Source organism: Citrobacter sp. Cpo090, from assembly GCF_030332665.1.
GTDB lineage: Bacteria > Pseudomonadota > Gammaproteobacteria > Enterobacterales > Enterobacteriaceae > Citrobacter > Citrobacter portucalensis.
In genome coordinates, this window is record NZ_JAOWHK010000013.1 from 1 (window position 1) to 114,664 (window position 114,664).

At 49.8% G+C, this 114,664-nt stretch carries 114 protein-coding genes, 2 tRNA genes and 1 pseudogene (1 of these 117 cut by a window edge); 78 read left to right on the forward strand and 39 right to left on the reverse strand.

The annotated features are described in order from the left end of the window. The first annotated feature begins 237 nt into the window (after positions 1–237). A complete protein-coding gene (dkgB, locus tag OGY83_RS00055; RefSeq protein ID WP_191234151.1) occupies positions 238–1,041 on the forward strand; it encodes a 2,5-didehydrogluconate reductase DkgB in 804 nt (267 codons plus the stop codon). 21 nt (positions 1,042–1,062) lie between these two features. Here the strand turns inward: dkgB and yafC are convergent, their stop codons facing one another. After that, positions 1,063–1,977 (reverse strand): DNA-binding transcriptional regulator YafC, encoded by a 915-nt coding sequence (yafC, locus tag OGY83_RS00060; protein ID WP_286634823.1) that lies wholly within the window; start codon positions 1,975–1,977, stop codon positions 1,063–1,065. 104 nt (positions 1,978–2,081) lie between these two features. Between yafC and OGY83_RS00065 the strand changes: the two genes are divergently transcribed. The 3 genes from OGY83_RS00065 (at position 2,082) to OGY83_RS00075 (ending at position 5,036) form a co-directional block, all read left to right on the forward strand. After that, on the forward strand, positions 2,082–3,257 hold the full coding sequence (locus tag OGY83_RS00065; RefSeq protein WP_003830796.1) for an MFS transporter: 1,176 nt from the start codon (positions 2,082–2,084) through the stop codon (positions 3,255–3,257). A gap of 131 nt (positions 3,258–3,388) precedes the next feature. Next, complete coding sequence (locus tag OGY83_RS00070) at positions 3,389–4,186, forward strand: endonuclease/exonuclease/phosphatase family protein (RefSeq protein WP_079940156.1); 798 nt, start codon at positions 3,389–3,391, stop codon at positions 4,184–4,186. Positions 4,187–4,265: 79 nt separating this feature from the next. Further along, positions 4,266–5,036 carry a class I SAM-dependent methyltransferase gene (locus OGY83_RS00075; protein ID WP_079940157.1) on the forward strand — a complete coding sequence of 257 codons (771 nt, stop codon included), beginning with the start codon at positions 4,266–4,268 and terminating at the stop codon, positions 5,034–5,036. 49 nt (positions 5,037–5,085) lie between these two features. Here the strand turns inward: OGY83_RS00075 and mltD are convergent, their stop codons facing one another. Both mltD and gloB read right to left on the reverse strand, forming a co-directional pair. Beyond that, positions 5,086–6,444, reverse strand: a complete 1,359-nt coding sequence (gene mltD, locus OGY83_RS00080; RefSeq protein ID WP_079940158.1) for a murein transglycosylase D — start codon at positions 6,442–6,444, stop codon at positions 5,086–5,088. A 71-nt stretch (positions 6,445–6,515) separates the two neighbouring features. Beyond that, entirely contained in the window at positions 6,516–7,271 is a 756-nt protein-coding gene (gene gloB, locus OGY83_RS00085) for a hydroxyacylglutathione hydrolase (RefSeq protein WP_123269002.1), read from the reverse strand. A gap of 33 nt (positions 7,272–7,304) precedes the next feature. Between gloB and OGY83_RS00090 the strand changes: the two genes are divergently transcribed. Next, positions 7,305–8,027, forward strand: coding sequence for a class I SAM-dependent methyltransferase (locus tag OGY83_RS00090; RefSeq protein ID WP_286634824.1), 723 nt, complete (start codon positions 7,305–7,307; stop codon positions 8,025–8,027). Here the strand turns inward: OGY83_RS00090 and rnhA are convergent. Then, positions 8,024–8,491, reverse strand: coding sequence for a ribonuclease HI (gene rnhA, locus OGY83_RS00095; protein ID WP_003838896.1), 468 nt, complete (start codon positions 8,489–8,491; stop codon positions 8,024–8,026). The two genes, OGY83_RS00090 and rnhA, sit on opposite strands and share 4 nt — an antisense overlap. A 64-nt stretch (positions 8,492–8,555) precedes the next feature. Here rnhA and dnaQ point away from each other — a divergent pair, with 64 nt between their 5' ends. Both dnaQ and OGY83_RS00105 read left to right on the forward strand, forming a co-directional pair. Beyond that, positions 8,556–9,284, forward strand: a complete 729-nt coding sequence (gene dnaQ, locus OGY83_RS00100; RefSeq protein WP_095533177.1) for a DNA polymerase III subunit epsilon — start codon at positions 8,556–8,558, stop codon at positions 9,282–9,284. A 133-nt stretch (positions 9,285–9,417) separates the two neighbouring features. Further along, a tRNA-Asp gene (locus OGY83_RS00105) sits at positions 9,418–9,494 on the forward strand. Positions 9,495–9,650: 156 nt separating this feature from the next. Here OGY83_RS00105 and OGY83_RS00110 read toward each other — a convergent pair. Together OGY83_RS00110 and OGY83_RS00115 are read right to left on the reverse strand one after the other, a co-directional pair. Then, a complete protein-coding gene (locus tag OGY83_RS00110) occupies positions 9,651–10,169 on the reverse strand; it encodes a hypothetical protein (protein ID WP_286634825.1) in 519 nt (172 codons plus the stop codon). A gap of 1 nt (position 10,170) precedes the next feature. Then, positions 10,171–10,854: a winged helix-turn-helix domain-containing protein gene (locus tag OGY83_RS00115; RefSeq protein WP_286634827.1), complete on the reverse strand. Its 684-nt coding sequence runs from the start codon at positions 10,852–10,854 to the stop codon at positions 10,171–10,173. Between the two features lie 750 nt (positions 10,855–11,604). Between OGY83_RS00115 and OGY83_RS00120 the strand changes: the two genes are divergently transcribed. The 9 genes from OGY83_RS00120 to OGY83_RS00160 all read left to right on the forward strand — a co-directional run bounded on the left by OGY83_RS00120 (position 11,605) and on the right by OGY83_RS00160 (position 20,708). Further along, complete coding sequence (locus OGY83_RS00120) at positions 11,605–12,153, forward strand: fimbrial protein (protein ID WP_003830808.1); 549 nt, start codon at positions 11,605–11,607, stop codon at positions 12,151–12,153. A gap of 69 nt (positions 12,154–12,222) precedes the next feature. Further along, a complete protein-coding gene (locus OGY83_RS00125) occupies positions 12,223–12,771 on the forward strand; it encodes a fimbrial protein (RefSeq protein WP_079940092.1) in 549 nt (182 codons plus the stop codon). A 41-nt stretch (positions 12,772–12,812) separates the two neighbouring features. Continuing rightward, the gene (locus OGY83_RS00130; protein WP_286634829.1) at positions 12,813–15,284 is read left to right on the forward strand and encodes a fimbria/pilus outer membrane usher protein; all 2,472 of its coding nucleotides are present in this window, start codon (positions 12,813–12,815) and stop codon (positions 15,282–15,284) included. Between the two features lie 26 nt (positions 15,285–15,310). Beyond that, entirely contained in the window at positions 15,311–16,087 is a 777-nt protein-coding gene (locus OGY83_RS00135; RefSeq protein WP_139762673.1) for a fimbrial biogenesis chaperone, read from the forward strand. Between the two features lie 12 nt (positions 16,088–16,099). Beyond that, positions 16,100–16,705 (forward strand): fimbrial protein, encoded by a 606-nt coding sequence (locus tag OGY83_RS00140; protein WP_079940089.1) that lies wholly within the window; start codon positions 16,100–16,102, stop codon positions 16,703–16,705. Next, entirely contained in the window at positions 16,702–17,766 is a 1,065-nt protein-coding gene (locus OGY83_RS00145; RefSeq protein ID WP_079940088.1) for a fimbrial protein, read from the forward strand. Before OGY83_RS00140 ends, OGY83_RS00145 begins: the two co-directional genes overlap by 4 nt. 9 nt (positions 17,767–17,775) lie before the next feature. After that, entirely contained in the window at positions 17,776–18,318 is a 543-nt protein-coding gene (locus tag OGY83_RS00150) for a fimbrial protein (protein WP_286634832.1), read from the forward strand. 1 nt (position 18,319) lies between these two features. Beyond that, a complete protein-coding gene (locus OGY83_RS00155) occupies positions 18,320–19,987 on the forward strand; it encodes an O-antigen ligase family protein (RefSeq protein WP_286634833.1) in 1,668 nt (555 codons plus the stop codon). Position 19,988: 1 nt separating this feature from the next. Continuing rightward, positions 19,989–20,708, forward strand: a complete 720-nt coding sequence (locus tag OGY83_RS00160) for an EAL domain-containing protein (RefSeq protein ID WP_286634834.1) — start codon at positions 19,989–19,991, stop codon at positions 20,706–20,708. Positions 20,709–20,723: 15 nt separating this feature from the next. Here the strand turns inward: OGY83_RS00160 and OGY83_RS00165 are convergent, their stop codons facing one another. The 3 genes from OGY83_RS00165 to fadE all read right to left on the reverse strand — a co-directional run bounded on the left by OGY83_RS00165 (position 20,724) and on the right by fadE (position 24,636). Beyond that, positions 20,724–21,134, reverse strand: a complete 411-nt coding sequence (locus OGY83_RS00165; protein ID WP_005133610.1) for a Spy/CpxP family protein refolding chaperone — start codon at positions 21,132–21,134, stop codon at positions 20,724–20,726. A gap of 179 nt (positions 21,135–21,313) precedes the next feature. Further along, entirely contained in the window at positions 21,314–22,081 is a 768-nt protein-coding gene (locus tag OGY83_RS00170; protein ID WP_286634835.1) for an amidohydrolase, read from the reverse strand. 110 nt (positions 22,082–22,191) lie between these two features. After that, complete coding sequence (gene fadE / locus OGY83_RS00175) at positions 22,192–24,636, reverse strand: acyl-CoA dehydrogenase FadE (protein WP_079940084.1); 2,445 nt, start codon at positions 24,634–24,636, stop codon at positions 22,192–22,194. A 239-nt stretch (positions 24,637–24,875) separates the two neighbouring features. On the opposite strand from fadE, the gene lpcA reads away from it, so the two are divergent. Next, positions 24,876–25,454 carry a D-sedoheptulose 7-phosphate isomerase gene (lpcA, locus tag OGY83_RS00180; protein ID WP_016151815.1) on the forward strand — a complete coding sequence of 193 codons (579 nt, stop codon included), beginning with the start codon at positions 24,876–24,878 and terminating at the stop codon, positions 25,452–25,454. Positions 25,455–25,666: 212 nt separating this feature from the next. Further along, on the forward strand, positions 25,667–26,434 hold the full coding sequence (locus OGY83_RS00185) for a class II glutamine amidotransferase (RefSeq protein WP_071696381.1): 768 nt from the start codon (positions 25,667–25,669) through the stop codon (positions 26,432–26,434). On the opposite strand, the gene dpaA is transcribed toward OGY83_RS00185, so the two are convergent. Next, positions 26,405–27,145 carry a peptidoglycan meso-diaminopimelic acid protein amidase gene (gene dpaA, locus OGY83_RS00190; protein ID WP_071696382.1) on the reverse strand — a complete coding sequence of 247 codons (741 nt, stop codon included), beginning with the start codon at positions 27,143–27,145 and terminating at the stop codon, positions 26,405–26,407. The two genes, OGY83_RS00185 and dpaA, sit on opposite strands and share 30 nt — an antisense overlap. A gap of 348 nt (positions 27,146–27,493) precedes the next feature. On the opposite strand from dpaA, the gene OGY83_RS00195 reads away from it, so the two are divergent. Then, positions 27,494–28,255, forward strand: a complete 762-nt coding sequence (locus tag OGY83_RS00195; RefSeq protein ID WP_191213360.1) for a C40 family peptidase — start codon at positions 27,494–27,496, stop codon at positions 28,253–28,255. 38 nt (positions 28,256–28,293) lie between these two features. Here OGY83_RS00195 and OGY83_RS00200 read toward each other — a convergent pair whose 3' ends face one another. The 7 genes from OGY83_RS00200 to OGY83_RS00230 are packed head-to-tail and all read right to left on the reverse strand — an operon-like array spanning position 28,294 to position 34,551. Continuing rightward, complete coding sequence (locus OGY83_RS00200; protein ID WP_286634838.1) at positions 28,294–30,387, reverse strand: flagellar biosynthesis protein FlhA; 2,094 nt, start codon at positions 30,385–30,387, stop codon at positions 28,294–28,296. Beyond that, positions 30,371–31,510 (reverse strand): flagellar biosynthesis protein FlhB, encoded by a 1,140-nt coding sequence (gene flhB / locus OGY83_RS00205; RefSeq protein WP_079940081.1) that lies wholly within the window; start codon positions 31,508–31,510, stop codon positions 30,371–30,373. Before flhB ends, OGY83_RS00200 begins: the two co-directional genes overlap by 17 nt. Continuing rightward, positions 31,500–32,282, reverse strand: a complete 783-nt coding sequence (gene fliR / locus OGY83_RS00210) for a flagellar biosynthetic protein FliR (RefSeq protein WP_079940080.1) — start codon at positions 32,280–32,282, stop codon at positions 31,500–31,502. The genes flhB and fliR overlap by 11 nt, the downstream gene beginning before the upstream one ends. A gap of 1 nt (position 32,283) precedes the next feature. After that, positions 32,284–32,556, reverse strand: coding sequence for a flagellar biosynthetic protein FliQ (locus tag OGY83_RS00215; RefSeq protein WP_003838859.1), 273 nt, complete (start codon positions 32,554–32,556; stop codon positions 32,284–32,286). A gap of 12 nt (positions 32,557–32,568) precedes the next feature. Next, a complete protein-coding gene (gene fliP / locus OGY83_RS00220) occupies positions 32,569–33,327 on the reverse strand; it encodes a flagellar type III secretion system pore protein FliP (protein ID WP_079940079.1) in 759 nt (252 codons plus the stop codon). Further along, entirely contained in the window at positions 33,324–33,695 is a 372-nt protein-coding gene (locus OGY83_RS00225; protein WP_286634840.1) for a FliM/FliN family flagellar motor switch protein, read from the reverse strand. The genes fliP and OGY83_RS00225 overlap by 4 nt, the downstream gene beginning before the upstream one ends. Then, a complete protein-coding gene (locus OGY83_RS00230) occupies positions 33,688–34,551 on the reverse strand; it encodes a FliM/FliN family flagellar motor switch protein (RefSeq protein WP_079940077.1) in 864 nt (287 codons plus the stop codon). Before OGY83_RS00230 ends, OGY83_RS00225 begins: the two co-directional genes overlap by 8 nt. Before the next feature lie 604 nt (positions 34,552–35,155). Here OGY83_RS00230 and OGY83_RS00235 point away from each other — a divergent pair. Genes OGY83_RS00235 through OGY83_RS00275 form a run of 9 tightly spaced genes read left to right on the forward strand, consistent with a single transcriptional unit; the run spans position 35,156 to position 43,307 of the window. Then, entirely contained in the window at positions 35,156–36,142 is a 987-nt protein-coding gene (locus OGY83_RS00235) for a sigma-54 interaction domain-containing protein (RefSeq protein ID WP_079940076.1), read from the forward strand. Between the two features lie 47 nt (positions 36,143–36,189). Then, positions 36,190–36,543 (forward strand): flagellar hook-basal body complex protein FliE, encoded by a 354-nt coding sequence (gene fliE, locus OGY83_RS00240; protein WP_079940075.1) that lies wholly within the window; start codon positions 36,190–36,192, stop codon positions 36,541–36,543. Between the two features lie 4 nt (positions 36,544–36,547). Continuing rightward, on the forward strand, positions 36,548–38,227 hold the full coding sequence (gene fliF, locus OGY83_RS00245) for a flagellar basal-body MS-ring/collar protein FliF (RefSeq protein ID WP_123268990.1): 1,680 nt from the start codon (positions 36,548–36,550) through the stop codon (positions 38,225–38,227). Next, complete coding sequence (locus tag OGY83_RS00250) at positions 38,205–39,221, forward strand: flagellar motor switch protein FliG (protein ID WP_079940073.1); 1,017 nt, start codon at positions 38,205–38,207, stop codon at positions 39,219–39,221. The genes fliF and OGY83_RS00250 overlap by 23 nt, the downstream gene beginning before the upstream one ends. A 3-nt stretch (positions 39,222–39,224) precedes the next feature. Further along, positions 39,225–39,935 carry a flagellar assembly protein FliH gene (gene fliH, locus OGY83_RS00255; RefSeq protein ID WP_079940072.1) on the forward strand — a complete coding sequence of 237 codons (711 nt, stop codon included), beginning with the start codon at positions 39,225–39,227 and terminating at the stop codon, positions 39,933–39,935. Beyond that, positions 39,928–41,268, forward strand: coding sequence for a flagellar protein export ATPase FliI (fliI, locus tag OGY83_RS00260; RefSeq protein WP_123268988.1), 1,341 nt, complete (start codon positions 39,928–39,930; stop codon positions 41,266–41,268). Before fliH ends, fliI begins: the two co-directional genes overlap by 8 nt. 2 nt (positions 41,269–41,270) lie before the next feature. After that, positions 41,271–41,714, forward strand: a complete 444-nt coding sequence (gene fliJ / locus OGY83_RS00265) for a flagellar export protein FliJ (protein ID WP_079940070.1) — start codon at positions 41,271–41,273, stop codon at positions 41,712–41,714. Then, positions 41,711–42,106 carry an FAD synthase family protein gene (locus OGY83_RS00270; protein WP_286634842.1) on the forward strand — a complete coding sequence of 132 codons (396 nt, stop codon included), beginning with the start codon at positions 41,711–41,713 and terminating at the stop codon, positions 42,104–42,106. Before fliJ ends, OGY83_RS00270 begins: the two co-directional genes overlap by 4 nt. A gap of 34 nt (positions 42,107–42,140) precedes the next feature. Further along, positions 42,141–43,307 carry a polysialyltransferase family glycosyltransferase gene (locus OGY83_RS00275; protein ID WP_191213358.1) on the forward strand — a complete coding sequence of 389 codons (1,167 nt, stop codon included), beginning with the start codon at positions 42,141–42,143 and terminating at the stop codon, positions 43,305–43,307. A 425-nt stretch (positions 43,308–43,732) separates the two neighbouring features. Here OGY83_RS00275 and OGY83_RS00280 read toward each other — a convergent pair whose 3' ends face one another. From OGY83_RS00280 to flgA, 5 genes are all read right to left on the reverse strand, one after another. Then, a complete protein-coding gene (locus OGY83_RS00280) occupies positions 43,733–46,303 on the reverse strand; it encodes a glycosyltransferase (RefSeq protein WP_286634843.1) in 2,571 nt (856 codons plus the stop codon). A 54-nt stretch (positions 46,304–46,357) separates the two neighbouring features. After that, complete coding sequence (locus tag OGY83_RS00285) at positions 46,358–47,302, reverse strand: lysine-N-methylase (RefSeq protein WP_286634844.1); 945 nt, start codon at positions 47,300–47,302, stop codon at positions 46,358–46,360. Between the two features lie 134 nt (positions 47,303–47,436). Next, on the reverse strand, positions 47,437–47,865 hold the full coding sequence (gene flgN, locus OGY83_RS00290; RefSeq protein ID WP_079939452.1) for a flagellar protein FlgN: 429 nt from the start codon (positions 47,863–47,865) through the stop codon (positions 47,437–47,439). A gap of 12 nt (positions 47,866–47,877) precedes the next feature. Beyond that, positions 47,878–48,165 (reverse strand): flagellar biosynthesis anti-sigma factor FlgM, encoded by a 288-nt coding sequence (flgM, locus tag OGY83_RS00295; RefSeq protein WP_079939461.1) that lies wholly within the window; start codon positions 48,163–48,165, stop codon positions 47,878–47,880. Positions 48,166–48,261: 96 nt separating this feature from the next. Next, positions 48,262–49,032 (reverse strand): flagellar basal body P-ring formation chaperone FlgA, encoded by a 771-nt coding sequence (flgA, locus tag OGY83_RS00300; RefSeq protein ID WP_286634846.1) that lies wholly within the window; start codon positions 49,030–49,032, stop codon positions 48,262–48,264. 82 nt (positions 49,033–49,114) lie between these two features. Here flgA and flgB point away from each other — a divergent pair, with 82 nt between their 5' ends. The 12 genes from flgB (at position 49,115) to OGY83_RS00360 (ending at position 59,223) form a co-directional block, all read left to right on the forward strand. Continuing rightward, complete coding sequence (gene flgB, locus OGY83_RS00305; protein WP_016151840.1) at positions 49,115–49,462, forward strand: flagellar basal body rod protein FlgB; 348 nt, start codon at positions 49,115–49,117, stop codon at positions 49,460–49,462. 2 nt (positions 49,463–49,464) lie between these two features. Then, on the forward strand, positions 49,465–49,896 hold the full coding sequence (gene flgC / locus OGY83_RS00310; RefSeq protein WP_079939450.1) for a flagellar basal body rod protein FlgC: 432 nt from the start codon (positions 49,465–49,467) through the stop codon (positions 49,894–49,896). Further along, positions 49,896–50,783: a flagellar hook capping FlgD N-terminal domain-containing protein gene (locus OGY83_RS00315; RefSeq protein WP_079939449.1), complete on the forward strand. Its 888-nt coding sequence runs from the start codon at positions 49,896–49,898 to the stop codon at positions 50,781–50,783. The genes flgC and OGY83_RS00315 overlap by 1 nt, the downstream gene beginning before the upstream one ends. Positions 50,784–50,809: 26 nt before the next feature. Further along, positions 50,810–52,042: a flagellar hook protein FlgE gene (flgE, locus tag OGY83_RS00320; protein WP_079939448.1), complete on the forward strand. Its 1,233-nt coding sequence runs from the start codon at positions 50,810–50,812 to the stop codon at positions 52,040–52,042. A gap of 9 nt (positions 52,043–52,051) precedes the next feature. Next, on the forward strand, positions 52,052–52,789 hold the full coding sequence (locus OGY83_RS00325; protein WP_123268980.1) for a flagellar basal body rod protein FlgF: 738 nt from the start codon (positions 52,052–52,054) through the stop codon (positions 52,787–52,789). 30 nt (positions 52,790–52,819) lie between these two features. Continuing rightward, positions 52,820–53,605 (forward strand): flagellar basal-body rod protein FlgG, encoded by a 786-nt coding sequence (gene flgG / locus OGY83_RS00330; protein ID WP_079939446.1) that lies wholly within the window; start codon positions 52,820–52,822, stop codon positions 53,603–53,605. A gap of 56 nt (positions 53,606–53,661) precedes the next feature. Then, entirely contained in the window at positions 53,662–54,327 is a 666-nt protein-coding gene (gene flgH / locus OGY83_RS00335) for a flagellar basal body L-ring protein FlgH (protein ID WP_139762640.1), read from the forward strand. A gap of 14 nt (positions 54,328–54,341) precedes the next feature. Next, positions 54,342–55,463 carry a flagellar basal body P-ring protein FlgI gene (locus OGY83_RS00340; protein WP_286634848.1) on the forward strand — a complete coding sequence of 374 codons (1,122 nt, stop codon included), beginning with the start codon at positions 54,342–54,344 and terminating at the stop codon, positions 55,461–55,463. Positions 55,464–55,471: 8 nt separating this feature from the next. Further along, positions 55,472–55,774 carry a rod-binding protein gene (locus tag OGY83_RS00345; protein ID WP_172313262.1) on the forward strand — a complete coding sequence of 101 codons (303 nt, stop codon included), beginning with the start codon at positions 55,472–55,474 and terminating at the stop codon, positions 55,772–55,774. A gap of 98 nt (positions 55,775–55,872) precedes the next feature. After that, entirely contained in the window at positions 55,873–57,249 is a 1,377-nt protein-coding gene (gene flgK, locus OGY83_RS00350; RefSeq protein WP_286634849.1) for a flagellar hook-associated protein FlgK, read from the forward strand. 17 nt (positions 57,250–57,266) lie between these two features. Beyond that, the gene (flgL, locus tag OGY83_RS00355) at positions 57,267–58,196 is read left to right on the forward strand and encodes a flagellar hook-associated protein FlgL (RefSeq protein ID WP_079939441.1); all 930 of its coding nucleotides are present in this window, start codon (positions 57,267–57,269) and stop codon (positions 58,194–58,196) included. Positions 58,197–58,221: 25 nt separating this feature from the next. Next, positions 58,222–59,223 carry a flagellar hook-associated protein gene (locus tag OGY83_RS00360; RefSeq protein WP_286634850.1) on the forward strand — a complete coding sequence of 334 codons (1,002 nt, stop codon included), beginning with the start codon at positions 58,222–58,224 and terminating at the stop codon, positions 59,221–59,223. On the opposite strand, the gene OGY83_RS00365 is transcribed toward OGY83_RS00360, so the two are convergent. Continuing rightward, positions 59,220–59,699: a hypothetical protein gene (locus OGY83_RS00365; RefSeq protein ID WP_123268975.1), complete on the reverse strand. Its 480-nt coding sequence runs from the start codon at positions 59,697–59,699 to the stop codon at positions 59,220–59,222. The genes OGY83_RS00360 and OGY83_RS00365 overlap by 4 nt on opposite strands. Next, entirely contained in the window at positions 59,677–60,627 is a 951-nt protein-coding gene (locus tag OGY83_RS00370) for a transcriptional regulator (protein WP_286634852.1), read from the reverse strand. The genes OGY83_RS00365 and OGY83_RS00370 overlap by 23 nt, the downstream gene beginning before the upstream one ends. A 554-nt stretch (positions 60,628–61,181) precedes the next feature. Here OGY83_RS00370 and lafA point away from each other — a divergent pair. The 11 genes from lafA (at position 61,182) to dinB (ending at position 70,486) form a co-directional block, all read left to right on the forward strand. Further along, on the forward strand, positions 61,182–62,099 hold the full coding sequence (gene lafA, locus OGY83_RS00375) for a lateral flagellin LafA (protein WP_079939438.1): 918 nt from the start codon (positions 61,182–61,184) through the stop codon (positions 62,097–62,099). 205 nt (positions 62,100–62,304) lie between these two features. Beyond that, positions 62,305–63,639, forward strand: a complete 1,335-nt coding sequence (fliD, locus tag OGY83_RS00380; RefSeq protein ID WP_286634854.1) for a flagellar filament capping protein FliD — start codon at positions 62,305–62,307, stop codon at positions 63,637–63,639. Positions 63,640–63,671: 32 nt separating this feature from the next. Next, positions 63,672–64,064: a flagellar export chaperone FliS gene (fliS, locus tag OGY83_RS00385; protein ID WP_061383070.1), complete on the forward strand. Its 393-nt coding sequence runs from the start codon at positions 63,672–63,674 to the stop codon at positions 64,062–64,064. Between the two features lie 4 nt (positions 64,065–64,068). After that, entirely contained in the window at positions 64,069–64,386 is a 318-nt protein-coding gene (locus OGY83_RS00390; RefSeq protein WP_079939436.1) for a flagellar protein FliT, read from the forward strand. Then, positions 64,383–65,555: a flagellar hook-length control protein FliK gene (locus OGY83_RS00395; RefSeq protein ID WP_286634856.1), complete on the forward strand. Its 1,173-nt coding sequence runs from the start codon at positions 64,383–64,385 to the stop codon at positions 65,553–65,555. The genes OGY83_RS00390 and OGY83_RS00395 overlap by 4 nt, the downstream gene beginning before the upstream one ends. 7 nt (positions 65,556–65,562) lie before the next feature. Then, positions 65,563–66,033 carry a flagellar basal body-associated FliL family protein gene (locus tag OGY83_RS00400; RefSeq protein WP_079939434.1) on the forward strand — a complete coding sequence of 157 codons (471 nt, stop codon included), beginning with the start codon at positions 65,563–65,565 and terminating at the stop codon, positions 66,031–66,033. A 20-nt stretch (positions 66,034–66,053) separates the two neighbouring features. Continuing rightward, positions 66,054–66,770, forward strand: a complete 717-nt coding sequence (locus OGY83_RS00405; protein WP_079939433.1) for a FliA/WhiG family RNA polymerase sigma factor — start codon at positions 66,054–66,056, stop codon at positions 66,768–66,770. A gap of 29 nt (positions 66,771–66,799) precedes the next feature. After that, positions 66,800–67,663 carry a flagellar motor stator protein MotA gene (gene motA, locus OGY83_RS00410; protein WP_079939432.1) on the forward strand — a complete coding sequence of 288 codons (864 nt, stop codon included), beginning with the start codon at positions 66,800–66,802 and terminating at the stop codon, positions 67,661–67,663. 2 nt (positions 67,664–67,665) lie between these two features. Beyond that, complete coding sequence (lafU, locus tag OGY83_RS00415; RefSeq protein ID WP_079939431.1) at positions 67,666–68,664, forward strand: putative lateral flagellar export/assembly protein LafU; 999 nt, start codon at positions 67,666–67,668, stop codon at positions 68,662–68,664. A 58-nt stretch (positions 68,665–68,722) separates the two neighbouring features. Beyond that, complete coding sequence (locus OGY83_RS00420) at positions 68,723–69,364, forward strand: DNA primase (protein ID WP_286634858.1); 642 nt, start codon at positions 68,723–68,725, stop codon at positions 69,362–69,364. 66 nt (positions 69,365–69,430) lie between these two features. Continuing rightward, on the forward strand, positions 69,431–70,486 hold the full coding sequence (gene dinB, locus OGY83_RS00425; protein WP_003830824.1) for a DNA polymerase IV: 1,056 nt from the start codon (positions 69,431–69,433) through the stop codon (positions 70,484–70,486). A gap of 200 nt (positions 70,487–70,686) precedes the next feature. Here the strand turns inward: dinB and pepD are convergent, their stop codons facing one another. Next, entirely contained in the window at positions 70,687–72,144 is a 1,458-nt protein-coding gene (gene pepD / locus OGY83_RS00430; protein ID WP_071444638.1) for a cytosol nonspecific dipeptidase, read from the reverse strand. Positions 72,145–72,405: 261 nt separating this feature from the next. Between pepD and gpt the strand changes: the two genes are divergently transcribed. From gpt to crl, 3 genes are all read left to right on the forward strand, one after another. Next, positions 72,406–72,864 (forward strand): xanthine phosphoribosyltransferase, encoded by a 459-nt coding sequence (gene gpt, locus OGY83_RS00435; RefSeq protein WP_003031380.1) that lies wholly within the window; start codon positions 72,406–72,408, stop codon positions 72,862–72,864. A 100-nt stretch (positions 72,865–72,964) separates the two neighbouring features. Continuing rightward, positions 72,965–74,209 carry an esterase FrsA gene (frsA, locus tag OGY83_RS00440; protein ID WP_286634861.1) on the forward strand — a complete coding sequence of 415 codons (1,245 nt, stop codon included), beginning with the start codon at positions 72,965–72,967 and terminating at the stop codon, positions 74,207–74,209. Between the two features lie 57 nt (positions 74,210–74,266). Then, complete coding sequence (gene crl, locus OGY83_RS00445; protein ID WP_191213345.1) at positions 74,267–74,668, forward strand: sigma factor-binding protein Crl; 402 nt, start codon at positions 74,267–74,269, stop codon at positions 74,666–74,668. A gap of 56 nt (positions 74,669–74,724) precedes the next feature. Here the strand turns inward: crl and phoE are convergent, their stop codons facing one another. Next, positions 74,725–75,780 (reverse strand): phosphoporin PhoE, encoded by a 1,056-nt coding sequence (phoE, locus tag OGY83_RS00450; RefSeq protein WP_079939429.1) that lies wholly within the window; start codon positions 75,778–75,780, stop codon positions 74,725–74,727. A 289-nt stretch (positions 75,781–76,069) separates the two neighbouring features. Between phoE and proB the strand changes: the two genes are divergently transcribed. From proB to OGY83_RS00515, 13 genes are all read left to right on the forward strand, one after another. Then, entirely contained in the window at positions 76,070–77,173 is a 1,104-nt protein-coding gene (proB, locus tag OGY83_RS00455) for a glutamate 5-kinase (RefSeq protein ID WP_003031373.1), read from the forward strand. 11 nt (positions 77,174–77,184) lie between these two features. Further along, positions 77,185–78,435, forward strand: a complete 1,251-nt coding sequence (gene proA, locus OGY83_RS00460; RefSeq protein WP_079939428.1) for a glutamate-5-semialdehyde dehydrogenase — start codon at positions 77,185–77,187, stop codon at positions 78,433–78,435. 280 nt (positions 78,436–78,715) lie between these two features. Continuing rightward, complete coding sequence (locus tag OGY83_RS00465; RefSeq protein ID WP_079939427.1) at positions 78,716–79,435, forward strand: Crp/Fnr family transcriptional regulator; 720 nt, start codon at positions 78,716–78,718, stop codon at positions 79,433–79,435. Between the two features lie 597 nt (positions 79,436–80,032). Next, positions 80,033–80,620, forward strand: coding sequence for a common pilus major fimbrillin subunit EcpA (ecpA, locus tag OGY83_RS00470; RefSeq protein WP_079939425.1), 588 nt, complete (start codon positions 80,033–80,035; stop codon positions 80,618–80,620). 51 nt (positions 80,621–80,671) lie between these two features. Then, positions 80,672–81,349: an EcpB family pilus assembly chaperone gene (locus tag OGY83_RS00475; protein ID WP_286634865.1), complete on the forward strand. Its 678-nt coding sequence runs from the start codon at positions 80,672–80,674 to the stop codon at positions 81,347–81,349. 58 nt (positions 81,350–81,407) lie between these two features. After that, positions 81,408–83,900, forward strand: coding sequence for a CS1-pili formation C-terminal domain-containing protein (locus tag OGY83_RS00480; RefSeq protein ID WP_286634867.1), 2,493 nt, complete (start codon positions 81,408–81,410; stop codon positions 83,898–83,900). A 10-nt stretch (positions 83,901–83,910) separates the two neighbouring features. Then, entirely contained in the window at positions 83,911–85,518 is a 1,608-nt protein-coding gene (locus OGY83_RS00485) for a fimbrial adhesin EcpD family protein (protein ID WP_079939423.1), read from the forward strand. Continuing rightward, the gene (locus OGY83_RS00490) at positions 85,515–86,210 is read left to right on the forward strand and encodes a fimbrial biogenesis chaperone (RefSeq protein WP_191213339.1); all 696 of its coding nucleotides are present in this window, start codon (positions 85,515–85,517) and stop codon (positions 86,208–86,210) included. The genes OGY83_RS00485 and OGY83_RS00490 overlap by 4 nt, the downstream gene beginning before the upstream one ends. A 516-nt stretch (positions 86,211–86,726) precedes the next feature. Beyond that, the gene (locus OGY83_RS00495) at positions 86,727–88,175 is read left to right on the forward strand and encodes an EAL domain-containing protein (protein WP_286634869.1); all 1,449 of its coding nucleotides are present in this window, start codon (positions 86,727–86,729) and stop codon (positions 88,173–88,175) included. 264 nt (positions 88,176–88,439) lie between these two features. Beyond that, entirely contained in the window at positions 88,440–88,904 is a 465-nt protein-coding gene (locus OGY83_RS00500) for a methyltransferase family protein (RefSeq protein ID WP_286634870.1), read from the forward strand. A gap of 165 nt (positions 88,905–89,069) precedes the next feature. Then, a tRNA-Thr gene (locus OGY83_RS00505) sits at positions 89,070–89,145 on the forward strand. A 164-nt stretch (positions 89,146–89,309) separates the two neighbouring features. Then, a complete protein-coding gene (locus OGY83_RS00510) occupies positions 89,310–90,500 on the forward strand; it encodes a tyrosine-type recombinase/integrase (protein WP_023225882.1) in 1,191 nt (396 codons plus the stop codon). Continuing rightward, positions 90,497–91,321 carry a hypothetical protein gene (locus tag OGY83_RS00515; protein WP_286634871.1) on the forward strand — a complete coding sequence of 275 codons (825 nt, stop codon included), beginning with the start codon at positions 90,497–90,499 and terminating at the stop codon, positions 91,319–91,321. The genes OGY83_RS00510 and OGY83_RS00515 overlap by 4 nt, the downstream gene beginning before the upstream one ends. 452 nt (positions 91,322–91,773) lie before the next feature. Here the strand turns inward: OGY83_RS00515 and OGY83_RS00520 are convergent, their stop codons facing one another. Then, positions 91,774–91,947 (reverse strand): hypothetical protein, encoded by a 174-nt coding sequence (locus tag OGY83_RS00520; RefSeq protein WP_164519984.1) that lies wholly within the window; start codon positions 91,945–91,947, stop codon positions 91,774–91,776. A gap of 130 nt (positions 91,948–92,077) precedes the next feature. Here OGY83_RS00520 and OGY83_RS00525 point away from each other — a divergent pair, with 130 nt between their 5' ends. The 9 genes and pseudogenes from OGY83_RS00525 (at position 92,078) to OGY83_RS00565 (ending at position 101,197) form a co-directional block, all read left to right on the forward strand. Then, positions 92,078–92,254, forward strand: a complete 177-nt coding sequence (locus OGY83_RS00525; protein ID WP_020437332.1) for a host cell division inhibitor Icd-like protein — start codon at positions 92,078–92,080, stop codon at positions 92,252–92,254. Then, positions 92,247–92,606 carry a hypothetical protein gene (locus tag OGY83_RS00530; RefSeq protein ID WP_181219018.1) on the forward strand — a complete coding sequence of 120 codons (360 nt, stop codon included), beginning with the start codon at positions 92,247–92,249 and terminating at the stop codon, positions 92,604–92,606. Before OGY83_RS00525 ends, OGY83_RS00530 begins: the two co-directional genes overlap by 8 nt. Positions 92,607–92,637: 31 nt before the next feature. After that, on the forward strand, positions 92,638–92,922 hold the full coding sequence (locus tag OGY83_RS00535; RefSeq protein ID WP_141238304.1) for a hypothetical protein: 285 nt from the start codon (positions 92,638–92,640) through the stop codon (positions 92,920–92,922). Next, positions 92,919–93,302, forward strand: coding sequence for a DUF5375 family protein (locus OGY83_RS00540; RefSeq protein WP_181219019.1), 384 nt, complete (start codon positions 92,919–92,921; stop codon positions 93,300–93,302). Before OGY83_RS00535 ends, OGY83_RS00540 begins: the two co-directional genes overlap by 4 nt. Beyond that, positions 93,299–95,970 (forward strand): annotated as a pseudogene (locus tag OGY83_RS00545) (DUF927 domain-containing protein). The gene OGY83_RS00540 and the pseudogene OGY83_RS00545 overlap by 4 nt, the downstream one beginning before the upstream one ends. Positions 95,971–96,370: 400 nt before the next feature. Further along, positions 96,371–97,132, forward strand: coding sequence for a phage polarity suppression protein (locus tag OGY83_RS00550; protein ID WP_286634873.1), 762 nt, complete (start codon positions 96,371–96,373; stop codon positions 97,130–97,132). Beyond that, positions 97,132–97,404: an ogr/Delta-like zinc finger family protein gene (locus OGY83_RS00555; RefSeq protein WP_023225877.1), complete on the forward strand. Its 273-nt coding sequence runs from the start codon at positions 97,132–97,134 to the stop codon at positions 97,402–97,404. Before OGY83_RS00550 ends, OGY83_RS00555 begins: the two co-directional genes overlap by 1 nt. Positions 97,405–97,750: 346 nt before the next feature. Further along, complete coding sequence (locus OGY83_RS00560) at positions 97,751–98,734, forward strand: AAA family ATPase (protein ID WP_023246052.1); 984 nt, start codon at positions 97,751–97,753, stop codon at positions 98,732–98,734. Positions 98,735–98,752: 18 nt separating this feature from the next. Beyond that, entirely contained in the window at positions 98,753–101,197 is a 2,445-nt protein-coding gene (locus OGY83_RS00565; protein ID WP_023225875.1) for a S8 family peptidase, read from the forward strand. A 427-nt stretch (positions 101,198–101,624) separates the two neighbouring features. Here OGY83_RS00565 and OGY83_RS00570 read toward each other — a convergent pair whose 3' ends face one another. The 4 genes from OGY83_RS00570 to OGY83_RS00585 form a co-directional block, all read right to left on the reverse strand. Beyond that, positions 101,625–102,806 (reverse strand): MalY/PatB family protein, encoded by a 1,182-nt coding sequence (locus OGY83_RS00570; protein WP_286634876.1) that lies wholly within the window; start codon positions 102,804–102,806, stop codon positions 101,625–101,627. Between the two features lie 12 nt (positions 102,807–102,818). Beyond that, entirely contained in the window at positions 102,819–104,270 is a 1,452-nt protein-coding gene (gene nhaC, locus OGY83_RS00575; RefSeq protein WP_008783827.1) for a Na+/H+ antiporter NhaC, read from the reverse strand. A 140-nt stretch (positions 104,271–104,410) separates the two neighbouring features. Further along, positions 104,411–105,427: a LacI family DNA-binding transcriptional regulator gene (locus OGY83_RS00580; RefSeq protein WP_286634877.1), complete on the reverse strand. Its 1,017-nt coding sequence runs from the start codon at positions 105,425–105,427 to the stop codon at positions 104,411–104,413. A 167-nt stretch (positions 105,428–105,594) separates the two neighbouring features. Beyond that, positions 105,595–106,044: a GNAT family N-acetyltransferase gene (locus tag OGY83_RS00585; RefSeq protein ID WP_286634879.1), complete on the reverse strand. Its 450-nt coding sequence runs from the start codon at positions 106,042–106,044 to the stop codon at positions 105,595–105,597. Positions 106,045–106,168: 124 nt separating this feature from the next. On the opposite strand from OGY83_RS00585, the gene pdxR reads away from it, so the two are divergent. Together pdxR and OGY83_RS00595 are read left to right on the forward strand one after the other, a co-directional pair. After that, positions 106,169–107,638, forward strand: a complete 1,470-nt coding sequence (pdxR, locus tag OGY83_RS00590; RefSeq protein ID WP_286634880.1) for a MocR-like pyridoxine biosynthesis transcription factor PdxR — start codon at positions 106,169–106,171, stop codon at positions 107,636–107,638. 192 nt (positions 107,639–107,830) lie between these two features. Next, positions 107,831–108,544, forward strand: coding sequence for a GNAT family N-acetyltransferase (locus OGY83_RS00595; protein WP_286634881.1), 714 nt, complete (start codon positions 107,831–107,833; stop codon positions 108,542–108,544). Positions 108,545–108,596: 52 nt separating this feature from the next. Here OGY83_RS00595 and cbdX read toward each other — a convergent pair whose 3' ends face one another. The 8 genes from cbdX to hyaB form a co-directional block, all read right to left on the reverse strand. Continuing rightward, complete coding sequence (gene cbdX / locus OGY83_RS00600; RefSeq protein WP_016151902.1) at positions 108,597–108,686, reverse strand: cytochrome bd-II oxidase subunit CbdX; 90 nt, start codon at positions 108,684–108,686, stop codon at positions 108,597–108,599. A gap of 13 nt (positions 108,687–108,699) precedes the next feature. Further along, positions 108,700–109,836 (reverse strand): cytochrome d ubiquinol oxidase subunit II, encoded by a 1,137-nt coding sequence (gene appB, locus OGY83_RS00605; RefSeq protein WP_286634885.1) that lies wholly within the window; start codon positions 109,834–109,836, stop codon positions 108,700–108,702. An 11-nt stretch (positions 109,837–109,847) separates the two neighbouring features. Further along, positions 109,848–111,392: a cytochrome bd-II oxidase subunit 1 gene (gene appC, locus OGY83_RS00610; protein ID WP_286634887.1), complete on the reverse strand. Its 1,545-nt coding sequence runs from the start codon at positions 111,390–111,392 to the stop codon at positions 109,848–109,850. 89 nt (positions 111,393–111,481) lie between these two features. Then, positions 111,482–112,339, reverse strand: a complete 858-nt coding sequence (locus OGY83_RS00615) for a hydrogenase expression/formation protein (RefSeq protein WP_286634916.1) — start codon at positions 112,337–112,339, stop codon at positions 111,482–111,484. Beyond that, positions 112,339–112,740 (reverse strand): hydrogenase-1 operon protein HyaE, encoded by a 402-nt coding sequence (hyaE, locus tag OGY83_RS00620; protein WP_286634888.1) that lies wholly within the window; start codon positions 112,738–112,740, stop codon positions 112,339–112,341. Before hyaE ends, OGY83_RS00615 begins: the two co-directional genes overlap by 1 nt. A gap of 5 nt (positions 112,741–112,745) precedes the next feature. Next, positions 112,746–113,327, reverse strand: a complete 582-nt coding sequence (gene hyaD, locus OGY83_RS00625) for a hydrogenase 1 maturation protease (RefSeq protein WP_286634890.1) — start codon at positions 113,325–113,327, stop codon at positions 112,746–112,748. Beyond that, entirely contained in the window at positions 113,324–114,058 is a 735-nt protein-coding gene (gene hyaC, locus OGY83_RS00630) for a Ni/Fe-hydrogenase b-type cytochrome subunit (RefSeq protein WP_213753002.1), read from the reverse strand. Before hyaC ends, hyaD begins: the two co-directional genes overlap by 4 nt. A gap of 18 nt (positions 114,059–114,076) precedes the next feature. Further along, positions 114,077–114,664: the 3' portion of a Ni/Fe-hydrogenase large subunit gene (gene hyaB / locus OGY83_RS00635; protein ID WP_123268927.1), read on the reverse strand. The gene runs 1,206 nt beyond the window's last position; 588 of the gene's 1,794 nt are visible here — the last part of the coding sequence; its start codon lies beyond the right edge, outside the window — the gene reads right to left on this strand; its stop codon occupies positions 114,077–114,079.

A 114,664-nucleotide genomic window follows, 5' to 3' on the forward strand; every position in this document is an offset into this window, starting at 1 on the left:
CGGTAGTTCAGTTGGTTAGAATACCTGCCTGTCACGCAGGGGGTCGCGGGTTCGAGTCCCGTCCGTTCCGCCACTTATTAAGAGCCCTGAGCTAACGCTCAGGGCTTTTTCTTTGTTTACGATTTAATTATTGCTGAATCCGCAAAAATCCTCTGCATTTTTCACTCTTTTTCTATAAAGAGCTGAAGCTCATAATCCTCTCAGTTAACGAACATAGTGATTAAAAAGAGGAATTCTATGACTATCCCTGCATTCGGTTTAGGTACTTTTCGCCTGAAAGACGACGTGGTTATCGCTTCTGTTAAAACTGCGCTTGAGCTAGGCTACCGTGCTGTCGACACTGCGCAAATCTATGATAATGAAGCGGCTGTTGGTCAGGCGATTGCCGAAAGCGGCGTACCGCGTAACGAGCTGTATATCACCACCAAGATTTGGATTGAAAATCTTAGCAAAGAAAAACTGATCCCAAGTCTGAAAGAAAGCCTGAAGAAGCTGCGTACAGATTATGTCGATCTGACGCTGATCCACTGGCCATCTCCAGGTGATGCGGTATCTGTTGAGGAATTTATGCAGGCACTGCTTGAAGCTAAAAAGCAGGGATTGACTCGCGAAATTGGTATCTCAAACTTCACCATTCCGCTGATGGAAAAAGCCATTGCCGCAGTAGGTGCAGAGAATATTGCGACCAACCAGATTGAGCTTTCTCCGTATCTGCAGAGCCGTAAGGTGGTTGACTGGGCGAAAGCACACGGTATTCACATCACTTCTTACATGACGCTGGCTTATGGTAAAGCACTGAAAGATGAAGTGATTGCGCACATTGCCGCTAAACATAATGCGACCCCGGCGCAGGTTATTCTGGCATGGGCAATGGGGGAAGGTTACTCCGTAATTCCTTCTTCTACCAAACGTGAAAACCTGGCAAGCAACCTGCTGGCGCTGGAACTGCATCTGGATGCCGAAGATAAAAAAGCGATCGCGGCACTGGACTGCAACGATCGTCTGGTCAGTCCGGAAGGCCTGGCCCCTGATTGGGATTAATTGCCTGACCCTCTGTACCCTTTAACCCTCTTTCACAGCTCCTTCGGGAGCTGTTCTTATATATTCACTTAAAAAGTCGATAAATGCCCTGATGCGCGTACTGACGGCACGATCGCTGTAATAAACTGCGCTAAAAGGCATCTCTACCGGTAGACGTTTATCTGCCAATAACTCCACCAATTCACCCCGCGCGATCTCTTTATCTATCATATAATCTGAAAGACATGCGATGCCGTTGCCATTCAGGCAAAGCTGTTTTAGCGTTTCCCCACTGTTGGAAGAAATTGCACACTCGACCTCATGCAGCTGCCCGTCGCTACAGGCAATCGGCCAGGTATTGAGTGAAACCGGTTCGGAAAACCCCAGACACAGATGCTGTTTTAGCTCCTCGACGGTCTCTGGTCTACTAAAACGGGCAATATAGTCCGGTGAGGCAATAATCTTACGGTAGCTGGTGAATAATGGACGCGCACGTAGACTCGAGTCAGTCAGCGTACCCGCTCGTATAGCAACATCCACTTTTCGTTCAATAAGATTGATGAACGTTTCCGAGGAGACGAGAGACAACGTCATCTCGGGGTACCGCTCCCGGAACGGCTTGATTAGCGGCATCAGGAAATGCAACATCACCGGTGTTGCTGCGTCGATGCGCAGCAGGCCGCGCGGAGTATTACGCGACTCCATGATTTCCGTTTCTGCTGCAGCCATCTCTTGCAGTATCTGCTGCACCCGCCTGAAGTAGCGCTCTCCTTCCTCTGTGAGGCTTAGCTGTCGGGTCGTTCGATTAAGCAAACTGACGCCCAGCTTCATCTCCAGCTTTTTTACTGCCCGGCTGACCGCGGAATTGGCTTGTCCAAGCTGTTCTGCCGCCCGGCTAAAGCTGCCGCTTTCCACTACCGCTACAAAAATCGCAAGTTCTTCAGAGGTTGCTTTCATTTTTGCACCTGACGCAAAATTATATTGAGATTTTGAATGTTTTTGTCATTAAAACATCCAGGCATACTGCGTGTCATCTGATTACTGATGTTACGGAGTTATTTATGCCTCTCGCTTTATTTGCACTAACAATAAGTGCCTTCGCTATAGGCACTACTGAGTTTGTGATTGTTGGTCTGGTGCCGACCATCGCTCAACAGCTGGCGATCTCGTTACCTTCCGCCGGGATGCTGGTTTCAATCTATGCGCTGGGGGTGGCGATTGGCGCACCGGTACTGACCGCTCTGACCGGACGCCTGCCACGTAAACAGTTACTGGTTGCGCTGATGGTTCTGTTTACGGCGGGGAATTTGCTGGCATGGCAGGCACCCGGGTATATGACACTCATTGTCGCTCGTCTGCTGACTGGGCTGGCACATGGCGTATTCTTCTCGATTGGTTCTACCATCGCGACAAGTCTGGTGCCAAAAGAGAAAGCGGCTTCCGCTATCGCCATTATGTTCGGTGGCTTAACGGTGGCGCTGGTCACCGGCGTGCCGCTGGGCACATTTATCGGTCAGCACTTTGGCTGGCGTGAGACTTTCCTCGCGGTATCAATGTTAGGCGTGATTGCACTGATCAGTAGCCAGTTACTAATCCCTGCCAACATTCCCGGTCGTGCAGCTGCCAGCATTCGCGACCAGGTGAAGGTGCTGACTCATCCTCGTCTGTTGCTGATTTACGCCGTTACGGCACTGGGCTACGGCGGTGTATTCACGGCATTCACCTTCCTGGCACCGATGATGCAGGATCTGGCGGGATTCTCCCCGGCAGCAGTAAGCTGGATCTTACTGGGGTACGGTGTTTCAGTGGCTATCGGTAATATCTGGGGGGGTAAGCTGGCGGATAAACATGGTGCGGTTCCTGCGCTGAAATTTATTTTCGCCGCGTTGTTTGTCCTGCTGATGGTCTTCCAACTGACGGCATCCACGCAGTACGCCGCGCTGGCTACCATTCTGGTGATGGGGATCTTTGCCTTTGGTAACGTACCGGGGTTGCAGGTCTACGTGGTACAGAAAGCGGAGCAATTTACGCCTAATGCTGTTGATGTGGCGTCAGGGCTGAACATTGCAGCGTTTAACATTGGGATTGCGTTGGGGTCAGTGATTGGTGGGCAAACGGTCGAGCATTATGGCTTAGCGCAGACGCCGTGGATTGGCGCCCTCATTGTTCTGGTGGCTTTCCTGCTGATGGGTGTCAGCGGTCGTCTTGATAAACCCGTGCGTGTTGCTCTGGGGTAAATCATTGATGTAAGCGCCCACTTACAAAACAAACTGCAATTGTTCGTTGAAAGTGAGTGCTAAAATCCCTATAACAGAAGAACCAGTCCGGCTGCGGACTGGTTGACGTTACAGAGGTTTGAAAGTCTAAAGTGCGAAAAAACACCTATGCCATGCGTTATGTTGCCGGACAACCCGCCGAGCGGATTTTACCGCCGGGGTCGTTTGCGCATATTGGCCAGGCATTACCCGCAGGCGTTCCGTTAAGCAGTGAAGACCGCATTCGCGTGCTGGTATGGAATATTTTTAAACAGCAGCGCGCAGAATGGCAGTCAGTGCTGAAGAATTTTGGCAAAGATGCGCATCTGGTGTTATTACAGGAAGCGCAAACCACGCCAGAACTGGTGCAGTTTGCGACCGCTAACTACCTTGCAGCCGATCAGGTACCTGCCTTTGTGCTGCCTCAACATCCCTCTGGCGTCATGACGCTCTCTGCTGCTCATCCTGTTTACTGCTGTCCATTGCGCGAGCGTGAGCCTATTTTACGGTTGGCGAAATCGGCTCTGGTAACGGTGTATCCGCTGCCTGACTCTCGATTATTAATGGTGGTGAATATCCACGCGGTTAACTTTAGCCTCGGCGTCGATGTTTATAGTAAGCAGTTACTTCCCATTGGCGATCAGATTGCTCATCACAGCGGTCCGGTTATTATGGCTGGCGATTTCAATGCCTGGAGCCGTCGACGGATGAATGCGCTGTACCGCTTTGCGCGTGAAATGTCGCTGCGCCAGGTACGTTTTACTGACGATCAGCGCCGACGCGCGTTTGGTCGCCCTCTCGACTTTGTGTTCTATCGTGGTCTGAACGTGAGTGAAGCCTCTGTGCTGGTCACCCGTGCATCCGATCACAACCCGCTACTCGTTGAATTCAGTCCCGGCAAACCTGAATAATAACGGTGTGTCAGGTCTGCCGTAGGGCAGGCCTGTGATGGTTGCCCTTCATATTTCACAACAACCGAAGGACAACATAATGACAACACGCTCTCACCATGACAACGTCGAAAAACAGTTTGGCTCTCAGGCTAATGCCTATTTAACCAGTACGGTGCACGCCTCTGGCCGTGACTTGCAACGTCTGGGGGAAAGGTTGTCGGCATTTTCGCAGGCCCACGTGTTAGATATGGGATGCGGAGCGGGGCACGCCAGCTTTGTAGCCGCGCAACATGTAAAGCAGGTTGTGGCTTATGATTTATCGTCGCAGATGCTTGAGGTGGTCGCAGAGGCGGCAAAAGACAGAGGCCTGGAGAATGTCGCCACACGACAGGGCTATGCCGAAAGCCTGCCATTTGAAGATAACGAATTTGATGTGGTGATTAGCCGCTATTCTGCGCATCACTGGCATGATGTCGGATGCGCGCTGCGGGAAGTGAACCGCGTTCTGAAGCCCGGCGGTGTATTGATTGTGATGGATGTGATGTCGCCTGGCCACCCAGTACGTGATATCTGGTTGCAAACCGTGGAGGCGTTACGCGACACCTCACACGTACGCAATTATTCCAGCGGAGAGTGGCTGTCGTTAATCAATGACGCCAATCTGATTGCTGATACCTTGTTAACCGATCGTCTGCCACTGGAGTTCAGTTCGTGGGTGGCGCGGATGCGCACGCCTGCAGAGTTGATCGACGCGATTCGAGCATACCAACAAAGTGCTTCTGCACAAGTGAAAGACTACTTTGCGTTACAGGAAGATGGCTCGTTTACGAGCGACACGATAATGGTTGAGGCACATAAGGCGGGATAAATAAAAAAGGCACTGGGGGGAAACCAGTGCCTTCATTTCTACGATGCTATCAGGAGTCCGGCATGCCGTTGTTTTTTACAAACAACGTTAGCTGATCGCCTGGCTGTAGATTGTTCGTATCGCTGTTCCAGCGCATCACATCCTTGATATTAACCCCGTGGCGTTTGGCAATGCTCGACAGCGAGTCGCCTTTACGTACACGATAAGTGATGCTATCGCTGTTGTTCGCCAGACGCTGTGCGCTGGTACCTGCGCCCACGGTCAGATTCTGGCCCACTTTCAGCGACGACCCGCGCAGATTATTCCACTGCTTAAGGTCATTGATGCTCACGCCAAGACGTGAAGCGACGCCAGAAAGCGTATCGCCAGAGCGAACTTTGTAGCTACGGCTGTTCAGCGGCGTGTTATCCGCGACCAGCGTTGACTGCACGGCTGCAATTTCGCCTGAAGCCAGAGACTCACGCAGCTTCTCTGCATGCTTCTTTGGCACCATCACATATTGCGGGCCACTGGCACCCAACGTGGAGCCTTTCACGCCTGCATTGAAGGTCTTCAGCTTGCTGACGGAAATACCCGCCATATCGGCAACCTGAGCCATCTCAACCGGGCTACTCAGGCGAACACGTGCCAATGCGCGGCTTTCGTCTGTTGTTGGCAGACGCACGCCATAGCGTTTGCTGTTTTTGAGTATATCGCTCAATGCCAGCATTTTGGGCACGTATAGCTTTGTTTCCTGAGGCAATGGCAACGACCAGAAGTCAGTGGGTTTACCACGAGCTTTGTTCGTTTTGATTGCCTTCATGACACGACCTTCACCGCTATTATAAGCAGCAACGGTCAGCAGCCAGTCGCCATCAAACATCTTGTTCAGACGCTGCATCATGTCCAGCGCGGCGGTGGTGGAAGCCACAACGTCGCGACGTGCATCATAACTGCGGGTCTGTTTTAAACCATAATTGCGCCCCGTGCTCGGAATGATCTGCCAAATACCTGCGGCATTGGCGCCAGACGTTGCGTGAGGATCAAAAGCGCTCTCCACTATGGGTAGTAGTACCAGTTCCATAGGCATGTTACGTTTCTTAACCTGCCCGGCTATCCAGTACATATACGGCTCTGCCCGTAAAGTTACATCGTGGAGATAGCTCTTATTGCGTAAATACTTCTGTTTCTGTTCGCGAATCCGGTTGTTTTCCGGAATTCCCATCTTTAGCTCGTCACCAATGAAAGCCCACAAGTCTTGATCAGCAGCGATAGATGTTCCGTCGTCCATCCATCGCGCCTGACTTGTAAACTTTCCTGCTTCCCCTTGACCAGCTGCAGAAAGGCTCTGTGCGTGTTGTTGGACGTTACCAGTATTCTGGCACCCAACAAGCAGGACAGAGGCGAGTAATATCGCTTTTGCCTTCATGTGTGTGTCAATAGTTGCTTAAAAGACGACCGATCATAACGGCGAAGTTTTCAAAAGGCAACCCGGAATTGTCAGAACGTATCTTTCTTTGACCTTAACCAGGCAAAACGCTCTTCAGGTTGTTGCAATATTGTTTCTTTGTTGATTTCATTAATTAAATCAATATCTTCCGTTCTCAAAAAAAGATTATTTCGTCGCTCATTTTTCAGAATTACGGGTAGTGTCATTTGTTTTTTTACGCGTAACTCATTAACTTTACGATAATATTCATTTATGAACGAATCGTGCGGGAGAATGCTTAAGGCAAACTTCATGTTTGCTAATGTGTACTCATGTGCGCAACAAATTAATGTATCGTCAGGAAGGGCGTTAATTTTTTTAAGTGATTGATACATTTGGGTTGCTGTGCCTTCGAAAAGTCGACCGCAACCGCCAGAAAAGAGCGTGTCACCACAGAATAAGTAAGGGTGGCTAAAGTAACAGATATGTCCTAAAGTGTGACCCGGAGTAGCAATTACCCTAAATTCATGCCCCAAAACGAGTGCAATATCGCCATCTTCGACTACGTGTGTCGTTCCCTTATCTTGCGTTTCAGCCGGTCCGTATACCACTATTTGTGGGAAATGTTGCAGAAGCTCTTTCACACCGCCCACGTGATCCTGATGATGATGGGTTAGCAGAATGGCTTCCGGCACCCAGTTATGCTCTGCAATGGCTTTCAGAACAGGAGCCGCTTCACCCGGGTCCACAATCAGACAATGTTTGTCATTATTCGACAGGACCCAGATGTAATTGTCCTGAAATGCAGGAATACTGTTAAGATTCATATATTACCTCTTAATGCGTAACGGAAGGTTGTGATGAAACCGGCAAGGATCCCTCAAACTGTCGTAGCGCCCGTTAGCTGGGATGATTTGCCCTGGGGCGAATACTATCGTGAGGCGCTGGAGCATCAGCTTAACCCGTGGTTCGCAAAAATGTACGGTTTTCATCTGCTTAAGATTGGTAATTTAAGCGCAGAAATCGATTCTGAAGCGTGCGCGGTTTCTCATCAGGTAAATGTTTCTTTGCAGGGTTCTCCCATGCAGGTGACGGCCGATCCTTTGCATCTTCCCTTTGCCGATAAGTCCGTGGATGTTTGTTTATTGGCCCATACGTTACCGTGGTGCTCTGATCCGCATCGCCTACTGCGTGAAGCCGATCGCGTGTTGATTGATGACGGCTGGTTGATTCTGAGCGGCTTTAACCCGGTAAGCCTGATGGGATTGCGTAAACTGGTGCCCGTATTGCGTAAAACATCGCCCTATAACAGTCGGATGTTTACCCTCATGCGTCAACTGGACTGGCTATCATTACTGAATTTTGAAGTGCTGCACTATAGCCGTTTTCATGTTCTGCCCTGGAACAAGAAGGGCGGGAAAATGTTAAGCGCCCATATCCCCGCGCTGGGCTGTTTACAGCTGGTGGTTGCGCGCAAGCGAACCATTCCGCTTACGCTCAACCCGATGAAACAAAATAAAAGCAAAACACCTATCCGTCATGCCGTTGGCGCGACCCGGCAATACCGTAAACCGGACGCTTAAGCCTCAGTCTGATACCCAATATCATCCTGAGTCGGGCTCATGGCCGCGGTGCGCGCAAGCTCATCGCAGCGTTCGTTTTCCGGATGGCCCGCATGGCCTTTAACCCATTCCCATTTGATTTGATGCGGCCCCAGCGCGGCATCGAGACGTTTCCACAGATCGACGTTCTTCACCGGTTTTTTATCTGCTGTTTTCCAGCCGCGCTTTTTCCAGTTGTGGATCCACTGCGTTATGCCCTGGCGCACATACTGGCTGTCCGTGCTGAGTATCACTTCACACTGTTCTTTCAGGGCTTCCAGCGCAACGATTGCGGCCATTAGCTCCATGCGATTATTAGTTGTAAGGTTGTAGCCTTCGCTAAAGGTTTTTTCGCGCCCGCGATAGCGTAAAATTGCCCCGTAACCACCTGGCCCAGGATTACCCAGGCAAGAACCATCGGTGAAAATTTCTACCTGTTTAAGCATCTCTGGTAGACTTCCTGTTTTAGCAAATCGAAATCAAACGATAAGTCTGACATAAATGACCGTTATGAGCACTGGAATTACACGACAGATCGTCCTCGATACCGAAACCACCGGTATGAACCAGATTGGCGCCCACTATGAAGGCCACAAGATCATTGAGATCGGTGCGGTTGAAGTGGTGAACCGCCGCCTGACCGGCAATAACTTCCACGTTTACCTGAAGCCGGATCGGCTGGTGGACCCGGAAGCGTTCGGCGTACACGGAATCGCAGACGAATTCCTGCTCGATAAACCTACGTTTGCCGATGTAGCCGACGAGTTTCTCGACTACATTCGCGGCGCGGAGCTGGTTATTCATAACGCATCGTTTGATATCGGCTTTATGGATTACGAATTCGCGAAGCTCAAGCGTGATATTCCGAAGACGAATGAATTTTGCAAAATAACCGATAGCCTGGCGCTGGCGAGGAAAATGTTTCCTGGCAAGCGAAACAGCCTTGATGCGTTATGCTCGCGCTATGAGATAGACAACAGTAAACGAACCCTGCACGGCGCATTGCTCGATGCCCAAATTCTGGCCGACGTTTATCTGATGATGACCGGCGGGCAGACCACGATGGCGTTCTCAATGGAAGGCGACAGCCAGCAGCAGAATGACACGGGGATCCAGCGTATTGTGCGACAGTCCAGCAAACTACGCGTTGTTTTCGCCACTGATGAAGAGTTAGCGGCCCATGAGTCACGCCTTGACCTGGTGCAGAAGAAAGGCGGAAGTTGCCTCTGGCGGGCATAGTTTGTACGTTTACCGTATGAAAATGGCCATTCGGGTGATTTTTGCAGCAAACGATTAAAAACGTGAGAAAAAGCGTTGACGAGGCGCGAGGCAATCCGTAATATTCGCTTCGTTCCCAAGCGGAACACAACGCGGAGTGGTAGTTCAGTTGGTTAGAATACCTGCCTGTCACGCAGGGGGTCGCGGGTTCGAGTCCCGTCCATTCCGCCACTATTCAGAAAGCCTGAATCAGAAATGATTCAGGCTTTCGTCGTTTTAGCCCACCAAAAATAATAATCTCATTATCACGCTTTATCGACCGCGCCCGAGCTTTCGGGTGGGCAACACATCAGGTCATCCTTAACCCGACGCATATCCAGAAGGTGATTAATTCGCGAAGTGATTCATCACGCAGGCGTAGCGGGGGGAAAAGTTATCGCCAATAAGTACCGTTTCCTCATTCAGGTGCTTTAGCATATACAGTTTGTCGGCACGTTCGTAAGCATCGAAGAAGAGATAGTCGACAGCGTCCGTTGCATCATCATCGGGGGATTTTTCTCGCCCATCGGGAGTGAGCATAAAAACGCCTGCGGTATGGCCGAGTGGACGGATATAGCGAAAGAACAGTTTTCGGTTAACAGCGAAATCGCCGTCGTCACTTTTGAGTTTCCCCTGGACTGACAATGTAAGGTGTCCGGAGTTGTAGCTGGTTATCAGCATTATTCCGTGGAGTTCCTTTTTTGTATTCTGGATGTCGAGTATCGACGTGAATTCCGAGGAGCAGGAAAAACTGATTTCTTGTTTTTTCTCATTCCCGGCGATAATAAAAAAAGCGATAGCCGCCAGCCCAAAAATGGCAATCACGACTGACCATAGTAAAGGAGAGTGATCGCTTTCCTGATTCATATCATTCCTCATGATGGCGATACTGGCTGATGCAGTGGTAATAGCCGAGGTTTAGCCCGCATTCAGCGGCAAACGACCACTCAACCAGATTATGGTTGCTCGCCCAGGTATTGAGATACAGATTTTTTGGATACGAACAGTTGGGGTTAATACCCACGGACTTGAAAATATCCAGCGCTTTTTTTTCGGTTATGGTGTCGGTGAGGGCGTTTCCTAATATATGTACACGGCATTGCTCGTAGTCGATAGTCCGCAGGATCGCCGCGTCCGTCATGGCGATTTCATTGGGTATCCATGTTAACCACGCTGTCGCCAGCACGGCGATGCCGGTAATTAACGTTGTTATCGTGACAGGCCACAGGTTTCGTTTCTTTTTCCTGGGCGTCAATGCAACATTGGCTATTCTGGTGGGCGCTTGCGATTCCTCCATTTGCTGAATATTGATACTGGCGTCGCCCATCCGAAATCCTATTCGCGGAATGGTGACGATCAGTTCTGCAGGATGGCCCGTAGACGTTATTGCTTTGCGCAGAAATGAAATGTGCTGATTGAGATTAGCATCCGTCGCTCTGGCGCCATTATGCTGGAAAACATTCCGCAGAATTTCATCGCGCGAGGATATCTCTTTACCATTTTGCAACAGATAGAGCAGTAATTGTGTTGCCACATTATTCAATGTGGCCATTTCACCAGACGCCAGGTCTTTTAGGGTATTTTTATGTGGTCTGAAAACTAAGCCATCACCAATAATTACGGATTTAATTTTGTTTATTGGTATATGAGAAATCACTGATGTCTCCTTTAAAGCAGGATATCTCGCATTCGAGTGGGGGAAGCAATAGCATAACATAATTCATTTATAAAAAATGATTGTGCCATAGATCGCTTTATTAATATTTATATAACAAACTCTTAATATATCTAATAGAATCCTCCAATCTCCTTCGTCTCTTTCACTATCTTATTGTCATTACTCGATTTTGATACCAAATTTCATTTTTACAAAACTTTCATAAATACATTTTGCCCGTTCTTTTGGCTAAATAAAAAAATAGTTGATAGATAAAAACTCTATAAAAACTATAAATAATAGCCATTAACACTGTGGTTTGCGTGTTTTTTGGCTATTTTTTAGGTAAACGATCGCTCGACAGACAGTGTTACAACACGATTCCCTGAGTTTGATTAATACCGGATTTTTGCATTGTGTCATTTTTTCGTCGACTTAATATAAGCCCAGAAACAGCGTAAACAACTGTGGACGGTATTTCGGATGGAATACCAATGAAGTTCAAAATACGGGGTGGCTTGAGATGGATTGTTTGCAAGGAAATGCACTACCGCCACCTGCAGATCAGGGTTTCCCTTGCATAAATTGTCTGTGGAAATAGATCGTCGGAATAACCAAAAAACAGATATAAGGTTAAGTAGTAATATGAAAATGAAAAACGTGGCTGTGGCTTGTGCGCTGATGGCGGGAATGACTTTTACTGCATCTTCTGCTTTCGCTGCAAAAAATGTTGAACCGACTAACGGTAAAATTCACTTCACTGGTTCTCTGGTTAATTCCGCATGCGGTCTGGCCCCAGAATCCAGCCCGGTGCAGGTTAATTTTGGTGAGATCCCAACTTCTCAGTTAAAAGACAACCAACGTGCTGGTGTTAAGCATGCCAAAATCGTTCTGCAGGGCTGCGATACAACTGTTGCGAAAACCGCCACAGTAACCTACACCCCGGCAACGATTGATACCGACAACAATGCGCTGGCTGCATTTACCTCAGGTACAGCAAAGGGCGCGGGCATCGGTATGATTGATAGTGGTAACCAGGATGTGAAATGGGGCGAAGCCGCATCTCAGGTCAACATTACCGATGGCGAAACCGACATTGATTTCGTTGCTTACCTCCAGGCCAACAACGCATCCGCAGCCGTAACCCCAGGTGACTTCGAATCTACCGTTAATTTCCAGATCGACTATCAGTAACGATCTGCTGCGGGCGCAACTATGCGCCTGCTTAACCCTTCCTGCGAATAACTGAAAGGAAATGCGGTGATGCCTGGATGGCGTATTTTACTGCTTTTTATCTTCATATCGCCTGCATGGGTTTTGGCTGACACCAACCGTCTTGTCAGTACGCCCGGCAAAATGCGCATGCGGGGAAATATTATTGAGGCTGCCTGTTATGTCGATCCACACGATCGGTCGCTGCTGGTTGAATTTGATGACCTCTCAGCCAGAGATATTTCCGGAAAACCTGAAAAAGTATCTGCGCATGATTTCAGCATTCATTTGCTGGGATGCTCATTAGGGGATTCTCAACACCCCGGGAATCTGTTTCAACGCGCCAATATTACCTTTTCCGGCGCACCGGATAGTGACAATCCTGATTATCTGAGCGTGCAATCGGAAACTGAAAATTTAGCGATAGAAATATATGACGGCAAAGGAAAGCAAATTCATCTGGGTGAGCCATCACCGGATTATGCGCTCAACCCAGGGAAAAACACGCTCAATTTTACGGCTTATTTGATCTCCCGCGATGGAAGAATGACGTCTGGTGAATTTACTGCAGTCACGCATTTTGTTGTGAATTATCTCTGAGCTGCACGGCAATTCGGGTATCTGAAGGTTTGCGAACGAAAATGATCACGCTGAAAACAGATAAAAAACGTCTGGCGCTTTTAATTGCTCTGGTCTGTGCCTCTTCATGGGCTGAAGCGGATGAGTCTATTGAATTTAATACTGACGTCCTGGATGCCAGTGACAGACAAAATGTCGATTTACAGCGTTTTTCCGAAGGCAACTTTGTGACTCCAGGAGAATATCTTCTGGATGTTCGTATTAACAGCCAGGAGATCCCTCAGCAGTCGATCCGTTATATCGTTGATCCTACCAACTCGCATAAATCCATGGCGTGTCTGACGCCGCAACAGCTCGAATTACTGGCGCTCAAAGAAGAGGCGCTGTCCTATATTCATCCGATTAGCGCGACCTGCTATGACATTTCCCGTCTGCCGGGTGTGGCACTGAATAATAGCGCAGGCGTGCTGGACATTACCGTGCCTCAGGCATGGATGAAATATACCGATCCAGACTGGACGCCACCGGAGCGCTGGGATAACGGCGTCGCGGGACTGATTTTCGACTACAGCGTCTCGGGCCAGGCCACACATTACGAACAAGGTGGCGATCATTACCGCTCTCTGTCTGGTTATGGACAAACGGGCTTTAACCTCGGCGCGTGGCGCTTTCGTGGTCAGTATCAGGCCAATTATGCTTCGGATGAAAATCGTGGGCGTATCGACTGGGATCAGATCTATGCCTATCGCCCGCTACCGATGCAGGCTGCAAAACTGACGGTCGGCGAAATCTACCTGAATTCTCAGGTGTTTGATTCAGTGCGATTTACCGGGGCTAACCTCGCCAGCGACGAGCGCATGCTACCACCGAATTTGCAGGGCTACGCGCCCGAAGTGCACGGCATCGCCCGCAGTAATGCGAAGGTCACCGTTAGTCAGCAGGGGCGTGTTATCTATCAAACCACCGTTCCAGCGGGGCCATTTAATATTCAGGATTTACACGGCTCGGTACGTGGCACGTTGGATGTTCGCGTCGAAGAGCAGGATGGCAGCGTACAAACCTTTCAGGTCAATACGGCCGATATTCCTTACCTGACGCGCCCGGGCTATGTTCGCTACAACGCCGCGGTCGGAAAGCCATCGCGTTATAACCACGACGTCCAGGGACCTGCATTTTATAGCGGTGATTTTTCATGGGGGGGCAGCAATGCGTGGTCACTGTACGGCGGCGCATTGCTGACTGGCGATCGCTATAACGCCTGGTCGATGGGGATTGGGCGGGATTTGAGCTGGCTGGGCGCGCTGTCGGCTGACGCGACGCAATCCGTGAGCCGGGTGAAGCATCAGACTGAACAAAAAGGGATGTCCTTTAAGCTCAGCTATGCCAAAACCTTTGATGAATACAACAGCGCCATCACCTTTGCCGGTTACCGCTTTTCACAGCGTAACTTCCGCACCTTCTCGCAGTTCCTCGACGAGCAGTATGAAAATAACAACAGCGCCGGCAACGAAAAAGAGATGTACACCATCACCGGTAACAAGACCTTTTTTGCTGACGACCCGCAATTAGCGACCACGCTGTACCTGACCTATACCCACCAGAATTACTGGGATCGTGGCTCTCAGGATCGTTACGGGTTGTCGATGGGACACAGCTTTTCGTTCGCAGGCATTCAGGGGATCAGCGCCAACCTTGCCGCTTACCGCTCTGAGTATCAGGGCAAACGGGACGACAGCCTTTCGCTGTCCATTTCGGTGCCATGGAGCGATGGCCGCTCAATGGATTATGAAGTGCAAAACAGCGGCAGCCAGACCAGTCAGATGGTTTCGTATTCCGATAACCGCGATCGTAACAATCCATGGCGACTGCGCGCAGGGGTTTCCGGTGAAGGGCACACCGCGTTTGATGGCTACTACAAGCATCGCAGCATGATGGCGGAACTGGAATCTAACGTCAGCTGGCAGCAATCACGGTATTTCTCCGTAGGCGGCACGATGCGTGGCGGCTTTACCGCAACGCGTCACGGTGCGGCGTTACATAACAGCCAAGCGTCAATGAATACCGCCAGGGTGATGGTTGATACCGATGGTGTGGCGAATGTACCGCTGAACGGCGAACAGGCGCACTCAAATCGCTTCGGTATTGCCGTCGTACCGGACGTCGTCAGCTATCACAGCTTTGATACCCGTATTGATGTGGATGCAATGGACGAGGACATTTCCGCGACCAAAGCCATCGTCACCAACACCCTGACGGAAGGCGCGATTGGTTATCAGCGCTTCGCCGTGGCGCAGGGGCAAAAAATGATGGCGCTGCTGCGCCTGAAGGATGGCTCGGTACCGCCGTTTGGTGCCGAAGTGTTTAACGCCAACGGTGTCAGCGTCGCCATGGTGATGGAAAACGGCATGGCCTGGATTGCGGGTGTGAATCCAGCTGAGCGTCTTTCTGTTGCCTGGGGCGGTCGCGCGCAGTGTCACTTACAGGTGCCGCAACAAATCAACCCGGAAGGTAACGTGCTGTTGCCTTGTGAATAATATCAATAACCTGAATGAATTTTGTCATGAAAAATCAAGCTTTTTACTCCGTGCAGCGTTGGCTCAAACCCGTGGCCTGCGGTCTGCTTTTTATTGCAGAAATCAACGCCTCATGGGCGGGCATTGCACTTGACCGTACCCGTCTGATCATCACCGGTGATGCGCGATCTGTCAGCGCGAACTTAACCAACACCAGTCCGAGTATTCCGTTTCTGGCTCAGTCGTGGGTGGAAGACGCCAATGGAACAAAAATTACCTCGCCGTTGATGGTTTTACCGCCGCTACAACGGATTAACGGCGGGCAAAAGGGCATTGCGCGTGTGACGAAAACCAGCGGTATTAACGCTCTGCCGCAGGATCGCGAGAGTCTGTTCTACCTGAACGTGCGTGAAATTCCGCCCAAGCCGGATAAGCCGAACGTGCTGCAGCTGGCGATGCAGTCGCGCATCAAACTGTTCTACCGTCCGACCACCATCGTGCCGGAAACACCGGGTGCCGTGTGGCAAAACCAACTGGTCTTTCATAAGCAGGGCCTGCGCTGGAGTGTGGATAACCCAACGCCGTACTTCGTCACCTTGATCGGCTTAAGCCGCAAACCTGAAGCCCAGGGCGGCGACAGGCTGACTGATTTCCCAGGGATTATGGTTTCACCAAAATCCTCTCTCGATTTCAGCGTGACCGACGGTAGCGTTAGCCAGTTCAGCATGATGTACGTGAACGATTTTGGCGGTCATCCCGAATTGAAATTCAGCTGCACAGGCAATGTGTGTAAAGCATTGCCGATGGAGCAACAGCCCCGGTAACAGGATTCGTAAATGAAAAAGATGCTTTGCGCTTTGCTGATGGCGGGTATGGCCTGCTCGGTTCAGGCCACAAGCGGTCGCCAGGATATGAGCAACGTGTCCGGCGAGTATGGCAACGTCCGCTTTCATGGTCGGGTGTTCGTTTCGCCGTGCGTGCTGGATATGGCCTCCCGCGATCAGACTATCGATCTTGGTGATATTTCCGCCAGCCGATTTCGCCAGGGCGGCGATCGCAGCGATCCGGTATCGGTCACGCTGTATCTGAACGGCTGCTTAAAGGGCTCCGGTCATACCTTAAGGGATTTCCCCGGGCAGACCAGTGAGATGCCTGAACTTGCGCACAGCACGGTGGAACGTGGTGTTTCGATGACGCTAATGGCTGAAGGCGCACCGGAAAACAGCGATTTGGGGCGCATACGTGGCGATGTTCGCGGCGCGGGCATCCGGCTACTGACTGAACATAACCAGTTAATCCACCTGAACCAACCGCAACGCATGTGGATCCTCAAACCGGGTGATAACGCCATTCATTTTCTTGCCGCGCTGGAATCTTTTGGGCGAGAGGTGACCGCAGGAGAATTTAACGGCCTGGTCAGACTTAAGCTGGAGTATCTATGAGCGTATTACGTAAAACGCTGTTGTGGGTGGTGCTGGCAGGCTGTCCGTTGGCCGGGCAGGCATTTACACAGGGAGAAGGTGAGCCGGAAGGTGGCTCTCCGCATCAGTACGATATTGAACTTAGCTCGCTGGATGTCAGCAAAAACCACGTGGGTGGCAGAACGGAGCCGTTCCCATGGAATCTGGGCGGCTGGTATGTGGTGAATTTCTATTGCGAACAGGCTGACATCTCCCGAGCACCGATTTACTACACCACTACAACCACTATGCCGCCTTCAAATCAGGGGGCGAACCGTTTTCGGCTAAACGAGTATCTGGATGTAGAAGTTCAGGTGTGGGTTGCCGGGGGCTATAAAAAATATGTGCAGGCACCTTTCACCAATGTTTCAAACCGCAACAGCAACAACAGCTGTAAAAAGCGTAAGGGCTACACGCGAGCGACTAACGTTGAAAGTGGTTCAAAAGGGAAAGTGACGTTTATTGTCACTAAACCCATTATCAATGGCATCAATATCACATCCCAGTCGCTGGTGGAGGTGGCCGGGCGCATGGGGAGCGCGGGACCTACGCCAACCACGGCGATTTCTCGCGTGGTGATTAAATCCGGGCTGATTACCGTCCCGGACAAATGCACCTTCAACCGGGGAGACAAAATCAGCATTGAGTTTGGCGATCTGCCTGGATCCGCTGCCCGGCTCAACGGCACTAACTACAGCAAGTCAGTCCCTATACATGTGGTCTGTGAAGGTGGGAGTTTCGATCAGGGCGCGCTGAACATTAATCTTGGTGTACAAACGACCACGGCGTCAGGCACGGCGGGGTTTAACGGTAATCTCCTTGGCACGCTAAGCGGCGGACAAAAGCGCGATGATCTCGGCATTATGCTTAAAGACGAGAGTGGTGGCACCGTCGTGCCCAATCAATTCTACAACGTGAAGGGGTTTTACCAGAATCAGGGCGACTGGAATCTCACCGCCGCGCCGGTGGCAAAACCGGGCGTGGGAAGCGTGAAGGAGGGTGAATTTGAAGCCTCTGCCACCGTTGTCGCGCAGTTTCAGTAGGGGGATGTCATGAGATTCTCGGCGTTATTCGCGACCAGTATGTTACTGCTTGCTGGCATGGCGCAGGCCGACACCAAATTGGTCGGCGGCGATATGTATTTTCACGGCACCATCAGAGCGCTGGCCTGTAGCCTTGCACCGGGAGGCGACAAAATCGAGGTCGATTTCAAGCAAATCGCGACACAGGATCTCTATCTCTCGGGGCGCAGTAAGCCGGAAAAATTCAGCATCCAGTTACGTGACTGCAACCCTGAGGTTTTCCGTGGGATCTCGGTTACCTTCAGCGGCCGAGAGGATGCGGAGCTGACCGATCATCTGGCGCTGGATAGCAGTGAACAAGGCCGCGCGTCAGGGATCGGGATTGGGATGAGCGAAGAGGACGGCACGGCAATCCGCCTTGATGAGAGCACGTCAGTCAAAGAGATAACCGAAGGCTCGATGACGCTGAATTTCTTGGCGTGGGTCGCAGCGGAGCCATCGGCAATAAAAAATCAGTCTCTCGAATACGGTCCGTTCAGCGCCAGCGGGACCTGGACGTTGAACTATCAGTAGCATGATGAACGTACTGAATCGCATTGCGCCGCTGCCTGCGCAGAAATTATTGCTCGGTATTAGTCTGTTTTTCTGGTGTGGGGCCATGCATCTCTACTGGCCGAACAACGGCGGCAGTGGTCTGTCGTTGCCGCTTAATATTACGAGCTGGATCTACGCTGTTGTACTGGCTGCAAGTGCATTGATGCTGGTGCCTCGTCAACGCTGGCGCATCACAGTGCCAGCTGCGGGTTTTATGGTCGGGGCGTTCATCCTGGCGTTGCTTTGCCTTCAAACGCCTGTTGTCTGGCAGGCCGAGGCACTGCTGGTGGCGGGGGCGTTACTGGGCGGTGTGAGCGTCTATCTGGTCACATTGCAAATTCCGCTCACGGCAAACACCCTGACGGCACTGCTGGCTCTGTTATGGGGAGCGTGCGTCATTGAATGTCTGGCGTTTGTCTATCAATACTGGCATTTGCCGGGCGTTGATTACTGGGAGTTTGCCTGGCGGCGCGGTACGCGGCCCTACGGGATATTTCAGCAGGTCAACCTGATGTCCAGCTTCACGGCATGCGGTGTGCTGCTGTCAGCGCCGCTCTTTTTACGTCTGCACGGCGGGTATCGAATTGCCATTGGGATAGGCCTGGTAATGATGGGATTTGTGCTGCATGAATCTCAGTCGCAAACCGGTTACCTGTCTCTGGTTGTCGGTGAAGCGCTGCTGCTGGCGGTTTTTCCGGCGCAACGGCGCATGCTACTGCTGCTTCTACTGCCGCTGGCGTTAGGCGTGGCGATAGGGGCTACGGCCCGCCATTTTTTGTCTGTGGTAACTGTCGATCATCTGACGACTTCTCAAGTGCGCTGGACGGTGTTGAAAACGTCGCTGGCATTATTTGCCGAACGTCCGTGGATGGGTTGGGGCGTGGGCAGTTTTGCTGCTGTGTTTCTCGAAAGCGCGGGGCCATTGGGGCTGGGCAGCATTTCGCATCCGCACAACGAACTGGTGCTGTGGTTGGTGGAGGGCGGCCTGGTTGGTCTCGTGGGGGCATTCTGTTTTATAGCGGGTGGTTTCTGGCTCTGGCTGCACGGTAATTGCTGGCGTCGCGCCTGCCTGGTGGCGGCACTGCCGGTGGTTATTCATATGTTGACGGAATACCCCGTCAGGCAGTCAACGCCACACTGGCTGCTTCTGATCCTGTTGCTTCGATGTGCAGACAGCGCGCGAACGGGAATACGCCTGGCGCGTATGTCGACGTCGCTGATTCGCGCGCTAGGGTTTATCTCGTTACTGACCGTCGCGCCATTGTTGCTGCTCACGCTGCAAATGCAACAGCGACTGACGATGGCGGAGAGGCAGTCAACGCAGTGGCATCTTGCCGAATCGCTCCCTGTAGGAGGCTGGTTCCTTACCAGTCGCTATCGGTTTGATGTCCAGATGGGGTATCTGCAACGGTATCAGCGTACCCGGGACGCACGCTGGCTGGAGGCGGTTCGCCGCTGGGCGCCTGAGTATGTGCGCGTTCACCCAGATCCTAATGTCTCCTTTACGCAAATCTTGCTGGCGTTGCAACAGCGCGACCTGGTCGAGGCGCATCGTCTGGTGACGCGTTTTTGCCTGATTTACCCGAACGATCGCCGTCTCCCGTGGCTGCAGGATGCACGACGTCCTTTTAATCAAAAAATGGAATGATATGAACAGATTCAGCGAACAGGCCCGTTATGTGCCAGAACTTCCCCGCAACGCCGAACTGCTGCGGATCACCGGGATCCGTTTGCAGCGCATTCATTTTTTTGATGACGCATCGCTGGATGTCTGTGAAGTGTTAAGTCAGGTACGCACTCCGCTCCCACTGGATCTTTTTTTCAAGCACCTTTCCATCGCGGCAAAACAGCAGCTTTTTCTATGGCAAATGCAGCGGGTGCTGGCGGTCTCTGGAAGCTACTCGCTGAATTTATCCGTCAGGATGCTGACCAGTCTGTCGTGGATCACGCGTCTCACAAAGCAGGTGCATCAGGGGCGGATTGTTATTGAAATTCAGGATCCGGGCTCCATGATGCGCCTGGAGAAGGCAGAGCAGCAGGCCGTATGCATTGCCGTAAAAACGCTGGTGCGTCACGGGTTTCGCGTGTGGCTGGATGATGTTTCGCCTGAGCTATTTTTTGTCTGGCGGCTGTCGGGCATCCGTTTCGATGCCATCAAAATTGAAAGCGGGATGTTTCATCAGTTCAGAACATCGGAGTGGCAGCTGAGGGTTCTGGTCAATCAATTTCGTGGGCTGGGTGAACGGGTGGTCATTGAGGGGGTAGAAACGCCACAGGATTATGCCATTTGCCGTATGAGCGGCGCAGATGCTGTACAGGGCTTTCTGTTTGAGCAGGAAATTTTACCGAAAAGCCTGAATCATTGCTGATTCAGGCTCTGGCCATTACTCGCTCAGCGTCTGTGCGATATCTTTTTGCACCTGCTGGCGCTGTTCAGGGGTCAGCACTTTGTTCAGGTCAAAATAGTATTTCACGCGATAATAACGCGCCTGCTGTTCGATGTTGCTGAACGCGGAAAGCTGTTTTTTGACGGCAGCTTCATCCCATTTCCCTGACTTGATGACGTCAATCAACGCGCCGTCTTTTACATCTTTCACTGAAATCTGGCCGACGTTGGTTTCAAGCTGTTGGTGCAGTTTTTTAATCTGCGCCACCTGGTCAGTGCTCAACTTAAGATGTTGTACTATCGGATCCTGGGCTGGAGCCGGAACATTAGATGTCGTTGCTGCAAGCGTACTAAAAGAAGCGCCAGCCACGGTAACTGCCAGCAAAGTCATGCGTACGAAGTTCTTCATTATTGAAATCCTGATAAGGAAATTATCGACATTGTCTGCCACTCGCTGGTTACGAGTGATTATCCTTTGCAGAATACGATGCCCGCAGCATGTCGCCACGCGAATTTGTTTTGCGGTTGGTTACGGAGTGAAACAATCCCGCCACGAAAAACGTTGTGCAGCGGGAGGGAAGGCGATAGTTATAGCGTGAACGGGTCAGCGTCCTGCCAGGCGGGAAACTTCTCGCGATACTCGCGCAGCGCTGAGAGAGACAGCTCGGCGTCAATGCGTGTGGCTTGATGCGGCTCGGCGGTGGCAATAATCTCACCCTGCGGATTAATCACCCGGCTGTCACCGCGATAATGATGCCCGTTACCGTCAGTGCCCACGCGGTTACATCCTGCTACATAAGCCTGGTTCTCAATTGCCCGTGCGGCAAGCAGAAGCTGCCAGTGCAGCGAACGCGGCGCAGGCCAATTGGCAACATACAACGCCAGGTCGTAATCATTGCGATTGCGCGACCATACCGGGAAACGCAGGTCATAACAGACCAACGGCAGAATACGCCAGCCGCGCCATTCAACAATAACGCGCGCGTCACCTGCCTGGTAATGCTGATGCTCATCCGCCATGCGGAACAGATGGCGCTTGTCGTAGAAATGCACATTACCTTCGGGCTTAACCAAAAAAAAGCGGTTTACCGGGCCGCGTTCAGGCTGGATAGCAGCGCTGCCCGCGATCAGGGCGTTGGTCTGTTGCGCCTTGACGCGCATCCAACTGACGACCTCTTCCTGCGGTAACGATTTATTTGCCGCTTCCATGGCAAATCCGCTGGTAAACATCTCGGGCAACACGATGACATCACGTCCGGCGACGGTTTCCAGTTGTCGGTCAAAATGGCGCAGGTTGGCCGGGCCATCCATCCAGATCAAGGGTTGTTGCAGCAGAGTAATTTTCAAACCAGGCACGATCGAGGCTCCTCGTTGAACAACATTTTGACACTGTAGCATGAGCTTTAACGAAAATGTGGCAATAAAAAGCCCCGCATTAAGCGGGGCTAAACGTTGTGCGTATATCGTTATGCGGCTTCGACTTTACGCACTTTCTCTGGCAGCTTTACCGGCTGAGTCGCCAGCTCCTCGGGTTCAAAGTCATCCACGTTGATACTGCGCAGGCGGCTCGCTTCGGCTTTCACCAGAATTGCGGCTTCATCTTTATCAATCAGCCCTTTCGCCAGCGCATTGTGCGCCAGTTCGTCGAGACGGGTAAATGGCAGGTTTTTACCCAACTCTTTACAGATCCGCTGGTGGATAGGGTCGGCTGCAATCACGTCCTGCAGCGCCTCTTCCAGCAAACCAACCGGGTTATGCTCGCTTGGCGTCAGATATTGACCGCGACCAATACGAGAACGAGTCGCGCTCGGAACCTGCAAAATCTTCGCGACTTTATGGTCCAGCTTGTCAGACGGAGCGTCATAGTGGCGACCGGTCGGGAAGATAACCACGTTCAGCAAGCCCGCGACCAGACGGTTCGGGAAGTTTTTCAGCAGATCGTCCATCGCCTGTTCCGCTTTGTACAACGCATCCTGAACGCCCCAGTGAACCAACGGCAGGTCTGCTTCATTACGGCCTTCATCGTCATAACGTTTCAGTACCGCGGAGGCCAGATACAGCTGACTTAACACATCGCCCAGACGCGCGGAGATACGTTCACGACGCTTCAGACTGCCACCCAGTACGGCCATGGACACATCTGAAAGCAATGCCAGGTTGGCGCTCAAACGGTTCAGGTGCTGGTAGTAACGTTTGGTCGCATCGCCGGTTGGCGTGCTGCTGGTTAAGCCACGTGTCAGACCAAGCCAGAAGCTGCGTACTTTGTTACTGCCAACGTGACCGATGTGTTTGAACAGCAGCTTGTCGAACGCATTCACATCGTTACTCTGTGCCGCAGCCATCTCTTCCAGAACGTACGGATGGCAGCGAATCGCACCCTGACCGAAGATCATCATGCTACGGGTCAGAATGTTGGCACCTTCAACGGTAATGGCGATTGGCGCACCTTGATAAGCGCGGGCGAGGAAGTTGCTTTCGCCAAGCATAATGCCTTTACCGCCAGTGATATCCATCGCATCAATGATTGACTGCTGCCCGCGGTGGGTACAATGATATTTCACGATAGCCGACAGCACCGCCGGTTTTTCACCCAGCATAATGCCGTAGGTAATCAGTGATGCCGCAGCGTCCATCACGTAGGCGTTACCGGCAATACGTGCCAACGGCTCTTCAATACCTTCCATCTTGCCGATGGAAATTTTGAACTGGCGACGAATGTGCGCATACGCGCCGGTGGCCATCGCGACCGATTTCACGCCGCCCGTCGAGTTAGACGGCAGGGTAATACCGCGTCCTACAGACAGGCATTCCACCAGCATGCGCCAGCCCTGACCGGCCATTTTCGGACCACCGATGATGTAATCAATCGGTACAAACACATCTTTGCCCAGCGTCGGACCGTTCTGGAACGGCACGTTCAGCGGGAAGTGACGACGACCAATTTGTACACCCGGCGTTGAGGTTGGGATCAGTGCACAGGTAATACCGAGATCTTCTTCACCACCCAGCAGTTTTTCCGGGTCGGAGAGTTTAAACGCCAGACCCAGTACGGTAGCGATAGGGGCCAGCGTGATATAACGTTTGTTCCAGGTCAGGCGCATACCCAGCACCTGCTGACCCTGCCAGTCGCCCATACAAACCACGCCGGTATCAGGGATGGCGCCTGCGTCGGAGCCTGCTTCTGGGCTGGTCAGAGCAAAGCATGGGATCTCCTGACCGCGAGCCAGGCGCGGCAGGTAATGATTTTTCTGCTCTTCGGTGCCGTAATGTTGCAGCAGTTCGCCTGGACCTAATGAGTTAGGTACGCCAACGGTGATCGCCAGGATCCCGGAAACGCCGGAGAGTTTCTGCAAAACACGAGCCTGAGCATATGCTGAGAATTCCAGCCCGCCGTACTCTTTCTTAATGATCATCGCGAAGAAGCGGTGTTCTTTCAGATATGCCCACAGTTCCGGCGGCAGATCCGCGAGTTCGTGAGTGATCTGGAAGTCGTTCGCCATGCGGCACGCTTCTTCCACTGGACCGTCAATAAACGCTTGTTCTTCAGCGGTCAGATGCGGTTGAGGATAGTTATGCAGTTTTTTCCAGTCAGGCTTGCCCTGGAACAGGTCACCTTCCCACCAGGTTGTACCCGCATCAATCGCTTCTTTCTCAGTACGCGACATCGGCGGCATGACCTTACGGAAACCGCGGAACACCGGTGCAGAGATCATGGATTTGCGCATCGGCGTAAAGTTAAACGGCACGAGGATAATGGCCAGAGGAACCAGCAGCCAGACTGACCACAGGCCAGCCACGCCAAGCGCAGCTGTCCAGGCGAGCAAAATTAAGCTGCTGAGGAATAAGCTCACGCGGTGATAAAACAGAACGCTGAGCAGAACAACCGTAGCGATAATACTCAAAATCATCATAACGAAAAGCTCCCTTGCTTGTAGGAGGTCTGACCACTTGTGATGATATGGTTGTAGTGGATGTAAATTCTTTTAGCAATGTGTTTACAAAATAATTACAACAAAGCTCACATTGTTGCTGTTTTAACCGGCACAAAAAATCAAAAGCCGTAGCCATTCCTGTGGCTTGTACTTCTCGCTGGTAGCGCTATCCGGTACACTGCGTTTTGTCATTTACATTCATGCTGAAGGATATCCTCATGTACCAGGATCTTATTCGTAACGAACTGAGCGAAGCGGCGGAAACGCTGGCTAATTTTCTTAAAGATGACGCCAATATTCACGCCATTCAGCGCGCGGCGGTTCTGTTGGCAGACAGCTTTAAAGCGGGCGGTAAGGTGCTTTCTTGCGGTAACGGCGGTTCCCATTGCGACGCGATGCACTTTGCCGAAGAGTTGACCGGACGCTATCGCGAGAACCGTCCTGGTTATCCGGCGATCGCTATCTCTGACGTCAGCCATATCTCCTGCGTCAGCAACGATTTCGGTTACGATTATGTGTTCTCTCGCTACGTAGAAGCCGTGGGTCGTGAAGGTGATGTTCTGTTAGGCATCTCGACTTCGGGTAATTCCGGTAACGTAATTAAAGCGATTGCCGCAGCGCGTGAGAAAGGGATGAAAGTGATCACCCTGACCGGTAAAGATGGTGGCAAAATGGCGGGCAGCGCGGATATCGAAATTCGCGTGCCGCACTTTGGCTACGCTGACCGTATTCAGGAAATTCATATCAAAGTGATCCATATCCTGATTCAACTGATCGAAAAAGAGATGGTTAAATAACTATACCCGTCATACTTCAAGCTGCAGGTGCGTTGGTTGCGCTCAGAAACCCCAGTCACATAGTTATCTATGCTCCTGGGGATTTCCTCCCTTACCGCCTTCCTGCAACTCGAATTATTTAGGGTATAGCATATTGTTTTCTCTGATATTTTGAGTTTTGATTGGCTGTAACAATTACGCCTTCCCGCTTAAGGCGTTTGTGGAGGTGATGTATGTGCGAACTGCTCGGGATGAGCGCCAATGTGCCAACCGATATCTGCTTTAGCTTCACCGGGCTGGTTCAGCGCGGCGGAGGGACCGGGCCGCACAAAGACGGCTGGGGTATTACGTTTTATGAAGGTAAGGGCTGCCGTACGTTTAAAGATCCGCAACCCAGCTTTAATTCGCCTATCGCCAAACTGGTACAAGACTACCCCATTAAATCCTGTTCCGTGATTGCCCATATTCGTCAGGCGAACCGTGGCGAAGTGGCGTTGGAAAATACCCATCCCTTTACCCGCGAACTGTGGGGACGCAACTGGACCTATGCTCATAATGGACAGCTCAATGGCTATAAATCGCTGGAAACCGGAAATTTCCGCCCGGTCGGAGAAACCGACAGCGAAAAAGCGTTCTGCTGGCTGCTCCACAAGCTGACGGAGCGTTATCCGCGCACGCCTGGCAATATGACGGCAGTGTTTAAATATATCGCGATGCTGGCAGGAGAACTGCGGGAGAAGGGCGTCTTCAACATGCTGTTGTCTGACGGGCGCTATGTGATGGCCTTCTGTTCGACCAACCTGTTTTGGATCACGCGTCGTGCGCCGTTTGGCGTGGCGACATTGCTGGATCAGGATGTGGAAATCGATTTTAGCTCAGAGACCACACCCAATGATGTGGTCACCGTGATTGCCACTCAACCGTTAACCGGCAATGAAACCTGGCAAAAGATTATGCCAGGCGAGTGGGCATTATTTTGTCTCGGGGAGCGTGTAGTTTGATGCCAGTTGCGGCTGAACCACTTCGTGACTCAACGGCTTGCTGACGACGTAACGACCATCGACGACTGAAACGGTCGGTGGCTTACGCGTTTGTTCAAAGTAATCGTATCCCGGCTTTAACTGGGTCCAGAAATCTTTGTAATACGAGAACTTATGGCGCTGCATGTTGGCATCGGTCATGCGGAACGGGTAAATGCTAACCTGTACGCTGGACTGCCCAAACACCAGAGCACCGGTCACAAACTGGAAAATCTCATCAATGCCGTTGTCGGTCATTGCGTAGCAGCCGACGGAAACGCAGGCGCCGTGGATCATCAGGTATTTACCTTCATAACCGTGTGCGCGGTCGTAGGCATTAGGGAAACCAATGTTAATCGCTTTATAGAAGCGGCTATCTGGTTTCAGCTGTCCACGCTGAACGCTGTAAAACCCTTCCGGACTTTTGAAATCACCCTGACGCTGTTTCGGCCCTAAGCCACCGGAATAATTACAGATCTTATAACTGTCGAGCAATTGATACTGTTCGCCCATCTTGACGTACAGATCCAGGGTTCGCTCTTCTTTGAAGATCTGGATATAAACGGGGGAGCCCATTAATTGCTGCTTATATTCTTTGCTGACAGGCGTAGTCGGGCTGCTGCTACTCAGCAAACCGGCAAATGAAACGCACGGCAATAAAAGCATCGCAAGAAAAAATGCGATTTTACGCATACTGCTTATTCCTTGATAAAACGATCACACACGCCAGGACGGCAAAAGAGTCCCCAAATCGGATAAATCTGGATCTGGAGCGCTCACATTATCACCCAGAGAGTTTTTCGCAAGTCTCTCGTGCGGCGTTTACACTTTAGATTTTCTTTATACGGAAAATTGTGCGTAAAGGCAGTCAGACACTGGCGTATTTTGCGCTTGAGCGCACTTCATTTAGTCTTATGAATGCAGAATTCCTAATGTATTGAATTTAAAAAATTAATAATTTAATAATCGAATATTAAAATGGAATACCCGGCAATAGCGGTAGACTGCGGCGAACGTGTTTGATTAGGTATTTTTGTTTTCATGTCTTTTGTCTCTGCACCCCGACGCTTTTTGCCGGGTCTGCTGTCTTTGTGTGTTGTGTTGTCCTCACCGTCTGTCGCCAAAGTTCAGCCTCTCTTATCTGACGCCCATTTAAGCTATGCGGCGCAAATGCGCATGCGTAACCGCGCCCGACTGTTGAAGCAGTACCATGCACAGGTAAAAAAGCAGGCAAGTTATGTGGTGGAAGGAAATGCGCAAAGTAAAAGCGCGCTGCGCCAGCAGAACAGGACGCTGATTAAACAGCACCCGGAGTGGTTCCCGGGACCGCTGAAAGCGAGCGATCATCGCTGGCAGGAGTTGGCTGAAAATGACCATTTTCTCAGTAGCGATCATCTGCATAACATGACTGAAGTGGCAATCCACCGCCTTGAGCAGCAGCTAGGTAAACCTTATTTGTGGGGTGGGACCAGCCCGGATCAAGGCTTTGACTGCAGCGGGCTGATTTTTTATGCCTACAACAAAATCCTGGCGGCAAAATTGCCGCGTACGGCGAATGAAATGTATCACTATCGGCGGGCGACCATCGTCGCCAATCGCGACCTCCGTCGTGGTGATTTATTGTTCTTTCATATTCACAGTCGGGATATTGCCGATCATATGGGCGTCTATTTGGGGCAGGGACAATTTATAGAATCGCCGCGTACGGGAGAAACAATTCGGGTGAGTCATTTATCCGATGATTTCTGGCAGGATCATTATCTTGGCGCCCGTCGTATTCTTACGGAAAATACCATTCTGTAATCTAGAAGGCGGTGCGAATGACACCGCCTCGTCAAGGGTTAACTCAACGCCCCCATGATCTTTAATTCCAGCTCATCCGGAACTTCGTTATAAGACAACACCTGCAAACCCGGTGCGAACAGGCGCGCATAGCGCGCGAGCAGAGGACGTAGCTGCGGTGCGACCAGCAGTATCGGTTCTTTACCCGCGGCTTTCATCTGTTCTTTAATCTGCGGCATATTGGTCTGGAACTGATTGAGCATATTCGGATCGACCGGTACGCTATCGAGCACCACTTTGCCGCTTTGCTGAGCCTGATTCACCACATTTGCCAGCAGATTCTCCAGCTCATTGTTGAGGGTGTACACCGCCAACTCATCTTTGCGTACAAACGGATGGGTAATGCTGCGACGGAGGGCCAGACGCACATCTGCCGTTAACAGAATATGATCTTTGGTGACGGCGCTGCTGGCGACCAGAACGGTAGCTATCGTGACGATATCGCGCAACGGCACGCCTTCGATCAGCAACGCCCGGTAAACCTTCAGGAGCTGGCTGTAATTCAGCGCCGCGCTCAGATCTTCCGCCAGACGAGGGGCCATCGAAGAGAGGCGGTTATGCAGTTGGGTAATATCGTCGTAGTTAAACAGGTCGGGAATATAGTTGCGAATGATTTTATTCACATGCGTCGCGATGACGCTGGCGCTATCAATCACCTGATATCCCATATTTAGCGCTTTGGCTTTTTGCGCCGGGACAATCCACGTGACCGGCATGCCGTAGGCCGGATCGTGGCCCAAAACACCATCGATCTCGCCGTAGGTTTCACTGGAAGGCAGCGCCATCAGCTTATCTGAGGGAATATCGGCCTCATCAGCCTTGATCCCATTGATAAAAATGGCGTACTGGGTCGGTTTTAGACGGAAGTTTTCGCGAATGCGAATTTCCGGCAGCAACACGCCGTTTGTGTCTGAAATAACCTGCCGCACACCGCGAATACGTTGGGTGAGCGGATTCCCTTTGGATTTGTCCACCAGCGACACTAGCTTGTACCCCAGACTCAGGCTGATTGGCTCAATTAAGGGGATCGTTTCCCAACTAACCTGTTGCTCGGCGGTTTCAACGATGGTTTTGGTCAGCGTTTCAAGATTTTTCTCTTCAGTTTCTGCTACCTTCGGGCGCTTGCTCATACGCCAGGCAGTGAACCCTAGCAGGGCGCTGAACACCAGGAATGGGAAATGCGGCATTCCCGGCACCACTGCCAGCACAAACATAATGCTGGTGGCGGTGTAGAGCACGGAAGGGCTGGCTAGCAGCTGGCTACGTACGTCTGTGGCGATATCGCCGCTGTCGCTCACGCGAGTAACAATAATTGCCGCTGCCGTCGACAGCAGCAGAGACGGGATCTGGGCGACCAGACCGTCACCGATGGTCATCAGTACATATTGCTGGAATGCGGCTTCGGCGCTTAAATCGTATTTGAAAATACCGATACACACGCCGCCGATCAGGTTGATGGCCAGGATCATCATCCCGGCGATGGCATCACCGCGCACGAACTTCGACGCACCGTCCATTGCGCCATAGAAATCCGCTTCACCCGCCACGTCTTTACGTCGCGCCTGCGCCTGGGCCTGATTAATCAGGCCCGCGTTCAGATCGGCGTCGATCGCCATCTGCTTCCCGGGCATGGCGTCGAGCGTAAAGCGGGCCGAAACTTCGGAGATACGCTCGGCACCCTTGGTAACCACGATAAAGTTGATGATCATCAGGATGATGAACACCACAAAACCGACGACAAAGTTGCCGCCGATCACCACTTGACCGAAGGATTCAATCACCTTACCGGCAGCACCTGCGCCCATATGACCGTGCAGCAATACCACGCGTGTTGACGCCACGTTCAGCGTCAAGCGCATTAAGGTGGTGATCAGCAAAATGGTTGGGAACAGGCTGAATTCGAGCGGACGTTTCGCGGAAACGGCCACCAACAGCACCATCACCGCCAGCACGATGTTAAAGGTGAACAGAATATCCAGCAGGGCTGGTGGTAATGGCAGGATAACCATCGCCAGGATACACAGTATTACCAGCGGAATACCGATGTTACCGTTACGCAGCAGCGCGAGGAGTTGTTTAGTTGTTTTCGGCATCCAGCTTAAGAACCTCTTTGGGAATGGAAATATGTCTGTTCAGCGAAGGGCGAGCTTGCGAACCGTCACGCCAGTGCTTCATTTGCAGTACATAGGTCAGGACGTGTGCAATCGCCCGATAAAGTTGAAATGGGATCTGTTGATTGACCTGGGTGGTGTAATAAACGGAGCGCGCCAGCTTAGGAAATTCAACTATCTCAATGTTGCTTTCCGCCGCAACCTGACGGATATACAGCGCGATTTCATCGGTACCTTTAGCGACAACAAAAGGCGCGGCGGCTCGTGACTGGTCGTACTGCAGCGCCACGGCATAGTGGGTTGGGTTGGTGATCACCACATCGGCTTTTGGCACAACTTTGCGAATTTGCCCCATTGCCATTTGCCGTTGCAGACGACGGATCCTGGCCTTAACTTCTGGCTTACCTTCCTGATTTTTATACTCTTCTTTGATCTCCTGTTTGGTCATTTTAAGCCCTTTTATAAACATTTTTTTCGCCAGAGGGACATCGACCAACGCAAAGAAAATAAACAGGATGATAAAGTTGCGCATAATACCGCTGTACAGCGCCAGACCATCGCTGACGGCTTGTTTGAAATACAGCTCCTGCAATCCCAGAAAAGCAGCAACGTTATTGCGTACGCTAATCCACAGCATCACCAGCAGGACAATCGCTTTGATCGTCATCTTGCCGGTGTCCACCAGGTGGTCGGTAGAAAATAAGCGGCCAATCCCTTTGAGCGGACTTAATTTGCTAAAGTCCGGCAAAATTTTCTTCGGCAGGAATAACCAGCCTCCGGGAATCAGCGAGGCAAACAGCGCGGCGACCGGCATGGGTAACAGCGTCAGGATGAACTTGGCTAGAATCAGCAGATGGTGTTCAAGGAACTGACCGATGATGTCCGGGTCATTAATGTTCTGCGCATATTGATGCACGCTGGTAAAGCTTTCGCGGACAAAATCTTCATACCAGGGGAAGCTGCTGGAAATCACCATAAACGCGGCAAACAGACTGGCGGCAAGCCCCATATCTTTTGAGCGCGGAATTTGTCCCTCTTGCCTGGCTTTGCGAAGTTTTTGCGCCGAGGGTTTTTCTGTTTTTTCTTCGCTGCTGCTATCCGCCATAGTGTCCCTTGAGCGCGTCAAGCTGCTGCAAGACGAAGTTTGCCAGGTGCAGATAGTGGTCGGGCAGGTTGTAAAGCAGCGTCGCAAAGCAGATAAGACCTGCCAGCATGTTGATCGGAAAACCTAAAGAGTACAGGTTGAGCGGAGGCGCAATACGGTTAAGCAGGCCAAAGCAGCCCTGGACAATCAGCATGATAAAGGTTGTTGGCAGCGCCAGCAGCGTGGCTGCGGCAAATACCCAGCCCAGCGCAAGGGAAATGGTGCGCAGAGATTGCGGATGTAGCGCATTGCCAATCGGCCAGTAGGTAAAGCCTTTGAATAAAATGCTCACCAGCAGCAAATGTCCATCCATCGCAAAAAACAGTATCACTGCGTAGATGTTGATTATCTCCGCCAGTACCGTCGTTGACGCGCCGCTGCTGGGATCGTTCATCACCGCCATGCTCATCCCCATATTAAATGAGAGGATCTGGCCCGCCAGCTGCAGCGCTAAAAATAAAAACTGCAGCATCAGGCCAAAAAGCATGCCCCACAGAAACTGCTCTGCGGTCAAAATAATGCTGTTGATCGACAGTAGGCTGTCAGGAACGGGATGGGGGATAAGCGGCGTAATGATAAAGGCCAGCGCCAGGGACAAAATAATGCGTATCCGCACCGTGAGCGCCGCGTTATCCAGCACCGGCGCGTAGTGAATAAACGCCATAATGCGCACGAACGGAAACCACATGCCCAGTATCAGGTTACTTAACTGTGTAATGTCTGTTTCGCGCATGTCAGTGCACCAGAATGGCGGCCTGAGTGAAAAGATGCACGCAGAGATCGCTCAGTTGGACGATCATCCATTTTCCGCAAATTCCCAATACTGCGAGGGTGACGATAAGCCTGGGCAAAAAGCTGAGGGTTTGTTCGTTAATCTGCGTCACAGCCTGAAAAATGCTGACCAGCATACCCACCAGCAAGCTGGGAACGACCAACACGCAGACTAAAATGATCACGACTTTTATGCCGCTGGCGACGATATCGGCGGCTACATCAATGGTTAACATATCCGAACTCCGTTAGCCTAATCCCAGACCGCGAATACTGGAGGTCAGCGTACCGACGGTCAGCGCCCAGCCATCAATAAGTACAAACAGCATCAGCTTAAAGGGCAGAGAAACGATCAGCGGCGACAGCATCATCATCCCCATCGCCATCAGCACGCTGGCGACGATCAGGTCGATTACCAGGAACGGGATGTAAATCATGAAGCCTATCTGGAAGGCAGTTTTAAGTTCGCTCAGTACATACGCCGGTACGATAATGGAGAGATCCTGATCGGCTGCATTACCTTTCGCGTTGGCGATCGTCATTATCTGCGCAATCGCTTTTTTGTTGGTCTGCGCCAGCATAAAGCGCTTCAATGGTGAGGCGGCGGTGCTCAGGGCGTCAGGGAGCGTGATTTGATCGTTTTCGAAAGGCACAACCGCGTGGTCGTAAATGTTGATCCAGATCGGACGCATCACCAGCATGGTTAACGACAGCGCAATGCCAATCAGTATGCGGTTGGGCGGCGTTTGCTGCAGCCCCAACGCCTGACGCAGCAGGGAAAGAACAATAATAAATCGGGTAAAACAGGTCATCATCAGCACCAGAGTAGGCAGAATACCCACCAGGGTCATCAGGAGCAGAACCTGAATTTTTACGCTGTATTCCTGGCTATTGCCGTGCGAAATCACATTCAGCAACGGGATATCTCCCCCTTGCGCACAGGCAAAGGGAGAGAGGATGAGTAATGAGATACCCAGGATGAGCGTGAGTGTTGGTGCGCGTTTCATGGTGCCAGGTCGTTGATTTCATGTGTGTTGAATTCAAGGACGCGCAGGCCATACTTTTCATTGACCACCACCACTTCAGCCTTACCTAACAGGATATTGTTGACCTTAATATCCAGTGGTTCACCGGCGAGCTTGTCCATCTCAATGACGGTGTCGTCATCAATGTTCAGCAGATCGGCCAGCATCACTTCCACGGAGGACACTTCCAGTGTGAGTGTGACTGGAATTCGTTTGAGTAACGACATCGACTCGGAAAAGCGATCTTCTAAACGTGATACCAGCGATTCTGCTACGGACGGCGTGGGCGGTGTGGTCGTTTCGGGCGCTAACTCGAAACCTTGCTCTAAAATATCTTCTGGCTTACTCATAGGATTTCTCCGTCTTGCTCGTTAATTCGGACAAAAATAGTTTGTCTTTGTCCTCTACGATAAGGGCATTAAATAGTTCGGATTTCCCGATATAAACAGGGAAAGTATCAGGCATTGCGATAGGCAAAATATCCCCGGGCTTGATTGTTGTCAGGTCGGCAACATTGAGAGGGATTTCCGCAATCTTGACGTTCATGGTTAGCGGCAACGTATGAATGATTTCTTTGATCAGCGTTTTTTTACGCGTCTCAGCGCTGACTTTATCAATCTGCTTTTTCTTCTCACCGTGCTCGCTACGACGGATTAAATTCAGTATGTAATCGGTATGGGAGTCATCCAGTAAGATGCGGAAACTGCAATTCTCCTCATCACCTAAAATAAACGTAAGTTGATAAGCCCAGTGGGTTTGTACGGTGCTACTGTCGGGTTTAAGCGTCAGTGGAATACCGGATATATTTTTATTAAAAATGATATTGCAAATATCCAGTGCCAGTCTGCTTCTCAGCCGGATTTCTGTTTTGGTCGGTAAACCATCCTGCGACTTCTCGTCTGCGAGAGAAGAGGCCAGACCATAAAAGTTACCTAATAACATTAACAATAATGCGCGATCGATATCAAAGGCCAGATGCCCAACCTGAGAAACTAATAATTCCGCACTTTTATTGATAACATCCATCTCACAGTGTATTTTCTTGAGTGTTATATTTGTGCGGTGTTTTTTCAGGAAATAGTTTCCAAGATGTGATTCAATTGTATCAAAACTCCCTGTAAACATAGTCGGCAGACGATGATATGGACGTCCAAGCCGGTTTCCTTCAAGTTTAAAGATTCCGGGTGTTTGACTATATTTCAGCATGGTACGCTTTCTCAGCTGTAATTTCTGGGGCGGTTGAATTGATATCAAATCCCGCGGTTATCAAAAAAAATACAAATTCGTTTAATTTATTGTTCATCCTTGACGCTATTCTCATCGTGTTGAAGTCCATTAGATACGAAATGCAGTACCTACTCACGTCTATGGAGTAGGGCTGGATATTAGATATTTTACCCCTCTCATCTGCAAGTTATTAATGGCGCTAGGTTATAATTAAAAAATAATTAATTACATATACGTGATGCTTCCCGCTAATCATCCTGCCTTCTTAAGGCATATCTCACATGGCTGGATTGGCTAATTATCGTACCAATTCATAGCTAACTAATTGTTTTTTATGAAATAATATTTTTATTATCTTTTAATTTTAGATTGTTAATGGTACCAGTGTTAGTATTTTTTTAGGAAAAACCCTATTTGAAAATAATCTCCGATAGGACTGCCCTTTGTAAGGGTGGTAAAACATGAGCAAGGATGGGATTAAGACATGGCACGGGCGATATCTATTATTCGATGATTGTGCTTTGGAATGATTTGTATATTTCTCGTAACGGATGTTAACTTTACTTCTAAGTGTAAAATAATCATGTTTGAACTTATTGCTGAAGCAGCCTCCAGTATCAATGTTTTTTCAATGGCAAGGCGTATTGCTGCTTTTAATGTTCCAGTGCTTATCCATGGCGAAACCGGTACTGGTAAAGAGTGTATCGCCAAATTTATCCACTCGATTGCGTTTGCGCAGGAGGCATCGGCACCTTATATCGGGGTGAACTGTGCCGCTATTCCTGAAAATATGCTTGAAGCCACGCTGTTTGGTTATGATAAAGGTGCGTTTACCGGGGCTGTGGCCACCATACCGGGTAAGATGGAATTGGCCAATAACGGTACATTGTTGCTGGATGAGATCGGTGATATGCCTCTGGCGCTGCAGGCTAAAATATTGCGTGTATTGCAGGAACAACAGGTTGAGCGTTTAGGCAGTAACCGTTTAATCAAACTGAACTTCCGTTTAATTGCCTGCACCAATAAAAATCTTGAAGAAGAGGTTGCCGCAGGGCGCTTCAGAGAAGATCTCTATTACCGTATGTCCGTTATTCCGTTGACGATGCCGCCGCTGCGTGAACGTATGGAAGACATTATTCCGCTGGCCGAGTCCTTTATCAAAAAATACTCCACGGTATTAGTTAAAAATATCAAGCTTTCCGAGTCGTCACGTCGGGCGTTACTCAGCTACGAATGGCCGGGTAACGTGCGTCAGCTTGAGAACGCTATTCAGCGAGGGATGATCCTTAATCGCGATGGCGTTATTTATCCCGATACCTTAGGTCTGCCATCCATTGAGTCCGATTCCTGGAGCGAGCCGCAATGGCAGCCAAAACCCAGTATGCCAATAACAACCGGCGACAATCTGGGCCAGCATGGGCGGAGCGCGCAATATCAATACATTGCTGACCTGATGCGTAAATATCAGGGCAATAAAACCAAAATTGCTGATTTATTAGGCATTACTCCTCGCGCACTTCGTTATCGTCTGGCGTCAATGCGAAAGCAGGGAATTGAAATCTTTTCCTGAATCAGTCTGTGGTACCGAGAACGCTTTTTTAATTTTAAGAGTAGGTCATGAGCATAAATACGATAGCCCCAGCCAGTACGATGCAGACGCAGATGATGCAAGACATGCAGCAGATGAAAGCGGTCGCACAAGCCCCCGTCCTTTCACCGATGCAGATTAACGCCCAGTTGGCATCATCTCCGGTTTCGTTCGACCGCGTTATGCAGGGGGCGCTGAACCATGTGGACCAATTCCAGCAGGTCGCAGAGCAAAAACAAACGGCCATTGAGATGGGAAAAAGCGATGACCTTGCGGGGGCCATGATTGCCAGTCAGCAGGCATCGTTATCGTTTTCTGCGCTGGTACAGGTCAGAAATAAAGTCGCTTCCGGATTCAATGACCTGATGAGCATGTCAGTCTAACGCTATGAATGAATTAATAAAAAAACTCACTCGTTTTTTACCCTCGTTCTCTTTCAGGCTGGATGGTAACAAACGTCTGGCGTTACTGGCGGCTGCGGCGCTTGCGGCTACCGCCATAATTGTTAGCGTGCTGTGGAACGGTAACCATGGCTATGTTTCGCTGTACGGTAGCCAGGAAAATCTCCCTGTTTCACAGATAGTCACCGTGCTGGACGGCGAAAAGCTGGAATACCGTATCGACCCGCAAAGCGGGCAAATTCTGGTTCCGGAAGACGCGCTGTCGAAAACGCGGATGACGCTGGCAGCGAAAGGTGTGCAGGCCATGCTGCCAAGCGGCTATGAGCTGATGGATAAAGACGAAGTGCTGGGAGCCAGCCAGTTTGTACAGAACATTCGCTACAAGCGGAGTCTGGAAGGTGAACTGGCGCAGAGCATCATGACGCTGGACGCTGTAGAAAGCGCCCGCGTGCATCTGGCGCTGAATGAAGAGAGTTCCTTTGTCGTCAGCGATGAGCCGCAAAACAGTGCCTCGGTGGTGGTGCGTCTGCATTACGGCAGCAAGCTGGATATGGACCAGGTAAATGCCATTGTGCATCTGGTGTCCGGCAGCGTGCCTAATTTGAATGCGTCGCAGGTTAGCGTTGTCGACCAGGCGGGGAATTTACTGTCCGACGGCATTGGCGCGGGAGAAGCCGTTTCTGCGGCGACGCGTAAGCGCGACCAGATCCTCAAAGATATTCAGGATAAGACCCGCGCCAGTCTCGCAAATGTCCTCGACTCTCTGGTAGGCACTGGCAACTACCGGGTGAGCGTGATGCCGGATCTCGATCTGAGCAATATCGACGAAACCCAGGAGCATTACGGCGACACACCGAAGGTGAATCGCGAAGAAACGGTACTCGATAGCGATACCAACCAAATCGCCATGGGGATCCCCGGCTCGCTGAGCAACCGCCCTCCGCTGGCGGCAAACCAGGTAGGAAATGGTGCCGCTGCGGCGACGCCAGAAGAGTCTCGCCAGCCAGCCGCACTGTCAAAGCATAGCGAAAATAAGCGCGACTACTCCTGGGATCGTAGCGTTGAGCATATCCAGCACCCGGGATTCGACATTAAACGTTTAAATGTGGCAGTGGTACTCAACCAGAACGCGCCTGCATTGAAAAACTGGAAACCGGAGCAAACCACGCAGCTGACGGCGCTGTTAAATAACGCCGCCGGGATTGATGCCAGGCGTGGCGATAATCTGTCCTTATCACTGCTTAATTTTGTGCCGCAGTCGATCCCCGTCGAGCCGGTGGTCCCTCTGTGGAAGGATGACAACATTCTCGCCTGGGTACGTCTGATTGGTTGCGGCCTGCTGGCTCTGCTGTTGCTGCTGTTTGTCGTGCGACCGGTAATGAAACGTTTGACCGCTGAACGTCGCCGGACCTCAACGCCTGAACTGGCGCTGGACGCTGTACCAATTGCGATTCCTGCGGACAAGCCCCATTTTGCGGCCGCTGAAGATGAACGCAAAAATATCGAACTGCCTTCTTTCCCTGGCGACGACAGCCTGCCTTCGCAGAGCTCCGGTCTGGAAGTGAAGCTGGAGTTCCTGCAAAAACTGGCGATGAGTGACACCGATCGCGTAGCTGAAGTTCTCAGACAATGGATTACCAGCAATGAGCGAATTGACAATAAATAACGGCAGTAACAATAGCTACCTGGAGCAGGCCGCAATTTTATTACTGTGTCTGGGCGAGGAGGCGGCAGCCACGGTGATGCAAAAGCTCAGCCGTGAAGAGGTGGTTCGTCTGAGTGAAAACATGGCGCGTCTGTCTGGCGTGAAAACCAGCATGGCGAAAAAAGTAATCAATAACTTTTTTGACGAGTTCCGCGAGCAGAGCGGCATCAACGGCGCCTCGCGTTCTATGCTGCAAGGGATCCTCAATAAAGCGCTGGGAACAGAAATCGCCAGCAGCGTGATCAACGGTATTTACGGTGATGAGATCCGCTCGCGGATGGCGCGTTTGCAGTGGGTGGAACCGCGCCAGCTGGCGATACTGATCTCAGAAGAGCATTTGCAATTGCAGGCCGTCTTTCTTGCCTTCCTGACGCCGGAGATCTCGGCCATGGTGCTGTCTTACATGAGTGAGTCAGTACAAAACGAGATCCTCTATCGGGTTGCAAAGCTCAACGATGTAAACCGCGACGTTGTGGATGAGCTGGATCGGTTGATCGAACGTGGGCTGTCGGTGTTGTCTGAACACGGTTCGAAAGTGAAGGGGATCAAGCAGGCTGCGGATATCGTGAACCGCTTCCAGGGTAATCAACAGGTGATCCTCGATCAGCTACGTGAACGCGATGAAGATGTTCTTGAACAGTTGCAGGACGAAATGTACGACTTCTTTATCCTGAGCCGCCAAAGTGATGAAGTGCGCCGCCGTCTGCTCGACGAAGTGCCGATGGAAGACTGGGCGGTGGCGCTGAAAGGGACCGAAGCGCTGTTGCGCCGCTCGATTTATGCCGTGATGCCTAAGCGTCAGGTACAACAGTTGGAAGCGATAACGTCGCGCCTGGGTCCAGTTCCAGTGAGCCGTATTGAACAGATCCGCCGTGAAATCATGGGGATTGCCCGCGAGCTTGAGGAAGCGGGTGAAATTCAGTTACAGCTGTTTGCTGAACAGACGGCGGAGTAAAACATGGCGATTGAAACAATTCGTGGTCGCTACCGACTGCATCGCTTTCCTCCTCGCCAACGCCATTTGCAGGCTGAACAGCTGACGCCTGGGATCACGGCTGCGGATTATCAGCGTCAACTGATGGACGGTTTCCAGGAAGGTCTGCAAAAAGGCTTTGAACAGGGGATGACGGAAGGCCAGGAACAGGGCTTTCAGGAAGGCCATCAGAAGGGGCATGATGAGGGCCGTCGTCAGGGGTATACGGAAGGCAGCCTGGCCGGACAGCAGGAAGGACGTAAGCAGTTTGAGTTGTCAGCACAGCCGCTGGAAGCCATCACTGGCAAAGTGAACGACTACCTGGCGCACATTCAGCGTAAACAGCGGGAAGACCTGCTGCAATTGGTTGAAAAGGTCACGCGTCAGGTGATTCGTTGCGAGCTGGCGCTGCAACCGACGCAGTTGCTATCGCTGGTTGAAGAGGCGATTTCGGCCTTTCCGGCGATGCCTGATTCGCTCCAGGTTCTGCTGAGTAATGAAGAGTTTAACCGTATTAAAGACGCAGCCCCGGAGAAGGTTACTGAATGGGGGCTGACCCCATCCCCCGATCTGCAGGCGGGCGAGTGTCGGGTAATTACCGATAAATCCGAGCTGGATATTGGCTGCGAGCATCGACTCGACCAATGCATGTCGGCGCTCAAAGAGTCGCTTCTGCCGGAGCCGACGGGTGAGTGACCATTCCTGCTTTGACAACGCGCTACGCTCCATTGAGTCGATCCCTTTAGCCCGGGTTGCCGGGCGACTGGTGCGCGTGAACGGCATTTTGCTGGAGAGCGTGGGCTGCCCGCTGGTGACCGGTCAGTTGTGCCGCGTCGAAAGCGCCAACCATACGTTGATCGACGCGCAGGCGGTAGGGTTTAACCGCGATATCACCTACCTGATGCCCTTCAAGCATCCCGTCGGGCTGATGGCGGGCGCGCGCGTTTTCCCCGAAGAAAAAGCCCAGGAGATCCTGATTAGCGAAAGCTGGCTGGGGCGGGTGGTCAATGGTCTGGGCGAACCGCTGGATGCCAAAGGGCGTCTGACGGGCAATGACGTGCTGCCGCCTCAGGCACCTTCCATCAACCCCCTCACGCGCCGCTCGGTGAATCAACCGCTGGATGTCGGTGTGAAAGCAATCAACGGTCTGCTCACTATCGGCAAAGGCCAACGCGTGGGTCTGATGGCCGGTAGTGGTGTGGGTAAAAGCGTACTGCTAGGGATGATCACCCGCCAGACCAAGGCCGACATCGTAGTGGTGGGGTTAATTGGCGAGCGTGGCCGCGAAGTGAAGGAGTTTATCGATCACTCGCTGGGCGCGGAAGGGTTGGCAAAATCTATTATCGTGGCAGCACCAGCGGATGAGTCGCCGTTAATGCGTTTGAAAGCCACCGAGCTTTGCCACTCGATCGCGGCCTGGTTTCGCGATCGCGGACATCACGTTTTACTGCTGGTGGATTCCTTGACCCGTTATGCCATGGCACAGCGTGAGATTGCGCTGTCACTGGGGGAACCTCCGGCGACGAAAGGCTATCCGCCGTCGGCGTTCGGTATGATCCCCAAGCTTGTGGAAAGCGCAGGTAACAGCGAAAGCGAAGGGTCAATGACCGCCATTTACACGGTACTGGCGGAAGGGGACGATCAGCAGGATCCGATCGTCGACTGCGCGCGTGCGGTATTGGACGGACATATTGTGCTGACGCGCAAACTTGCCGAAGCAGGCCATTATCCGGCGATAGATATTGGGCAGTCGATCAGCCGATGCATGAACCAGGTGACGCCCCACGAACACCAACAATCGGCCCGTCTGCTGAAACAAAACTATGCCGCCTATATGGAAATTAAGCCGCTGATCCCGTTGGGGGGCTATGTTGCCGGAGCCGATCCTAGCGTAGATAAAGCCGTCAAAGTATTCCCCGCCATTGAGCGTTTTCTGCGTCAGGAGGTTAGTGAACCCGCCTCACTTGAGCTGGTGCAAAGTCGCTTACAAGCCCTTTTCCCCCAGGCAAAGAAAACGGAAGGTAAATAATCATGCGGCAAATTATTGATACTTTGGCACAACTGCAGCGCCTGCGGGATAAATCAGTTAAGGATATGACGGTACAGTTGGCAAAACAGCAGCAGGTTTGCACTGGTTTTGACAATAACATCAAAGCGCTGGGCTACCTGATCCAAAAAACCGGCACCGGCGTTGAGGTGCCTTCCGTTGAATCGCTCAAAAACGTGAGCGGATACAAAGGTACGCTACGCACGGTGATTGCCTGGCAAGAGCAAGAGAAAACGCTGGCTAAAATCAAAGAGCAGCGTATTCAAAAAAACCTGGTTGCCGCGGCCTGCGAAGAGAAAATTGTTGCCATGACGCTGGATGATAAGCGCTACGAATTGAGCAATGAGGCGCTGGTGAAAGAGCAAAAAGCCGTTGATGAGATTGCTGCACAATGCTGGCTTAGACAGAAGGCGCTGGGGCTGGTATGAAAACGATCATTACTTTCGGCACGTTTGATGTTTTTCATATCGGGCATCTGCGTATTCTGCAACGCGCCGGGATGTTGGGGGAGAGGCTAATTGTCGGTATCTCTTCAGATGCGCTAAATATGCAGAAAAAAGGCCGGATGCCGATTTATAGCCAAAGCGATCGCATGGGGATTGTCGCTGGGCTGAAATGCGTGGACAGCGTGTTTCTGGAAGAGTCGCTGGAGAAAAAAGCGGACTATATTCGCCAGTTTAACGCCGATACGCTGGTGATGGGCGATGACTGGGCTGGGCGCTTTGATAGTTTGTCGTACCTGTGTGAAGTGATCTATTTTCCACGCACACCCTCTATCTCTACTACATCGATCATTGAAGTGATTAAGGTGCATGAGTGAAAAAAATATTCATTCTTGATTTTGAGGCAGATAAATGAAGTTAAAATTGTATATAAACTCATCATCAACATTTACAGCGTTGCAAATGTTTGACTTCGTTGCTTGTGCCAGCGATTTCAATACAATTAAAATTGTTAGTTGGTATCGCACTCCGTTAGCTTCTGATGCACTTAAGAAGATTAATGCTGTTAATACATTATATTTTTCTCAGATTTCACATTTATCTAAAGAGTATATAGCAAGAATATCTAATGTTATTGATAAATATAATCCTGAAGATGTTGAAGTCCATGCTAATATTTATTTTTCTCATGTTGAATCCTGGCGGTTACTTTCTGCTCTTGTTAAAAAATATTCTTGCAATAAAATAAGACTTCACTTATATGATGATGGTGCTGCCGGGGTTAATGAAAGAACCCGGTTAAACCAACTCAGTGAAAAAGAATATCTGCTGGAGAGTGCTAAAAATAAAGAAGATCTTTTGTCTCATGTATTTGAGGTTGAGGATCCTTTTTTGCCAGAATATTCTGTGCGTTGGCCGTCATTACGGTATTATTGCTGGCATCATATCGTAGAAACAACATATCATATATTGGGTGATAAATTCGCATGCTATAATGGGGTTATATCACCGTTTATGGAAGATATTTCACCTTATTGTCAGGTATTTGATTTTGGAATAATAAGTCCAAAAAAGATGGCGGCATGTTTATGTTTGCTAAATATTGATTATAATCAGTTTATTGATTTAAGGAAAGAAATGCTGGCACCCGATGCCGTTGTATTTACTGGTACAGGGAATTTCCAGCGTGAATATGATAATGGCTGCGCTGATAGGGTTATTAATAAAATTAATTCACTAAAAGATAAAGGTGTAATTGATAAAGGAAGTCGTGTTATTTTCAAGCCTCATCCGATTAATCATCCGGACAATATAAATAGGATAGCAAAACACATTGGTGATGATGTTTTTGTTGTTCCAGCATCGATTCCTTTTGAATTTTTTATAATGGCTGGAATTATCCCGAATAATATAATTGGTGTTTTTAGTACATTAATGCTATTGGTTCCTAAAGAAAACATTAAATATGTTATTTTTGATGCGAAAGATCATAATGAAGCAATGAAAAATCCCATGCTTCTGAATCTGATAAATAATAATCTCATAGAGGAAAGTAAAGTTTTTGGTTGGACAGACTGATGAACATTTCTCCTTAGAACGAGCATTTTAGTAAGTGAGTTATCGGCATATGCCGAGACGATACGCTTAATATATGCGCGCCATCATATGGTGGTGCTATCATTGATGTTACTGTTGCTCGTGTAATTATCACGCCCTGTGTTTTTTTAATTTTATCAATACGTTGTCTATCAAGCGGAAAATGAATTTCCGCTTGATAGAAGGCAATGTATTCTTAGTTTTGTACTATGAAACTACATATTCCTGCGCTGGACTGCTTTAATTATCCCTTTAGAGCTATAGACTGTCACAATGGTCATAATATTTCTTTATTAAAATAGACCCACTCACGCAACTCCTGAATGCTCATCCAGTCGTATTCACTGTTCATCTTTATAGCTTTTAGCCATATCCCATTGTTTCATTGTTATTGTCGCGCTGATGTATTAGTGCCCTGAAGCAAATAGCTTTTCCCGCAGGCTATGCAATAACACATTCTCTCTATGGCTATTTTTATTCTCCATTGCATCACAGATTTCCCGTGCAGCTCTTTCTCCTGCTTTACCATCCATAAAGGCATCACAGTAGTGGTGGCGAATTTCTTCTAGTGATGTTGCCAGCGAAGTCCAGTCGTACGTCGGGGAAAGGACAGCCCGTAGGGCCTGGATATCTCCGGCGACGGGGAGTAGATCGCGAATACGTTGTTCGGCACTGTGTGGTGTGGAAAAGCTCTTCTGGCCGTCCAGCAGAGAAGGCATTTCAGGCCAATTGAGCAAAATGATGCGTTTATTCATATGAATAGCGTCGAAGATAAATCCACTGTTGTCGGTCAAGACATAATCTGCCTGAACAAGCATTGGAATTGCATGTTCGGGGGCATGGATTCTTTTCTTTAAGTATCGTTGAGCCAGTGCTAAAGATCCCGCTTCTTCCGCTCTAAAACAGGTACCGTGATGTAGTTTAGTTACAATATTAAAATCATGGCAGAGACGACCAAGTGCTTCTGCCCAGTGTGGGATTGAACTTAATACACCGTATGTCGGAGCGTATAAAATTGTCGGTTTTTTCTTATCCAGATGCAGGCATTCAGGTAGCGAAAGATCGCAACTACCGTTGTGCCACTCATCGAAGCGAGGATTACCGACGGCGATCGCGCTACCGCCAATGTTCAGTGCTTGTTGGCTATAGTGGCTGTAGCAAAGAATACGGTGGTAAAAGGTATTCCACCAGGCGTGGTTCCATTCTTCTTTTGCTAAACCGTACATAGCTCGAATATGAATATCTGAAAGCCCGTTGATTGCAGGGGTATAATAAGGGCTGATGAGGCATTTATAACGCTGGCTGCGATCTGTCATGTCTGAAAGGAGAATTCCACCCAGTGCGGGATCGTTAATCTTCTTGAGCGTCGCCAACATTTCATCTAGAAATGCTTTGTTACTACGGTTGTTTACCAGTAATGAGCAGGTGTGGCCCATTTTCTGTAGAGCGTTTATGATGGGGCGATAAACTGCGTAATGGAGTGACGTTTCCATATAAAACCCAATAGCACCATTGTTGGATAATATTGGTTGTGTTTTTTTTGCCAAGTGTATTTGCTTACTAGCTGGTGATTTATTAATTTTATTAAAGTAAAAACCAATATTATCGGTCTCTTTTTTCTCAATATCACTGTACCCTGCCCGCTGATAGCAGATGCTTGGGTAACAGGCTAACCATTTCCCTGTATGCAGCAACGGCTGCCATTGTTCTTCGGGCGTAGCAGAAAGATCATCTGCCATTTGTTGCGCCAGCGTGGCGTAATATTGACTGTTAACCAGATACGCGCAAACCTTCTGGCAGTCCCGGGCATGAACCATTCCTTCCAGGCTTTTTAGCACCGAACCTTGTTTAATCTGCCCGCCCAGAATAATCACTTCCCAGGGAAGCTTAGTTAACGTCCCCAGAAGAGTACTTAAGACGCGGGTATGCTTTTCCTGTTTCAGGATAACGCAGTCATCTTCTAACAACAGGTAATTCTTCCAGCCTTTTTGCTGTGCTATTTGTAGCGCTTGCAAGTGCGAATGACGGCGGCCCAACTGGCCATTGGTTTCTTCGCAGGCGGCAAGACGGGTGATCTTTTCTTTCGGAACGTTCAGTTGCGCCAGTTCCTGTTGGATCTGACTCAGACGATCGGTTCGTTTATCCAGGTTGATGACGATGATCTGATCGATGGCATCCCACTGCATCGGTGAGTTGTGCGTGGCATTATGTAGACTTTGATACCAGTTGTTGAGCATGGGATCGGCAACCCACTGTTCAATGTTCCCCTCTAAAGGTTCACTTGAACCGAGGACAAAATCTTTATCAAAGGTGTTCTGGCTGTGCGATACACAGATAATTGTCCGTTCCCCAGGTAACTGGAGCGGCTCAACGGTGAATTTATTGGTGAACCCTTCTTCTTCGCCTAAATTGCATTCATCAACGTAGCGGTGTTTTTTCAAATAATTACGGTGATAGCAAAATGTCCCGTTCAAAATATGTCTTTTGCCGAAAGAACGCGTTTCAAAGATACGATTGATATGGCTATACCAGATTGGAATCTGATCCGAACCTGAAATTAACGCCCGGTGGCGCAGCATCATCTCAATGGTGTAAGAGATTTTATCTGATGGGTAATAGTCGTCATCATCCATACAAAGTATGTACTCACCGCGTGCAAGCTCATTGAGCATATTGCGTTTTCTGCCCAGGTCGAGCTTTTCCGGGTGATAGATATAGCGGATGTTGAATTTCTCTGGGTGGTTTTGCGTCAGCCTGTCGATGATCGATTGATGGCTCTGTGGTGAATCATCGAGGATCACCAGTTCCCGACGGTCGGCGGGATAATCCTGATACCGGTACATATACAGTAAATAAGGTAAGAAGGCACCGCGGTTCCACGTGGGGGTGACGACGCTGACAAACGGTTTTTCACGACCCGTATCCAGTGTTTTAACAATACCGGGTAGGCCTGGGCGAGTTTTAGAGGGTTCAGACATGTTGATGTGTATTCGCGCTTCGAAAGGGCCGGATGTTCACCCGACCAACAGGGGCTAACGGGTAAGCAGGGAGAATGCAGAGAGCAAAGGCTCTCCCGGCATAATGCTCAGAATGTGTTCACGCATTGATGTGGCATCATCGCTGCTGCGCCACTCTTCAAACATGGCGAATAGCGCATAGATATCCTCAGGATTCAGCAAGGATTCATCCATCGTCCACAGGCAAAGCATGGTTCGGATCATAAAGAAGTCGCAGACAAGCTCAAAATAGCGCTGAATGACACCTTCGCTGTCATGTTGCGGGAACATGTCATGATAGAGCCGGTAGATCAGATAGTTACTGAAGATCCATGCGTCCTGCGCGAAGTACGTTGCGTGTGTATTAAGCCACTGATCCTGCAATTGCTGTTGGAGTAAGGCTTCACTGTTCGCATCCTGTAGCATCAGCAGGCTGATCTGGAGAGGTAATGTGAGTTTACGCGTACTTTCCGGCAGATGATCCCAACTGAATTCACAACTGCCCATACGGGTAATTAATTCACGCTGTAGTTGGGGCAGGCTTGGTAATTGTGCAAACTGATCCTGCAGTTTTCCTTCCTGTACATGGCCTGCGAGGATTTGCGGCAACGACGCCAGTTTTTCCAGCACCGCTTCGCTATCGCCAGGGCACTTCTCGGAAAAAGAGAGCATGATGCCCAGCGCATACAGGCGCAGCTCCGGCGATAATCCTGGAAGAGTGACGGTATTCAGAGCGGATTGATTTAATACCTGATCGCGTGGGGCTAATGCCCGGCTGTCTGGATCGGCCGCACATTTTGACGTATGCAAGACGAAAGCTTCCGGATCGCTTAATGCAGCCTGACAGCTGGCAGGATCGGTTAAGACCAGACTCTGACGAACTTCCGTTTTCCAGCGCATTTTGACCAGTAAAGCGGAATCCGGATGGTGGGATAAAAACACCCGGACAAAGTCGGGTTCGTAGCAATCAATCATACTCATAACGTGTTCTCAGCAATCCCAATATTCAAATCTGACTGATATCTTGCAATATCCATGCCTGAATTTTATTTTTAATCATATCAGTGGGTTGGGTGTTGCGCGGAAAGCGAGTTTCCGCAGCAAGGAAGGAAATTTTAACGGTGATAGATGAAATCTGGCTCCGTACCTAAAAAAGCCTGAATAAATTCATACTGACGGATCAGCAGATCGCCATTTTTTTCGTTGTACGCCTTGCAGCGTTTCGCTTTTTGCTCAAGACTTTGCCACCAGCCCTCTGCGGCATTTTTCTGTACGCCAGGCAACCAGCTAAATACCTGCTCCATCCCTGCACGATCGATGCTCACGCCCAGCAGTTGTAGGATCGTTCTGCGCTGCTGGCTGCTGTTTTGCAACTGTTCATAATGCTGTTGAATGGTTTCATTGACCAACAGCAGCTCTTCACTGGCACGGCGAATCATACACAGACGTTGTTGTTCTAACTGTTGTCTGAGCGCGTCATACCGCGTTCCGTCTTCACGGATGCCCTGAAGTAGAGTTTTGACCTGCTGTAGCCTGGTACTCACTGTTGTAGCCTCTTATTTCTGGAAAAAGCTGAGCATGTCCCCAGCCAGTTGGTCGGTATCAACCTGCATGTCGCCTGAGGCCAGCATGGCCTGCATTTGCGCTACTTTGTCGTAATCAACGTCACTTTGCGTATCGCTGTTCAGCGTTTGCTGCGCCGTTTGCAATCCCGCCTGAGTAATATCGTCGGCTGAAAGCGTCGTGGCGCTGGACATACTCGTCTGCGCGCTGCTCTTGTCTGAACGCGCCTGTTCGGTTGTCGATGCAGGGCGATTGCCTGGCAGAGTCGGGGTAATTTTCATAGCAACCTCGTACATATTCCGTGGGGTTGGTTATCTGTTATTGGTTAAAAGCGACGGCAATAGAAGAAAACTTTAATCCCATCACAAAAAATCCCCTCACTGCTCAGCCGTCAGCGTGGTGACCACGCCGGTATCGTCTACCACGCCGCTAATGATCCGTTGGCTGCTGCTGTTACGAATTTTTATCACTTCTCCTTTGCGACCATTCTTCAACGCCACACCCGGCATTGAGGCGGTAATCCCGTCCATGTGGGAGACGATCATCACCGGCTGGTCGCGTTTAACTAATACGGGCTGAACCAGCTCGTTACGGGTAATCGGTTTACCCGGTTGCAGAGCGCGCTTGCTGGTGAGACCAATCGCCTCATCCGGATTTGTCATCAATCCTTCCCGCTGGTTGTTGATATTAAATTTTTTAAGCTGCAGGTCATCGGCGGTGATGACCGTATCTCGGGCAATTAACGACTTTGGCATTACCACCGGAATTGACACGTCGGGACGCACAGCAACGTTATATTGCCAACCCGCGCTGCCAGGGCAGCTCACCACAAAGTTCATTCGCGTCAGAGCCATCTCCGGGGAGGTGCTGGAGGTGACATGGGGGGCTATTGCGCATAGTGCGCTGGTGCTGACGGCGGAGGGAATATAGATATTAAACGTGTAGCGATAGTCCTGCCACTGCCGTTTGTTCGCCAGCGCGTCAATTTCATGACTGGCGGCATTGAGGACCAGTGCGTTGATCTGTTCCCGGGCGCTGTGCTGAATGGGATGGACTGCGGCATGCACGGGTAAGACGCAGCATAAAGCCAGCAATATTTCCGCGGCAAAGGGGAAAGAAGGCTTCCTTACATAGGAGGAGAGTTTCATAAAGTCATTTCTCATCAATCACTTAAAAGTTGGCATATATATTGCTAATAACAGCGATATCTACGCAGGAGTGATGCAAGAAATGGGAATCAGTTTTCAGCAGGCATTGGGTGTACATCCGCAGGCAGTGAAGTTACGTCTTGAGAGGACCGAGCTACTGACCGCGAATCTGGCAAACGTCGATACACCAAATTTCAAAGCTAAAGATATTGATTTTGCCGCTGAGATGCAACGGGCAAGTCGCACAAATGTGCTGCCCGAGGCTGACGTGAAATACCGTGTGCCGATGCAGCCCTCAGAGGATGGCAATACCGTAGAGCTGAATACCGAGCAGGCCCGGTTTTCACAAAATAGTATGGATTATCAAAGCAGTCTGACCTTTTTGAACCTGCAACTTAGCGGTATCAAAGAGGCCATTGAAGGGAAATAACCATGTCGTTTACTGATATTTACCAGATTTCCGGCTCAGCGATGACGGCGCAAACCATCCGCCTGAATACCGTCGCCAGCAACATGGCGAATGCGGAATCTCCCGCCAGCAGCGAGGCGCAGGCCTATAAGGCGCGTAGCCCGGTTTTTGCCGCGGTTTACAACAATAGCCTGACAGGTGGGCATAACCGCCATGCCATTGATGGCGCCAGCGTACAGGTACAGGACGTCATGCAAAGTGGCGGGGCGGTGAAGCGTTATGAGCCGCACCACCCGATGGCGGACCAGAACGGTTTCGTCTGGTACCCGGACGTCAACGTGGTCGAGCAAATGGCTGACATGATGTCTGCGTCACGTGATTTTGAAACCGACGTTGATGTACTGAATAACGTCAAAAGTATGCAGCAAAGCTTACTCAAACTGGGAGAAGTGTAATGAATACCCTGGCTCTGTATGCCCAATCTCAGGCGCTGGCTTCTTCTCAGGAGAAGACGGCGGCTGTTGCTGAAAATAACGTCGGCGCCACGGCGCAAAGCACTACTGTGGGAGACAGCAGTTCTTCTGCCACGTCGTCAACGACGGATACCAGCGACACGGCTAATACCCCAACGACGACGGTATCGACGGAAACCTCAGGGGTGGAAACTTTCCTGACCTTGTTTGTTGCGGAAATCGAAAACCAGGATCCAACCGATCCTACCGACCCTACGGCCTATATCGACCAGCTTTCTTCCATGGCGCAGGTGGCGATGATGGAAGAGATGAGCGTTCAGGCCAATACCAATGCTGTGCTGATGAGCAACATTCAGGTGATGGCGCTGGGGAATATGGTCGGCGACGACATTATGGTGCAAACCACCACGCTGGAGATTGCCGACAACACCAAAGACATTCAGGGCCGCGTCACGCTGGATGACAGTTGTACCGATGTGGATCTGCATTTCACTGATGAAGCGGGTGACGATTATACCGTTTCACTGATCCCGGAAGGAGAGACGTCCGTTGGGCCAGGCCAGGTTGATTTTGATATTAACCCCGCGGATTACGGCATTCCGCCGGGTGATTATAACGTGTCAGTGGTGACCAACACTGGAGAAGAAGAAGTTCCCATTGAAGTCACCGGTGAGGTTGAAGACGTACGTATTCCACTTGATGGCAGCACGCCGGTCCTCAACGTGGACGGCGTCGGGGAAGTGCCTTTCACCATGATCACCCAGTTTGGCATACCGGATAGTACTGATGGCAGCGGCGGTTCAGATGACACCACGCCACCCGATACCGACGGCGGCAGCGATAACGCCGACAGCAATATGGTGCTCTGATTTAGTTTACATTACAGGAATAAACAATGAGTTATGAAATTGCAGCGACGGGTCTGAACGCCGTCAACGAACAACTGGACGGCATCAGTAACAACATCGCGAACTCCGGTACGGTCGGATATAAATCGATGACTACCCAGTTCTCCGCTATGTATGCCGGAACGCAGGCGATGGGCGTGAGCGTGGCAGGGTCCGCTCAAAGCATCTCCACCGGCGGCTCGATGGTTTCAACCGGCAATGCGCTGGATCTGGCCATTAACGATGATGGTTTCTTTGTTATGTGCGATAGCGCAGGGAATATCTCCTACACCCGTGCAGGTTCTTTTGTGACGGACAAAAACGGCTATATCATCAATGCGTCTGGTGATTACCTGCAAGGTTACCCGGTTGATGATAGCGGCACGCTGCAAACCGGTACCGTTACGGATATCCAGATTAAAACCGGTAACATTCCGGCGCAGGCCACGGACAGCATGACCTTCACGGCAAACTTTGATGCCAGTGATGAGATTATTGATCGTGATGGCGATCCTTCGGCGACCCCCCCAGTAGATGGGGTCGATTTTGACCCGAATAATAGCGATACCTACACCGACAGCTACACCACCACCGTGTATGACTCGCTGGGTAATGAGCACTCGGTGAGCCAGTACTTTACCAAAACGGCGGATAACACCTGGGAAGTGCAGTACACCTTTGATGGTGAAACGCAAAGCGGCGTACCGCCGACCACGCTGAAGTTCGACCAAAATACCGGCAAGCTGACATCGCCAACCACGCCGCAAACCATCACCTTCACTACTGATGAAGCCGCGCCGATTTCGATGACCATCGATTACTCAGACTGTACTCAGTACGGTTCTGATTTCTCGGTTACTACCAACTCCGCCACTGGTTATGCCTCCGCGACGCAAAACGGCGTGCAGGTTGATGACGACGGTAAAGTTTACGCCACCTACAGCAACGGCGAGCGCATGTTGCAGGGGCAGGTGGTGCTGGCTACTTTCCCGGATGAGAACGGGCTGGAAGCGGTAAGCGGTACTGCCTGGGTACAGACGGGCGAATCCGGTACGCCGCTGATAGGCACACCAGGTTCCGGCTCCTGCGGCACGCTCTCCTCCGGCATGCTCGAAAGCTCCAACGTGGATATTACCAACGAGCTGGTCAATCTCATGACCGCCCAGCGTAACTACCAGGCGAACACCAAGGTGATTTCCACCAGTACGCAGCTGGATCAGGCTCTCTTCCAGGCGATGTAAGGCTAAGAAATGGATCGGTTGATTTATACCGCGCTGAGCGGCGCCACCCAGACGCTACTGGAGCAGCAAATTAGCGCCAATAACCTCGCCAACGTCAACACTAATGGTTTTCGTGCGGATATGGCGATGGCGAGCAATGACAAAGTGAAGGGTGGGGGGTTCGACACGCGTTTTATGGCGAAAGAAAGTCCCAGCGGCGTTAATGACAGCACCGGCGTAGCGGAAAAAACCGAACGCCCGCTTGATGTCGCCATTCAGGGAACCGGCTATATCGCCGTGCAGGATAAAGCCGGAAACGAGGTGTACACCCGCAACGGCAACATTCAGCAGGACGATCAGGGACAACTGACCATCAACGGTAACGTGGTGCTCGGGGATAACGGTCCGATCATTTTGCCGCCGAACGCAATTGCCTCTTTCGGCAGCGACGGCACACTCTCGGTCACGCCCGACGACGGCGATGTTACCGCTACGATGGATATCGATCGCTTGAAGCTGGTGGATATTCCGGTCGCTAATCTGGCGAAAAATAGCGAGGGGATGCTGGTAACGGCGGATGGCGTACCGGCGCAGCGCGATGAAAACATCAAGGTGAGCGGCGGCTTTCTGGAAGGCAGTAACGTGTCTGCAGTGAGTGAAATGATGTCGTCTATTGCAATGAACCGCCAGTTCGAAGCGCAAATCAAGATGATGAAAACGGCTGAAGATCTCAGCGACTCCGGCAACAGGTTGCTACGCGGCTCCTGAGTCGTTGCCTTTAATCAGGGATAAAGTTTTATGAACGCAGCGTTATGGATCAGTAAAACCGGCCTGTCGGCGCAGGATGCTGAGATGAGTGCGATTGCTAACAACATCGCCAACGTTAACACCACGGGCTTTAAGCGCGATCGCGTGATGTTTGCGGATCTGTTTTATCAGACTCAGGAAGCGCCGGGCGCCATGCTCGACCAGAACAACATCATGCCGACCGGTATGCAGTTCGGGAGTGGTGTGCGCATTGTCGGAACACAGAAAACCTTCACTGAAGGTAATGTGGAAACCACCGACAATTCGATGAACGTGGCCATTATGGGGCAGGGTTTCTGGCAGGTACAAATGTCCAATGGGGATATCGCGTATACCCGTGACGGTAACTTGCAAGTGAATGCTGATGGTGTGCTAACCAACGCTCAGGGATTACCTCTGCAACCGGAAATCGATGTGCCGTCAGGTTCTACCAGCGTGACGTTTTCTCCGGATGGTACGGTGAGTGCGATTTTACCTGGCGACAGCGACCCGACCGAACTGGGGCAACTGACGCTGGTGAACTTTGCCAACCCTGCCGGGCTTTCAGCCGAAGGTGACAACCTGTATCTGGAGACTGCTGCCAGCGGTCAGCCAACGGAAGGAATTCCGGGGGAGGATGGCCTTGGTCAGCTGCAGCCAGGAGCGCTGGAAGGTTCGAACGTCGATATCGTCAACGAAATGGTGGCCATGATCACGGTGCAACGCGCCTATGAGATGAACGCCAAAATGGTCTCTGCGGCAGATGACATGCTGCAGTTTATTAGTCAGACGCTGTAACTTTAGAATGTGAAATGCCGGATGGTACAGCGCCATCCGGCAGAAATAGGCAGAACGTGAAAAATTATCTCTGGCTGATGGTACTGCTGCCCCTGTTAAGCGGGTGCGAATCGCAGGCCATCCTGGTCAAAAAAAATGACGAGTTCTTTGCTCCTCCCAAAACAGAAGCACCGCCAACGGCGGATGGTCGTGCGGGGGGCGTGTTCGAAACGGGTTATAAGTGGTCGCTGACGGCGGACCGCCGCGCTTATCGGGTGGGTGATATCCTGACCGTTATGCTGGAAGAGTCGACCCAGTCCAGCAAACAAGCGAAAACCAATTTCGGCAAGAACAATACCGTTGATATCGGCGCGCCGACGCTATTTGGGCATACCAAAGATAACCTTTCCGCTTCCGTGGACGCCAATCGCGATTTCAACGGGACGGCGACCTCGCAGCAGCAAAACAGTTTACGTGGCGAAATTACGGTGTCGGTGCATTCGGTACAGTCGAACGGCATTCTGGAAATTCGCGGCGAAAAATGGCTCACCCTCAATCAGGGGGATGAGTACATCCGTCTGAGCGGTCTGGTGCGTGCCGATGACATTCAAAACGACAACTCCGTCTCATCGCAGCGTATTGCCGATGCGCGTATCTCCTATGCGGGTCGTGGTGCATTGAGCGATGCCAATGCGGCGGGCTGGCTGACGCGTCTGTTTAACCATCCTCTCTTCCCGATCTAATGCAGGATTTTGATATGCAATACTTAAGCGGGCGCTGGATGAAGGCGTTAAACGGCATCGTTATCGCCCTGAGCCTGGTTCTGCCCGGTACCATACAGGCGCAATCTCTGGAGTCGCTGGTTAACGTCCAGGGGGTCAGGGAAAACCAACTTGTTGGTTACAGCCTGGTGGTGGGGTTGGACGGAACCGGGGATAAAAACCAGGTCAAATTCACCAACCAAACCATTACCAACATGCTGCGCCAGTTTGGCGTACAGCTGCCGAGCAAAATCGATCCGAAGGTGAAAAACGTCGCGGCGGTGGCGGTCAGCGCGATGCTGCCGCCAATGTACTCGCGTGGCCAGACCATTGATGTCACGGTCTCGTCGATTGGCGATGCCAAAAGTCTGCGTGGCGGCACGTTATTGCTCACCCAGCTACACGGCGCGGATGGAGAGGTTTATGCCCTTGCACAAGGGAGCGTGGTGGTTGGCGGGATGAATGCGACCGGGGCAAGCGGCTCCAGCGTGACCGTGAATACCCCTACCGCCGGACTGATACCGAACGGTGCGTCGGTCGAGCGTGAGATTCCCAGCGACTTCCAGATGGGCGACACCATTACGCTTAATCTGAAACGTCCCTCCTTTAAAGATGCCAATAACATTGCGGCGGCGATCAACGCCTCGTTTGGCGGTATTGCGACGGCACAAAGCTCAACCAATGTCAGCGTCCGCGCGCCAACCAGCCCCGGCGCACGCGTTGCCTTTATGTCCCAGCTAGATGACGTTCAGGTACAGGCGGAAAAAGTCCGTGCGCGGGTGGTGTTTAACTCGCGTACCGGCACAGTGGTGATGGGGGATGGTATCGCCCTGCATGCGGCGGCGGTATCGCATGGCAGCCTGACGGTTTCCATTAATGAAAGCAGCAACGTCAGCCAGCCGAATGCCTTTGCCGGTGGTCGAACGGCGGTAACGCCGCAGAGCAATATTTCGGTGAATCACGCCCGACCGGGAATGATTAACCTGCCGGAATCCAGCAGCCTGAAAACGTTGGTTAATGCGCTCAACAGCCTGGGAGCCACGCCGGACGACATTATGTCTATTTTACAGGCTCTGCATGAAGCCGGGGCGTTGGATGCCGATCTGGAGGTGATTTAATGGCCGACATCAAGGTGAATCATAACGGGGGCATTGACGGCAGCGATGCGTTAATGGGCCCCAAAATCAAAGATAACGATTTGCAGAAAGCGGCTCAGCAGTTTGAAGCTATTTTCTTACGTAACATGCTGAAAGAGATGCGTAAAACCAATGAGATCTTCGACTCAAAAGATAACCCGTTTAACAGCGATTCGGTGCGCATGATGCAGGGGTTTTATGACGATCAGCTGTGCAACAGTCTTGCCCAGCATCACGGCATTGGCATTGCGGAGATGATCGTTAAGCAGCTTTCCCCTCATCACAAAGGATAAAGGTTGCGCGGCGGCTTAAGAACTGCCGTTTTTTCGCCGCTCTTAATCGGCAAGGTTGTTAACGACAGACCGGATTATTGCCCGGCAAGGACTTTTTGATGGATATGATTAATATTGGCTACAGCGGCGCATCGACAGCGCAGGTGGAGCTTAACGTTACCGCGCAGAACACCGCGAACGCGATGACCGATGGTTACACCCGCCAGGTCGCCATTACCAGCACGATTGGCGCCAGCTCAGGTTCGTCAAACAGTGCGGGTAATGGCGTGCAGGTAGACAGTATTCGCCGGGTATCCAACCAGTATCAGGTGAATCAGGTCTGGTATGCCGCCAGCGATTACGGCTATTACAATACCCAGCAGGAGTATTTAACGCAGCTGGAAACGGTACTCAGCGATGATAACAGCAGCCTGAGCGGTGGATTTGATAACTTTTTTGCTGCGCTAAATGCGGCCACAACCAGTCCGGATGACTCCGCGCTGCGCGAGCAGGTGATCAGCGAATCCGGCGCGCTGGCGCTACGCGTGGATAACACCCTCGATTACATCGACTCGCAAAGCAGTGAAATAGTCAGCCAGGAACAGGCGATGGTGGCGCAGGTAAATACCCTGACCAGCGGCATTGCCGGTTACAACCAGCAGATCGCCGAAGCGGAAGCCAACGGTGATAATGCGTCAGCGTTATATGATGCCCGTGACCAAATGGTCGAACAACTCAGCGGTATCATGGATGTTCAGGTCAATATCGATGACGAAGGCAACTACGATGTGACGCTGCAAAACGGTCAGCCGCTGGTGAGTGGGCAGGAAAGCTCGACGATTGAACTGGATACCAACGCAGATGGCACACAAAGCATGTCGCTGACGTTTGCCGGTACCACATCCTCGATGAATACCGAGACCGGTGGATCGCTGGGGGCATTGTTCGATTACCAGAATAAGGTACTGACTCCGCTGACGGGCACCATCAATAGCATGGCGGAGCAATTTGCCGATGCGGTTAACACCCAACTGGCGCAGGGCTACGACCTGAACGGAAATCCCGGCGAACCGTTGTTCATTTATGACGAAAACTCATCGGATGGCCCGCTGGAAGTCAACCCTGACATCACCGCCGATGAGCTGGCGTTTTCCAGTTCGCCGGACGAAAGTGGCAACAGCGATAACCTGCAGGCATTGATCAATATTTCCACCGAACCGCTGGACATTGAAGGCCTGGGAAGCGTGACCGTGGGTGAAGCCTGCTCATCGATCATCAGTAACATAGGTATCTACAGTCAGCAAAACCAAACGGAAGCCGAAGCTGCAGCGAATGTCTACTCTGAAGCGCAGAACCAGCAAAGTAGCGTCAGCGGCGTCAGCATGGACGAAGAAGCGGTCAACCTTATTACCTACCAGCAGATTTACGAGGCCAACCTGAAAGTCATCTCAACAGGTGTCGATATTTTCGATTCTGTGCTGGAAATGTGTAGCTAACCTGGAGGGCTATTATTATGCGCGTGTCTACCCAACAATCCTATGTGTCTATGACGCAGAGTTTTAATAACCTTTCCAGCGATTTGTCGCACGTCGTTACGCAAATGGCGACGGGTAAAAGTATTCTGCTGCCGTCAGACGATCCTATCGCGGCGACGCGAATCACTCAGCTTAACCGCCAGCAATCGGCGCTCGATCAGTATCAAACCAATATTGATTCCGCGACGGCGGGGATGAGCCAGCAGGAGTCTATTCTGGATGGCGTCAATAACGATCTGTTAGCGATTCGCGACGATCTGCTGGAGGCGGCTAACGGCACCAATACCGCCGAGTCGTTATCCAGCCTGGGGCAGGATATTCAGTCGATGACGGAAGCGATGGTGGCGGCGCTGAATTACCAGGATGAAGACGGTCACTATGTGTTTGGCGGCACGGTGAACGACCAACCGCCGATTGTCGCGGTAGATGAAGACGGCGATGGGGTGACCGACAGCTATACCTACCAGGGTAACGACGATCATCGCCAAACCACTGTCTCCAATGGCGTAGAGGTGGATACCAATGTCGCGGTCAGCGATTTCTTCGGCGACAACCTGGATGTGCTGAACAACTTAACGTCATTGTCGAAAGAGCTGCAGGATCCGTCGGTTGACCCTACCGATCCGCAGGTGCAAAGCGATATCCAAAATGCCATTGATACGGTGGATGTGGCTTCTGATGATCTCAATGCTTCTATTGCCACTATTGGTGAAACGCAGAATACGATGACCATGCTGAGCGGTGCCCAGACGGATATCACTACCTCCAACGATCAGCTTATCAGTCAGTTGAGCGATCTGGATTATGGCCCGGCTTCGATTACCTTTACCGGTCTGGAAATGGCGATGGAAGCCACCTTAAAAACCTACTCCAAAGTGAGTGAGTTGAACCTTTTCAGTGTGATTTAACAGTTAGCAGTAGCTCAGGAATAGTATGCAGGTCGGTTTAAATACAACATCACTCTCCGGTAGCGGAGCGCTTAATTCTTCTGTGCAACAGCATGCCGTTGCGCAGAATGCCCCTGTCCGTCAAAAGTTACCCGCAACGGCGAGTGATTATCCGGCCTCACCACTTATTACCACCCGGCCCCAGCGCTACAGTGTGCAGCTTAACGATCAGCTCACCACACTGCAGCAGGCCGACCATTACCTGGGTCAACTGGAGCAGCATTTGCTGGACTATCGTCACGCATCGCGCCGTGGTGGACAGGCGCAACAGCAAAAAGGGACCGAGCTTTCACAGTGGCTGGAAAAAAGGCCAACATTGTCCGGTGGTGCGGTCGACAGGCAACTGCGTCCGGTTTTGCAGGGCGAGGCGCGAGTGACCTTTCACGCGCCCGAACTGGCGCAAATGCTACAAAAAAACGCCATAAGCTCGCGCATGTTCAGTGTTTCCGACGGACGGCAAACACAGCACTCTGCGGTAGTGGTCGGTGAGGATCTGGATCCCGGTCAGTACAAAATGATGATGAGCAACGCGCTGCGTCGTGTTGGCGTGCAGGTGCACGATCAGCAGGGGGTGCTGAGCTTTTCCACTCCGGAAAAGCAGTGGTCACAGATCCAACAAACCCTGAGCGTACGCGATGTTGATGTGAAGTCATCGGCGTTTACCTCACTCAAAACGTTTGCCGATCCGTCCCGTTCAGAAGAACTTTTGCAACATATCGCGCAGGGCAGTTCTCGCTCTCAGGATGGATTACAGCAGGCGCTGGATGTCATTGGCGATCAGCGTGCGCAAATGGCCGCGCAGCAGGAGAAGGCCCGACAGCTCATTGACGGTATGGCGCGTTTTCCACAGGCAGAAAGTGCGGTCAAAGCCTCTGAATCACTGGGGGGGGTATTGGATCATGCGAATCATAACTATCAGGTATTAGCACAGGCGGTAAACGGACAAGCCCGGCTTTCCAGTCAGACGGTCCGTAGTTTATTAAGCTAATCCTGATGGCATGCTTTCGTTGAAAAAGTAAAAGCAGCGGGGTCTGTGATTAACAGACCTCCTACATCCTGCGTAAAAAGCAAATTTTGCTGCGCGTCTAAATGAATCCACCATGTATGCAGGTTGTGTTCTGTCACAAACGATCCAAAATTTGCCAGCCGCGAGTCATTTTGATCGGTTTTGGTAGTACTAAAATGAAACTCCCCCTGTTTAGACGAACCAGTATAATAGTTAATACATGCGGTGACCTTAAACGTTGAAGGCGTTTTGTTACTTTGATCTAATGGGACGAGAGTGATGGTCGTGTTTTTATTCAGTGGGCTCGTAATAAGTTCATAATGTACATTTTTGCCAGTATTAAGATCGTAATTGACAATGACCGTATTTTCAATGTGGGCATGGGCCATGAAGGTACAAAATAACGCTAAAGAAGACAGGTAGAGGAAACAGTGATTACTTGCATTTTGGCATTTCATTTAACATTTTCTCCACTTCTTTAATTAAAATACCATTCATTTCATTATCTTTATTTAGCCAGTTATCAAAACTCAGCGCTAACTGCCAGTCGTCATTGCATTGATTGCTTAGCACAATATCAAGGGCGAGTTTGTTGAGAGAAACCCGGTAATACAGGGTCATCGAGGCGCTATGCGTGACCAACAGTTGATTGATCTGCTCTACACCAGGAAGAATATGTTGTGAAACCAGTGATAACGATCTCTTATTCTCACCGGGGTCATAAAGTTGATAAGCCGTAATACGGTCGGCGTTTTCCAGTGTTTCTTTAACCAGTTGCGGGGCTTCTTGCGTTTTAGTGACCGACGGTGCTTTGAAATAAGAGATTAATATAAACAATAACAGTGCGATAACAATAACGGGTAAGGTTATCAGAACGGCCCGGTAAGGATGCCGTCTGTTAGTTGTTTTTCTCTGATTTTTTAATGATAGTTGACTGTTAAGTAGGGATGTTTTTTCTTGGTTTGCTGATGGTAGTGTGTCAATAGGCGTAAGTGTCTCAACAACCTCGGTAGACCTTTCGACTTCATCAATAGTGCTGTCATCAGCAATAAATTCATTACTATCAATAGTTTCAGTCAGGTAATTTTTATTAAATAAATACCCTTTTTTGGGTATGGTTTTAATAATTTCCTGCTGTTTACCATCATCATCGATAGCAACGCGCAGGGCATGAACGGCTGTCGGTAGACTATTTCCACCGACGATGCGATTCTTCCATACAGCGGTCATTAAAAATGAACGAGATAAAACAACATCGGCATTTTTAGCTAATGTCTCTAACAGAATAAAATGGTATTCGCCCAGGCGACGTATCTCACCTGTTTCACAATGGATTAACGCATTAAGCGAGGAATCCATCCGCCAGTTGTTGACTACAATACTCATGGTTTTATACATCCGCGCAAGATTTTTATATCCCTGGTGTCACACCGTTAAAAATCAGTGCATTAGAATTCTGGAGAAATTGAAATGTCTTTCTGGCTGTGAAGCAGCAGCCGAATCGCTATTGAGTGTTTTTTATACTACCCAAAAAAGGATTTGAAATGTAACGAAAGTGCCTGAGACTCACAATATAAAAATATAGGGCATTTGCAACTAAATGTAAAATATTCATTGGGTATGGCACCTTAAAAAATTTACAGATAAGTATAATCTTATTTTTATCATAAAGTTAACCCTTCTTGTGCGCAAGCAATCAACCAATGATTAGATATTTCTAATAATCTTTTAATTAAATCTTGATTGAGATCTTCCTTATGTGGTGGGTGTTTGGGTGGAGATAAGCACGGAAAGCTAAAATTGAGTCGAGGTTTATCTCTCTGGTTAATGAAGTGGTAAGGAGCATAAAAAATTTTTTAGCAGCGCTTTAAGTTTTCCAAACGGATGGTCGTTTTTACTGGGTATCGAAACGAAAACGATTATTCCCAAGGAGCAGTACCATGTTATCGATTAATACTAATACCGCCTCAATGGCATCAGTAAACGCCATTAATAAAAGTAGTGCTTCACTGTCGACCTCTATGGAACGTCTGGCGACAGGTAACCGTATTAACTCTTCTGCCGATGATGCTGCGGGCAAACAGATTGCCAGCCGTATGACTTCTCAGTCCGATGGTATGACCGTCGCACTGCGTAACATCCAGGACGCAACGGCGATGCTGCAGACTGCAGACAGCATGTTTGACGAAATGACCGACGTACTGGGGCGTATGAAAGACCTGTCCACGCAGGCAGCGAACGGAACCTACAACAGCGATGACCTGCAGGCGATGCAGGATGAATATGACGAACTCGGCAAACAGATGTCCGATATGTTGGAAAACACCACTTACGGTGGTACTAACCTGTTCGGCAATGCTGCTAACAGCAATACCCATACGTCTGGCCTGTTCACTGGTTCAGTTCAGTTCCAGGTAGGGGCAGAATCCTCCGATACAATGACTGTGAATATCTCCTCTCAATTGGATGGATTGATTCAGCATCTGTCAGGTCTGAGCGCCACCTTCAGTGACGACTGGAATTCTGCTGATGGTGTTGGAACTGCTACTGCAAGCGGAACTGAGTTAATGTCAACGGCTAGTGCAAACGCCAATATTTCCGCACTCCAGGTAGCGATGGATGATGTTGCCAAGATCCAGTCCAAACTGGGTGCATCTATCAACCGTCTGAATGACACCGCTGCCAACCTGACCAGCATGCAGGACAACACGGATATCGCTATCGGTAACATTATGGATACCGACTACGCGACGGAAGCGTCGAACATGACCCAACAGCAGGTGTTGATGCAAACCGGTATCACCATGCTGAAACAGTCCAACAGCATGTCCAGCATGGTTTCCAGCCTGCTGCAGTAATTCCTTTAAGTGGTGAAATGACGCCATTCACAACACCGCCGACCGGCGGTGTTGTGCTTTCCGCCACAAAGAAGATGTCTGAATCCCTTCCTGAATTGCGGAAGGTCGGTTTCCTCTGATTCTGCAATTAATTGAATTTAAATAACTAAATATATTGGCACGTATTTTGCAAAATCAAAAATAACGCCGCACGGAGTCCTTTATTATGAGTAGTTATACGAGCCCAATTCAAAAGATGGCACAAAAATTTGCCTACGCTGATATTGCGACGCAAGCCGCCAACTTGCAGAACGAACAGGCTGAACTGGACGCTGAAAGTAATGGTCTGGACTCGCTAAGTACGGCGCTGACTGATTTTCAGACGGCTATTGATGCCCTGAATAGCGATACCGATGGCCCACTGACCTTTTCCGCCACCTCAAATAACGAGTCGAATACGGTGTCGGCAAACTCGCAGGCGCAAGCGGGAACCTATTCATTCTACGTTACTAAACTGGCGCAGGCGCAGCAGTCCACATTCAGTATGAGTGATGATTCTTTCGAGGCCAGCGGAACATTTGTATTGACCATGGGTGATGGCACCACCATGGATATTGACCTGAAGGCAGCCGATGATAATGGGGACGGCGACGGATTTATTGATGCCAGCGAACTGGTTGATGCGATTAATGGCTCGGACGACAATCCCGGCGTATCGGCGGCGCTGGTCAAAACGGGTGATACGACAACCATTATGCTGACTTCAGAGACCACCGGGGAACAAAGTCAATTTTCGGTGAGTGTTGAAGGAAATACTGAACTCTCTGATGCGATGACGGCTTCTAAGCAGGAAATCACCACCGCTCAGGACGCCGAAATCCATCTGGGCAATCAGACAGGCCCAGTAATTACCAGCAGCACCAATACCTTCGATGATGTGATCCCCGGCGTGACGATGACGTTTTCTGAGGCCAGCGATCCTGCTGACCCTAACGATGTGACCACCTTTACTGTTGCGGAAGACTCTGGCGGCTCGCAGGCCAAAGTACAGACCTTCGTGGATGCCTACAACACTTTAATTGACACCATCGATTCGTTGACCAGCTACGGCGATGACGACACCGCGGCCGGGGTTTTTGCCGGTGACGCGGGGATGCAGTCTTTGGCAAACCAAATGGATGATATTGCTCACGCCTCATATGGCGGTGTCTCGATTGTGGATTACGGCATCACGCTGGATTCCGACGGCCACCTGCAGATTGACTCCACTCAGTTCACTGAAGAAATGGAAGAAAACCCGGACGGGTTGACCTCAATTTTTGTCGGCGATGACAGCATGGTCGCGCAGATGGATGACCTGATGGACAGTTACCTTGACTCCAGCAACGGCATTATCACGATGCGCCAGCAAAACATCACTGACCAGCAGGACAAAATTTCGGATGAAGGCAATCAGCTGACTGAAACCTATAACACCAACTATGACCGCTATGTCGAAGAGTACACCAATACGCTGATTGAGGTGTACACCATGAAAGTTAGCATGGCCGCGTTTATGTAATCGGCTGAGTTCGCAGAAGGATTAAGAAATAAATGTACGACACGCAGGATGGTTATGCGCAATACAAAGAGATGGATCTTGCTGCCCGTACGGCAGCTGCGTCCCCTCTGGAACTAGTGTTGGTGCTGTTTTCCGGTTTGATGGATGAACTGGAACGCGCCAAAAGCCACATTGAGAACAAACGCTATGAGCGTAAAGCACAGAGCATTAATAAGTGTATCGATATTCTCAATGCCTTGACCAGTTCGCTGGAGTTTGAAACCGGCGGCGAGCTGGTGGTGAATCTATCCCGACTTTATGACCACTGCGTTTATCGCCTGTATGAGGCCAGCGGTGAAATGTCATTAGAAAAGATCGATGAAGTGATCCTTATCCTGACGAATCTGCGTACAGGCTGGGAAGGTCTGTCGGCAAAACTTGGATAAGGTTATGGAGAGAGAGCGTCAGCAACAGCAACTTTATGCCCTGGTGGCGGCGATGAACGATGCCCTGGATCAAAAACGGTGGCGGCGCTTGCCCGGACTGCATCAGCAGGTGATGCGTGATTTTCATACTTATGCGGCCTGGGAAACTGACGACGCAGCGCTGGGTGAGGTGAAACGCAAAATGCTTACGGCGTTTGAGGCGCTGATTGAACGACGCACGCAGCGTGCGGATGAACTCAAAGTGCGTATGGATAAACATCAGCATAACCAGGAAGGCATGCTGGCGTATTCAATGGTTAATTTAATCTCGGAGAAGGCATGAATCCTGTATTACTGGCCTCGGTCAGTGCGTCGGCAGAGGCCGCACCGGAAAAGGCGACTATTTCGGCGTCGGCAGTCCCTGCTAGCAGCGACACATTTTCTTTACCTCTGTCGGGGATTAACGCCGCGGCTGAACGGCTGATTGGCGCAAAATTGAGTCATCAGCAAACATCGACGGCTGAACATAAACAAGACGATACTAATCTGGCAGCCATGCAAGCCTTGCTGGCTATGCTATTAGCGCAGCCAACTCAGGCGGCCCCTGCCGATGTACAGAAGCAGCCTGATGGTGAAATGTTGAAAATGCTGGCACAGGCGCAAACCACCCATTCCGGTTCATCGCTGTTGCGCCAACTGGCAAGCGCTATGGCCCAGCCGGAAAAAACGTCCACGCCATCGACTGAGCAGCACGCAACCGACTTATCGTCACTGCCGCCTAAGCTGCAAACATTATTGGCGTCACTCACCGAGGATTTGCAGCAAGCCACCCCGGATCAACAGGCTAAGCTGGCGACGTTTTCCGCTCAGGATCTGCGTGCGATCGCGCCTGAACCTGCATCTCTCTCGACCTCGCAGCAAATTTCTGCCCGCGTGAAGTCAGCGGATCATAGCGTTCCTCGCCCGATGGTGGAGAGAAAAACCGCTGGCGTGACGGTTAACCCAACGCTTGCGGCGCAAAGTTTGCTCAATACGGCGGCGCAGGGAAATCAGCCAGTGAACGCCCTGAGCGACCATAACGTGGTGTCGACGCAAGTTTCCGCGCCTACCACGCTGTCAACAGAGGAACTCGGGGAGAAACTCACCGCGCTGCTCAAAGACAGAATTCAGTTCCAGATTGGCCAGCAACAACAGGTGTCGACCATTCGTCTTGACCCTCCTTCGCTTGGCAAACTGGAAATCGCTGTGCAACTGGATGCTGGAAAGCTGATGGTTCACATCGGCGCAAATCAGAGTGATGTCTGCCGCTCGTTGCAGCAATTTAGCGAGAACTTACGCCAGCACCTTACGGCGCAGAACTTCATGGAAGTGAATGTCCAGGTCTCTTCCGAGGGGCAATCGCAGCAACAACAACAGCAGTCAGGTAATCAACAGGACGAGGTAACGTCAGCATTAGTGCTCAATGATGAACCTCAATTTCAACAGAACGAATCCGTTCTGATCAAAGTGTAAAAGCAAGATGAAGAAAATTGTTATTGCGTGTGTAATCAGCTCCGTCGTTGCTCTGGGTATTGCTGGTGGAGCTGGGTGGGGTATTTATCATTTTATGAATAAAGGCGCGACAGCTAAGGCAGAGAAGCCGGTTGATGTAGCGGAAGATAATCAGGATGAAACCAGCAGTATTTTCGTGTCCTTACCCGAAACGGTAGTGACCCTTCATGATAATGAAGGTGAAGATCATTACATGCTGGCTGAACTCGTTATGGTTGTTGATTCGGATAAAGACGCTGAAAAAATAAAGAAAGAAGAGCCGTTGTATCAAAGTATTACGGTCGATCAACTTTCTGATATGAAATATGAAGAAATTCGCTCTTTGAAAATCTCAGAAATAAGAACCATGGTTTCTAATACGCTGAAAAAAGAGTTGGCACAACGCAAAATGGCGACACCGTATAAGGACATATTGGTGAAAAAAGTCGTGTTTCAATAAGCGGCAGACCAGAGAATAAAATGATCCAGGATGCTTACGAGTCAGAAGACTTTAATGCGACACCCGTGCTAACGCCAAAGCAAGAGAGCCATTATTTACAGGCTTATCTTCCTTTGGTGCGCAAAGTGGTGCGTCAACTTGCGCCGCAATGTACCTGCGTTATGGACAGGCAGGATATGGAACAAACGGCGCTGATGGGATTGCTGAATGCGATTCGCCGCTATGGTCAACCGGATGAGGGTTTTGCCGGTTATGCCGTCCACCGTATCCGTGGCGCCATACTCGATGAGCTGCGCAGCCTGGACTGGCGACCTCGCCAGTTACGACAAAAATACCATCAGATTAAAGATTTGATTCGTGATGCGCGTACCCAGCTTGGCCATGAACCCTCATGGGAGGACCTGTCCAGACTGGGGCTGTCTTCTGAAGATTATCAGGAATACCAACAGCTGGAAGGCGCTGAATCGCTGGCCAGTCTGGATGAATTACTGAATGGCGATATGCCAATTGCACCGCTCGAAGGGCGGGGGCTTGAGGAACAATTCGTCACGCAGGAAATGTTGAGTTATGCCTTGAGCCAGCTCAGCGAAAAAGAGGGACAGGTGCTCTCAATGTATTACCAACACGATATGAATTTAAAAGAGATCGCGCTGGTATTAGGGCTGACGGAAGCCCGTATTTGTCAAATGAATAAAAAAATCACGCACAAGATTCGTGATTGTTTATATCCAGATTAACAATTCCGAATCAACATGCGGAGGACGTAATGCAAAAGATTTTTGGTTTATTGGTGGTTTTAGGCTGCGTATTTGGTGGTTATTTTGAAGCGGGTGGACAGCTTATTGCTATCTGGCAGCCAGCCGAGATAATTATTATTATGGGGGCCGGTCTGGGCGCGATGATTATCGGTAACCCGATGCATGTGCTGAAAGAGATCGTTCGCCAGATTAAAGGCGTAATCAGTAAAAAGAAAATGGGGCCGGAGTTCCAGCGCCAGCTGCTGATGTGTCTTTATGAGTTGCTGGAAATGGTACAAAACGGCGGTCTGCGTATGTTGGATCAGCATATCGAACAGCCGGAAGAGAGTACCATTTTCCAGAAATACCCGCTGGTGCTGACCCAAAAACGCCTGGTGACCTTTATCGCCGACAACTTCCGTCTGATGGCGATGGGCAAAATTGATGCCCATGAGCTGGAAGGTATCCTCGATCAGGAACTGGATACCGCGGAAGAATCGCTGTTAACGCCTTCGCGCTCCTTGCAGCGTACTGCCGAGGCCATGCCTGGTTTTGGCATTTGTGCAGCGGTACTGGGTATCATCATCACCATGCAATCAATCGATGGCTCCATTGCGCTTATCGGCCTGAAAGTGGCGGCGGCGCTGGTGGGGACATTCTTAGGGGTCTTCATCTGTTATTGCCTGATGGACCCACTGGCAAACGCCATGGAACAGCAGGCACGGGCGGAGCACTCTTTGCTTGAATGCGTACGTACCGTGCTGGTGGCGCAAGCAGGCGGTAAGCCGACGCTGCTGGCGGTCGATGCAGGGCGTAAACTTCTTCATCTGGCATCCAAACCTACATTCGCCAACCTGGATGCGTGGGTCAATGCGATGCTGGAGCAAGAATAAGCATGAGGAAGGGGCCAAATCGTCGCGATCGCGGCGCGAAAACCACTATTATCCGCCGACAAATAAAGAAGAGCCATGCAGGTCATCATGGAGGAGCGTGGAAGGTAGCATTTGCTGACTTTACGCTGGCGATGATGGCACTGTTTATGACGCTGTGGATTGTGAACAGCGTCAGTAAAGCCGACCGTGAAAATATTGTGGCGGCGCTGCATGGTCAGTCAATTTTTAACGGTGGCGGCATGGCACCGTTAAACAAACTGGGCAAGCAGCCGATAGCGCCGGGTGCGCAGAAGAAAAACGTCACGCGCAATAAGCTCGATAAAACCACCAACCCGCAGGAAACGGCGAAGATTACGGAAGATAACGCGAAAAAGGCGTTGGACGTAAACGAAAAAACGGCGTTACTGAAGCAAAAATCAGCCCGCGAATTGGGTGAGCTGGCGACCGACATTAACGTCATCGCCCGCAATGCGCATATGGAAACCAACCTTGAAATGGAAATTGTTCCTCAGGGGCTGCGCGTACTGATTAAAGATGACCAGAACCGGAATATGTTTGAACGCGGTAGCGCCAAAATTATGCCGTTCTTTAAATCGCTGCTGGTTGAGCTAGCCCCCGTGTTTGACTCGCTGGATAACAAGATAATCATCACCGGACATACGGATGCGATGAGCTATAAGAGCAACATTTACAACAACTGGAACCTCTCCGGTGACCGCGCCTTGTCAGCACGACGCGTGCTGGAAGATGCTGGAATGCCGCAGGATAAAGTCATGCAGGTCAGCGCAATGGCGGACCAAATGCTGTTAGATGCGAAAAACCCGGAAAGCGCCGGTAACCGTCGCATTGAGATTATGGTGCTGACGCAAAGCGCTTCCGATACGCTGTATCAATATTTCGGCCAGCAGGGAGAGAAGGTTGTGCAACCGCTGGTTGATAAACTGGACAAGCAAAAGCAGGTGACTTCTTTACGTCAACAATCTGCTCCTGTCACTCATTAACTACGTTCTCCCCGCCCCCCACGCAACGTGGGGGCAAACTATCCCTCAGGAAGGCAATATGATAGATGTAACCCACATTATTCCATTGGATATTCATACTGATAACGTCACCGATGTGGCCTGTCAGGGCGCACATTTCGACCAGGTTTCAGGTATCTGGTACACCGAGCCTCATGAGTTAAATGAGGAACTGCGCGAGTATGTTTATGCAACGGACAATTTTAATATTGTGGCCCCTTATTACCTGGTTATTACGTCGAAAATGCACTGCTGGAGCTGCCACCAAATTACCCACATTCATGGCGTGATGTTTACCCGCTTTATTAAGAAAGATCAGGATAGTCAGGGTTGGCAGTCGGTCAGGCGCAACAGCTTTTTGTTCCACATTAATTCTTTGCCTGAAGAGATAAAAAAGAACATCAAAGCCAGCAATTACTACCTCGATAAAAGTAAAACCACCGGACTACGCTACTGGATGAATCACTGTGAAATTTGTGGCGAGCGTCTGGGAGATTACGAGCTTTTCTGCGTTGAAAATGATGCCTTTCGTCTGATGACGATCGAAAAACTGCTGCGGGCAAATATTCGCAAAGTGAATAAACTGTTTGTCAGCACGGCGGGCAATCCCGCGGAGCATACGAAAACGGATGTCGTGCGTTACCTGTGCGATGCACGCTTCGTCATGAATGGTCCGGCGTAAGGCATAATCATACTTCTCACAACATAAAAATACTGTATACTTAAACAGTGTTGTGGGAGGCGAGCGATGCGCAAAATCATACATGTCGATATGGACTGCTTTTTCGCGGCGGTGGAAATGCGCGACAATCCCGCCCTGCGTGATATTCCCATTGCTATTGGTGGCAGTCGTGAACGTCGGGGGGTCATCAGCACGGCCAATTACCCGGCGCGCAAATTTGGCGTGCGTAGCGCAATGCCAACGGGAATGGCATTAAAGCTGTGTCCGCATCTCACTTTATTACCTGGTCGTTACGAGGCCTATAAAGAAGCCTCCCGCCAGATTCAGGCTATTTTCTCCCGCTATACCTCGTTGATAGAACCTCTTTCGCTGGATGAAGCCTATCTGGATGTGACCGACAGCACCCACTGCCACGGCTCAGCTACGCTAATCGCTCAGGAAATCCGTCAGACAATTTTTAACGAGTTACAGTTAACCGCCTCAGCTGGAATTGCGCCGGTAAAATTTCTGGCAAAAATAGCTTCCGATCTCAACAAACCCAATGGGCAATATGTGATTACCCCTGCCGATGTTCCTGAATTTCTCAGAACATTACCGTTAGGCAAAATTCCCGGCGTCGGCAAAGTCTCCGCTGCGAAGCTGGAATCAATGGGGTTACGTACCTGCGAAGATGTTCAAAAATACGACCTGGCAATGCTGCTCAAACGCTTCGGCAAGTTTGGTCGCGTGCTGTGGGAGCGCAGTCAGGGAATTGACGAGCGTGACGTCAACAACGACAGGCTGCGTAAATCCGTCGGCGTGGAGCGTACGCTGGCAGAAGATATTCACGAGTGGTCGGAGTGTGAGGCGATAATTGAACGGCTCTATCCCGAACTGGAACGGCGTCTGGCAAAGGTAAAGCCGGATCTCCTGATCGCTCGCCAGGGGATAAAACTCAAGTTTAATGATTTTCAGCAGACTACGCAGGAGCACGTCTGGCCGCGCTTAAATAAAGATGACTTAATTACGACAGCACGCAAGACCTGGGACGAGCGTAGGGGAGGGCGAGGTGTCAGGCTGGTGGGATTACACGTCACGCTGCTGGATCCACAAATGGAAAGACAACTGCTATTGGGGCTGTGACTCAGAACAATTGCCGGATGTCGGCGTAAACGCCTTATCCGGCCTACAAACCAGCGAGCATGCCGGATGGCAGCGTAAAAACTTTATCCAGCCTTCAAATCAGCGTGCATGCCGAATGGCAGCGTAAAAACTTTATCCGGCCTACAAATCAGCGTGTAGGCCGGATAAGCGCAGCGCCATCCGGCAGTTAGTGCAGAATCTTACTTCGCCGGAATCGACTTCAGCAGCTCAGTCAGCAGCGTCCAGTAATGGCCAACGCTTTCGATATGAACCTGCTCATCCGGGGAGTGTGGACCGGTGATGGTTGGCCCGATGGAAACCATGTCCATATCCGGATACGGTTTCTTGAACAGACCACATTCCAGACCCGCGTGGATAATCTGGATGTTCGGCGTTTTGTTGAACAGACGCTGATAGGTTTCGCGAACCAGGTGCATCACCGGAGAGTTAGCATCCGGCTGCCAGCCTGGATACGCACCTTTGGCTTCGGTTTTAGCACCAGCGAGCTTGCCCAGTGAATCCAGCATGCTTACCACGTAGTCTTTACCGCTGTCGATCAGCGAACGAACCAGGCAGTGGATCTGTACATTATCGTCAGTCATGGTCACGACGCCGACGTTCAGAGAGGTTTCTACCACGCCTTTGGCGACGTCAGAGTTGCGGATAACACCGTTCGGGGTGGCGTTCAGCAGACGCACAAAGCTGTCGCGAGACTGAGCGGTCAGTGCGGCTTTGTCTTGAGTAACTGCATCCAGCAGCAGAGCCAGGTTCTTCTCTTTGGCTTCCAGTTCGTTTTTCAGGATTTCCTGATAGGTGTTGACCAGCGCTTTTAACGCATCCACCTTATCTGCAGCCACGGCCAGTGTCGCAAAAGCTTCACGCGGAATCGCGTTACGCAGCGTACCGCCGTTGAAATCAACCAGACGCAGATCCAGCTCTTCAGCGTGGCCCGCCAGGAAGCGCACCAGCAGCTTGTTCGCGTTACCGAGACCCACGTGGATTTCGCCGCCGGAGTGACCGCCTTTCAGACCTTTTAACGTCAGCTTAAAGCTCTGGAAGCCAGCCGGGATTGCTTCACGGGACAGCGGCAGGTTAGAGGTAAAGTCGATACCGCCTGCGCAACCCATGTAGATCTCACCTTCTTCTTCTGAGTCGGTGTTGATCAGGATATCTGCCTGCAGCCAGTTAGCCTGCAGACCAAACGCGCCATCCATACCCGCTTCTTCGGTCATGGTCAGCAGCACTTCCAGCGGACCGTGTACCACGCTGTCATCAGCCAGAACGGCCAATGCAGACGCCATACCGATGCCGTTATCCGCACCCAGCGTGGTGCCACGGGCTTTCACCCATTCGCCGTCAATATAAGGCTGGATAGGATCTTTGGTGAAGTCGTGCACGGTGTCGTTGTTTTTCTGCGGGACCATATCCAGGTGCGCCTGCAGAACAACCGGCTTGCGGTTTTCCATTCCTGCGGTAGCGGGTTTGCGAATCAGGATATTACCGACTTGATCGCGCTCGACGTGGAAACCTTTCTCTTGGGCCCAGCTCAGAATGTGTTCAGCGAGCTGCTCTTCATGATAGGACGGATGAGGAATAGAACAGATTTTTGCAAAAATATCCCATAGCGGTTGCGGGGATAATTGAGACAGTTCAGACACGTTGAGTCTCCTTGGCGATGTCCTACAAAACTTGCTTGCAGGCCACGGGGTTAGCAGAATTAAAAACACCACAAGTCAGGCTTGCGCGATGCGATTGAGAATACCACTTTCTCCGCTGACGGCTAGCATAAAGCATGCAAAAAGAGGCGCGGATTCAGCGAAACACTGGTTTTTAGTGCGTCAGATCTCTATAATCTCGCGCAACCTATTTCCCCCTCGAACACTTTTTAAGCCGTAGATAAACAGGCTGGGATACTTCACATGAGCGAAAAATACGTCGTCACCTGGGACATGTTGCAGATCCATGCACGTAAACTGGCAAGCCGCCTGATGCCTTCTGAACAATGGAAAGGCATTATTGCCGTTAGCCGTGGTGGTCTGGTGCCGGGCGCATTGCTGGCGCGTGAATTGGGTATTCGTCATGTCGATACCGTATGCATCTCCAGCTACGATCACGACAACCAGCGCGAACTGAAAGTGCTGAAGCGTGCCGAAGGCGACGGTGAAGGTTTCATCGTAATCGATGACCTGGTTGACACCGGTGGTACCGCCGTTGCGATCCGCGAAATGTATCCAAAAGCGCATTTCGTCACTATCTTCGCTAAGCCGGCTGGTCGCCCGCTGGTGAATGATTATGTTGTTGATATCCCTCAGGATACCTGGATTGAGCAGCCGTGGGATATGGGCGTGGTGTTCGTCCCGCCGATCTCTGGTCGCTAATCTAAAAAGTTTTCAACGCCTGGCAACTGCCGGGCGTTGTTCTTTTTGTGCTGTGTCAGGTTACACTATGCCTTAGTGAGTACTCATGGAGGCTGCAATCATGTCACAGGCTAACCTCAGCGAAGTCCTGTTTAAACCCCGCTTCAAACACCCTGAAACGTCAACACTGGTTCGTCGTTTTAATCACGGCGCGCAGCCGTCCGTACAATCTGCCCTGGATGGCAAAACCATTCCGCACTGGTACCGCATGGTGAATCGCCTTATGTGGATCTGGCGTGGCGTCGACCCGCGCGAAATCCTTGAGGTGCAGGCGCGTATCGTGATGAGCGAAGCCGAGCGTACGGATAAAGAACTCTACGATACGGTTATCGGCTATCGCGGTGGGAACTGGATCTATGAGTGGGCGAAGCAGGCGATGGGCTGGCAACAGAAAGCGTCTATGGAAGAGGATCCGCAGGTGAGTGGACGCCACTGGCTGCATGCGTCCACACTGTACAACATTGCCGCTTACCCACACCTGAAAGGCGATGAGCTGGCAGAACAGGCACAGGCTCTGGCCAATCGCGCCTATGAAGAGGCTGCGCAGCGACTGCCGGGGACGTTGCGCGAGATGGAATTTGCCGTTACCGGCGGTGCGCCGATTACCGGCTTCTTACATATGCCAAAAGGTGACGGTCCGTTCCCAACGGTGCTGATGTGTGGTGGCCTCGATTCCATGCAAACGGATTATTACAGTCTGTATGAGCGTTATTTTGCCCCGCGCGGTATTGCCATGCTGACGCTGGATATGCCGTCGGTCGGGTTCTCGTCAAAATGGAAACTGACCCAGGATTCCAGCATGCTGCATCAGCATGTATTAAAAGCGCTGCCTAATGTTCCCTGGGTGGATCACACCCGCGTGGCAGCCTTCGGTTTCCGCTTTGGCGCTAACGTAGCGGTACGTCTGGCATATCTGGAATCATCGCGTCTGAAGGCGGTGGCTTGTCTGGGGCCGGTAGTTCATGCGCTGCTTAGCGACCCGCAGCGTCAGGCGAGCGTCCCGGAAATGTACCTTGATGTACTGGCTAGTCGCCTTGGGATGCATGACGCCTCCGATGAAGCGCTGCGCGTTGAGCTTAATCGCTATTCATTAAAAGTGCAGGGTCTGCTGGGTCGACGCTGCCCAACGCCAATGCTTTCGGGGTTCTGGAAGAACGATCCGTTTAGCCCGGAAGAAGAGTCACGTTTAATCACATCTTCATCTTCAGACGGTAAGCTACTGGAGATCCCCTTCAACCCGGTGTATCGCAATTTTGACAAAGGGCTGCAGGAAATAACCGGTTGGATCAATCAGAGATTGTGTTAAAAGTTTGCTAAATTTTATCGATTTGGTAAAACAGGTGCTTCACCTAAGGAGATCGTAATGACGTTACCGAGTGGGCATCCGAAAAGTAGATTGATCAAGAAATTCACCGCGCTTGGCCCGTATATCCGGGAAGGGCAGTGCGAAGATAATCGATTTTTTTTCGATTGTCTGGCTGTTTGCGTCAACGTGAAACCCGCCCCTGAGAAACGCGAGTTCTGGGGCTGGTGGATGGAACTGGAGGCGCAGGAAAAACGCTTCACGTACAGTTATCAGTTTGGTTTGTTTGATAAAGACGGTAACTGGACTGCGGTGCCGGTGAACGAGACTGAAGTGGTAGAGCGACTGGAATACACCTTACGTGAATTCCATGAAAAATTACTTGGCTTGTTAACGACGCTGAATCTGGCGCTGGAACCTGCTGACGATTTTAAGGATGAACCGGTTAAGTTAACGGCATAATGAACAGTGAAATGCCGGATGGCGGCGCAACCCCATCCGGCATTTTTTATGCTATATCAAAACTGGTAGACCATACCCACCGCGACGATATTATCATCGTTGATGCCCAGTTTATTATCGCTATCCAATTGGTTGATTTTATAATCAACAAACGCGGACATATTTTTGTTGAAATAGTACGTTGCGCCCACGTCGATATAATTCACCAGATCTTCATTGCCGACGCCTTCAATATCTTTCCCTTTAGACAGCACATAACCCAGTGACGGACGCAGACCAAAGTCAAACTGGTACTGAACAACCGCTTCGAAGTTCTGTGTTTTATTGGCGAAGCCACCGGAAATTGGCGTCATATTGCGTGTTTCAGAATAGAACGTTGCAATATAAATATCGTTAGCATCATATTTTAAGCCAGTCGCCCAGGCTTCTGCTTTATCGCCCGTGCCGCGAGTTTGCAGATTCTGCTGGTTGGTACGATCGGAGTTGGTATAAGCGCCACTTACCGCGAAATCGCTGCCGCCAAAGTCATAGGTAACGGAAGTACCAAAACCGTCGCCGTTCTGTTTTTTCACATCGCGGTCCTGGTTTTTACCCTGGTATTGCAGGGTCAGATCCAGGCCATCTACGACGCCGAAGAAGTCGGTGTTACGGTAGGTTGCCAGACCGCTGGCGCGTTTGGTCATAAAATTATCGGTCTGCGCGGAGGAGTCGCCACCGAATTCCGGGAACATATCGGTCCACGCTTCCACGTCATACAGTGCACCCAGGTTACGACCATAATCAAACGAGCCAAAATCTTTTAATTTCACACCGGCGAAGGCCAGACGTGTTTTTTGTTGGTTAGAATCGCTTTCAGCTTTATTGCCGGCAAACTCTGCTTCCCAACGACCATAACCGGTCAGTTGATCGTTAATTTGCGTTTCGCCTTTAAAACCTAAACGGATATAGCTTTGGTCACCGTCTTTGCTGTCATAATCCGTCATGTAATGCATAGCTTTTACTTTGCCGTACAAGTCCAGCTTATTACCGTTCTTGTTATACACTTCCGCTGCCTGTACGGATGCCGACGCAACAATTCCCATCACCACTAATGCCAGAGTGCTCTTTTTCATTTTCATTCCTGATTAAAAGTACGCGCTAATATTCACTGGGTGTGATCCCCGTTAAAAGACAGGAGGGTTTTTAACGTCTGGCAATGAACGTTTTATGACAAAGTAAGAATATTTTTAAAAAAGGATGTTTTTTTGTTTCTGTAATAAATGCGTCAAAATCTGCCGCTACGCTTGCTGATCCTGCGCAATAAAATTTCATGCTTTGTGCGCTGGCTGTTGGCAACCGGGGCTAGTCCTGCTAAAACGTTCGTTTGATATCATTTTCCCCAATTTTGAATGGCAGAGAATCATGAGTGACAGCCAGACGCTGGTGGTAAAACTTGGCACCAGTGTGTTAACGGGCGGATCCCGCCGCCTGAACCGCGCCCACATCGTAGAACTGGTTCGCCAGTGCGCGCAGCTCCATGCCGCAGGGCATCGTATTGTTATCGTTACCTCGGGCGCGATTGCCGCCGGACGTGAGCATCTTGGTTACCCGGAACTCCCGGCAACGATAGCCTCGAAACAGCTGTTGGCGGCAGTAGGGCAGAGCCGACTGATTCAACTGTGGGAACAGCTTTTCTCGATTTACGGTATTCACATCGGGCAGATGCTGCTGACGCGTGCAGATATGGAAGACAGAGAGCGCTTCCTCAATGCCCGCGATACACTCCGCGCGCTGCTGGATAACAACATTGTTCCTGTCATTAATGAGAATGACGCGGTGGCAACCGCCGAAATTAAGGTTGGTGATAACGACAACCTCTCGGCGCTGGCGGCAATTCTGGCTGGCGCCGATAAGCTGCTGCTGTTGACCGATCAGCAGGGCCTGTTCACCGCCGATCCCCGCACCAACCCGCAGGCGGAGCTGATTAAAGATGTGCACGGTATTGATGATGCGCTGCGCGCCATTGCCGGGGATAGCGTCTCGGGTCTGGGAACCGGCGGGATGGGAACAAAACTGCAGGCCGCTGATGTCGCGTGCCGCGCCGGGATTGACACCATTATTGCCGCAGGCAGCAAGCCGGGCGTGATTGGCGACGTGATGGAAGGCGTTTCCGTTGGGACGCGTTTTCATGCTCAGGCCTCTCCACTGGAGAACCGTAAACGCTGGATCTTCGGCGCACCGCCTGCCGGGGAAATTACCGTTGATGAGGGTGCAACCGCAGCGATTCTGGAGCGCGGCAGCTCATTACTGCCAAAAGGCATTAAAAGCGTGACAGGTAACTTTTCTCGTGGTGAAGTGATTCGCATCTGCAATCTCGAAGGGCGCGATATTGCTCATGGCGTCACCCGCTATAACAGCGATGCGCTGCGCCGTATTGCCGGACATCACTCACAACAGATCGACACCATTCTGGGCTACGAATATGGTCCGGTTGCTGTCCATCGCGACGACATGATCACCCGTTAAGGAACAGGCATATGCTGGAACAAATGGGCATTGCTGCCAAAGCCGCGTCATATAAGCTGGCGCTGCTCTCCAGTCGCGAAAAAAATCGCGTACTGGAAACCATTGCTGATGAGCTGGAAGCGCAAACGGAAAGCATCCTCAGCGCGAACGTACAAGATGTTGAGCAGGCGCGAGCCAACGGCCTGAGCGAAGCGATGCTCGACCGCCTGGCGCTGACTCCGGCGCGTCTGAAAGCGATTGCTGACGATGTGCGCCAGGTATGTAATCTCGCCGACCCGGTAGGGCAGGTGATTGACGGCGGCCTGCTGGATAGTGGTCTGCGTCTGGAGCGTCGTCGCGTCCCGCTGGGCGTGATTGGCGTAATTTATGAAGCACGCCCAAACGTTACCGTTGACGTTGCCTCACTGTGCCTGAAAACCGGCAATGCTGCGATCCTGCGTGGTGGGAAAGAGACCTACCGGACGAATGCCGCCACCGTAGCGGTTATCCAAAAGGCGCTGGAAGCCTGCGGTTTACCCGCGGCTGCCGTACAGTCAATTGATAACCCGGATCGCGCGCTGGTCGCTGAAATGCTGCGGATGGATAAGTACATCGATATGCTGATCCCTCGCGGTGGCGCGGGCCTGCATAAGCTGTGCCGTGAGCAGTCGACTATCCCGGTCATCACCGGTGGCATTGGCGTATGCCATATTTATGTTGATGATACCGCGGAGATCGACCCGGCCCTGAAGATTATCGTTAACGCCAAAACGCAGCGTCCAAGCACCTGTAACACCGTAGAAACTCTGCTGGTGCATCAGGATATTGCTGAGCATTTTCTGCCTGCGTTAAGCCAAAAGATGGCGGATAGCGGTGTTACGCTGCACGGTGATGAAATCGTGATGCAGGTACTGCATGGCCCTGCCAAACTGGTGCCACTGAAACCGGAAGAGCTGGATAACGAGTTTCTGTCTCTGGATCTGAACGTTGTGGTGGTCGAAAATATGGATGGCGCTATCGCCCATATTCGCGAACACGGCACCCAGCACTCGGACGCCATACTGACGCGCACGCTCAGCAACGCCAACCGTTTCGTGAATGAAGTGGACTCTTCTGCCGTGTATGTAAACGCCTCTACTCGTTTTACCGATGGCGGCCAGTTCGGACTGGGAGCGGAAGTGGCGGTGAGCACGCAAAAACTGCACGCACGTGGCCCAATGGGACTGGAAGCACTGACCACATACAAGTGGGTTGGCTTCGGTGACGACACGATTCGTGCGTAATTGAAAACGGGCGATGCCATAATAGCACTCTGGTTTTTAAGGTTATTAAGGCATCTCCCGGTTAATTCTAACCTTCACTCCGCTGCCGCATTTTTTTCTATCCTGCGTTTTAACATCATCGCATCAGTCTGGTTTTGACCCATGCGTTCTCTGGCGCCAGAAAGGCGGCGTATCACAGAATTTTCCCTGCCAGCATGAATTTTCCTGGTCTTCGGTTCATGTATTGTTCCTGTGGTTCAATCTATTAGAATCAGTCTCATTTTTTATGAGGAGTTGTTGCGTGAAATCGGATATTCACAAACATCGCATTCCTGTTGTGCCGCTCGGCAACCCGTTTCCTCCCCGTCATTGCTCGCTGTGTCCTAAGGGAGCGGCAATTGATCGTGATAATCAATACAGATTAATAGACAAAAGAAGAAGGTTTAAAGCAGGAGAGATACTCGCCCGACAGGATGAAACCGCGGATATGCTTTTTGTTATTCACGAGGGATACTGCAAGTCCAGCGTGGAATGTGGTGATAACGTTTTTATCAGCCGCTTTTATGTTCCGGGAGATATCATGGCGCTGGATGCTGTCGAAGGAGGGAAGTACCTGACAACGATTAAGGCGGCAACGGCTGCGGAGGTATGTCATATCGATATTGCGCGGTTGTTCAAGGTAGCGGAAAAGGATCCGTCGGTTGCTGCCGCAGTCATCAAGTTTCTCTGCAGGGACAATGGATTCATTGTTGAAAAACTGCGGCGCTATGCGAATAAACATGCTGAGGCCAGGATCGCTGCTTTCCTGGTGGAGTTTTATGAGATGCATTTACGTATTGGCAGGCCAGAAACGACGCTTCACTTACCCTTCTCCCGGGACGAAATTGCCAGTTATCTCGACCTTAAAATTGAAACCGTTAGCCGCTCATTAAAATCACTTGAACAGCAGAATTTGATTACCTTACATAGGGTACGTACCGTAACAATTAATAGTTATCTTGGTTTAAAACGTTTTATCTAATTTTCTATTTAACGATAATCATTTCTCTCTTGATAAGCCAGGAATATTCATTTTATATGGAAAATTCCTGGTTTTAATTTTGTCAAATAATTATCAATTAAGATGTAGTTTCTGTAGGTGAATGATTTTTTTATAAGAATATTCCCTCGTAAATGGATATATCATGAGAATTTTCTTGCGTCGTTAAAAATTTAGCATAATTGCAACAAATAATAAGCATTATAGAGAAACTATGGAGGTATTAATTATCTTTATGTTTTGTAAGGGTTTTGCTCTCGTTGTATTTGTATGATCTTTTTGATATTTATCAAAAACATAAAAAAGATGAATTGTTTGATTTGTCTTATTTATTTGGGTGATAGTTCTGAGCTCTGGTGTAATTTAAGTAAATTAAACTTAGGAAACTTCTTAGGCTATCGTTTTGGTGGGAAAATTCTTAGTCTTTTTGTAATTTTTGCGTTTCAGGGTTTGTTGAGATGTTACTTAATTCAAATGATAATTTTTGGGCGCGGCAATTCTTGCTCGCAATTAATGGAACCGCTGGAGTGACTTAATAATAAGACTCGGTGGTGAGTTTGTTCTTAGGAGAAGATAAAAATGAAAAAATTATTATTAGTGACCTCTCTGGCTTCTGTATTTGTTGCGGCAAATGCAATGGCAGATGTCACTGCTTCTGCAACGGCCTCGTGGGACGCGACGGCAACAAAAGATACCACCAGCATGTTGGTCGTCACTCCGCTGAACTCTTTGACTTTCCAGTATGCCGAAGGTCTGAATGGTTTCAACTCCCAGGATGGCGCATTTGATGTGACTATTCAGGGCCAGGAAACGGCAACTGATTTTGAACTGAGCGCTCAGATTATTAGCAATACTCTGACCAACGCCAGTGGCGATGCGTCTACCTTGAACGTAGGGGTGGCATGGAATGGCACCGCGTTGACTAATTCATCAGATACTGTCCTGGTAAATTCCAGCTCGACTTCTGGTCTTGAAAGCCTGATGGCTGATGGTGCTTACAACGGTGCTGACCGCGTCAGCGATCAATCCAACTTCAAATTCACCATCGCGTCAGCGACTTCTGATGGTAGTCAGGCAGTAACGGATTACTCTACACTGCCTGACGGCTATTGGACTGGTGATGTAAAAGTACAGTTCAATGCAACCTGGACGACTCCGTCTGCCTAAGCAATAAAAATTCGGGAGAATTTTTCTCCCGAATTTATCAGGAATGGTGTCATGAAAAAATATTTACCGACAGCGATGTTGGTAGGGCTAGTAATATCTTTTTCCGGATGGGCAATAAATGTTGGTGAAATCACATCGATAATGACTTCTGCTGAGAGTACATTATCGAAAGAAATTACCAATACAACAGATGCGGCGCGTTATGTCAGTGTTTCGGTAAAACAATTGTCATCACCTTTAGCGGGGGGCGTCGAAATAAAGCCCGTTAATTCAGGAGAGTTACTCTCTACGCCAGCTAATCTTATTCTTCCTGGTCAGGCAAAGGACGTTTTTCGCTTTTTTTATAAAGGGCCAGCAGATGATGTTGAGCGTTATTATCGTCTGCAATGGATAGATGAGCCGGTCACTGAGAGTGTGGAAACACGGGCTAATAAAATGGCTGTCGCAACAGCGTCCGCTGAGATTGGCACTATTCTGGTGATCGCGCCGCGTAAAGAGCGTTTTGAATATAGCCGTAATGGCGACGTTATTACCAATGCTGGCAATGTTTCTTTTCGTGTAATCGCCTATGGCGCTTGCAAAGATAAGGCTCGCGATCAGGGACGAGGCTGTCGCGAACGTTATTACATTATGCCGGGTACAAAAATAAAATTACAGTTTACAGACATTAACAATAACCGTTCACGTATCGGTATCTGGCACGGTAAGCAGTTTATTACAGTGAAGTGATGGTCTATTGCAGCCATCTGTACGGGATAAATAAAAATACCGGAATGTAAGGATGCATATGACAACAACAAATATTGTCGGCGGTAGCATTTGTCTTTTTCTTGCGCTGACACCAGGAACTTCACATGCAGCCCCAGTAAAAGTGGGTAATTACGTTATTCCCAGTGCTTTCGCCCGTTCACTGGAGCAGGGAATGACGGTGCCGGTATATATACGTTACAACGAGACTGACGAGAAAAGTCAGCAAAAAATTGCCGATGCGGTGATTTCACTTGTTGATGGCAAAATTACAGTTAAAGCCCTGACTCTTGCCGAATTGCCCAATAATGCTGTGTTATCCGAGAAAACCCGTGCGTTGGTGGAAAAGATTCGTGATGTGCAGTTTCACGATAATACGAATATTGAACTGTCAGATAATGCTCGACTGCAACTTAATGTTTCATCATTTCATCTGGAGATGATTGTCAGCAAAGATGCGTTAACTGAAGCGATTGTCGCTCGAAGCAGCCTGCTTGGACCTTCCAGCGTTGAAACTCTGTCTAACGTCCTGAATTACAACTTTGGTACCTACTACAACGATTACCGAAATGGCAGCAGTACCCGCAGTTATCTGACGATGGACAATACAACATCGCTGCGGGAGCACCACATTAATGTTAACGGTTCGTTTTACGGCATAGGTGACAGCAATGGTACCAGTAAACTTTATCGCGCGATGTATGAGCGCGATTATGAAGGGTATCGACTGGCGCTGGGGATGCTTGACACATGGAATGTCCAGTCTATTGCCAGCCTGAATGCGCTTAATGGTGGGAAAATTTACGGTGTGAGCTACGGGAATAAAGGAAGTACGGTTGTTGAGAATACCGCGCTTTCGCTAACGCCGATCACTGTATTTTTGCCAGCCGCTGGTGAGGTTCATGTATTCCGCGATGGACGTTTGCTCAGCGTGCAGAACTTTAATATGGGCAGCTATGAAATTGATACCAGTCGTTTTCCGTATGGTGTTTACGACGTCACGGTAGATATCGTGGTCAATGGGCGGACAATTAATAGTCGTGTCAGCCGGGTTAATAAGATCTTTGCTCGCCAACAAGATGCCGGAGTTCATCAGCTCTCATGGCAGTTTTTTGGTGGTTCGCTGGATTATGATCGGGTGAGCTATAAGCGTAACCACTATCAGGATTTGGGTAATGAGCAGACCTGGATTGCCGGAGGGGCCGCATCGGTGACGCTGGCGATATTGTCGGGGCTGGGCCTGAAATCAACGATCTACGGTTTTGACAACAATGCGGTTAATGAAACGGATGTCACGCTCAATGTGAATGAATACGTCAGCGTCGGCAATCAGATGTTGGTAGCGAACGATTCATCATGGCGAAACATCAGTAACATCAATCTCAATGTTCCTGAGGGATATGGTTCCCTTTGGGCATCTCGTGAAGACAGTAAAATTGGCGATCGCTTGCCCATGCAGGAGCGTGATAACTATTCCATTGGCGGAACTCTTAACCTCGGAAAGTTTATTCCTCATGGCGGCTCGCTCACCGTGAGTCAGACGGAGAATCGCTACTCGGGAAATAAATATCGTAATCTGGACTACAGCACAACCCTTTATTCAGGCAGGTATGCCACGGTTGGGTTGCGTGCAGGTATTCAGCGTTATTACTACAACAACCGGAATGACGATGGGCGACAGGAACGTTATGTCAGTCTGGATTTATCGTTGCCGTTGGCATCCTGGTTGAGCATGGGCGTCTCCCGGGATCGCTATGGCAGCACCCAGGGTAATCTCAGCGCGCGTAAGCAGTATGCTGAGGGCCCGATTAAATCGGTCGGATTGTCGGCATCAACGCGACTGAGCGGCGAACAGTATTATGACAATAATTATTCGGTAAACGGTAATTTGAGTTATGACACGAAATATAACGCCGGCACCGTATCGGTAACGCGTTCTGCTGACAACTCCACCAATATGAACTTCTCTTCCCAGGGTTCTCTGGCGTGGGCAGGTAAAGATTTCGGCCTGAGTAAAGAGCGGCAACGATCTGGCATCATTGTGAAAACAGATTTGACCGGCGAAGGGAAACTGGCTGCGAAGATTAATAACCGCAATTATCTTCTCAGCGGTAAATCAAATTTCATTGCACTGCCGCCTTATGCTCAGTACAAGCTGGAGATCCTCAATGATAAAAATTCTGAAGACAGCTTCGATATTGTTTCAGGACGCAAACAGGAGCTGACGCTATATCCGGGTAACGTGGGCGTTATTAACCCTGAAGTGAAAAGCATGGTCACCGTATTCGGGCGTATTCGTTATCCCGACGGACAGTTGGCTGCAAATACCGATATCCATAACCACATCGGTAAAACGCGTACGGATGCAAAAGGTGAGTTTGCTATCGATATTGATAAAAAGTATCCGGTTATTACGTTAATTTCTGCCAATGGCAGGGTATGCGAAGCCGATCTGGATCTGGAAAAAGCACGCGGCGCGGCGTGGGTTGGCGATGTGAAATGTGCAACGCAAACCACGATGGCACAACGATAAGGTATTAATAATGAATAAATCTCTTTCTCTTATTCTCGGTTGTGTCTTTGCCGCATTATCCCCATCCGCGTGGGCGCTCTCGGCTTCCACTCAGGCGGCGGTCAACAACAACTATTTGTTTATAGAAAACAATGTTGATAACGAATACTTTATTACACCGTCCTCCCTCGACCCACGCATTAGCGGGTCGAACACCTGGGTAAAATATGGAAACGACCAGGATAGCCTGGGATATATGGGGATCGTTGGTTGGGTAGCCAATACCACATATTACAAGGATATGTGGATTGAAAATTCGCCAATCAGTGAACCATTTCGGGGGATTCGTTGTACTACTGGCGCTAATTGTCCAGCTTCTGGCTACATTGCTGCCGAGCTAACCGATCAATTCGGTTTTTATCACACTAAAGCAACCGGATCCGGGATCGCCGGTGGATACTATGGTTTTGCATCGCTGACAGACTCGGCGTATGAATACTTCCGCAATATGTCGGTCGGAAGCGCAGAGACATATAACCTTAATTTTTGTCGAACCACGATTGACTATGATTATGCGGCTGGGCAACGTTGTAAAGACCAGAGCAGCGGTAATTGGTATATCAGACCTTATACATTAAATAAAATAGGTCATTTATCTTTGGTGTCTACCAATGCATTTCAGGAGTTATGGGTTGCCAGTGATGGCACCCCGAGCATCACTAAAGACAGTGGTTATTGTGAGCTGGGTGTGGTCAGTCGTGAAGATGGCGTTATCTGTAAGATGATTTCATATAATTTAAATCAAACCAGCAATCTGACGGGATCACTGCGCATTCGTATGTACGCGGATAGCGGTTTACTCGGTTTTGCGCCTGCAGCTGCCACAATAAAATATTCTGGTGATGGTCAAACCTGGACTAACTTTAGCTCGACGTCGGTTTATTATAATGTTTTTAGTAATGGTGGTGAGTATATCTATGTTTTTCTGTCGAAAACATTCCTGAAAAATATGGTGGATCGTGGCGTCAGTATCACCAACAGCCAACCATTTACATTTGCTTTTACAAATAGCGTGACGCCAGAGTCGGGGTATTATCAGTTTACGCCTTCGCTGCAGCTCAATATTGTTCCAAAGGAATATGGGATCAGTATTATCTCATCGGATAACAGCACCTCGGCAAGCGGCAGCGGCACAATTGGCGAGACTGCTCCGATTGAGATGGATTACACCGTGACGGTTTCGGGGCCTCGTCAAGCTGATAGCATTACCGCACAAGTTATTGGGGAAAGTACGACGATAAACAATGTGCCTTATTGCCTGTTCACCTCTACGCAAGGTGGGTTATCTGTCCCCATTCCCGCTTTTCTTCAGTACAACAGTCAGTCGGGTGGCGTGATACAGAAACGAAATAGCTGTAGTGAAGCGGCAATCAGCATGAGAGATGCGCAATGGCAACAGACGCCCTGGGACGCAAATAATACAGATGATGGAAGCTACTTTGCGACTGATTTAAAATTGCTTTTCCCAATGAATGATTCGCGTTCGATGTTGACCGTTTCTGGTGCGGATTGGGAAGGTGTTGTCAGTGCCAGCGGAGAGATAAAAGTGACGGCGAATTGGGTGGGAGTGACGCCATGAGCCACTGTCGTTTGGCGCTAAGATGGATATTGCTCTTGCTTTCCGGGCTAACGGTGTTCTCCGTTCAGGCCGTCTACCTGGAGTCGACTATTTATGAGATGCCATCGGATAAATCATTTATCAGTAAAAGAATCTATAACGATAGCCAGAAACAGAACGTGTACAGTATTAGCGCAGTTAAAATAGATAAACCGGGACCGGGAGGTGAAAACAGAAGTGCTATTGCCGAAGGTGAACTTTTGTTTACTCCGCTGAGTTTTTCACAGGCTCCGCAGGCAAGTGAGTTTTTTAAGATTTTCTATCGTGGCCCGCAGGATGATAAAGAACGCTATTACCGAATACTGTTTCGTGAAATGCCGATAACGCTGTTTACCGAGCGTAATCAAGGGAAAGGCGGACAGGCTCTCCCGGTGATCGCTATGGATACCATATTGGTCGTTCGTCCGAGGAAAATGAACCTGGCCTACACCATTGATGAGATAAACGGGACGTTAAAAAACACAGGGAATACTTTTTTCAAAATCATCGTACACCAGGGGTGTCACTCAACTGATGATGAAGCCACCATGCGTTATGTGTTACCGGGGGAAACCTGGCATAGTAGTGAGTTGAAAACAAAAAATCGGAAATTTATCGTAGCGTTGCAGAAATACATACCCGTGGGTCAGGGGTGCTCAAAACTTAATCATTAGAGGTGTTGGATCTGAATCAATATACCCAGATTATATATTGAACCTATACTGTCACTAGCTTTATAAAATGTAGCAATAAGTTTAGAGTCGATGAAACAAAATGTCGTGCATATTACCGGAATGTTTATGGATACAAGATCTACGACATCCTCTCTTAGTTTGTCGGTCAGCATAAACTACGGTAATATGTTATTCTGCTGGTCATTGTAGTTACATGTTTTGTAAATTTTGTATTTATAGTTTTTTGTTTTGTAATGAAGTGAAAGTGAGTAAAGGGATTTGTACTGATTAAGAAATGGAGTTTTTTCTTTTTCAATTTTTAAATGGAACTTACGATGTGATGGGAATACTCATATGGATAACTGTGATTATAAATTCTAAATTTACGTGATATGGCTTATGGATAAATTTATATCACGAACCGCCTTATGATTATTGGAGGTCGAAGGTGTTGTATATTCTCTCGTGAATAGAACGAGGGACCTGCTATGCCATAAATTTAAGTTGGTGATAACTATGAATACGAAAAAAATTTTTCTGCTCAGTTATGATACTTTCCTTTTTTCAGGATTAAAAGCATGGTTACCAAATCTGGTATTGATCGATGCACGGACATTTATTTCTGGCACGCAGTCAGTTATGTCGCAATATCCGTCCTGCTTGCTGGTGATCGATAACCGGTTGCCATTATTATTGGTCAAAAAATGGTTTCAGAGAAACAGTACGCAGTTCATCAACATACACTGTATTGTTCTGCGGATGTGCGAAACCCTGCCTGTTAATCGGGGATATGAAGAGTATTCCTTTATCAATGGAGGGGAATTGTCGGAGCAGTTGATCGCTCAATTAAAAGAGAGTTTATTGGCACCTAACAAAATTGTGGAAGTCAATAAAGACTCACCGATGTTTACTTTTAACTTGACTGAATTTGAAGAAGAAATGCTGTATTCATCATTCACAAAAGAAAAACTGCATGATTTCTGTATTGCTAATTCTCTAACAATTAAGTCAGTGTATCGATATCGGGATAAAATTACTGCTCGCCTCGGTTTTTCTAATTTTAATGAAACTGTTATCTTTTTAACCCGAAATAATTTATTAAATGAAGGTTCTATAATCAATAATAATTTGAATGGGGATGCGGTTTACACTGATGCATATGATGTTTCGGATACTAGTAGACTGAGTATGGCAATAAGGAATGAGGAGATCATTCCTTATTTTCAGCCCATCGTGGATATCAGGGGCGACGTCTGTGGTGTTGAGGTTTTGGCTCGTTGGCCACAGGGGCATAACTATGCTATTTCTCAGCGAGAGTTTATTCCATTGGCTGAAAAAAGTGGCTTGATCAATGAGTTGACTAGCTATTTGATGACCACTGTTGCGCGCAATCTTGTCTCTGGAGGCGCGAGCATTAATAAAACTCTGTTCGTTTCTTTTAATGTCAGTCCGTCAGGTTTAAATAATCCCGTATTCTATTGGGAATGCCTTAATTTTATGGAGATAACGCAAGGTCTGCCGATAAAGTTGATGATAGAGATAACAGAGAACCAGACGTTCACGATCACTCCTGCAATCAAAGAGCTTATTCGCTCGTTACGAAATAAAGGTGTTTTGTTTGCTTTGGATGATTTTGGTACTGGATACGCCAATCTCTGCTATCTCAATGAGTTAGACCTGGATGTAATCAAAATTGATAAAAGCTTCATTAAGGAAATTAAAGAGGTTGATCAATATATCCCTATGCTCGAGTCAATTACTCACCTTTCAGGACTCCTGGGGTTACGTACGGTGGCCGAGGGCGTTGAAAATGACTATCAGCAACAATGGCTGGGAAAAAATAATGTTGACTATCTGCAGGGGTATCAGTTTCTACCGCCAGTGACTTTTAATGATTTTATCCGGTATTACCAGCAGTCTGTACATTTGTTTGAATCAGCGTCGGATTCACCTTTATCTACGTAATTCCTTTTTGACACGGTTTTTACATATGAAGGGTAAAACCTTTAAACGAGTATGTGCTCTGAGCTGACATGGCCTGCAGCATGATTTTTTCCTAAACACCAGGGGCAGACGCCTCTGGTATGGGCGTCTTTGCATCGCTGCCTGTCCGTCTGGTTAAGTAAAAAGTCCTATAGTGAGGTATGCATGTTTGTTTATGTATCTTAAACGGGGTATTTATAGTGATATCAGCGTTAATCAAGCAGGTACTGAGGTTTGCCCATAGCCATGCGTCATTTCCTGGCAAAATTAAGAGTCTGGCTTCCACCACCACTCATCCTATTATTATTCCTCATCGCGGATGCGTTGACGGCGATCCCGCGTTTCACACTTGGCGCGGTGACTATCGTAATAAGTGCATTGTTGGCTGGCGTCAGTCTGGCGATGATACTGCATACAGCGTGGCAGATGCGGAAGAAACGTACGACGCTAAACCCACTGCATGCAGAGAAATCGACCACGCTTGTTACTGGCGGATGTTATGCCTGGAGCCGCAATCCAATCTATCTTGGAATGGTTGGACTCCAGTTAGCTTTTGCTCTCTACGTCGGTAGCCTGATTGGAATATTGGCTGCACCGCTGTTTATGCTGGCGGTTGCCAGATTGCACATTGATTTTGAAGAGGAACAACTGCGAAAACATTTTGGGCTGGAATGGAAATGCTATGAGCAGCGTGTTCGCCGCTGGTTATAGAATTCCCTTGCCGCGTACAAGGGCGCCTGTGACGACACGATTCGTGCGTAATTGAATCCGGATGATGCAAAAATAGGCGTTTGATTCGCAAGGCCATTGACGCACCGCCCGGTTAGTTTTAACCTTCTACCCCGTGCTCACATTCGTGGACATGTCCTTTTCAGGGCCGATATAGCTCAGTTGGTAGAGCAGCGCATTCGTAATGCGAAGGTCGTAGGTTCGACTCCTATTATCGGCACCATCCCCTAGTTTTCTCAAGTCAACCAACATCAACAAAATCCTTTAAAAACATATATATTACGTTGTTTTCAGTCATCTGAGGTCAACCCTTGTCTCTTGAAATCAACATGCAATTGGGGGCACAATCAGGGGCATGTTCTGTTCGGTCTAGGAAATGTGCCCCCAATGATGCTGAATGCCCGTAAGGTTGAAGCCGCCAAAGGAAAAGAGAAGAGCTATAAGCTCGCTGATGGCGGCGGCCTGTATCTTCAAGTAGAACCCAATGGTTCACGATATTGGCGAATGAAGTATCGCTTCGCGGGTAAAGAAAAACGCTTATCTTTTGGCGTCTATCCAGCTGTCAGCCTTGCCGATGCCAGGCAAAAGCGCGAAGACGCAAAGAAATTACTCGCAGCAGGTAACGATCCAGGCGAAGTAAAGAAAGCGAAGAAGCTGGCTTTGACCTCTGCCACTGAGATAGTCAACCCGTTCAAAGAGGTAGCGTTAGAGTGGCACAAGATGAAGTCGCCAAAATGGTCAGAGGGCTACGCTTCCGACATCCTTGAGGCCTTCGAGAAGGATATCTTTCCCCATATCGGGCAACGACCTATTGCGGATATTAAACCCCTCGAACTACTGGAGGTGCTGAGGCTGATAGAAGCCAGAGGTGCGATGGAAAAAGCGAAGAAAGTCCGCCAGCGATGTGGAGAAGTTTTCCGTTATGCCATCGTAACAGGGCGAGCAATTTACAATCCTGCACCGGATCTCGCCAGCGCAATGCAGGGCCACGAAGCCGCCCATTATCCTTTCCTTAAAGCCACCGAGTTACCCGAGTTCTTTACCGCCCTGAATGCCTATACAGGAAGCCCGATTGTTGTGCTAGGAGCACATTTACTTATCCTGACTGGACTGAGAACGGGTGAGCTACGCGCCGCTGAATGGTGTGAAATTGATTTTGATAACGCTCTTTGGGAGATACCAAAAGAACGCATGAAAATGCGTCGTGCGCATCTTGTGCCGCTTTCAAAACAAGCATTAGCCCTTCTTGAAACCTTAAAGGAACTGACTGGAAACTATCCTTTGATGTTTCCTGGGCGTAACGATCCTAGCAAATTTATGAGTGAAGCAAGTATTAATCAGGTGTTTAAACGTATTGGATATGCAGGACGTGTTACGGGGCATGGTTTCAGGCATACGATGAGTACGATTCTACATGAGAAAGGATTTAACAGCGCTTGGATTGAAACCCAGCTTGCTCATTTGGACAAAAATTCTATTCGTGGAATTTATAACCATGCCCAATATCTCGAAGGGCGAAGAGAAATGATGCAATGGTATGCTAATTATTTATCTGAGCTAGTTGGTACTCATAAATGAATTTTTTAAAAATTAATAATACTGATTCTCTGCTTAGAGATTACTACCAATTAGATGAAGCTTCAGAAAAAATTGGTTGTAATGAAAAGGATATACTCTGGTTTGCTAGAGAACGAGATGTAGAGTTATGCATGGAATTTCATGATGATGAGTATGATGTTTCATGTGGTTTGAAGATCGATTGCCAAATGGATGAGTTCTTATCTAATCTGAAAATTTTACCACGAGACAGAAATGGCAATATTATGTTGTCAGATTTAAGTTCTATAAGAATTCCTGATGAAAATAATTTGATTGATAAAAATGGCTTTATTCGATGCTTCATATCCGGTTTGTGGGCTGTTGATTATGAATATAAAGATTTGTTAGTTAAGCATGAAGGGCAACCGGATTCCTGGCCTCTGCATTTTCTAGTAGCAGGCACACCTAATGTAAATTGTAAGGCAATGCTTTATGTTAATTATGATGAAAAAGAAAATTATTATCTTTTTGAGGTTTTGTGGATTACAAAAGTACAGATTCAAAAATTCATTGATTTAGTATCATGTGAGCAAAAGAGGATAAAAAACACCAACAAATATAAATCACAATCTGAAGCGCAAAAACAAAAGCATGCAGTTCCTCGAGCTGAAATACTCATGGCTATTATTGCGCTCTATCATCGTGATATGAGGTTAAGAAGAGAGAGTCCAGCAGCGATAGCTGATTATCTTTTTCAACACGCCAGTGAGTTCTGGCCTAAGACCGGAGAGCCGCCTTTGAGCTATGATACTGTTGTAAGTTTGCTACGTAGCTGCATGAAAAATATAAAATTTAACTGAAAGTTAACAATTGTTGTGGCTAATGATTTTGGGTTTTTCTCATTAGTCACATTTTTCTCATGTATAACCTGTGTTTTAATTTTCCGTGTTGAAGCCAATAGACTTAGATAAACGGAGAATGATGAATGTTATCCAAGCATGACAATACTACTTTGCAACGACCTTCAATGGATTCTCTGATCGATATGAAGTTTATTACATCAGATTGCTTACTAAGTGATAAATGGATTTATCGGTTGATTTCTTTAAATCGTTTCCCTAAACCTATAAAAATAGGACGGATGTCGCGTTGGCGCGCAGCTGATTATTATACGTGGAGAGATGGGTTCGAAGAAAACTCTGGGCAGAAATTTGAAGGAATGAGGGAAAAGGCAAGAAACATTAAAAGTGGGAATACCTTAGCGTCTACTCCCACAATTCAGTAGAGTTTAATTTTATTAATAGCCAACGGCTTAGCCTTTAGGCTCAATTCCGCGTAATTGAAGCTCTTTACGTAAAATTCTCTTGATCCAAGATGCCAATGCGTTATCTCCATCTTTGCGCATTTCATTTTCAAGCTGCAACCTGAAATCTTCGTTAAGACGCATTTGGAATGGAGGAGAGCGTTTTTCTTGTGGTGTTGACATGGTAATTACCCTAACATATGATGCCTACATGGTAATTACCATTGTAGAGCTAGAAAGCCTATAAAAGCAATGCCCGAGAGTGCTGGAACACCGCTCGAGCATTTAACCACCGTTAAAAGAGGTAACGAAGATGGCTAAACAGAAGTGTACCTGGTTATTTGCGGCGATCAACCGCAGTCAACGCAATGCCCGTCCAGTGATGTTAAGGATCACCGCAGATAACGAGCGCCCAGCGCAGCGCAGACTGGCCCCGGACTACGTGCTGAGCTTTGCCGGTCGCATTCCCTGCGGAGGTGAACATGCTTAATTATCCGCAACCCGGCGAACGCTGGCAGCATGAACGTGGCTGGACCGTAACAATCATCCGATTAATTGAAGCGTCTCCCTCCGTGGCGCTGGTTAATCCTGAATTCAGCTGTGAAGTGCTGATACGTCATGACAGCGACAACCAGCTTTCTTCCTGCCCTCTGGCATGGTTTGAACAGCGGTATACGCGCCTGTTTGATGCGCCGCTCTTTAAACCTTCACCAGCTCCGGCAGGCGGTAGTGGCTCCGGCCCGATGACGCTGCACCCGTCAGTGGTATTTACCCGCTGGCGGGAGCGCAGCCTACGGCGTTCTGCTGAACCTGACGACAAGCACTATTCAAAGTTTCTCTGACAAAACACCGCTAAAAACGGAGTAATCCACGATGAATATTTCAAACGGGCACAACGGTGCTCAGGGCCACTCCTTGCCTGAAAAACACTATACCGGTGCTTTTGCATATGGGTTGTCAGAGGACGGTTTCGGAAAACTGGACAGAGCCAGAAAGGCCTGCGACATGCTGCAGCTTCTCTTTTCTGAATACCCGTCTCAGGGCGGAACGCTGGATGCCGGCTGTGCGCCAGGCATTGCCGCGCTGATGGAGTACCTGCGGGCAGATTTGACGGATATTGCGCACAGCTGCGAACTGATTGAAGGAGGCACCCAATGAACCAGCCGCAGGTTTCTATTTTCCCGGCAGAAATGACCACCGCGCTGTACCGGCGGGCTATTGCATCGGCATGGCGGCAGAAAACGCTGAACGAAACCGGCAGCGATCAGTATGGTCCGCACAGCCTGACGGTTGAGCGTATTGAAATGGCCATTGCCCTGCATATCGAGTGCGTACTGATTAACGAGTACGGCGAAGCACTGGGCGCCGCTGCCGCGCTGGCACTGCTGACTGACATGCTGGAGCCGTCACTGCTGACTGCGCCGCCGGTACTGACCGTGCGCGGCTGTGAAGTAATGGCGGAGCTGTACCGCACACTTCCGGCGGCCTTTGATGATTTCTGCAGCACGGGTGTGGCGCTGCATCAGGGGGAAGTATGACAACACAGACGGTTACGCAGATTTCAGCCGCAGCCCGGGGGAAATGGCCCGTTATTCTGCAGATGCTGCGTATTGATGTACCCGAAAACGGCAGGCACGGTCCCTGTCCGAAATGTGGGGGAAAGGATCGTTTCCGCCTCGATGATCTTGACGGGCGCGGAACGTGGATTTGCAGCCAGTGCGGCAATGGTGACGGTCTGGATCTGGTTAAGCTCATGACCGGTTACGGCGTCAGAAAGGCTGCGCAGGAGGTGGCGCAGGTGCTTAATGTGCCGGATGTGCAGGAACTGCCCGTTAAGCCCGGCAGGCAAAAAGCCCCTAAACGCGATATGAGCCTTACCGTGGCGGCGCTGATGAAAGAGAGCCACACGGGAGAAAGCCCCTATCTGACCGGAAAAGGGTTCGCCGGATACCCGGCCTCCCTGACCGGGAGCGTGCAGCATATCAGCGGTAAGGATTTTCCTGCCGGCTCCCTGCTGCTACCCCTCACGACCAACGCCGGAGCCGTGACCGGTGCGCAGCTTATCGCCCCGACGGGTGAAAAAAGCATACTGCCCGGCAGTACGATGAAAGGCGCGTTTGTGGCGCTCAGCCCGTTACCGTCTGAACCACCGGTACAGGTGGTGATTACCGAAGGTTACGCCACGGCACTGACGGTGAGCCAGCTCACCGCCGGATGCGTAGTGGCTGCCATATCTGCAGGCAACCTGCCCAACGTGGCGCAGTCGCTGCGGGCACGCTGGCCTGAGGTAAAAATTATCATCGCCGGTGATAACGATTTTCAGGACGGGGGCGAAAATCCCGGCAGATCCTTTGCTGAACGGGCGGCAAAAGCCGTCGGCGGCTGGATAACGTTGCCACCGGGAGAGATTAAGGCTGACTGGAATGACTTCCATCGTGAGCACGGTATAACCCGCGCCCGTGAAGCCTTTCGTAATGGTCTGGTGCTGTGTGGGGAGGGCCGCACGCAGCTGCCGCACGGATTCCGTCTTACCCAGGAATATCTCTGGTATGAAAAACAGGTACAGCGCAACGGTGAAACGGAGATCCAGAACGTCAAAATATGCAACCCGCTGCGCGTGACGGCAATCACCTGCGATGCCGATGGCGGTAACTTCGGGCGGCTGCTGGAGTGGGAAGATACGTGGGGAGAGCGTCGCCGCTGGGCGATGCCGATGGAAATGCTGAGCGGCAGCGGTGAGGAGCTGCGCCGGGTTCTGCTGGTTAACGGGCTGTCTTATATCAGCACCACCGGCGAGGCCCGCGCCCGCCTGATGGAATATATCTCGTTGTGTAAACCGGAACGCCGCGTGACCTGCGTCAGCCGCACTGGCTGGCATGGTCAGGTTTACGTCCTGCAGGATGAGGTCAGCGGTGAAGGTGCAGAGGGGGTCATTCTCCAGACCACTCCGTGCAGGGGCGCGATTTCCGCGTGTCGGGCACAACGGAGGAGTGGCGGGAGCACGTATCCCGCTACTGCACCGGCAACTCCCGCGTGGCGTTTGCCGTCAGTCTGGCGTTTGCTGCACCACTGTTACGGCTGGTTGGTATGGACGGCGGCGGCTACCACCTCAAGGGGGAATCGACGGACGGTAAGACCACCACCATGAAAGCGGCAACCTCCGTCTGCGGTGGGCCTGATTACTGGCAGACGTGGCGGGCAACCGGCAACGCGCTGGAGGGATGCGCCAGCCGCCGCAACGATGCCGCCATGATGCTCGATGAGATCCGGGAGGTGGATGGACGCGAGGCAGGCAATATCGCCTACATGCTGGCAAACGGTCAGGGCAAGGGCCGTGCCGGTACGGACGGTGAGCTGCGCACCCGTAAGCAATGGCGGCTGCTGTTCTTTTCAACCGGCGAGCTGTCACTGACCGAACATGCGGCAAAAGCTGGTGAGCGTACCTTTGCCGGGATGGAAGTCAGGATGATCCAGATCCCCAGCGATTCCGGGAAATTTGGCGTATTTGAGGAGCTGCACGGCTTCGACAGCGGCAAAGCTCTGGCGGAGCATCTTGAATGGGCCACGTCCAGTTACTACGGTTCGCCGTTTCGGGAGTGGCTGAAAGCCCTGACAGCTGATCTTAACGGGCTGACGGCACAGGCAAAGTCACTGATGAAGGAATATACCGCCGCCCTGACCCCGAAAGATGCGGGCAATCAGGTGGGCCGGGCTGTGAACCGCTTTGCACTGGTGGCGATGGCGGGAGAACTGGCAACCCGTTTGGGGATCACCGGCTGGCCTGAGGGGGAAGCGCTGCGGGCAACCCGCGTCTGCCTGAACGCATGGCTTAAAGATCGCGGGCACACCGCCAATCAGGAAGATATTGCCGCACTGGAGCAGGTACGCAGTTTCTTTACCGCGAATCAGTACAGCCGCTTTGCAGACTGGCACGACGAGCGCAACCGCCCTGGCAATATGGTGGGCTGGCGCAGGGTGGAGAAAGGCAGTACCGCGCAGGGCACGGAAGCAGTCACCACGTTCTACGTCATGCCGTCCGGCTGGAAAGAAATCTGCCGGGGATTTGACCCGCGCAAGGTGGCGCGTTTGTGCGCAGATCGTGGATACCTGCTGCCCTCAACCGATGGCAAGCTCCAGACAACCATTCGCCCGCCAGAGATGAATCCCCGCAGGCTCTATGTCTTCAACAGCGAGGTGCCGGGTTAATACTTTGCGTGAGTCTTATTTATTAAGGGTAACAGGTGAAACAGGTGGAACAACCGTATTTTACAAGGGCGGAACCTGTTCCACCTTTTGAAATAGTGAGGTGGAACAGGTGGAACGCCAGCCGATCCGCTGTTCCACCCTGTTACACGCGATGTTCCACCTGTGCTGTGCATATAAATACTTTATAAAACAATGCTGTAACACATGTTTCACCTGTTCCACCGCATCAGGGACATAACGCAGACTGAAACCGAGGCATTTTTATCTGGCTGGCTTTCATAGCCATGCCTGAATAACCGCAAACGCCCGTTGTGCCAGCCACCACACACTGAGCACCGATAGTGCGCTTGTGTCAGCCACGACACAATTGACGTAACGAAGCAACCCGACAGGAGAAGTCATGAACAACCCAGCAGAGAATAACAACCTTTCCACTTTTCCGGCTGTAACGCAGCGGGCACTGGAAACCCTGAACACAGCCAGAAGTGCATGGCTTGAAACACGTCGTCGGCAGAAAGCGGCTGCGGATAATATTGCAACTATCCGCCAGCGCCGCGCTGAAATGGAAGCCACGACGAACGCCCTGAATGAGGAGTGGCGCACGTTGTTTCGTGAAAGCCAGGGCGTAGTCTCAAAGGAAATGAAAAAACTGCGCACGGAAATTGCGCTGGGACGAGAAACGCTTGAGGATTTTGATGAACTGCTGGCAGCTCAGGAAAGCGAAAATGCCTTATTACCGCAGGAAGCCGGGAAATTAGCCGGGCAGTATATCAGCGCACATAACACCCTTGTGGAAATTCGCGCAAAGCAAATCTGGGAAGACTTCATGCAGTCGCATGGTAAGGCGTTAATCCAGACACTGAGCCTGCTCAAAACCACAATAGGGCGGGAAGCCAGTGCCGTTGTGGGGGTGGTGAATTCAGTTAATGACCCGGGCACAGTACTGACAGACTTTATTCACAAACATATCACCAAACCGGCTCTTACTAACGCTGCGATGCCGGAACAAGACCCTGTGTTTAAACTGGCAGGTGTTGCACCGGATTATGCTGCCCTTGCTGATTTCCGCAAACTTCCCTCTCCGGCGGCCCTTCATAAAATGAAGATCCGGCAGGAACGTGAAGAACTGCAAAAACGTAACCGAGCCGCGGAGGGTATCTGATGGCACTTAAATGTCCCGAATGCGGCACTACGGCACACGCCAGAACCTCCGCCTATGAAGCACCATCGGTTAAACGCTCATGGTATCAGTGCCAGAATCTTGAATGTTCCTGCACATTTACCGCACTGGAAAGTGTGGATACGATAATTATGAAACCCCGTCGTAATGAACAGGAATCAGACAAAGTACAAGTGCCGGAAAAACAACTGAAAACGCTCAATCGCTATGGCTCTGCATCAAAGTTATCAAGCCGCCAGCAAATCCCTGTCTGATTAGCAAAAAACGCTTACCTAATCCCGGCCCGGCACCGGGATTTTTTACGCCTTTTTCCTGGCTGGCCTGAGAGCGAATGAGTGCATGTCTATGGCGCATGAAAACGCATGAGTCTAATGCATCATTTTTGACGCGAAAGCCCTTGTGTGGCGGCTCCTGAGACGATTTACGGGGTGCATGAAAACCATTCTGTTAAGCGAAGCGGGCAGGCGTGGGGGGCTGCGCACGCTGACTAATTTTGTTTAATTGTTTGATGCTGCTTTCTGGATTGAAGTAAGTCTGTAATGATATGATCATGAGGGGCTTTTCAAACAATTTTAAATGCCTTTAAACCAGGACTAAATCATGGCTAGTGCAAACCAACTAAAAGCGTTAGTAAAAAATTTTATCGCACGCGATGATCGCAAGTTTTTGACTGTAGTACTACAGATTGCAGCTCATGAAGCAAAGATAGGCCATGGAAAATTCGCCGATGAGTTGAGATTACTTGTAGAAAAGGCTAAGTTACAAGCTAACGAAGGGAACAATTACCCTCGAGTACTTTCGTCGAGCACTGCTGTAATAAATCATTCCTCTAATGATCTTTTTACTGTTTCTCATCCGACTAATAAAATTTCAGATGTCATTCTTTCAAATGACGTCAGGAATAAGATATTGCGTTTTTTAGAAGAGAATAAAAATGCATCTAAAATTAGGCAGTATGGTCTTGTCCCGAGAAGACATTTACTACTATATGGTCCACCAGGTACTGGTAAAACATTAACGGCAAGCGTTATTGCTCATGAATTACATTTTCCTCTTTTTACTGTAAGAATGGATTCTCTTATAACGAAGTTTATGGGAGAAACATCGTCTAAACTACGAAGTATTTTTGAATATATCAATATGAATAGAGGAGTCTATTTGTTCGACGAGTTCGATACAATAGGTTCAAAAAGAAGCATGCATAATGATGTAGGTGAGATTCGCCGTGTTTTAAATACTTTTCTGCAATTATTAGATGAGCATCATTCTGATAGTTTGATTATTAGTGCGACGAATCATAAAGAAATTCTAGATAGTGCTTTATATCGTAGGTTTGATGATGTGATCGAATATTCTTTGCCTGAAAAAGATAATTTAATTGAATTAATTAAGTCAAAATATCATTCTTTTGAATTAAACGTAAAAGAGTGGGGAAGTTTGTTGAGTAGCGCTGAGGGGCTAAGTTACTCAGAGGTTTCAAAAAGTTGTGATGATGCGATAAAGTTTGCCATTATCAATAACTTAAATAAAATAGATCAAACAGACCTTCAAAAGGTTTTAGAAGAGAGAAAAGCATATAAATAATTACATAGGGACTGAATTATGAAGGCTCACATTAAAATCGACTTACCACAGCAACTTATTGATTATAAACCAGTTACTGGGGGCCCGAAAAAGGGTAAAAGCCCGGTGAATAGAAATGCCCACTTTGCAAAAGTGAGGCATAGTTTAGAGACTGCTATAAATATATATAATGAAAGAAAGAAAACAGTGGAGATGTTAGTAGGTAAAGGAAATGAACCTCAAAAGGTCGTAATAACCTTTCAAGAAAATCCAGAAATTAAAGAACGAATGGTTTTAAAAAGTTTAGATGCAAATGGGATGAAAATAATGTCTGTTAATACTATAGATGGTATGACAATGGCAAACGTTTCTGTGCCCGTAGACGGTTTTTCTAAACTTGAAAAGATTCTGAAAGAATATGCTACTGAGAATACAAAAAAAGGTAACCCGAAGAATCAACCATTTATAGAATCCATATCTAATATAGAATATGGCAATTTTCGGGCTTTATGGTTTAGTCAAGATGAGTTCCCTGATGATATCTATAAGATACACGATCTTGAGTTATGGTTGGACTCAAGTGATATAGAACCAGAAATACTTCTTAATAAATTTGAACAACTATGTGGTCAGTTAGGGATAACAGTTAAACAAGGCACGCTTAGTTTTAAAGATAGAGTTGTAAAAATAGTCTGTGCTTCTATGCATCAGTTAATGCTGCTTCAACAAATGACGGAGATTATTTCGGAAGTTCGGCCCTCGAAAGCTGTGAGTGTAGATTTTCTTGATTTGAAACCAGCTGAAGCTTTTCAGTGGGTTAATGGTATGACTTATCGAAAACTAAATACATTAATTCCTATTTGCATACTTGATACAGGTATCAACTCTCAGCACCCACTGCTTAATACATTTGTAAATCAAAATGCACTAGTTGTAGCCGAACCTCAGTGGGCGAATAGCGATTTAAAAGGTCATGGAACCGGTATTGCTGGATTAGCATTATTTGGTGATCTTAAATACGCAATACAATCTAAAGAATTGCCGATAAGTGGAGTTATTGAGTCAGCTAAAATTTTACCTGATACTGGCGTAAATGAGCCTCAACTTTATGGCGCTATTACCACTGATGCTATCTACAATATAGAAGCCAAACAACCCTCAGAACGTCGGATATTTACGATGGCTGTGTCCTCTCCAAATACTTTAAGAGGGATGCCTACTAGTTGGTCCGCAGCAATCGACAGACTTGCTGCAGGTAGTCCTGATGATCCAGAGAAAAGATTATTTATATTATCTGCAGGCAATCTTCCACCTAATCTAATTTCTGATTATCCGGATGCAAATATTACTTATTCAATTGAAGATCCCGCTAACTCATATAATGCTTTAACAATTGGATATTGGGCAAGCGAAGACAATATTATAACGCCCGGTTATGATGTTATAGCTGAATTAACTGATCTAGGTCCTTCATCGACAACATCAAGAATATGGAAAAATACCTCACCTTATAAGCCTGATGTCGTTTTTGAGGGAGGGAATTTTGGTTATGATAAAGATCTCAATTTTACGGCAAATTTAGAAGAGCTTAGTTTATTAACGCTCTCTCATGATTTCACTCGCGGAGAATATTTTAGTAGCTTCTCTGAAACAAGCGCGGCTACAGGTATGGCTGCATTTTTCATTTCTAGACTATGGGGTCAATATCCAAATTATTGGCCAGAAACGATTCGGGCACTAGTTGTTCATAGTGCTACATGGCCAAGAAAATTACTTGAAAGACATGCCCCATTGCGTACAAAACAGAATGTTGAATCCCTTTTAAGAATGTCAGGTTATGGCTGCCCAAATTTAGCTAAAGCAGTATCAAGCGGCGATCAGTCTGTTAATTTGATAGTTGAAGATACAATTCAGCCTTACACAGTTGATGGCACCTTAAATAAAATGATTCTTTACTCTTTGCCATGGCCTTCTTCTGAATTAGAGAAAATTGGTGGCGAGGATGTAAAGTTAAGAGTAACGTTATCTTATTTTGTAGAGCCTAATCCAGGTGAGAGAGGCTGGGATAACAAATATAAATATGGATCTTTCGGTTTAAGATTTGATTTTAATAGTCCAGGTGAAGAGTCAGGAGAGTTTGTTTCAAGAATAAACAAAAAATTCAAAGAGGATAATCAAGAATTTGATGCTGGTGAAAGTGATTCTAGCCAATGGTTATTAGGACCGACCTTAAGGAATAGAGGTTCTATTCATAGCGATATTTGGAGTGGAACAGCATTAGAATTAGCTGACAAAAAATTCATAGCTATTTATCCTGTAAGTGGATGGTGGAAGGAACTTAAAAAAGAAAATAGACAATCTAGCATTGCAAGATTTAGCTTAATTATTTCTATTGAAACTAAAGAAAACAATTTAGAAATACACAACGAAATTAGTCAGTTATTAAGAGTAGATACAGAAATAGAGAGCGTAATTGAACTTTAATCCGATACACCAGCCATATGGAAATGGCTGGTGTGATCTTCATATGTTGTAAATCTACTGATTTTTGGGGGCCAATAGTAGGAACGTTCATAACGTACCTTCCAGTGTATTTATAACATTCTATGGGGGCATTTCTGGGGGCATTTAGTTATCGATTTATATTTTACATCAATAAATACAATGGTTTAAGTTTTTGTTTTTCTCCTATTATCGCACCATTTCAAACTCTTTCCAAGTCTACCGAAATCAACTTAAAGCCCGTTTACTGCGGTTTTCAGTGCGCATCTTATTTCCCGGGTAACCTGCACCACGTTCTCCGCATCGCTATTTTTGGTTGGTAGTTCAGAGGCCGTTAATCAGGCCTCGTCGAAATGGCTGATAATATCGAGCGGCCCTGCGCCAGGGCCGATTCGTTTACTGAGTAGATTCAGCAAGATGTAAACGCAATACGCTTCAATCCCTCAACCGCTTTTTCGAGGTAGGCGCGTGGACATCCCATGTTCAGGCGGATAAAACCTTTTCCAGCAGGACCAAAGCTATTTCCCATTGAAGGCGCAATACCGGCAACATCAAGCATTACCCATTTGAGCTGTTCATCATCCAGTCCAAGCGCTTTGCAATCGATCCACAGTAGATAAGTTGCCTGGGAAGGAACAACCCTAGCCCACGGGAGATATTCATCAATTTGTTGAATAAACCAGCGTCGATTTTCAGCCAGATAGCCAAGTAGCTCGTCTAACCATGGTGCACCATGTTGCCATGCTGCCGTACTCGCTTCGACGGATAGCGCATTGAATACATCCAGCCCATGTGCATCCAGACGGCGTAAAAAGTGTTCACGCAATGCCGGTGCCGGTATCAGAAAATTAGCAATACGCAATGTCGACAAACCAAACGTTTTACTGGCTGAAGTGGCTGAAATTACACGCGAATGCCAGCGTTCTCCCAGATGCAGAACTGAAGTAAATTGTTCTCCAGGAAGCAATAAATCTGCCCATATTTCATCAGACAGCAACGTCACATCATAGGTCTCGCACAGCGTAAGTAGCTGTTCCAGCTCCTGTACAGACCAACAACGGCCGGTTGGATTATGCGGATTACATAAAATCATCAACGGTGGACGTTCAGTCCGGAATAACATCTCCAGGTGAGCAAAATCCATTTGATAACCGGTAGCCGGGTCCTCATACAACGGATTTTCCAGCAACTGTCTGCCGTTCAGAGAGATAATTTTAGCGAATGACCCATAATAAGGCCCCTGAACGACCACGCCTTCACCGGGTTGACTCAGCATTTGTACGAGTAGCGATAATCCTGGAACAACACCTTCAATACTGCAGATCCACTCTTGTTTGATTTCCAGCTGATGTCGGATTGAGAACCATGAAATTAATGAATCAAAGTAGCTTTGTGGCCGTTCGCTGTAACCAAAAATACCGTGCCCGACGCGGTGAGTTAAAGCCTCCTGAACAGCGGGCGGACAAGTAAAGTCAAAATCAGACACCCACATTGGCAACAGTTGATGTGTATCCTCACCGAAATATCGCGCCATAAAGTCCCATTTCAGTGAGGCGGTATCGTGGCGATCGATAATCTTATTAAAATCCATTGCATGCTCTCCCTATTCTGTTGCCGTGATATTTTTTTCTGTTTCTGCCACTGATGGCGCCTTCGCAATACCGATTCCCGTGAAACCGTAAATCAAGGCGAAGAAGATAGCGGCATAGCACTGAATCGCCCATGGCAATAAATCCAGCGTGCTCACTCCTAATGTCGTGGCCATATAAACTCCGGCGGCGGTCCACGGCAACAACGGCTCAATGACGGTGCCTGCGTCCTCAATGGTGCGGGACAGATTTTTGGTATCCAGTCCCATACGACGGTATGCGTCTTTAAACAATTCAGCTGGAACCAGAAGAGCCAGCTTGCCGTCGCTTGTCGCTCCGGTCACCAGAAGGGTGGTACCAATGGTTGCCGCAATTAACTGACCGACACTGTGAATGACCGTCAGTAAGCGGTTAATGATAATGTTGAGTGCGCCGGTTAACGTTAAGGCACCGGCAAAAGAGAATGCGCAAAATACCAGAAGGATGGTGCTCATCATTGAGAACATTCCGCCGCGGTTCAGCAGGCGCGGAACATCAGCAATAATGCCCTCACTCCCTTGCGGGAACATAGTAATGTTGAACCCATCTATAAAGGCATCAAGTCCCTGCTTGATGCTGAGTCCTTGCATGACAACGCCCAGAATCAGGGCTAATACGCATGCACTCAGCATTAAAGGAATGACCGGCTTTTTACGAATCGCGCCCCACAACACAATAACCGGTGGCAAAATCAGAATGATATTGAAGTGGTATAGCGACTCCAGAGCGTTGACAATATCGGTAACCCGTTGCGGCGTGGCGACCTCGCCGAGCATATTGCTGTGGCCCGCAATAAGATAAACCACGGCGGCAAGCAGAAAGCTGGGAATAGTGGTCCACAATAAGTGCTGGATATGCTCGAAAAGAGTGGTATCTGCGACAATGGCCGCAAAGTTGGTGGAGTCTGACAGCGGCGATATCTTGTCACCGAAGTAAGCGCCAGAAACAACGGCACCTGCCGCTGCTGCCATCGAGACATCCAGTCCGGCGGCAACCCCCATCAGCGCTACGCCAACCGTTCCGGCGGAACCCCATGATGTTCCGGTACATACGGATACGACGCTGGTTAAAAAGAAGGCGGCGATGAGAATGTATTCGGGGCTGATGAGTTTAAGTCCCCAGTACACCATGTAAGGGATGGTGCCGCTGAACATCCATGTACCAATCAGGCCGCCAACACAGATAAGAATCATGATCACCGGCATTGCTTTGGCGAGTTTATCAACTACCGAATTAATGATGTCTTCCCAGCAATACCCTTGCCACCAGGCCATGCCCGCGGCGACTGCAGCAGAACATAACAACAAAGGCTCAATACGTAGCCCCATGATGCCGTAGCCAATAATTAACAGCAGTAGCATGGCTAAAATAGGGATCACTGCCAGTCCAAATGAGAGTGTTTTTTTCTGATTTTGAGAGGCATTCATTCATGAATCTCCAGTCTGTAAGGTCGCTCAAGAGTAGAGAACACCCTTTTGCCTGACTGTGATCGCTCATTGGCCCTCATGTAAGCGATTACATGAAGACGTTAAACTTGAAGTCGATCACAATTCAGGGGCTTGACGATTTACGCATTGATTTCAGAGAGAGGGGGGAGAACAGAATCGCGGATCACTAAATCCGCAGTGAAACTATTCACGCTGGGACGCTGAGTTGCGCCTTTAAAAAGCTGTATCGCTAGTTGCGAAGCGCAACGAGCCATGCGCTCAACGGGATAATGCATCGTTGTGAGTGCAGGATAGAGATAGCGAGCCATCACCACATCATCAAATCCAACGATCGAAAGCTGTTGCGGAAGTGTAATTCCCTGCTGATGGAGGATGCGCATAATCCCGGCGGCCATCACATCATTAAACGTCACCGCTGCGGTGAAAGGAATGCCGCAATTAAGCAGCTGATGTGCAGCGCGTTCGCCACCCTCTTCATTGAAGGGCACGCTAATCACCCAGTTTTTATCTGGTATAATGCCATATTCAGCCAGCGCCTGGCGATAGCCTTCCAGCCGCTCACGGCGATCGATAATCGGTAAGTCACTTGTCACGCAGGCAATACAACGATGTCCTTGCTCCAGGAGATGTAGCGTGGCTGTTTTGGCTGCTTGACTATTTTCCAGCCACACGCAGCGATTGGCCATCCCGGCAATATAGCGGTTCACGACGACCATGGCAGGAAAATGAGCGGCATATCGCAACAGTTCCTTTTCAGACAGCCTACTGGCATGGACAACAATAGCTTCACAGCCCTGGTTTATCAGGAAATCGAGTCCTGATTTTTCCATTCCTTCATCGTGGCCACCGCTGCATACCATCAGCCGAAATTGCTGCTGGCGTGATACTTCTTCCACGCCTCGGGCAAGCCTGGCAAAAAAGGGATCGGCAAGATTACCGGTCAATAACCCGAGCATGTCGCCGCTGCGTTTCGCTAATGCAATAGCGGCGGCATTGCGATGATAGTTCAGTTCACGCATGGCTTTTTCAACACGTTCACGCGTCACGGGTTCAACCCATGCGGTTTGATTAATAACACGTGAAACTGTTGCGGTGGACACTCCCGCTAACTCTGCAACATCCTTTATCATTGCCATGCTGGCTCTTTACCTTTTTGATTCTTAAGAATTTGCTTATCGCTGGTTTTTTTCCTTATCTTATTCAGGTTGGGGGGATTTGTCACCGATACATCCTCTGAGTAGATCTACTCAGAGGCTTATTTTTAGTACTGAATAATTAAATACTCTCCTGAGTATTATTATCCTTACATACGATATTCGATCATTCCGCTCTTTTTGGCCACCCAGTCATACAGACGTTGTCCACGGATATTGGTTTCATGCGTATGCCAGTATAATCTTGACGCGTGGTGTTTTTGGGCTTGTTGTTGGACATATTCGATAAGTTGTTTACCTATGTGTTGACCTCGTACATCTTCGCTAACAAATAAATCTTCGAGATAGCAATAATTTGATTCTGCCCAGGTTGAGCGGTGAAAGAGATAGTGCACCAGTCCCACTATTTTCCCATTATATTTGGCTACAGCACAATAAACAGGTTCGCTCGGGGTAAGGAAACGCTCCCACGTTAATCTTGTAACTTCATCTGAAATTATAGTTTGGTAAAATGTTTGATAGTTTATCCATAAAGGAAGCCAGCTGGCGTAGTCTTTTTGTTCTGCACTTTCAATAGTAACGGTATTCATGTTAATCATATATATCCTGATATTTTGTACGAGTAATGTGTTAGTATGATGATACTAAGAACTTTATAAATTCTCGTAAAGAGACACTTTCGATATATTGATAGGATCCACTTTTAGTATAAAGGTTAATACAATGAAGAAAAACAATGCGCCTTTATTTCAAGGATTTGTTTTAGGAAAAGGAGCGGTTAAGGAGCAGGTTTACCACATCCTCCGCGATCACATCCTCGAAGGGCGATTGCCGCCAGGAACAAAAATGCCGTCAACCAGGGCGTTGTCCGAGATGATGTCAATTTCACGAAACTCAGCGATCGCCGGTTATGACCGGCTATTAGATGAAGGGTATATCCTGACCCGTAAAGGGTCTGGAACGTATGTCTCACATAATATTCCGGATCGGAGTATCAGCAATAGCTATCCAAAGATGGCGTCGGGGGATGTTGTCTTGCCTGATGAACAGGTTCACAGCCGAAATAATCCTGTTCGCGATTTATGGTCAAATGAGTATGAAGGGCGCGGCATGAACCGTCTATTTGCGGTTGGTGTCGGGTGTACGGATCTCTTCCCGCATGCGTTATGGGGAAAGCTACTGCAACGTGTCTGGAGACAATCCCGGCATCAACTGGGAGCTCACACTCATCCTTGCGGGTACCTTCCTTTGAGAAAAGCGGTTTGCCGCTACATTAAAACAACACGTGGAGTGAACTGTAACGAAGATCAAATAATCATCGTAAATGGTATTCAACAGGCATTGAATATTACTGCGCGAGCATTGTTGTCGGCAGGAAGTGACGTTTGGCTGGACGACCCGGGTTACAAAGGCGCCCGTGGAGCCTTCATGTCTGTTGGCGCGATGGTGAGGCCGGTACCGGTTGATAGCGAGGGAATGAACGTCCGCTATGGTATTGATCATTTTCCTGACGCTAAGCTGGCCTATGTCGTCCCGTCGGATCAATATCCATTAAGTGGAACGTTGAGTTTATCCCGCCGTGTTGAGTTGCTGGAATGGGCGAAGTCGAATCAGGCATGGATATTTGAAGATGACTATAATAGCGAATTCCGTTATGCCGACCGTTCTTTACAGGCTTTGCAAGGATTAGATCAGAATCAACGCGTAATCTATGCCGGAACATTTTCTAAAATGATGTACCCGGAATTCCGTTTAGGTTTTTTAGTTGTCCCGCCGGGTTTACAAGAACAGATTATGGTGACGAAATATTTTTCCGATCTTGGCACCAGTTATCTTGAGCAGGCTGTGATGGCGAGTTTTATAGAGGATGGTCACTATGCCAGTCATGTGCGCCGAATCCGTAAGGCATGCTATGAAAGAAGAACTGCGCTGGTCAACGCTATTCAGGAATATCTGGCTGATAAAATGATTGTGCAGCCTTCTGACTCTGGCGTCCATATTGTGTGCTGGCTACAAAACGGATTAACTGGAAATGAAGTCGAGGAGCAAGCCAGATTACTAGGGATGGGAATACTATCACTAAGTCGTTATTACCAGAGCGATGTCTCACGACAGGGGATTTTGATTGGTTTTGCAAATCATCCGGTAGAGGCAATTGTTGATGGGATTCGTCGTTTGGCTCAGGTTATTTAAATTATAATTTATTCAGCTCTTAGCATTAATGCAGTAAATACGTTTCTTTCGCTACGGGCAAAAATATAGAGTTTGTTTTTTGTACAATTAAATAGTGTGGATCCGTTAAAAACACGCATTGTGGTTCTTTTGGGCCGCTCAGTTTGATCATACCCTGCGCTGGTTTAGTTCTGTTTTGTAAGAGGTACAGATATGCCGGGCGTCTTTAATCAATTCCAACAACCCGTAGGTATGACTTTGTCTGACTGGAAAGGCGCACCCTTTCCACAGGCTCAGCAAATTACAGGTCGCTATTGTAAGCTTGAACGCATTAACGCCGAACGCCATGCAAAAGATCTGTATGAAGCGTACTGCGAAGCTAGCGATTGTCGCGACTGGACATATCTGGCGGTCGGGCCTTTTGAAACTTTTGATGCCTTCCAGGTTTATTTAATAAACATGGAAGAACAGACAGATCCGATGCATTTTGCCGTGATCGATTTAACCAGTATGAAACCTGTTGGTACGTTTGCACTGATGCGTATTGATCCCGCAAATGGTGTGATTGAGGTAGGGCATGTTTCTTACTCCGTACGCATGAAACGCACGCGAATTTCAACGGAAGTCATATCATTGCTTTTAAAGTACGTTTTTGAGGATCTGGGCTATCGCCGTTTTGAATGGAAATGCGATGCGCTTAATGCGCCTTCCCGTGGGGCGGCGGAGCGCTTTGGCTTCAGTTTTGAAGGCATATTTCGTCAGGCTGTCGTCACGCGGGGGCGTAATCGAGATACTGCATGGTACTCAATCATTGACGCTGAGTACCCGACACTTCGACCGGCCTACGATCTGTGGCTCGATGAGCGTAATTTCGATAACCAGGGACGGCAGATAAAGCGCCTTGGCGAGCTGATGGAAAGGGGATAAAAAAGCTCCCCGAATAAACCGGGGAGCCAGAAAGTGTAGCGCTGGCGCAGTATTATTTCTGCCGCGACTCAAGCCAGACCAGCGCCAGCGTGGAGAGCGTACACATCAGCAGAATGCCGACAAACCAAAACAGATACCACATCGTACAGTCCTCCCTAGTAAAGTTCGTGATTGTGGCGGCGGATCGTTTCTACGTTGATTCGTCCCAGCATTTTGTAATAACTCCACACGGTATAAAGCAGAACGATCGGTAGAAAAATCAGCACAATAATCAGCATGATACTGAGTGTCATCTGGCTGGAGGTGCTGTCCCACACCGTCAGGCTGGAGAGCGGATACGCGCTTGAAGGCATCACAAATGGAAACAGGGTGATTCCGGCGGTGAAGATCACGCAGGCCTGGGTCAGTGAAGCGCACAAAAATCCCCATACGGTCCGACGCTGCCCGCAGGCATAGATCGCGAGCATCGGGAAAATCATGCCAAGCAGCGGAATAATTAACAGCAGTGGTGACTGATAATAGTGCGCCATCCACGCGCCCGGTGAGGTAGTTACCATTTTTAATAGCGGGTTGGAAGGACCATTAGGATCCTGAGTAAGTAGCACATAGCCGTCGATCCCCGTCCATAGCCAGTAACCGGCTAACAAGAAGCAGAGCACTATTAGCATCGCGCTGCGACGGGTAGCAGAGAGCGCGCGTTGCTGAAGAATGCCGTCGGTCTTCAACTGGAGCCACACGCCCCCTTGCAGAATAACCAGCATCAGGCTTAATGCGCCGCACAGCAGGGCAAAGGGTGAGAGTAACTGCCAGAAGGTGCCCAGGTATTGCACATGAAGCTGTGGTGTGAAGATAAAAGGCACGCCCAAGAACAGGTTGCCGAACGCGACGCCGAAGATAACAGGAGGGACCAGGCTCCCGATAACCAACCCGGTGTCCCACATAGCACGCCAGCGTGCATTGGCTATTTTGTCGCGATAATCAAAGGCCAACGGGCGAAAGAAAAGGGCGCACAGCACCAGGATCATCGCCACATAAAACCCCGAAAATGCGGCGGCATAGACCCGCGGCCAGGCCGCGAATAATGCACCGCCCGCCAGAATGAGCCATACCTGGTTGCCTTCCCAGTGTGCCCCGACGCTATTAATCAACACCCGTCGCTCATCATCGTTTCGCGCGATCAGCGGCAACAGGCAGCCGACCCCCATATCAAATCCGTCAGTGATCATAAAGGCCACCAGAATGATGCCAATCAGCAGCCACCAAATGAGCCGCAACGTTTCATAATCCAACATGATTGTCTCCTTTATCCCTGTTGTTGCGCGGGTTCTTGGTTATGCATTGCATCTGGACCAAGGCGGGCGTATTTCTGCATCAGGTAGACTTCGGCAATTAAAAACAGGGTGTAAAGCGTGAGAATGAGCCCCATGGAGAAGGCCAGCTGACCTGCGCTTAACGCGGAGTGGGCGTACCAGGTCGGCAAAATATCCTGAATCGCCCACGGCTGACGGCCAAACTCCGTCATAAACCAGCCAGCTTCGATGGCAATCCACGGGAGCGGCAGGCTCCATAGCGTCATGCGCAGTACCCAGCGATGCTGGTCGATACGCCAGCGTAAGGTCTGTATCAACGCAATCGCCATCACTAGTAGCAGAAGTGAGCCGCATGCAATCATGATGCGAAAGCTCCAGAACACGGGGGCCACTTGTGGAATGGCGCCGCGTTGCGCGGCCTGATATTGCGCTGGTGTAACGTGGTTCATGTCAGGCGCGTAGTTCGCCAGCAGGATGCCGTAACCCAGATCTTTCTCCACAGCGTGAAAAGCGTTCAGTACCTGAGGCGTGCGGTTACCTCTGGCGATTTCCTGCATCAGCAGCCACGCTTCCCGGCCCCGCTGCAGGCGGGGGAGCGCGTCCGCCATCAGGTTTTTCAGCCCCGGAACCGGCGTATCTAACGAGTGGGTCGCCAGAATACCCAGCAGGGCCGGTATTTTCACGGCAAAGGCGTTACGTTCTTGCTCCTGCTGCGGCCAGGCGATGACATGAAAGGGCGCGGGGGCCGGTTCGGTTTGCCATTCGCCTTCCATTGCCGCCAGTTTTACCGGCTGGAACTGGGCGACCTCATAGGCTGAGCTATCACCCAGTTGTAGCGTGCCGAGGATAGCCAGCGTGCCAAAGACGGAACCCACCGCGAAGGAACGCCGAGCGAACTCGCGATTGCGACCACGCAGCAAATACCAGGCGCTGATGGACATCACAAACATGGCGCCGGTGACATAACCGGACATCACGGTATGCACAAATTTCACCTGGCTGACGGGGTTAAAGACCAGCTCGCTAAAGCTGCTCATCTCCATGCGCAGGGTATCAATATTAAAGTGAGCGCCTGTTGGATATTGCATCCAGCCGTTGGCGTTGAGGATCCACAGGGCCGAGATATTGGAGCCAAACGCGACCAGCCAGGTCACCAGTAAATGCTGATACTTGTTTAAGCGCTGCCAGCCGAAGAAGAACAGTCCAACGAAGGTGGATTCAAGAAAGAAAGCCATCAAGGCTTCCATCGCCAGCGGAGCGCCAAAAATATCGCCTACATAGTTGGAATAGAGCGACCAATTAGTACCGAACTGAAACTCCATGGTCAGGCCGGTTGCCACGCCGAGCGCAAAGTTAATACCGAATAGCTTTCCCCAGAAACGCGTCATGTCGCGGTAGATTGTTTTGCCGGTCACCACGAACAGGGTTTCCATGATGGCCAACAAAAAAATCAGCCCCAGCGTCAGGGGAACAAACAGAAAATGGTACAGCGCGGTCAGCGCAAACTGCCAGCGCGATAGGTCAATGACGTCCCACATGCGAACTCCATCAGGCATTAGAGAGTGAATAGGTAAGGAAGAAAACGCCAGACCCGCAGTAGAAAAGTACGCGGGTCTAAAGAGGGGGATCAGGCAGGCGGGCCAGATGCCAGCCAGCCGCAGACTTCATTCAGGCGCTCGAGCGAGTCGAGCAAATCTTCCGGTGCGGCCAACACCAGTTCCGGCAACGGACAGATCTCATAACTCTCAAGCAGAAGCCCTTTCAGGGTATCCAGACAGCGAACATGCCAGACATGGCGCAGCGCCGTGGCGTCGATTTGGCTCTCGCCGTAGCCGATGGTGCGGATTTGAATGCGCCCTTCGCCACACAGGCGGGCGAGGAACAGGCGATCCGCGTCGCTAATCGGCAGTTGGGTGAGGTTAATGCTATGGGGTTGTGCTGCCGGATCGCGCACGTGCGCCAGCAGTTCCTGGGCCAGCGTCAGGCCATTCATCAACCCATCTATAGGCGGAGGCAGCAGGCTATCGTCCGGCAGCGTATTGATTGTTGCCGCCTGCCACAGCGCCCGTGGCGCACTGCCTGCTTCCAGATGTTCCTCCCATTGCCCTTTGTTATTCTGACAACGCACCCGCCAGATGCCGCAGAAAATCGATTCCTGAATCACGCTCGCCCTGCCGTCAGCATGCTGGATGCGCACGGAAACTTCGCCTTCGCCGAGCAGCGTATTCAGAAAGGTGAGATCGTCTGCATTGAGCGCGGATAAATCCCATCCCAGTACGTCCTGTTTAGCGGGAATTCTTTGGGCGAGCTGGTGGCGGACGTCGGTTAACAATGCCATCACCGCCGGGCTGTGCGGACAGTTTTCCAGTGATGCCATGCTGGGGTCGCTGTTGACCTGGCAGGTGAGGGGCAAGGGATTCATGCTGAAACTGTCATCGTCCGGCTGCGTTCCCGGTCCCAGCAGATGAAAAAAGGAATCGCTCATCATGCAGACTCCGGCGGTATACGTTGTTCAACGAAGGGACGCATCAGGTTGAGCAGGTCGGCCCACGGGTGGATGCCACTGAGAATGCCGCGCAGCTTACCTTGGGTAAACACCAGGGTAGCCGGAAAACGGAACACGCCAAAGCGATCGCCGATCGCTTCGCTGTGTTCAAGATCCGCCATGGCGATGTGCCAGTCAAACTGGGGAAACTCGCGGAGCAACTCGGCAATCATGACCGGGTTATCGCTGACTTCCGGTGTACGGCGGGGATCGCTACTGAGCAGGACCACGCCATCACGCACGCGGGTTATCCAGTCATCCAGTTCAGATGCGCTCAGAGGATGCCAGCCCCTGGCCAGCATACGCTGCCATAGCGCAGAAAACGGTTTGTCATTCAACATGTTGCTTATCTCTCCAGCGTTACGCGATACTGGCGAATACGCACGCCTTCATAGTTTTCCATCGACAGACACTCATAGTTCAGGCAACGCATTTCATCGATTTTCTGTGGCGCAATGCCCCATGCGGCCAGTTGCGTAAGCGCGGCCTGTTCCGCCGCCGGGAGCTGAGCGCGCGCGATGTCGGTCAGGCTGCCGCCATAGTCGTCCAGTTGTACCGGCTGTAGTCCCACCAGTGCGATGTGTGCGGGCAGATGGCCGCGAATATCCGCCAGAGCCAGCACTTCGGAGAAGCTGTTCTGATGCAGACTCATTTTTTTGGCGCTGAGGTAGCTCGGGACTTTTTCACCGGCGTAAGTTTGCAAGGTTCCCGGCTCAAGTCCGTAGTCGATGGCGTCCAGCAGCAGCAAATGGCTGGCCTGCTCAACATAGCCCAGCAGATTCAGCCCCTGCGTGCCGCCGTCGACAATCTCTACCGATTCTGGCCAGTGGTAGCGGGCGTACAGGCGCTCGGCGAGGCGAATACCAAACCCTTCATCTGCCCACAGCAGGTTGCCTAAGCCCATCACGATGACGTTAGGTTCGCTCATGACGCCTCCTTATCGTGCTGACCCTTGGGAAATTTATGGCTACGAAAGCCGTTAATCATGGTTGAGATGACGGTCTCGTCAGACATGATGTCTTCACGAATCGCCATATACACATGGCCTACGATGAAGGCGGCGATGAACCACATCCCTAACCGATGCCAGCTGTGGATATCGAGAGAGTTCCCGCCGGTCCAGTAGAAAAACTCCGTCACATAGCGGAAAGGGATAAAAATGGCGTACTGGCTATGTTCGCTGTATAAGGCAAAACCGGTGAGGATCATAAAAACGGAAAGCAGGAAATAACCGCACATCGCCGCCTGCGCGATGGGGTTATGACCGATATCATCTCCCGGTTTTTTTTCCAGAAACAGATACCAACGCACCACAGAATACGCACCCTGCCACCAGCTGCGCCGCCAGACCGGCACGATAAACAGTTCACGTGAATAGCGATTACCGACGAAGGCCCAGTAAATGCGCATCAGCAGTATCACCGTGAACACCATGGCGGCGGCGAAATGTACCAGTCTGATATCGCCCATATAGAACAGATAAGTGGCCTCACCGCTGACCGACGGCAGCGGTCGGCCAATGAAGTATCCGGTCACCATCAAAACCAACATGCAGCCCACCGTCAGCCAGTGCCACAAGCGTACTGGCGCTTCAAACACATAGTGGCTGGTGGCGGTATCACGCGCCTCCCCGACGCGTGGGGATGTTTTTCCAGTCATCGTTCCGTTCCTTAACGCTTAGCGAACCTGGACGGCGATAAGTTCGCTGCCGTCGTCGCCGAGTACGTGGGTTGAACATGCCAGGCAGGGGTCGAAGCTGTGCAAGGTGCGCAGGATCTCCAGCGGTTGATCCGGTATTGCCATTTGGGTGCCCATCAGCGCCGCCTCGTAAGCGCCAATTTGTCCCTTCGGATCGCGCGGGCTGGCATTCCAGGTGGTCGGCACCACGCATTGATACAGGTCGATCTTCTGGTCGCGAATCGATGCCCAGTGGCCTAATGCTCCGCGCGGCGCTTCGGTAAAACCGATCCCGCGACAGTGCTGCGGCCAGCTTTCAGGCTCCCATTTTTCGGTATTTGCAGTCGCCAGGTTGCCGTTTTTCAGGTTGGTCATCAGCTTGTCGAAGAAGTATTGCAGCTTGCTCACGGCCCACTGTGCTTCGTGCGCGCGGCACAAAATACGCCCCAGCGTTGATTGCATACCCGATAGCGGCAGCTTGAGAGCAGACATCATGCGATCCACGGATTCAATCGTGGCGGCATCCCCTTTGTGATAGGCAATCAGCGTACGTGCCAGCGGCCCAACTTCCATGGCGTGTCCGCGCCA

Bases quoted from the DNA above. Each gene is read 5' to 3' on its own strand.
- dkgB (WP_191234151.1), top strand. From the start codon at position 238: ATGACTATCCCTGCATTCGGTTTAGGTACTTTTCGCCTGAAAGACGAC.
- yafC (WP_286634823.1), bottom strand. From the start codon at position 1,977: ATGAAAGCAACCTCTGAAGAACTTGCGATTTTTGTAGCGGTAGTGGAA.
- OGY83_RS00065 (WP_003830796.1), top strand. From the start codon at position 2,082: ATGCCTCTCGCTTTATTTGCACTAACAATAAGTGCCTTCGCTATAGGC.
- OGY83_RS00075 (WP_079940157.1), top strand. From the start codon at position 4,266: ATGACAACACGCTCTCACCATGACAACGTCGAAAAACAGTTTGGCTCT.
- mltD (WP_079940158.1), bottom strand. From the start codon at position 6,444: ATGAAGGCAAAAGCGATATTACTCGCCTCTGTCCTGCTTGTTGGGTGC.
- gloB (WP_123269002.1), bottom strand. From the start codon at position 7,271: ATGAATCTTAACAGTATTCCTGCATTTCAGGACAATTACATCTGGGTC.
- OGY83_RS00090 (WP_286634824.1), top strand. From the start codon at position 7,305: ATGAAACCGGCAAGGATCCCTCAAACTGTCGTAGCGCCCGTTAGCTGG.
- rnhA (WP_003838896.1), bottom strand. From the start codon at position 8,491: ATGCTTAAACAGGTAGAAATTTTCACCGATGGTTCTTGCCTGGGTAAT.
- dnaQ (WP_095533177.1), top strand. From the start codon at position 8,556: ATGAGCACTGGAATTACACGACAGATCGTCCTCGATACCGAAACCACC.
- OGY83_RS00110 (WP_286634825.1), bottom strand. From the start codon at position 10,169: ATGAATCAGGAAAGCGATCACTCTCCTTTACTATGGTCAGTCGTGATT.
- OGY83_RS00115 (WP_286634827.1), bottom strand. From the start codon at position 10,854: ATGGCCACATTGAATAATGTGGCAACACAATTACTGCTCTATCTGTTG.
- OGY83_RS00120 (WP_003830808.1), top strand. From the start codon at position 11,605: ATGAAAATGAAAAACGTGGCTGTGGCTTGTGCGCTGATGGCGGGAATG.
- OGY83_RS00125 (WP_079940092.1), top strand. From the start codon at position 12,223: ATGCCTGGATGGCGTATTTTACTGCTTTTTATCTTCATATCGCCTGCA.
- OGY83_RS00130 (WP_286634829.1), top strand. From the start codon at position 12,813: ATGATCACGCTGAAAACAGATAAAAAACGTCTGGCGCTTTTAATTGCT.
- OGY83_RS00135 (WP_139762673.1), top strand. From the start codon at position 15,311: ATGAAAAATCAAGCTTTTTACTCCGTGCAGCGTTGGCTCAAACCCGTG.
- OGY83_RS00140 (WP_079940089.1), top strand. From the start codon at position 16,100: ATGAAAAAGATGCTTTGCGCTTTGCTGATGGCGGGTATGGCCTGCTCG.
- OGY83_RS00145 (WP_079940088.1), top strand. From the start codon at position 16,702: ATGAGCGTATTACGTAAAACGCTGTTGTGGGTGGTGCTGGCAGGCTGT.
- OGY83_RS00150 (WP_286634832.1), top strand. From the start codon at position 17,776: ATGAGATTCTCGGCGTTATTCGCGACCAGTATGTTACTGCTTGCTGGC.
- OGY83_RS00155 (WP_286634833.1), top strand. From the start codon at position 18,320: ATGATGAACGTACTGAATCGCATTGCGCCGCTGCCTGCGCAGAAATTA.
- OGY83_RS00160 (WP_286634834.1), top strand. From the start codon at position 19,989: ATGAACAGATTCAGCGAACAGGCCCGTTATGTGCCAGAACTTCCCCGC.
- OGY83_RS00165 (WP_005133610.1), bottom strand. From the start codon at position 21,134: ATGAAGAACTTCGTACGCATGACTTTGCTGGCAGTTACCGTGGCTGGC.
- fadE (WP_079940084.1), bottom strand. From the start codon at position 24,636: ATGATGATTTTGAGTATTATCGCTACGGTTGTTCTGCTCAGCGTTCTG.
- lpcA (WP_016151815.1), top strand. From the start codon at position 24,876: ATGTACCAGGATCTTATTCGTAACGAACTGAGCGAAGCGGCGGAAACG.
- OGY83_RS00185 (WP_071696381.1), top strand. From the start codon at position 25,667: ATGTGCGAACTGCTCGGGATGAGCGCCAATGTGCCAACCGATATCTGC.
- dpaA (WP_071696382.1), bottom strand. From the start codon at position 27,145: ATGCGTAAAATCGCATTTTTTCTTGCGATGCTTTTATTGCCGTGCGTT.
- OGY83_RS00195 (WP_191213360.1), top strand. From the start codon at position 27,494: ATGTCTTTTGTCTCTGCACCCCGACGCTTTTTGCCGGGTCTGCTGTCT.
- OGY83_RS00200 (WP_286634838.1), bottom strand. From the start codon at position 30,387: ATGCCGAAAACAACTAAACAACTCCTCGCGCTGCTGCGTAACGGTAAC.
- flhB (WP_079940081.1), bottom strand. From the start codon at position 31,510: ATGGCGGATAGCAGCAGCGAAGAAAAAACAGAAAAACCCTCGGCGCAA.
- fliR (WP_079940080.1), bottom strand. From the start codon at position 32,282: ATGCGCGAAACAGACATTACACAGTTAAGTAACCTGATACTGGGCATG.
- OGY83_RS00215 (WP_003838859.1), bottom strand. From the start codon at position 32,556: ATGTTAACCATTGATGTAGCCGCCGATATCGTCGCCAGCGGCATAAAA.
- fliP (WP_079940079.1), bottom strand. From the start codon at position 33,327: ATGAAACGCGCACCAACACTCACGCTCATCCTGGGTATCTCATTACTC.
- OGY83_RS00225 (WP_286634840.1), bottom strand. From the start codon at position 33,695: ATGAGTAAGCCAGAAGATATTTTAGAGCAAGGTTTCGAGTTAGCGCCC.
- OGY83_RS00230 (WP_079940077.1), bottom strand. From the start codon at position 34,551: ATGCTGAAATATAGTCAAACACCCGGAATCTTTAAACTTGAAGGAAAC.
- OGY83_RS00235 (WP_079940076.1), top strand. From the start codon at position 35,156: ATGTTTGAACTTATTGCTGAAGCAGCCTCCAGTATCAATGTTTTTTCA.
- fliE (WP_079940075.1), top strand. From the start codon at position 36,190: ATGAGCATAAATACGATAGCCCCAGCCAGTACGATGCAGACGCAGATG.
- fliF (WP_123268990.1), top strand. From the start codon at position 36,548: ATGAATGAATTAATAAAAAAACTCACTCGTTTTTTACCCTCGTTCTCT.
- OGY83_RS00250 (WP_079940073.1), top strand. From the start codon at position 38,205: ATGAGCGAATTGACAATAAATAACGGCAGTAACAATAGCTACCTGGAG.
- fliH (WP_079940072.1), top strand. From the start codon at position 39,225: ATGGCGATTGAAACAATTCGTGGTCGCTACCGACTGCATCGCTTTCCT.
- fliJ (WP_079940070.1), top strand. From the start codon at position 41,271: ATGCGGCAAATTATTGATACTTTGGCACAACTGCAGCGCCTGCGGGAT.
- OGY83_RS00270 (WP_286634842.1), top strand. From the start codon at position 41,711: ATGAAAACGATCATTACTTTCGGCACGTTTGATGTTTTTCATATCGGG.
- OGY83_RS00275 (WP_191213358.1), top strand. From the start codon at position 42,141: ATGAAGTTAAAATTGTATATAAACTCATCATCAACATTTACAGCGTTG.
- OGY83_RS00280 (WP_286634843.1), bottom strand. From the start codon at position 46,303: ATGTCTGAACCCTCTAAAACTCGCCCAGGCCTACCCGGTATTGTTAAA.
- OGY83_RS00285 (WP_286634844.1), bottom strand. From the start codon at position 47,302: ATGAGTATGATTGATTGCTACGAACCCGACTTTGTCCGGGTGTTTTTA.
- flgM (WP_079939461.1), bottom strand. From the start codon at position 48,165: ATGAAAATTACCCCGACTCTGCCAGGCAATCGCCCTGCATCGACAACC.
- flgA (WP_286634846.1), bottom strand. From the start codon at position 49,032: ATGAAACTCTCCTCCTATGTAAGGAAGCCTTCTTTCCCCTTTGCCGCG.
- flgB (WP_016151840.1), top strand. From the start codon at position 49,115: ATGGGAATCAGTTTTCAGCAGGCATTGGGTGTACATCCGCAGGCAGTG.
- flgC (WP_079939450.1), top strand. From the start codon at position 49,465: ATGTCGTTTACTGATATTTACCAGATTTCCGGCTCAGCGATGACGGCG.
- OGY83_RS00315 (WP_079939449.1), top strand. From the start codon at position 49,896: ATGAATACCCTGGCTCTGTATGCCCAATCTCAGGCGCTGGCTTCTTCT.
- flgE (WP_079939448.1), top strand. From the start codon at position 50,810: ATGAGTTATGAAATTGCAGCGACGGGTCTGAACGCCGTCAACGAACAA.
- OGY83_RS00325 (WP_123268980.1), top strand. From the start codon at position 52,052: ATGGATCGGTTGATTTATACCGCGCTGAGCGGCGCCACCCAGACGCTA.
- flgG (WP_079939446.1), top strand. From the start codon at position 52,820: ATGAACGCAGCGTTATGGATCAGTAAAACCGGCCTGTCGGCGCAGGAT.
- OGY83_RS00340 (WP_286634848.1), top strand. From the start codon at position 54,342: ATGCAATACTTAAGCGGGCGCTGGATGAAGGCGTTAAACGGCATCGTT.
- flgK (WP_286634849.1), top strand. From the start codon at position 55,873: ATGGATATGATTAATATTGGCTACAGCGGCGCATCGACAGCGCAGGTG.
- flgL (WP_079939441.1), top strand. From the start codon at position 57,267: ATGCGCGTGTCTACCCAACAATCCTATGTGTCTATGACGCAGAGTTTT.
- OGY83_RS00360 (WP_286634850.1), top strand. From the start codon at position 58,222: ATGCAGGTCGGTTTAAATACAACATCACTCTCCGGTAGCGGAGCGCTT.
- OGY83_RS00365 (WP_123268975.1), bottom strand. From the start codon at position 59,699: ATGAAATGCCAAAATGCAAGTAATCACTGTTTCCTCTACCTGTCTTCT.
- OGY83_RS00370 (WP_286634852.1), bottom strand. From the start codon at position 60,627: ATGAGTATTGTAGTCAACAACTGGCGGATGGATTCCTCGCTTAATGCG.
- lafA (WP_079939438.1), top strand. From the start codon at position 61,182: ATGTTATCGATTAATACTAATACCGCCTCAATGGCATCAGTAAACGCC.
- fliD (WP_286634854.1), top strand. From the start codon at position 62,305: ATGAGTAGTTATACGAGCCCAATTCAAAAGATGGCACAAAAATTTGCC.
- fliS (WP_061383070.1), top strand. From the start codon at position 63,672: ATGTACGACACGCAGGATGGTTATGCGCAATACAAAGAGATGGATCTT.
- OGY83_RS00390 (WP_079939436.1), top strand. From the start codon at position 64,069: ATGGAGAGAGAGCGTCAGCAACAGCAACTTTATGCCCTGGTGGCGGCG.
- OGY83_RS00395 (WP_286634856.1), top strand. From the start codon at position 64,383: ATGAATCCTGTATTACTGGCCTCGGTCAGTGCGTCGGCAGAGGCCGCA.
- OGY83_RS00400 (WP_079939434.1), top strand. From the start codon at position 65,563: ATGAAGAAAATTGTTATTGCGTGTGTAATCAGCTCCGTCGTTGCTCTG.
- OGY83_RS00405 (WP_079939433.1), top strand. From the start codon at position 66,054: ATGATCCAGGATGCTTACGAGTCAGAAGACTTTAATGCGACACCCGTG.
- motA (WP_079939432.1), top strand. From the start codon at position 66,800: ATGCAAAAGATTTTTGGTTTATTGGTGGTTTTAGGCTGCGTATTTGGT.
- lafU (WP_079939431.1), top strand. From the start codon at position 67,666: ATGAGGAAGGGGCCAAATCGTCGCGATCGCGGCGCGAAAACCACTATT.
- OGY83_RS00420 (WP_286634858.1), top strand. From the start codon at position 68,723: ATGATAGATGTAACCCACATTATTCCATTGGATATTCATACTGATAAC.
- dinB (WP_003830824.1), top strand. From the start codon at position 69,431: ATGCGCAAAATCATACATGTCGATATGGACTGCTTTTTCGCGGCGGTG.
- gpt (WP_003031380.1), top strand. From the start codon at position 72,406: ATGAGCGAAAAATACGTCGTCACCTGGGACATGTTGCAGATCCATGCA.
- frsA (WP_286634861.1), top strand. From the start codon at position 72,965: ATGTCACAGGCTAACCTCAGCGAAGTCCTGTTTAAACCCCGCTTCAAA.
- crl (WP_191213345.1), top strand. From the start codon at position 74,267: ATGACGTTACCGAGTGGGCATCCGAAAAGTAGATTGATCAAGAAATTC.
- phoE (WP_079939429.1), bottom strand. From the start codon at position 75,780: ATGAAAAAGAGCACTCTGGCATTAGTGGTGATGGGAATTGTTGCGTCG.
- proB (WP_003031373.1), top strand. From the start codon at position 76,070: ATGAGTGACAGCCAGACGCTGGTGGTAAAACTTGGCACCAGTGTGTTA.
- proA (WP_079939428.1), top strand. From the start codon at position 77,185: ATGCTGGAACAAATGGGCATTGCTGCCAAAGCCGCGTCATATAAGCTG.
- ecpA (WP_079939425.1), top strand. From the start codon at position 80,033: ATGAAAAAATTATTATTAGTGACCTCTCTGGCTTCTGTATTTGTTGCG.
- OGY83_RS00475 (WP_286634865.1), top strand. From the start codon at position 80,672: ATGAAAAAATATTTACCGACAGCGATGTTGGTAGGGCTAGTAATATCT.
- OGY83_RS00480 (WP_286634867.1), top strand. From the start codon at position 81,408: ATGACAACAACAAATATTGTCGGCGGTAGCATTTGTCTTTTTCTTGCG.
- OGY83_RS00485 (WP_079939423.1), top strand. From the start codon at position 83,911: ATGAATAAATCTCTTTCTCTTATTCTCGGTTGTGTCTTTGCCGCATTA.
- OGY83_RS00490 (WP_191213339.1), top strand. From the start codon at position 85,515: ATGAGCCACTGTCGTTTGGCGCTAAGATGGATATTGCTCTTGCTTTCC.
- OGY83_RS00495 (WP_286634869.1), top strand. From the start codon at position 86,727: ATGAATACGAAAAAAATTTTTCTGCTCAGTTATGATACTTTCCTTTTT.
- OGY83_RS00500 (WP_286634870.1), top strand. From the start codon at position 88,440: ATGCGTCATTTCCTGGCAAAATTAAGAGTCTGGCTTCCACCACCACTC.
- OGY83_RS00510 (WP_023225882.1), top strand. From the start codon at position 89,310: ATGATGCTGAATGCCCGTAAGGTTGAAGCCGCCAAAGGAAAAGAGAAG.
- OGY83_RS00515 (WP_286634871.1), top strand. From the start codon at position 90,497: ATGAATTTTTTAAAAATTAATAATACTGATTCTCTGCTTAGAGATTAC.
- OGY83_RS00520 (WP_164519984.1), bottom strand. From the start codon at position 91,947: ATGTCAACACCACAAGAAAAACGCTCTCCTCCATTCCAAATGCGTCTT.
- OGY83_RS00525 (WP_020437332.1), top strand. From the start codon at position 92,078: ATGGCTAAACAGAAGTGTACCTGGTTATTTGCGGCGATCAACCGCAGT.
- OGY83_RS00530 (WP_181219018.1), top strand. From the start codon at position 92,247: ATGCTTAATTATCCGCAACCCGGCGAACGCTGGCAGCATGAACGTGGC.
- OGY83_RS00535 (WP_141238304.1), top strand. From the start codon at position 92,638: ATGAATATTTCAAACGGGCACAACGGTGCTCAGGGCCACTCCTTGCCT.
- OGY83_RS00540 (WP_181219019.1), top strand. From the start codon at position 92,919: ATGAACCAGCCGCAGGTTTCTATTTTCCCGGCAGAAATGACCACCGCG.
- OGY83_RS00550 (WP_286634873.1), top strand. From the start codon at position 96,371: ATGAACAACCCAGCAGAGAATAACAACCTTTCCACTTTTCCGGCTGTA.
- OGY83_RS00555 (WP_023225877.1), top strand. From the start codon at position 97,132: ATGGCACTTAAATGTCCCGAATGCGGCACTACGGCACACGCCAGAACC.
- OGY83_RS00560 (WP_023246052.1), top strand. From the start codon at position 97,751: ATGGCTAGTGCAAACCAACTAAAAGCGTTAGTAAAAAATTTTATCGCA.
- OGY83_RS00565 (WP_023225875.1), top strand. From the start codon at position 98,753: ATGAAGGCTCACATTAAAATCGACTTACCACAGCAACTTATTGATTAT.
- OGY83_RS00570 (WP_286634876.1), bottom strand. From the start codon at position 102,806: ATGGATTTTAATAAGATTATCGATCGCCACGATACCGCCTCACTGAAA.
- nhaC (WP_008783827.1), bottom strand. From the start codon at position 104,270: ATGAATGCCTCTCAAAATCAGAAAAAAACACTCTCATTTGGACTGGCA.
- OGY83_RS00580 (WP_286634877.1), bottom strand. From the start codon at position 105,427: ATGGCAATGATAAAGGATGTTGCAGAGTTAGCGGGAGTGTCCACCGCA.
- OGY83_RS00585 (WP_286634879.1), bottom strand. From the start codon at position 106,044: ATGATTAACATGAATACCGTTACTATTGAAAGTGCAGAACAAAAAGAC.
- pdxR (WP_286634880.1), top strand. From the start codon at position 106,169: ATGAAGAAAAACAATGCGCCTTTATTTCAAGGATTTGTTTTAGGAAAA.
- OGY83_RS00595 (WP_286634881.1), top strand. From the start codon at position 107,831: ATGCCGGGCGTCTTTAATCAATTCCAACAACCCGTAGGTATGACTTTG.
- cbdX (WP_016151902.1), bottom strand. From the start codon at position 108,686: ATGTGGTATCTGTTTTGGTTTGTCGGCATTCTGCTGATGTGTACGCTC.
- appB (WP_286634885.1), bottom strand. From the start codon at position 109,836: ATGTTGGATTATGAAACGTTGCGGCTCATTTGGTGGCTGCTGATTGGC.
- appC (WP_286634887.1), bottom strand. From the start codon at position 111,392: ATGTGGGACGTCATTGACCTATCGCGCTGGCAGTTTGCGCTGACCGCG.
- OGY83_RS00615 (WP_286634916.1), bottom strand. From the start codon at position 112,339: ATGAGCGATTCCTTTTTTCATCTGCTGGGACCGGGAACGCAGCCGGAC.
- hyaE (WP_286634888.1), bottom strand. From the start codon at position 112,740: ATGTTGAATGACAAACCGTTTTCTGCGCTATGGCAGCGTATGCTGGCC.
- hyaD (WP_286634890.1), bottom strand. From the start codon at position 113,327: ATGAGCGAACCTAACGTCATCGTGATGGGCTTAGGCAACCTGCTGTGG.
- hyaC (WP_213753002.1), bottom strand. From the start codon at position 114,058: ATGACTGGAAAAACATCCCCACGCGTCGGGGAGGCGCGTGATACCGCC.